Source organism: Tumebacillus algifaecis, from assembly GCF_002243515.1.
Classification (GTDB): domain Bacteria; phylum Bacillota; class Bacilli; order Tumebacillales; family Tumebacillaceae; genus Tumebacillus_A; species Tumebacillus_A algifaecis.
Genome location: NZ_CP022657.1, coordinates 2,963,440 through 3,078,782 on the forward strand (window position 1 = coordinate 2,963,440; position 115,343 = coordinate 3,078,782).

Annotated in this window: 119 protein-coding genes and 1 pseudogene (1 of these 120 running past the window's edge); 21 read left to right on the forward strand and 99 right to left on the reverse strand. The window is 51.8% G+C overall.

Annotation, left to right across the window (positions count from 1 at the left end; all coding sequences use genetic code 11):
• From pknB to CIG75_RS12550, 14 genes and pseudogenes are all read right to left on the reverse strand, one after another.
• On the reverse strand, nt 1–893 hold the 5' end (the start) of the coding sequence (gene pknB / locus CIG75_RS12485) for a Stk1 family PASTA domain-containing Ser/Thr kinase (RefSeq protein ID WP_094236962.1). Its footprint begins 1,084 nt before the window's first position; the window shows 893 of its 1,977 coding nt (coding positions 1–893); it begins with the start codon at nt 891–893; its stop codon lies off the left edge, out of view.
• Nucleotides 890–1,648, reverse strand: a complete 759-nt coding sequence (locus tag CIG75_RS12490; protein WP_227874433.1) for a Stp1/IreP family PP2C-type Ser/Thr phosphatase — start codon at nt 1,646–1,648, stop codon at nt 890–892. The genes pknB and CIG75_RS12490 overlap by 4 nt, the downstream gene beginning before the upstream one ends.
• A 4-nt stretch (nt 1,649–1,652) precedes the next feature.
• On the reverse strand, nt 1,653–2,732 hold the full coding sequence (gene rlmN, locus CIG75_RS12495; RefSeq protein ID WP_094236963.1) for a dual-specificity RNA methyltransferase RlmN: 1,080 nt from the start codon (nt 2,730–2,732) through the stop codon (nt 1,653–1,655).
• Nucleotides 2,733–2,756: 24 nt separating this feature from the next.
• Nucleotides 2,757–4,097, reverse strand: a complete 1,341-nt coding sequence (gene rsmB / locus CIG75_RS12500; protein ID WP_094236964.1) for a 16S rRNA (cytosine(967)-C(5))-methyltransferase RsmB — start codon at nt 4,095–4,097, stop codon at nt 2,757–2,759.
• Between the two features lie 5 nt (nt 4,098–4,102).
• Nucleotides 4,103–5,050, reverse strand: a complete 948-nt coding sequence (gene fmt / locus CIG75_RS12505) for a methionyl-tRNA formyltransferase (RefSeq protein WP_172844456.1) — start codon at nt 5,048–5,050, stop codon at nt 4,103–4,105.
• A gap of 17 nt (nt 5,051–5,067) precedes the next feature.
• The gene (gene def, locus CIG75_RS12510) at nt 5,068–5,553 is read right to left on the reverse strand and encodes a peptide deformylase (protein WP_094236966.1); all 486 of its coding nucleotides are present in this window, start codon (nt 5,551–5,553) and stop codon (nt 5,068–5,070) included.
• Between the two features lie 98 nt (nt 5,554–5,651).
• A complete protein-coding gene (gene priA / locus CIG75_RS12515) occupies nt 5,652–8,099 on the reverse strand; it encodes a primosomal protein N' (protein WP_094236967.1) in 2,448 nt (815 codons plus the stop codon).
• The gene (coaBC, locus tag CIG75_RS12520; protein WP_094236968.1) at nt 8,096–9,313 is read right to left on the reverse strand and encodes a bifunctional phosphopantothenoylcysteine decarboxylase/phosphopantothenate--cysteine ligase CoaBC; all 1,218 of its coding nucleotides are present in this window, start codon (nt 9,311–9,313) and stop codon (nt 8,096–8,098) included. The genes priA and coaBC overlap by 4 nt, the downstream gene beginning before the upstream one ends.
• 84 nt (nt 9,314–9,397) lie before the next feature.
• Nucleotides 9,398–9,604, reverse strand: coding sequence for a DNA-directed RNA polymerase subunit omega (gene rpoZ, locus CIG75_RS12525; protein WP_094236969.1), 207 nt, complete (start codon nt 9,602–9,604; stop codon nt 9,398–9,400).
• Nucleotide 9,605: 1 nt separating this feature from the next.
• Nucleotides 9,606–10,225: pseudogene (gene gmk, locus CIG75_RS12530) on the reverse strand (guanylate kinase).
• A gap of 25 nt (nt 10,226–10,250) precedes the next feature.
• A complete protein-coding gene (gene remA, locus CIG75_RS12535; RefSeq protein WP_087457736.1) occupies nt 10,251–10,517 on the reverse strand; it encodes an extracellular matrix/biofilm regulator RemA in 267 nt (88 codons plus the stop codon).
• A gap of 79 nt (nt 10,518–10,596) precedes the next feature.
• Nucleotides 10,597–11,481, reverse strand: a complete 885-nt coding sequence (locus CIG75_RS12540; protein ID WP_094236970.1) for a YicC/YloC family endoribonuclease — start codon at nt 11,479–11,481, stop codon at nt 10,597–10,599.
• A gap of 171 nt (nt 11,482–11,652) precedes the next feature.
• On the reverse strand, nt 11,653–12,480 hold the full coding sequence (gene dapF, locus CIG75_RS12545) for a diaminopimelate epimerase (protein ID WP_094236971.1): 828 nt from the start codon (nt 12,478–12,480) through the stop codon (nt 11,653–11,655).
• A gap of 6 nt (nt 12,481–12,486) precedes the next feature.
• Complete coding sequence (locus CIG75_RS12550) at nt 12,487–15,216, reverse strand: calcium-transporting P-type ATPase, PMR1-type (protein ID WP_407701263.1); 2,730 nt, start codon at nt 15,214–15,216, stop codon at nt 12,487–12,489.
• 202 nt (nt 15,217–15,418) lie between these two features.
• On the opposite strand from CIG75_RS12550, the gene CIG75_RS12555 reads away from it, so the two are divergent.
• Nucleotides 15,419–15,922, forward strand: coding sequence for a hypothetical protein (locus CIG75_RS12555; RefSeq protein WP_094236972.1), 504 nt, complete (start codon nt 15,419–15,421; stop codon nt 15,920–15,922).
• Nucleotides 15,923–16,054: 132 nt separating this feature from the next.
• Here the strand turns inward: CIG75_RS12555 and CIG75_RS12560 are convergent, their stop codons facing one another.
• Nucleotides 16,055–17,563, reverse strand: coding sequence for an aldo/keto reductase (locus CIG75_RS12560; protein ID WP_157729534.1), 1,509 nt, complete (start codon nt 17,561–17,563; stop codon nt 16,055–16,057).
• 144 nt (nt 17,564–17,707) lie between these two features.
• Between CIG75_RS12560 and CIG75_RS12565 the strand changes: the two genes are divergently transcribed.
• The 5 genes from CIG75_RS12565 (at nt 17,708) to CIG75_RS12585 (ending at nt 23,520) form a co-directional block, all read left to right on the forward strand.
• A complete protein-coding gene (locus CIG75_RS12565) occupies nt 17,708–19,450 on the forward strand; it encodes an Rqc2 family fibronectin-binding protein (protein WP_094236974.1) in 1,743 nt (580 codons plus the stop codon).
• A gap of 261 nt (nt 19,451–19,711) precedes the next feature.
• A complete protein-coding gene (locus tag CIG75_RS12570) occupies nt 19,712–20,737 on the forward strand; it encodes an ABC transporter ATP-binding protein (protein ID WP_094236975.1) in 1,026 nt (341 codons plus the stop codon).
• The gene (locus tag CIG75_RS12575) at nt 20,715–21,512 is read left to right on the forward strand and encodes an ABC transporter permease (RefSeq protein WP_094236976.1); all 798 of its coding nucleotides are present in this window, start codon (nt 20,715–20,717) and stop codon (nt 21,510–21,512) included. The genes CIG75_RS12570 and CIG75_RS12575 overlap by 23 nt, the downstream gene beginning before the upstream one ends.
• 5 nt (nt 21,513–21,517) lie before the next feature.
• Entirely contained in the window at nt 21,518–22,321 is an 804-nt protein-coding gene (locus CIG75_RS12580; RefSeq protein ID WP_094236977.1) for an ABC transporter permease, read from the forward strand.
• 62 nt (nt 22,322–22,383) lie between these two features.
• Nucleotides 22,384–23,520 carry a glycosyltransferase family 4 protein gene (locus CIG75_RS12585; RefSeq protein ID WP_094236978.1) on the forward strand — a complete coding sequence of 379 codons (1,137 nt, stop codon included), beginning with the start codon at nt 22,384–22,386 and terminating at the stop codon, nt 23,518–23,520.
• A gap of 45 nt (nt 23,521–23,565) precedes the next feature.
• On the opposite strand, the gene CIG75_RS12590 is transcribed toward CIG75_RS12585, so the two are convergent.
• Together CIG75_RS12590 and CIG75_RS12595 are read right to left on the reverse strand one after the other, a co-directional pair.
• Nucleotides 23,566–24,390: a YheC/YheD family protein gene (locus CIG75_RS12590; RefSeq protein WP_094236979.1), complete on the reverse strand. Its 825-nt coding sequence runs from the start codon at nt 24,388–24,390 to the stop codon at nt 23,566–23,568.
• Between the two features lie 67 nt (nt 24,391–24,457).
• Nucleotides 24,458–26,080 (reverse strand): hypothetical protein, encoded by a 1,623-nt coding sequence (locus CIG75_RS12595; RefSeq protein ID WP_094236980.1) that lies wholly within the window; start codon nt 26,078–26,080, stop codon nt 24,458–24,460.
• Nucleotides 26,081–26,190: 110 nt separating this feature from the next.
• Here CIG75_RS12595 and CIG75_RS12600 point away from each other — a divergent pair, with 110 nt between their 5' ends.
• A complete protein-coding gene (locus tag CIG75_RS12600; RefSeq protein ID WP_157729535.1) occupies nt 26,191–26,937 on the forward strand; it encodes an alpha/beta hydrolase in 747 nt (248 codons plus the stop codon).
• Nucleotides 26,938–27,092: 155 nt separating this feature from the next.
• On the opposite strand, the gene CIG75_RS12605 is transcribed toward CIG75_RS12600, so the two are convergent.
• On the reverse strand, nt 27,093–27,302 hold the full coding sequence (locus CIG75_RS12605) for a hypothetical protein (protein ID WP_094236982.1): 210 nt from the start codon (nt 27,300–27,302) through the stop codon (nt 27,093–27,095).
• 88 nt (nt 27,303–27,390) lie between these two features.
• The gene (locus CIG75_RS12610) at nt 27,391–29,064 is read right to left on the reverse strand and encodes a DUF2254 family protein (RefSeq protein WP_157729536.1); all 1,674 of its coding nucleotides are present in this window, start codon (nt 29,062–29,064) and stop codon (nt 27,391–27,393) included.
• A gap of 122 nt (nt 29,065–29,186) precedes the next feature.
• Between CIG75_RS12610 and CIG75_RS12615 the strand changes: the two genes are divergently transcribed.
• From CIG75_RS12615 to CIG75_RS21455, 3 genes are all read left to right on the forward strand, one after another.
• The gene (locus tag CIG75_RS12615; protein ID WP_227874218.1) at nt 29,187–31,115 is read left to right on the forward strand and encodes a S8 family serine peptidase; all 1,929 of its coding nucleotides are present in this window, start codon (nt 29,187–29,189) and stop codon (nt 31,113–31,115) included.
• A gap of 136 nt (nt 31,116–31,251) precedes the next feature.
• On the forward strand, nt 31,252–31,392 hold the full coding sequence (locus CIG75_RS20945) for a hypothetical protein (protein WP_172844457.1): 141 nt from the start codon (nt 31,252–31,254) through the stop codon (nt 31,390–31,392).
• 65 nt (nt 31,393–31,457) lie between these two features.
• The gene (locus CIG75_RS21455) at nt 31,458–31,580 is read left to right on the forward strand and encodes a hypothetical protein (RefSeq protein ID WP_265415033.1); all 123 of its coding nucleotides are present in this window, start codon (nt 31,458–31,460) and stop codon (nt 31,578–31,580) included.
• A 21-nt stretch (nt 31,581–31,601) separates the two neighbouring features.
• Here the strand turns inward: CIG75_RS21455 and CIG75_RS12620 are convergent, their stop codons facing one another.
• The 4 genes from CIG75_RS12620 to CIG75_RS12640 all read right to left on the reverse strand — a co-directional run bounded on the left by CIG75_RS12620 (nt 31,602) and on the right by CIG75_RS12640 (nt 37,010).
• Entirely contained in the window at nt 31,602–32,918 is a 1,317-nt protein-coding gene (locus tag CIG75_RS12620; RefSeq protein ID WP_227874219.1) for a (Fe-S)-binding protein, read from the reverse strand.
• Complete coding sequence (locus tag CIG75_RS12625) at nt 32,893–34,326, reverse strand: FAD-binding oxidoreductase (protein WP_094236984.1); 1,434 nt, start codon at nt 34,324–34,326, stop codon at nt 32,893–32,895. The genes CIG75_RS12620 and CIG75_RS12625 overlap by 26 nt, the downstream gene beginning before the upstream one ends.
• Nucleotides 34,327–35,010: 684 nt before the next feature.
• On the reverse strand, nt 35,011–35,820 hold the full coding sequence (locus tag CIG75_RS12630; RefSeq protein ID WP_094236985.1) for an alpha/beta hydrolase: 810 nt from the start codon (nt 35,818–35,820) through the stop codon (nt 35,011–35,013).
• Between the two features lie 506 nt (nt 35,821–36,326).
• Nucleotides 36,327–37,010 (reverse strand): Crp/Fnr family transcriptional regulator, encoded by a 684-nt coding sequence (locus tag CIG75_RS12640; RefSeq protein WP_094236987.1) that lies wholly within the window; start codon nt 37,008–37,010, stop codon nt 36,327–36,329.
• A gap of 730 nt (nt 37,011–37,740) precedes the next feature.
• On the opposite strand from CIG75_RS12640, the gene CIG75_RS12650 reads away from it, so the two are divergent.
• Both CIG75_RS12650 and CIG75_RS12655 read left to right on the forward strand, forming a co-directional pair.
• The gene (locus tag CIG75_RS12650) at nt 37,741–40,095 is read left to right on the forward strand and encodes an SIR2 family protein (protein ID WP_094236989.1); all 2,355 of its coding nucleotides are present in this window, start codon (nt 37,741–37,743) and stop codon (nt 40,093–40,095) included.
• Nucleotides 40,096–40,432: 337 nt separating this feature from the next.
• Nucleotides 40,433–41,284 (forward strand): hypothetical protein, encoded by an 852-nt coding sequence (locus CIG75_RS12655; protein WP_094236990.1) that lies wholly within the window; start codon nt 40,433–40,435, stop codon nt 41,282–41,284.
• A 273-nt stretch (nt 41,285–41,557) separates the two neighbouring features.
• Here the strand turns inward: CIG75_RS12655 and istB are convergent, their stop codons facing one another.
• The 3 genes from istB to CIG75_RS12670 all read right to left on the reverse strand — a co-directional run bounded on the left by istB (nt 41,558) and on the right by CIG75_RS12670 (nt 44,797).
• Nucleotides 41,558–42,337: an IS21-like element helper ATPase IstB gene (gene istB, locus CIG75_RS12660; RefSeq protein ID WP_094236991.1), complete on the reverse strand. Its 780-nt coding sequence runs from the start codon at nt 42,335–42,337 to the stop codon at nt 41,558–41,560.
• Complete coding sequence (istA, locus tag CIG75_RS12665; RefSeq protein ID WP_094236992.1) at nt 42,334–43,578, reverse strand: IS21 family transposase; 1,245 nt, start codon at nt 43,576–43,578, stop codon at nt 42,334–42,336. Before istA ends, istB begins: the two co-directional genes overlap by 4 nt.
• 427 nt (nt 43,579–44,005) lie before the next feature.
• Nucleotides 44,006–44,797, reverse strand: coding sequence for a hypothetical protein (locus tag CIG75_RS12670; protein WP_094236993.1), 792 nt, complete (start codon nt 44,795–44,797; stop codon nt 44,006–44,008).
• A 223-nt stretch (nt 44,798–45,020) separates the two neighbouring features.
• Between CIG75_RS12670 and CIG75_RS12675 the strand changes: the two genes are divergently transcribed.
• The 3 genes from CIG75_RS12675 to CIG75_RS12685 are packed head-to-tail and all read left to right on the forward strand — an operon-like array spanning nt 45,021 to nt 46,434.
• Nucleotides 45,021–45,521: a DUF4747 family protein gene (locus CIG75_RS12675; protein WP_094236994.1), complete on the forward strand. Its 501-nt coding sequence runs from the start codon at nt 45,021–45,023 to the stop codon at nt 45,519–45,521.
• A 23-nt stretch (nt 45,522–45,544) separates the two neighbouring features.
• Entirely contained in the window at nt 45,545–45,865 is a 321-nt protein-coding gene (locus tag CIG75_RS12680; RefSeq protein WP_094236995.1) for a hypothetical protein, read from the forward strand.
• Nucleotides 45,866–45,870: 5 nt separating this feature from the next.
• Entirely contained in the window at nt 45,871–46,434 is a 564-nt protein-coding gene (locus CIG75_RS12685; RefSeq protein ID WP_094236996.1) for a hypothetical protein, read from the forward strand.
• A 93-nt stretch (nt 46,435–46,527) separates the two neighbouring features.
• On the opposite strand, the gene CIG75_RS12690 is transcribed toward CIG75_RS12685, so the two are convergent.
• The 32 genes from CIG75_RS12690 to CIG75_RS12845 all read right to left on the reverse strand — a co-directional run bounded on the left by CIG75_RS12690 (nt 46,528) and on the right by CIG75_RS12845 (nt 76,762).
• Nucleotides 46,528–47,415 carry an N-acetylmuramoyl-L-alanine amidase gene (locus CIG75_RS12690; protein WP_094236997.1) on the reverse strand — a complete coding sequence of 296 codons (888 nt, stop codon included), beginning with the start codon at nt 47,413–47,415 and terminating at the stop codon, nt 46,528–46,530.
• 1 nt (nt 47,416) lies between these two features.
• Nucleotides 47,417–47,557 (reverse strand): hypothetical protein, encoded by a 141-nt coding sequence (locus CIG75_RS20750; protein WP_157729537.1) that lies wholly within the window; start codon nt 47,555–47,557, stop codon nt 47,417–47,419.
• Complete coding sequence (locus CIG75_RS12695; protein WP_157729538.1) at nt 47,554–47,808, reverse strand: BhlA/UviB family holin-like peptide; 255 nt, start codon at nt 47,806–47,808, stop codon at nt 47,554–47,556. The genes CIG75_RS20750 and CIG75_RS12695 overlap by 4 nt, the downstream gene beginning before the upstream one ends.
• Nucleotides 47,808–48,329 (reverse strand): C40 family peptidase, encoded by a 522-nt coding sequence (locus tag CIG75_RS12700; protein WP_157729539.1) that lies wholly within the window; start codon nt 48,327–48,329, stop codon nt 47,808–47,810. The genes CIG75_RS12695 and CIG75_RS12700 overlap by 1 nt, the downstream gene beginning before the upstream one ends.
• Nucleotides 48,296–48,973 (reverse strand): DUF4376 domain-containing protein, encoded by a 678-nt coding sequence (locus tag CIG75_RS12705; RefSeq protein ID WP_094237000.1) that lies wholly within the window; start codon nt 48,971–48,973, stop codon nt 48,296–48,298. Before CIG75_RS12705 ends, CIG75_RS12700 begins: the two co-directional genes overlap by 34 nt.
• 13 nt (nt 48,974–48,986) lie before the next feature.
• Nucleotides 48,987–50,753, reverse strand: coding sequence for an NHL repeat-containing protein (locus CIG75_RS12710; protein ID WP_094237001.1), 1,767 nt, complete (start codon nt 50,751–50,753; stop codon nt 48,987–48,989).
• Between the two features lie 11 nt (nt 50,754–50,764).
• Complete coding sequence (locus tag CIG75_RS12715; protein WP_094237002.1) at nt 50,765–51,067, reverse strand: hypothetical protein; 303 nt, start codon at nt 51,065–51,067, stop codon at nt 50,765–50,767.
• A gap of 3 nt (nt 51,068–51,070) precedes the next feature.
• On the reverse strand, nt 51,071–51,742 hold the full coding sequence (locus CIG75_RS12720) for a putative phage tail protein (RefSeq protein ID WP_094237003.1): 672 nt from the start codon (nt 51,740–51,742) through the stop codon (nt 51,071–51,073).
• A complete protein-coding gene (locus CIG75_RS12725) occupies nt 51,742–52,827 on the reverse strand; it encodes a baseplate J/gp47 family protein (protein WP_094237004.1) in 1,086 nt (361 codons plus the stop codon). Before CIG75_RS12725 ends, CIG75_RS12720 begins: the two co-directional genes overlap by 1 nt.
• Nucleotides 52,824–53,216, reverse strand: coding sequence for a GPW/gp25 family protein (locus CIG75_RS12730; protein ID WP_094237005.1), 393 nt, complete (start codon nt 53,214–53,216; stop codon nt 52,824–52,826). Before CIG75_RS12730 ends, CIG75_RS12725 begins: the two co-directional genes overlap by 4 nt.
• Entirely contained in the window at nt 53,213–53,575 is a 363-nt protein-coding gene (locus CIG75_RS12735; protein WP_094237006.1) for a hypothetical protein, read from the reverse strand. Before CIG75_RS12735 ends, CIG75_RS12730 begins: the two co-directional genes overlap by 4 nt.
• Before the next feature lie 13 nt (nt 53,576–53,588).
• Nucleotides 53,589–54,662, reverse strand: coding sequence for a hypothetical protein (locus tag CIG75_RS12740; protein WP_094237007.1), 1,074 nt, complete (start codon nt 54,660–54,662; stop codon nt 53,589–53,591).
• On the reverse strand, nt 54,659–55,252 hold the full coding sequence (locus tag CIG75_RS12745; protein ID WP_094237008.1) for a LysM peptidoglycan-binding domain-containing protein: 594 nt from the start codon (nt 55,250–55,252) through the stop codon (nt 54,659–54,661). The genes CIG75_RS12740 and CIG75_RS12745 overlap by 4 nt, the downstream gene beginning before the upstream one ends.
• Nucleotides 55,249–58,872, reverse strand: coding sequence for a phage tail tape measure protein (locus tag CIG75_RS12750; protein ID WP_094237009.1), 3,624 nt, complete (start codon nt 58,870–58,872; stop codon nt 55,249–55,251). The genes CIG75_RS12745 and CIG75_RS12750 overlap by 4 nt, the downstream gene beginning before the upstream one ends.
• A gap of 148 nt (nt 58,873–59,020) precedes the next feature.
• Nucleotides 59,021–59,401, reverse strand: coding sequence for a hypothetical protein (locus tag CIG75_RS12755; RefSeq protein ID WP_094237010.1), 381 nt, complete (start codon nt 59,399–59,401; stop codon nt 59,021–59,023).
• Nucleotides 59,401–59,838, reverse strand: coding sequence for a hypothetical protein (locus tag CIG75_RS12760; RefSeq protein WP_094237011.1), 438 nt, complete (start codon nt 59,836–59,838; stop codon nt 59,401–59,403). Before CIG75_RS12760 ends, CIG75_RS12755 begins: the two co-directional genes overlap by 1 nt.
• A gap of 15 nt (nt 59,839–59,853) precedes the next feature.
• Nucleotides 59,854–61,314 carry a hypothetical protein gene (locus CIG75_RS12765; RefSeq protein ID WP_157729540.1) on the reverse strand — a complete coding sequence of 487 codons (1,461 nt, stop codon included), beginning with the start codon at nt 61,312–61,314 and terminating at the stop codon, nt 59,854–59,856.
• 55 nt (nt 61,315–61,369) lie between these two features.
• On the reverse strand, nt 61,370–61,933 hold the full coding sequence (locus CIG75_RS12770) for a hypothetical protein (RefSeq protein ID WP_094237013.1): 564 nt from the start codon (nt 61,931–61,933) through the stop codon (nt 61,370–61,372).
• Entirely contained in the window at nt 61,930–62,397 is a 468-nt protein-coding gene (locus CIG75_RS12775; RefSeq protein WP_094237014.1) for a phage virion morphogenesis family protein, read from the reverse strand. The genes CIG75_RS12770 and CIG75_RS12775 overlap by 4 nt, the downstream gene beginning before the upstream one ends.
• Nucleotides 62,398–62,760: 363 nt before the next feature.
• The gene (locus tag CIG75_RS12785) at nt 62,761–63,381 is read right to left on the reverse strand and encodes a hypothetical protein (RefSeq protein ID WP_094237016.1); all 621 of its coding nucleotides are present in this window, start codon (nt 63,379–63,381) and stop codon (nt 62,761–62,763) included.
• Nucleotides 63,353–63,727, reverse strand: a complete 375-nt coding sequence (locus tag CIG75_RS12790; RefSeq protein ID WP_094237017.1) for a hypothetical protein — start codon at nt 63,725–63,727, stop codon at nt 63,353–63,355. Before CIG75_RS12790 ends, CIG75_RS12785 begins: the two co-directional genes overlap by 29 nt.
• Nucleotides 63,728–63,743: 16 nt before the next feature.
• A complete protein-coding gene (locus CIG75_RS12795; protein ID WP_094237018.1) occupies nt 63,744–66,488 on the reverse strand; it encodes a hypothetical protein in 2,745 nt (914 codons plus the stop codon).
• Nucleotides 66,489–66,493: 5 nt separating this feature from the next.
• Nucleotides 66,494–68,695 (reverse strand): portal protein, encoded by a 2,202-nt coding sequence (locus tag CIG75_RS12800; RefSeq protein WP_094237019.1) that lies wholly within the window; start codon nt 68,693–68,695, stop codon nt 66,494–66,496.
• An 18-nt stretch (nt 68,696–68,713) separates the two neighbouring features.
• Nucleotides 68,714–70,276, reverse strand: coding sequence for a phage terminase large subunit (gene terL / locus CIG75_RS12805; RefSeq protein WP_094237020.1), 1,563 nt, complete (start codon nt 70,274–70,276; stop codon nt 68,714–68,716).
• The gene (locus CIG75_RS12810) at nt 70,273–71,193 is read right to left on the reverse strand and encodes a DUF1804 family protein (protein WP_094237021.1); all 921 of its coding nucleotides are present in this window, start codon (nt 71,191–71,193) and stop codon (nt 70,273–70,275) included. Before CIG75_RS12810 ends, terL begins: the two co-directional genes overlap by 4 nt.
• A 98-nt stretch (nt 71,194–71,291) precedes the next feature.
• Nucleotides 71,292–72,014, reverse strand: a complete 723-nt coding sequence (locus CIG75_RS12815) for a hypothetical protein (RefSeq protein ID WP_094237022.1) — start codon at nt 72,012–72,014, stop codon at nt 71,292–71,294.
• Between the two features lie 202 nt (nt 72,015–72,216).
• Nucleotides 72,217–72,444, reverse strand: coding sequence for a hypothetical protein (locus CIG75_RS12820; protein ID WP_094237023.1), 228 nt, complete (start codon nt 72,442–72,444; stop codon nt 72,217–72,219).
• 120 nt (nt 72,445–72,564) lie between these two features.
• Nucleotides 72,565–73,605: a DNA cytosine methyltransferase gene (locus CIG75_RS12825; RefSeq protein ID WP_094237024.1), complete on the reverse strand. Its 1,041-nt coding sequence runs from the start codon at nt 73,603–73,605 to the stop codon at nt 72,565–72,567.
• Nucleotides 73,602–74,171, reverse strand: coding sequence for a ParB N-terminal domain-containing protein (locus CIG75_RS12830; RefSeq protein WP_094238437.1), 570 nt, complete (start codon nt 74,169–74,171; stop codon nt 73,602–73,604). Before CIG75_RS12830 ends, CIG75_RS12825 begins: the two co-directional genes overlap by 4 nt.
• A gap of 65 nt (nt 74,172–74,236) precedes the next feature.
• Nucleotides 74,237–75,010 (reverse strand): methylamine utilization protein MauJ, encoded by a 774-nt coding sequence (gene mauJ, locus CIG75_RS12835; protein ID WP_094237025.1) that lies wholly within the window; start codon nt 75,008–75,010, stop codon nt 74,237–74,239.
• Between the two features lie 43 nt (nt 75,011–75,053).
• On the reverse strand, nt 75,054–75,566 hold the full coding sequence (locus tag CIG75_RS12840) for a hypothetical protein (protein ID WP_094237026.1): 513 nt from the start codon (nt 75,564–75,566) through the stop codon (nt 75,054–75,056).
• Nucleotides 75,567–76,258: 692 nt separating this feature from the next.
• A complete protein-coding gene (locus CIG75_RS12845; RefSeq protein WP_094237027.1) occupies nt 76,259–76,762 on the reverse strand; it encodes a hypothetical protein in 504 nt (167 codons plus the stop codon).
• Between the two features lie 95 nt (nt 76,763–76,857).
• Here CIG75_RS12845 and CIG75_RS12850 point away from each other — a divergent pair, with 95 nt between their 5' ends.
• Nucleotides 76,858–77,373, forward strand: a complete 516-nt coding sequence (locus tag CIG75_RS12850; RefSeq protein ID WP_094237028.1) for a DUF1878 family protein — start codon at nt 76,858–76,860, stop codon at nt 77,371–77,373.
• A 318-nt stretch (nt 77,374–77,691) separates the two neighbouring features.
• Here the strand turns inward: CIG75_RS12850 and CIG75_RS12855 are convergent, their stop codons facing one another.
• From CIG75_RS12855 to CIG75_RS12965, 24 genes are all read right to left on the reverse strand, one after another.
• Nucleotides 77,692–78,174 (reverse strand): hypothetical protein, encoded by a 483-nt coding sequence (locus CIG75_RS12855; RefSeq protein ID WP_157729541.1) that lies wholly within the window; start codon nt 78,172–78,174, stop codon nt 77,692–77,694.
• Between the two features lie 400 nt (nt 78,175–78,574).
• A complete protein-coding gene (locus CIG75_RS12865) occupies nt 78,575–78,949 on the reverse strand; it encodes a hypothetical protein (protein WP_094237031.1) in 375 nt (124 codons plus the stop codon).
• A gap of 150 nt (nt 78,950–79,099) precedes the next feature.
• Nucleotides 79,100–79,558 carry a hypothetical protein gene (locus tag CIG75_RS12870; RefSeq protein ID WP_094237032.1) on the reverse strand — a complete coding sequence of 153 codons (459 nt, stop codon included), beginning with the start codon at nt 79,556–79,558 and terminating at the stop codon, nt 79,100–79,102.
• Nucleotides 79,504–80,361: a putative metallopeptidase gene (locus CIG75_RS12875; protein WP_094237033.1), complete on the reverse strand. Its 858-nt coding sequence runs from the start codon at nt 80,359–80,361 to the stop codon at nt 79,504–79,506. Before CIG75_RS12875 ends, CIG75_RS12870 begins: the two co-directional genes overlap by 55 nt.
• A gap of 3 nt (nt 80,362–80,364) precedes the next feature.
• The gene (locus CIG75_RS12880) at nt 80,365–80,778 is read right to left on the reverse strand and encodes a RusA family crossover junction endodeoxyribonuclease (RefSeq protein WP_094237034.1); all 414 of its coding nucleotides are present in this window, start codon (nt 80,776–80,778) and stop codon (nt 80,365–80,367) included.
• Nucleotides 80,775–81,026 (reverse strand): hypothetical protein, encoded by a 252-nt coding sequence (locus tag CIG75_RS12885; RefSeq protein ID WP_157729542.1) that lies wholly within the window; start codon nt 81,024–81,026, stop codon nt 80,775–80,777. Before CIG75_RS12885 ends, CIG75_RS12880 begins: the two co-directional genes overlap by 4 nt.
• Nucleotides 81,027–81,123: 97 nt before the next feature.
• On the reverse strand, nt 81,124–81,432 hold the full coding sequence (locus tag CIG75_RS12890) for a hypothetical protein (RefSeq protein WP_094237036.1): 309 nt from the start codon (nt 81,430–81,432) through the stop codon (nt 81,124–81,126).
• A complete protein-coding gene (locus tag CIG75_RS12895; RefSeq protein ID WP_094237037.1) occupies nt 81,429–81,659 on the reverse strand; it encodes a hypothetical protein in 231 nt (76 codons plus the stop codon). Before CIG75_RS12895 ends, CIG75_RS12890 begins: the two co-directional genes overlap by 4 nt.
• A gap of 5 nt (nt 81,660–81,664) precedes the next feature.
• Nucleotides 81,665–83,047 (reverse strand): replicative DNA helicase, encoded by a 1,383-nt coding sequence (dnaB, locus tag CIG75_RS12900; protein ID WP_094237038.1) that lies wholly within the window; start codon nt 83,045–83,047, stop codon nt 81,665–81,667.
• 4 nt (nt 83,048–83,051) lie between these two features.
• Nucleotides 83,052–83,993 (reverse strand): ATP-binding protein, encoded by a 942-nt coding sequence (locus CIG75_RS12905; protein WP_094237039.1) that lies wholly within the window; start codon nt 83,991–83,993, stop codon nt 83,052–83,054.
• Nucleotides 83,994–84,010: 17 nt separating this feature from the next.
• Nucleotides 84,011–84,895: a DnaD domain protein gene (locus CIG75_RS12910; protein ID WP_094237040.1), complete on the reverse strand. Its 885-nt coding sequence runs from the start codon at nt 84,893–84,895 to the stop codon at nt 84,011–84,013.
• Nucleotides 84,895–86,733, reverse strand: coding sequence for an ATP-dependent helicase (locus CIG75_RS12915; protein WP_094237041.1), 1,839 nt, complete (start codon nt 86,731–86,733; stop codon nt 84,895–84,897). Before CIG75_RS12915 ends, CIG75_RS12910 begins: the two co-directional genes overlap by 1 nt.
• Nucleotides 86,693–87,523, reverse strand: a complete 831-nt coding sequence (locus CIG75_RS12920) for a helix-turn-helix domain-containing protein (RefSeq protein WP_227874434.1) — start codon at nt 87,521–87,523, stop codon at nt 86,693–86,695. The genes CIG75_RS12915 and CIG75_RS12920 overlap by 41 nt, the downstream gene beginning before the upstream one ends.
• Nucleotides 87,507–89,714: an AAA family ATPase gene (locus CIG75_RS20755; RefSeq protein ID WP_157729543.1), complete on the reverse strand. Its 2,208-nt coding sequence runs from the start codon at nt 89,712–89,714 to the stop codon at nt 87,507–87,509. The genes CIG75_RS12920 and CIG75_RS20755 overlap by 17 nt, the downstream gene beginning before the upstream one ends.
• Nucleotides 89,714–90,721 (reverse strand): hypothetical protein, encoded by a 1,008-nt coding sequence (locus CIG75_RS12925; protein WP_157729544.1) that lies wholly within the window; start codon nt 90,719–90,721, stop codon nt 89,714–89,716. Before CIG75_RS12925 ends, CIG75_RS20755 begins: the two co-directional genes overlap by 1 nt.
• A gap of 94 nt (nt 90,722–90,815) precedes the next feature.
• Nucleotides 90,816–90,938, reverse strand: a complete 123-nt coding sequence (locus CIG75_RS21460) for a hypothetical protein (protein WP_265415034.1) — start codon at nt 90,936–90,938, stop codon at nt 90,816–90,818.
• Between the two features lie 48 nt (nt 90,939–90,986).
• Entirely contained in the window at nt 90,987–91,310 is a 324-nt protein-coding gene (locus CIG75_RS12930) for a hypothetical protein (RefSeq protein WP_094237044.1), read from the reverse strand.
• Complete coding sequence (locus tag CIG75_RS12935) at nt 91,307–91,684, reverse strand: hypothetical protein (RefSeq protein ID WP_094237045.1); 378 nt, start codon at nt 91,682–91,684, stop codon at nt 91,307–91,309. The genes CIG75_RS12930 and CIG75_RS12935 overlap by 4 nt, the downstream gene beginning before the upstream one ends.
• Nucleotides 91,677–92,018, reverse strand: coding sequence for a hypothetical protein (locus CIG75_RS12940; RefSeq protein ID WP_094237046.1), 342 nt, complete (start codon nt 92,016–92,018; stop codon nt 91,677–91,679). Before CIG75_RS12940 ends, CIG75_RS12935 begins: the two co-directional genes overlap by 8 nt.
• Nucleotides 92,011–92,364, reverse strand: a complete 354-nt coding sequence (locus CIG75_RS12945; RefSeq protein ID WP_094237047.1) for a hypothetical protein — start codon at nt 92,362–92,364, stop codon at nt 92,011–92,013. Before CIG75_RS12945 ends, CIG75_RS12940 begins: the two co-directional genes overlap by 8 nt.
• A gap of 30 nt (nt 92,365–92,394) precedes the next feature.
• The gene (locus tag CIG75_RS12950; protein ID WP_094237048.1) at nt 92,395–92,592 is read right to left on the reverse strand and encodes a helix-turn-helix transcriptional regulator; all 198 of its coding nucleotides are present in this window, start codon (nt 92,590–92,592) and stop codon (nt 92,395–92,397) included.
• A 5-nt stretch (nt 92,593–92,597) separates the two neighbouring features.
• Nucleotides 92,598–92,945, reverse strand: a complete 348-nt coding sequence (locus tag CIG75_RS12955; protein WP_094237049.1) for a DUF6618 family protein — start codon at nt 92,943–92,945, stop codon at nt 92,598–92,600.
• A 30-nt stretch (nt 92,946–92,975) separates the two neighbouring features.
• Nucleotides 92,976–93,443, reverse strand: coding sequence for a hypothetical protein (locus CIG75_RS12960; protein ID WP_094237050.1), 468 nt, complete (start codon nt 93,441–93,443; stop codon nt 92,976–92,978).
• A 115-nt stretch (nt 93,444–93,558) separates the two neighbouring features.
• Nucleotides 93,559–93,792 (reverse strand): helix-turn-helix transcriptional regulator, encoded by a 234-nt coding sequence (locus CIG75_RS12965; protein ID WP_094237051.1) that lies wholly within the window; start codon nt 93,790–93,792, stop codon nt 93,559–93,561.
• A gap of 139 nt (nt 93,793–93,931) precedes the next feature.
• Here CIG75_RS12965 and CIG75_RS12970 point away from each other — a divergent pair, with 139 nt between their 5' ends.
• The 3 genes from CIG75_RS12970 (at nt 93,932) to CIG75_RS12980 (ending at nt 95,111) form a co-directional block, all read left to right on the forward strand.
• The gene (locus CIG75_RS12970; protein ID WP_157729545.1) at nt 93,932–94,306 is read left to right on the forward strand and encodes a helix-turn-helix domain-containing protein; all 375 of its coding nucleotides are present in this window, start codon (nt 93,932–93,934) and stop codon (nt 94,304–94,306) included.
• A 43-nt stretch (nt 94,307–94,349) separates the two neighbouring features.
• Nucleotides 94,350–94,751 (forward strand): helix-turn-helix domain-containing protein, encoded by a 402-nt coding sequence (locus CIG75_RS12975; protein ID WP_094237053.1) that lies wholly within the window; start codon nt 94,350–94,352, stop codon nt 94,749–94,751.
• A 69-nt stretch (nt 94,752–94,820) separates the two neighbouring features.
• Nucleotides 94,821–95,111 carry a hypothetical protein gene (locus CIG75_RS12980; RefSeq protein ID WP_094237054.1) on the forward strand — a complete coding sequence of 97 codons (291 nt, stop codon included), beginning with the start codon at nt 94,821–94,823 and terminating at the stop codon, nt 95,109–95,111.
• On the opposite strand, the gene CIG75_RS12985 is transcribed toward CIG75_RS12980, so the two are convergent.
• The 3 genes from CIG75_RS12985 to CIG75_RS12990 form a co-directional block, all read right to left on the reverse strand.
• Entirely contained in the window at nt 95,080–95,376 is a 297-nt protein-coding gene (locus tag CIG75_RS12985) for a hypothetical protein (RefSeq protein WP_094237055.1), read from the reverse strand. The two genes, CIG75_RS12980 and CIG75_RS12985, sit on opposite strands and share 32 nt — an antisense overlap.
• A gap of 270 nt (nt 95,377–95,646) precedes the next feature.
• Nucleotides 95,647–95,781 carry a hypothetical protein gene (locus CIG75_RS21465; protein ID WP_265415036.1) on the reverse strand — a complete coding sequence of 45 codons (135 nt, stop codon included), beginning with the start codon at nt 95,779–95,781 and terminating at the stop codon, nt 95,647–95,649.
• A 29-nt stretch (nt 95,782–95,810) separates the two neighbouring features.
• Complete coding sequence (locus CIG75_RS12990; protein ID WP_094237056.1) at nt 95,811–97,004, reverse strand: helix-turn-helix domain-containing protein; 1,194 nt, start codon at nt 97,002–97,004, stop codon at nt 95,811–95,813.
• Nucleotides 97,005–97,245: 241 nt separating this feature from the next.
• On the opposite strand from CIG75_RS12990, the gene CIG75_RS12995 reads away from it, so the two are divergent.
• Nucleotides 97,246–98,601, forward strand: coding sequence for a tyrosine-type recombinase/integrase (locus CIG75_RS12995; RefSeq protein ID WP_094237057.1), 1,356 nt, complete (start codon nt 97,246–97,248; stop codon nt 98,599–98,601).
• Nucleotides 98,602–98,781: 180 nt separating this feature from the next.
• On the opposite strand, the gene CIG75_RS13000 is transcribed toward CIG75_RS12995, so the two are convergent.
• The 13 genes from CIG75_RS13000 to lspA form a co-directional block, all read right to left on the reverse strand.
• On the reverse strand, nt 98,782–99,051 hold the full coding sequence (locus CIG75_RS13000) for a late competence development ComFB family protein (protein WP_094237058.1): 270 nt from the start codon (nt 99,049–99,051) through the stop codon (nt 98,782–98,784).
• A gap of 123 nt (nt 99,052–99,174) precedes the next feature.
• Nucleotides 99,175–99,804, reverse strand: a complete 630-nt coding sequence (gene pyrE, locus CIG75_RS13005) for an orotate phosphoribosyltransferase (protein WP_094237059.1) — start codon at nt 99,802–99,804, stop codon at nt 99,175–99,177.
• A gap of 28 nt (nt 99,805–99,832) precedes the next feature.
• On the reverse strand, nt 99,833–100,555 hold the full coding sequence (gene pyrF / locus CIG75_RS13010; RefSeq protein ID WP_094237060.1) for an orotidine-5'-phosphate decarboxylase: 723 nt from the start codon (nt 100,553–100,555) through the stop codon (nt 99,833–99,835).
• Nucleotides 100,552–101,484 (reverse strand): dihydroorotate dehydrogenase, encoded by a 933-nt coding sequence (locus CIG75_RS13015; protein ID WP_094237061.1) that lies wholly within the window; start codon nt 101,482–101,484, stop codon nt 100,552–100,554. The genes pyrF and CIG75_RS13015 overlap by 4 nt, the downstream gene beginning before the upstream one ends.
• Nucleotides 101,484–102,251 carry a dihydroorotate dehydrogenase electron transfer subunit gene (locus CIG75_RS13020; protein WP_094237062.1) on the reverse strand — a complete coding sequence of 256 codons (768 nt, stop codon included), beginning with the start codon at nt 102,249–102,251 and terminating at the stop codon, nt 101,484–101,486. Before CIG75_RS13020 ends, CIG75_RS13015 begins: the two co-directional genes overlap by 1 nt.
• 24 nt (nt 102,252–102,275) lie before the next feature.
• Nucleotides 102,276–105,467, reverse strand: a complete 3,192-nt coding sequence (gene carB, locus CIG75_RS13025) for a carbamoyl-phosphate synthase large subunit (protein WP_094237063.1) — start codon at nt 105,465–105,467, stop codon at nt 102,276–102,278.
• A 1-nt stretch (nt 105,468) separates the two neighbouring features.
• Nucleotides 105,469–106,551, reverse strand: coding sequence for a glutamine-hydrolyzing carbamoyl-phosphate synthase small subunit (carA, locus tag CIG75_RS13030; RefSeq protein WP_094237064.1), 1,083 nt, complete (start codon nt 106,549–106,551; stop codon nt 105,469–105,471).
• 30 nt (nt 106,552–106,581) lie between these two features.
• On the reverse strand, nt 106,582–107,868 hold the full coding sequence (locus tag CIG75_RS13035; RefSeq protein ID WP_094237065.1) for a dihydroorotase: 1,287 nt from the start codon (nt 107,866–107,868) through the stop codon (nt 106,582–106,584).
• A gap of 47 nt (nt 107,869–107,915) precedes the next feature.
• On the reverse strand, nt 107,916–108,875 hold the full coding sequence (gene pyrB, locus CIG75_RS13040; protein WP_094237066.1) for an aspartate carbamoyltransferase: 960 nt from the start codon (nt 108,873–108,875) through the stop codon (nt 107,916–107,918).
• Between the two features lie 166 nt (nt 108,876–109,041).
• Nucleotides 109,042–110,277: a uracil permease gene (gene uraA, locus CIG75_RS13045; protein ID WP_094237067.1), complete on the reverse strand. Its 1,236-nt coding sequence runs from the start codon at nt 110,275–110,277 to the stop codon at nt 109,042–109,044.
• A 135-nt stretch (nt 110,278–110,412) separates the two neighbouring features.
• On the reverse strand, nt 110,413–110,967 hold the full coding sequence (gene pyrR / locus CIG75_RS13050; protein WP_094237068.1) for a bifunctional pyr operon transcriptional regulator/uracil phosphoribosyltransferase PyrR: 555 nt from the start codon (nt 110,965–110,967) through the stop codon (nt 110,413–110,415).
• A gap of 232 nt (nt 110,968–111,199) precedes the next feature.
• Nucleotides 111,200–112,180, reverse strand: a complete 981-nt coding sequence (locus CIG75_RS13055; protein ID WP_094237069.1) for an RluA family pseudouridine synthase — start codon at nt 112,178–112,180, stop codon at nt 111,200–111,202.
• Complete coding sequence (gene lspA, locus CIG75_RS13060) at nt 112,180–112,704, reverse strand: signal peptidase II (protein ID WP_227874220.1); 525 nt, start codon at nt 112,702–112,704, stop codon at nt 112,180–112,182. Before lspA ends, CIG75_RS13055 begins: the two co-directional genes overlap by 1 nt.
• A gap of 160 nt (nt 112,705–112,864) precedes the next feature.
• Between lspA and CIG75_RS13065 the strand changes: the two genes are divergently transcribed.
• Complete coding sequence (locus CIG75_RS13065; protein WP_094237070.1) at nt 112,865–114,550, forward strand: S8 family serine peptidase; 1,686 nt, start codon at nt 112,865–112,867, stop codon at nt 114,548–114,550.
• Between the two features lie 38 nt (nt 114,551–114,588).
• Here CIG75_RS13065 and CIG75_RS13070 read toward each other — a convergent pair whose 3' ends face one another.
• A complete protein-coding gene (locus tag CIG75_RS13070; RefSeq protein ID WP_094237071.1) occupies nt 114,589–115,299 on the reverse strand; it encodes a TraR/DksA C4-type zinc finger protein in 711 nt (236 codons plus the stop codon).
• Nucleotides 115,300–115,343: the final 44 nt, after the last annotated feature.

Consider the following 115,343-nt stretch of genomic DNA (forward strand, 5'->3'; position numbering starts at 1 on the left):
GTGCGTAGACCGACCGCTGGCAGCTGAATGGTGCTTTGCTCATCAAAAAGCGGTGCGACAAACTTGGCAACGTTCGGGTAGAGCAACGCTTTTTCCAAGTCGCGCGACATTTCACGAGCGCTCTGGTAGCGCACGCTCGGATCTTTCGCCAATGATTTTAGGATGATGTTTTCCACAGACTGTGGCAACGAGGGATTGATCTGACGCGGCTCCACAAAGTGGTCCTGCAGATGCTTGAGCGCCACCGAGATCGGCGTTTCCCCGGAAAATGGCAATTCGCCGGTCATCATCTCATAGAGTACGACGCCAAGCGAGTAGATGTCCGATTTTACATCGGTGATCCCACCTCTTGCCTGCTCCGGCGAGAAGTAGTGCACAGACCCTAGCACAGAACCATCCTGGGTGATCGTGTTGGAAGTGATCGCCCGTGCGATCCCAAAGTCGGTCACTTTGACGCGTCCATCTTTGCCGATCAGAATGTTATGGGGCTTGATGTCACGGTGGACGATATTATTTTCATGCGCATGTCCCAACGCAGAACAAATCTGTTTGGAGATGTCGATCGCTTCCTGTACCGGGAGCGGTGCTCGGTCTTGGATCACTTCTTTCAGCGTCAATCCGTCTACAAACTCCATGACGATATAATACTCATCTCCACCCCGCCCCACGTCATAGATGTTGACGACGTTCGGATGGGAGAGCGATGCGGCCGCCTGCGCTTCACGGCGAAAACGACGCACAAAATCTTCATCGTTCGAGAATTGAGCATGCAGAACTTTGATCGAAACGTTGCGGTTGAGCAAGGTATCCAGTGCGCGGTAGACCACTGCCATGCCCCCGCCGCCGATTCGTTCGATCACTTCATAACGATCGCCAAGCTTTCGTCCGATCAAAGTGCGTCACCTCGCTCCGCACGATTTTGTACAGCGACGACGGTGATGTTGTCATGCCCTCCTGCTGCTAGCGCTTGATCGATCATGGCGTCAACCATCGCTTCCAGCGACAGATCGGCTGCAAAAATCTGAATCATCGCTTCTTCCTTCACCATGTTGGTCAGACCGTCAGAGCAGATCAACAGGATGTTGCCTTCCCCCCAAGTTCGGTGGTAGAGGTCGGCCTGCACCGTTTCGAAGGAGCCGACCGAACGCGTCACGATGTTGCGCTGCGGATGGACGCACGCCTCTTCGGCTGTGAGTTGTCCATTTTTGTAAAGCTCGTTGACCAGTGTGTGGTCATCGGTCAACTGCAACAATTCCCCATCCGCAAACAGGTATGCGCGGCTATCACCGATGTGACCAAGGTAGATCTCCTCCGAATTCAGCAAAGCGGTCACCAAGGTCGTGCCCATCCCGCTCAGTCCTTCAGAGGTGGAAGCTCGCTCAAAGACGACGCGGTTGGCCAGTTGCATCGCATCGACGATCAAATCGGATGCGTCGTACGACTCAGCACCTCGCAACGCTTCATTGATATGCGATACTACCGTTTCAATCGCCAGAGAACTGGCCACCTCACCCGCAAGATGGCCGCCCATCCCATCCGCTACAACGGCCACGCCAAATGGCGTGAGTTCAGCATCGACCGCGTAACTGTCCTCGTTGATCTGACGGACGAGCCCGATATGAGTTCTCGCCGCATAATGCATCTTCATCACCTCAGATTCTCCCCTGCTCCGCTCGCAGTTGTCCGCAGGCAGCTGCGATGTCGTGTCCTTTTTCCCGGCGAACCGTCGCGTTGACGCCTAGACGGTTCAACTCGTTGACGAACGCCCGAATCTGATCTTTCGGGGTCCGCGTATAATTGCGCTCCGGCACATAGTTGACCGGAATCAAGTTGACATGGCAGTCGATGTTTGCAAGCAGCCCGGCCAGCTCGCGCGCATGAGCCAAATCATCATTTTGTCCGCCGACCAACGCGTATTCGAAGGAGATGCGGCGGCCAGTCTGCGCGATGTAATAGCGGCACGAATCGAGCAGTTCAGCGATGCCCCAGCGTCTGTTGATCGGCATCAGTGCAGAGCGGATCTCATCGCGGGTTGCATGCAAGGAAATCGCCATCGTGATCTGCCGTTTCTCATCAGCAAGGCGTTTGATGGCCGGCACAAGACCCGATGTCGAGATGGTGATGTGGCGCGCGCCGATTTTCAGTCCGTTTTGGTCGTTGATGGTGTCCACGAACTTCATCACTTCATCATAATTTTCCATCGGCTCGCCCGAGCCCATCAACACGACGGACGACACCCGTTCCGCATCCACTTCGCCATCGAGAAAACGCTGAACGTTGAGCAATTGCTCGACCACTTCGCCGCCCGACAAGTTGCGAACCAGCCCGCCGAGCGTCGAAGCGCAAAACGTGCAGCCCATCCGGCAACCGACCTGTGATGAGACGCAAACCGAGTTCCCGTAATCATGGCGCATCAACACCGTTTCAATCGTCGAGCCGTCATACAGCTCCCACAGCCATTTAATTGTCCCGTCTGTGGAAACTTGGCGCGTCACTTCACGCATCGTGTTGATCGTCGCGAGCTCTTTCAATTGTTCGCGAAATTTTTGCGGGAGGTTGGTCATCGCATCGATGTCTGTAACTCGGTCTTTGTACAACCAGGTAAAGATCTGCTTGCCGCGAAACTTCGGCTGCCCGATGCTCTGCACCCATTTCTCTAAGTCTTCGAACTCCATATTTAACAGATGCACTTTTCGATCGGCACCTGCATTCTCTTTTTTGTCATCGATCATTGGGATCGTCTCCATGATGTTCACCTACTTTCGACGTAAACGTGCGATAAAAAATCCGTCACTGCCAAACTGTTGAGGCATCAATTGCACCGCACAGTCATCTTGAATCGCTCCGTGTACCCCCTCCATCAGATAGGGGGCGATCGGATCCGCTTCAAAGTCGGGATGTTCTGCTAAAAAAGCGCGCACCACGTCGATATTTTCTTCTGGCATGACCGTACAAGTGGAATAGACGAGCACTCCGCCTGGGCGGAGCGCCTGGGAAACGGTGTTTAGCAGTTCGCGTTGCAGTTCTGCGATCTCGCTGATGTCACCCGGCACTTTTCTCCACTTCAGATCCGGCTTGCGTTTGATCACGCCAAGCCCGCTACACGGAGCATCCAGCAAAATGCGGTCAAACTTACCCGCCTCGCCGACCACATCGCGGATATCGCCTGCGCGAGTGCTGATCGAAGCGAGTCCAAGGCGGTTCATCACATTCTCGATCAACTCGATCTTGTGCGCGTGTACATCGACAGCCAACACATCCCCGGTGTCGCCCATCAACTCTGCGATATGTGTGGTCTTGCCACCTGGTGCAGCACAGCAGTCAAGAATGCGTTCGCCAGGCTTAGGGTCGAGCGCTTGGGCCACCAACATCGAGCTTTCATCCTGGACGGTGCAACGGCCTTCTTTAAATGCGGGCAATTGTGCCACATCTAGGCCTTCCTGCAACATGATCCCATAAGGGGAAACGCTCGACGGATGGGCAGTGATGCCTTGTTCGGTCAGTTCGGCCAGCAGTTCATCACGCGTGACGCGATTTGAGTTGACCCGCAGGCAGAGCGCAGGGCGATCATTGTTCGCTTCGCACAGCCGTTCTGCCTCCTCACGGCCAAACGCCTCCGCCCAGACCTGTACCATCCACTCCGGATGCGAGTGTAAAAGCGCGGTATGACGCGTCCAATTTTTCTCCTTTGCTGGGAGCTTGAGCGCCTCTTTGTTGCGCAAGGTGCCACGTAGCACCCCATTTACAAATCCGCTCGCTTTGCGACCACGGCGCTTGGCGATCTCCACCGCTTCGTTGATCGCAGCAAACGAAGGAATCCGCTCTAGATAAAACAGTTGATACACAGTCAGGCGCAACAGGTTGCGCACCCAAGGCTCCAACTTATGCAACGGCGTTTTGAGCGCAGGGGTCAAATAGTAGTCGAGCGTGTTCAGCCGCCCGACCGTTCCGTACACAATCTCTGTGGTAAGCCCCACATCGCGCGCGCTGAGCCTCGATCTGCGCAAGGCGGTGGTCAGCGCCAAATTGCTGTAGGCGCCTCTCTCCTCAATGGCGAGCAATACGTCCAAAGCGATGTCTCTTGCAGTTTGAACCAATGCGTTTACTCCTCTCGTTCTCCGAACTTGCTGCCTGGGGCGGGCTTCACACCGCGCAGATACTCGGTGACGAGCATGCGACGCTTGCCCGCAGGTTGAATTTCAAGGAGCGCCAACGTTCCCTTCCCACACTGTACGACGATACTGTCATCTGTCGTCTTCAGCACAGTGCCCGGTTCCACTGTCGGCACGCTTTCTTCCTCATAAATCCTAGCTTGCCATATCTTCATCACTTTATGAGAAAAGGTCGTGAATGCGACCGGCCAGGCGTTCAGCCCACGCACTTGGTTATACAAAACACGGGCATCGCGGCTCCAGTCGATGCGCTCATCGTCGCGGGAAAGGTTCGGCGAGTACGTCACCAAGCTCTCATCCTGCGGCGTCTCAGTGTGTGTGCCGTTTGCGATCGACGGCAGAGTTTCGATCAAAAGCTTCGAACCGGCTGCCGACAGTTTATCATGCAACGAGGAGACGGTGTCTTCCTCCTCGATCGGCACAACGACTTGCGAAATCATATCGCCCGCATCGAGCGCTTGCACCATCCGCATGATCGTGACGCCAGAGTTAGCATCGCCTTCGAGGATCGAGCGATGAATCGGCGCACCGCCCCGCCAACGCGGCAGAAGCGAAGCATGGACGTTGATGCAGCCTAAGCGCGGCATGTCCAAAAGACGCTTGGGCAGAATCTGCCCATAGGCAGCAGTGACCAGCAGGTCAGCCTGAAAAGCTTCCAATTCTTGCAACGCCTCGTCCACCCGCACCTTTTCCGGCTGGAGCACAGGCAGATTGTGACGCAGGGCGGCCACTTTGACCGGCGGTGGCGTCAAATCTCCTTTGCGGCCTTTCGGACGGTCGGGCTGTGTGACGACCGCAACGACCTCATAACCGTTTTCAATCAATGCATCCAAACATGGTACAGCAAAATCGGGAGTTCCCATAAACAAAATTCGCATGTATGTCACCTGCCTATTTATCGTTTTTTCCCGTAGGTCTTGTTCGGTCCGCCGACCGGAAGCACGCGGTCAGTGAACAAGATCCCATCAAGGTGATCAATCTCATGTAGCAAACAGCGGGCAAGCAGTCCTTCACCCGCAACGGTAATCTCTTGCCCTTCGCGGTTCCATCCTTTGATGATGACGTGATTGGCACGCATCACATCGCCCGATTTACCTGGCATGGACAAGCAGCCTTCAGGCCCGAATTGCTCGCCTTCTGCCGAGACGACTTCCGGGTTGACCAGTTCGATCAAACCGCTCCCATCCCCGACATCGACGACGATGCAGCGTTTTAAGATCCCGATCTGCGGCGCAGCAAGGCCGATGCCGTTTCCGGCATCGTACATCGTCTCGGCGAGATCGGTCAGCAATTTTTGTATATGAGAATTCACTTCCGGCACCGGCTTGGCCACTTGGCGCAAAGCCGGATCCCCTTCTTGGCGGATCATTTTGATAGCCATCTGAATTTCTACCTCCTCACAACACTTGCAACAAACGAAAAAGTACCATCTTTCATCATACCAAACCATACCCCGTTCCGAAAGGGAAGATTTCCCGCTTACAGGATCATTTGCGCGTTGACATCGATCGACAGGTAGCCACCCGCTTTTTGTGCTTCCTGCGCCGCTTCCAGATACACGGTGCGAATCGAAGCACCGACCTGTTTGAAGCGCACATACTTGACCACAACATTGAAGCGGAATTTCCCTTGCAACCGGGATAGTGGCGCCGGAGAAGTGCCGAGGATGATCACGTCGTCTCGCCCCTGAAACAGGATGCGCAGCCGATCTTCCACCGTGCGTGCGATGCGCAGCGCCTCAGTTTCGTTCACATTGACCGATGTGAACGCAGTCAATTCGCGAAACGGCGGGTTGTGCACAGCGTGGCGCACGCGAATTTCATGTTGAAAAAAGTTTTCATATTCTTGCTTTTTCGCAAATTGAACAGCGTAATGCTGTGGATTATAGGATTGAATGACCACTTCGCCCGGCAATTGATGACGTCCCGCGCGCCCCGCCACCTGTGTGAGCAGTTGGAACGTGCGTTCCGCCGCCCGAAAATCGGGCACGAACAGCGACGTATCGGCAGAGATGACACCTACCAGCGTGACGTTGGGAAAATCGAGCCCTTTGGCGATCATCTGCGTGCCGAGCAAGATCTGTGCTTCTTGATTTCGAAAACGCTGCAAGAGCACTGCGTGCGACCCTTTGCCCGATGTGGTGTCCACGTCCATGCGGATCACGTTCGCTTCCGGGAAGACGCGATTCAGTTCCTCTTCGACCCGCTGTGTGCCTGTTCCGAAATGACGCACATGGTCACCTTGGCAATCCGGGCAGATGTTTGGCATCCTTTCGGCATACCCGCAGTAATGGCAGCGCAGTTGTTCCAACCCGCGCGCCTTATGAAAGGTGAGCGGGATTTCGCATTCCGGGCAACGGGCGACATATCCGCAAGAGCGGCATAAAACGAAGGTCGCAAAACCGCGCCTGTTTAAAAAAAGAATGATCTGCTCTCCTGTTTCCAATCGCTTCTCCATTTCTTTTTGCAAAACGGTGGAAAACATCGAGCGATTGCCTTCCTGAAGCTCATTGCGCATGTCGATCACTTTGACTTTGGGCAGGCGCTGCCCCATGACGCGCTCCGACATCTCGATGCGCCTGATCTGACCTTGATGTGCCCACCAGCGAGTCTCAAGCGCAGGCGTGGCCGAACCGAGCACGACGGTGGCACCATGTTGACGGGCCCGGTACATCGCCACTTCTCGGGCGAGGTACTTCGGATGGTCGTCCTGTTTATAGGACACTTCATGCTCTTCGTCGACGATCATCAGACCAATCGAATGAAACGGTGCAAAAATGGCGGAACGGGCCCCGACCACGATGGTCACATCGCCTTGACGAATTCGCCGCCACTCATCAAATTTTTCGCCAGCCGACAAGCGCGAGTGCATCACCGCCACATCGTCGCCAAACCGCTTTTTGAAACGTTCGACCATTTGCGGTGTCAGCGAGATTTCCGGCACAAGCATGATCGCTTGCCTTCCCTGTGCGACACAGGAGGCGATCGCCTGCAGGTAAACTTCCGTTTTGCCCGAACCTGTGACACCTTGCAGCAAAAAAGTTTCCGGTTTTCGGCTGTCCACCGCTGCTGCGATCTGGTCATACGCGGCTCGCTGTAGTTCGGTAAGTGGCAATGGCTGTTCCTTTTGTCCATGGACGATGCCATACGGGTCGCGGAGCACTTCCTGCTCTTCTTTTTGGATGTAACCCTTTTCCAACAGCGGTTTCAACGTGGAAGAGGATGCGCTCAGTTCGCTCAGCACGTCTTTCATCGGCACAGCATCATCTCGATCGAACAAAAAGGCCAGCACCTCTTTTTGCTTTTTGGCGCGGCCCAACGCTTCGAGTGCCGCCGGAAAGCGGGTCGCGTCAAGCGTGCACCGTAGACAGGTGATCGTTTTGACTTGTGCCCCTTGCTTGATACGGTATGATTCGATCAAGATGCCCGCTGCGACCCACGCGCGTAGGATCGGTCGCCATTCGGGGCGCTCTGCGATCAACTGCTCCTTCGTTTTGTTCGGCGACTCATAAAGCGCTTGCAACAGATCAGCTTCCAACGATCCAGGCTGCACGAAGGGCAGCTCGTCTGCCAGACGCAGCGTCGTACTCGCTTTGGCTCGCATCCCACTTGGCAACAGCGCTTGGACTGCTGCAGCTGTCGTGCAGAGATAGCGTTCGGAAAGCCAACCTGCCAACTGCACCAAATCGGGCGTCAGCGGCGGTTCGTCGTCGAGCACCTCCAGAATCGGCTTGGTCTTGGTCACTTCGGCTGCCATCGAAAAGCCGACGATGTAGCCTTCCAGTCTGCGCGGACCAAATGGCACCAACACGCGGGTGCCAATCTCGACCTGTTGCTGCCAGTGGTCTGGCACCTCATAATGAAACGGGCGGTCCACCTGCGATGATTTTAACTCGACAATCACTTCCGCAAAGCGTTTGGAACTCATGAAACGGGGCCTCGTTCTCTCAATTCGAGCACACGATTGAGGATTTGATCGGCAACATCGCGCTTTTGAAGCAGAGGAAGCGGCGTATCACCTGCACGGTCCACCAGTGTGACGATGTTGGTGTCCGTGCCGAATCCAGCCCCTGGCTGCGATACATCGTTGGCCACAAAAAGGTCTGCCTGTTTCCGTTCCAATTTGCCGCGCGCATTCTCCAACACGTTTTCGGTCTCCGCAGCAAAGCCGACCAGCACTTGATCGGCCCGCTTTCTTTTGCCAACTTCGAGCAGGATGTCCGGATTGCGCTCAAACTCTATCACCAGCGGGCCATCCTTTTTCTTCAACTTTTGCTCATGGCGCAACTTGGGGCGGTAATCGGCAACTGCCGCCGCACCGATGATCACGTCCTGCACGTCCACATGCGCCATCACCGCGTCATGCATCTCTTGACCTGTCTGGACGCTGATGGTAGTGATGCCTGCTGGCGGGCGCAGTTCAGACGGTCCGGTGACCAAGGTGACCAGCGCTCCTCTTTGCACAGCCGCTTCTGCGATGGCGTACCCCATCTTGCCTGTCGAGCGATTGGTGACGAAGCGCACCGGGTCGATCGGTTCCGCGTTGCGTCCTGCCGTGATCAAAATTCGAAGACCGGACATATCTTGTCGCGGCTCTCGTTTTGTAAAAAAATCTCCGATCCAGGCTGCAATCTCCTCCGGCTCCATCAAGCGGCCTTTTCCGGTCCACCCGCAAGCCAGATACCCTTCGTTCGGCTCGGCGAACAGATACCCCTTTTCCTGCAAATACTGGATGTTGTCTTGCACGATTGGGTTGTGATACATGTTTACGTTCATCGCCAAGGCGAACAAAACGGGTGCGGTTGATGCCATGATCGTCGTGGTCAGCATATCATCTGCTATGCCGCTTGCCACTTTCCCGATCACGTTCGCGGTGGTCGGTGCTACGACGATCAGATCTGCTTTGTCAGCAAGGGCGATATGTGCCAGTTCGGATGGATCGGGCTCCGTAAAGGTATCCAGATACACTGGCTTTTTGGTCAGGCTTTGAAAGGTGAGCGGGGTGATGAACTTTTGTGCCGATTCGGTCATGATGACATGCACGTCCGCTCCAGCTTTGGTCAAGGCGCTGGCCAGTGATGCTGCCTTAAAAGCAGCGATCCCGCCGGCCACGCCGAGCACGATCGTTTTCCCCTTGAGCATAGTGACCTTCTCCTCTTCTGTCTTCTGACAATCTCTCTTTTTACAAAAAGAAACAACCCGCGATGAGGTTGTTTCTTGTCGTGTTTACTTAATGCCGTCTTTTGTGCGCACAAAACGCACCTTTTCTTCCGAAATTTCGTTCAGTGCAACTGTGACATTCTTGTTCGTTTGAATGTGAACCATCTTTTCTGCACCGTCTTGAATGCGGCGGGCGCGCTTCGATGCGGCCACGACCAGCGAGTATTTGCTGTCTGCCAGATGCATCAATTTATCAATGGAAGGATAAATCATTTTACTTGCCCCCCTTTTGAACCAATCGATTATAGTATTCCAAATTGCGGGAAACGCTACACAGTTCGGACGTGATGATACTGCGTACCTTCTCGCAAGCGTTATCCACGACGTCATTGACAACCACATAGTCATATTCAGAAATGTATTTCATCTCATCGGTAGCTGCACCAAAGCGGCGGTTGAACGATTCTTCCGTTTCCGAACCACGCCCGATGATACGGCTTTTCAGCTCATCAAGGCTTGGGGAATCAGGAAGATGAAGACGCCGTTTGGAAATTTCTCTTTTACTTGCAGCGCACCTTGGATATCGATTTCAAGCAACACATTTTCACCCGCGTTCAACGTCTCCTCGACATATTTGCGCGGTGTGCCGTAATAATTTCCATATACTTCGGCCCATTCCAGAAGTTCGTCATGTTTGACCATGTCCTGAAACTGCTCGACGCTTTTGAAAAAATAGTTGATGCCTTCCATTTCACCTTCGCGCGGCTGACGCGTCGTACAGGAAACGGAATAGTGTGTCGTGTTCATGCTCGGAAGCAGTGCCTTACAGACCGTCCCTTTTCCTGCTCCGGACGGACCTGACAAGACGATGAGCAACCCTTTCTGTACCATCATTCTACCCCTTCCGGACGTTGTGGTTTTACTCTTCGTCGTCTTGGCTGTTATCTTTTGCTACCAGACGGTGTGCCACTGTCTCCGGCTGTACAGCCGACAAAATGATATGATCGCTGTCGGTGATGATGACGGCACGGGTTCTGCGTCCATATGTCGCGTCGATCAGCATGCCACGATCGCGCGCCTCTTGAATGATCCGCTTGATCGGCGCGGACTCAGGAGAGACGATCGAAACGATGCGATTGGCGGAAACGATATTCCCAAACCCGATATTGATCAGTTTAATACTCACGACCCATTCCTCCTAATTTCGCAACCTCTCTGCCTGCATTGTTGCCAGGAAGGTATCTTCTGATACCAAAGAAAGGCTGTTATTCTACGTTTTGAATTTGTTCACGGACCTGTTCCAACAGGGCTTTCATCTCTACCACATGCTGAGCGATCTGCAGATCGTTCGCTTTGGAACCGATCGTGTTCACTTCACGGTTCATCTCTTGCACCAAAAAATCGAGCTTGCGGCCGATCGGTTCAGCCCCTTGGATCATCTCTCGGAACTGAGCGCAGTGACTATTCAGCCGCACCAGCTCTTCCACGATGCTGGCACGGTCGGCCAACACGGCCACCTCGGTCAAAAGACGAGCTTCATCTAACGTGAACGCCTGTCCGTCGAGCGCTTCCCGCAGACGTTTCTCCAAACGCTCCCGATAGTCGCTCACCACAAGCGGTGAACGGACAGAGACGGCGCCTACAAGTTCACGTAGTCGCGCAATGCGCGCCACGAGATCTTGAGCCAGACGAGCTCCTTCCGCTTGGCGCATCGAAACAAGGTCGTCCGCCGCCACAGCAGTCAACTGCATAAGCAGGTGGCCAAGTTGTTCGGGATCGCTCTCTTCCTGTCTGACCGTCACCACATCCGGCTGGCGCAATAAGTCGGCAAGCGACAAGCGCTCCGCCATCCCAAGCCGTTCGGCCAACGAGTCGGCAACCGCTTTGAAATGAACCGCCAATTCCTCATCAAAAGTGACGGTGCTACCTCGGCGCTCCGTCATTTCAATGGTTATGTAACAGTCCAACCTGCCTCGCGATACGCGCTCCAAGATGACCTTTTTGATCCCATCTTCAAACATCAGGTAGTCGCGCGGCATGCGAACCATAACTTCCGCATAGCGATGATTGACCGCTTTGATCTCGACGAGGACGCGGTACCCGTAGTCTGTCGCTTCGGCTCGTCCATACCCCGTCATGCTTTTGAGCATCGAGATTCCCTTCTTTCGCCACGATCCTACTTTGGAAATATGTATCAAAACAGGTTTTCGTTGAATTTCGGGCGTTTCCTGCTCATATTACGCAATTTCTTGGCAAGATGCAAGCAAAAAGGATCACCCGCCATGAAAAAAGTGCTTGTGGCAAAGTGATCCCTTCTTTTATTAGAAGTCGCCTTCAAAAACGATGACCGAAGGACCGGTCATATAGACGCGGTTGTCCGCTTCCCGCCACTCGATGCGCAGGTCGCCCCCTTTAAGATGTACGGTCGTCTCTCGAGAGGTCTTGCCTGTCAAAACGCCTGCCACCACCACCGCACAAGCTCCTGAGCCACAAGCCAACGTTTCACCGCAGCCGCGCTCCCAAACGTGCATCGTCACATCATCATCAGCGTTCACTTGGACAAATTCCACGTTGGTTTTCCGCGGAAAAAACGGGTGTGTTTCGATCTGTGGGCCAGTTTGGTGCAGGTTGACCGTAGCCAAGTCTGACAGAAAAATCACAGCATGCGGGTTGCCCATCGAGACGGCCGTAACTGGAAACTCCCCGTCGGCGACGGTGACCTGATGGTTGACAACTCGCTCCGAGGCTGCTGTCGTCGGGATTTTTTCAGCGGTCAAGATCGGCTCGCCCATATCCACCGTCACTTGCGTCACCTGGCCAGCTTCGGTGAACAATTGCAGTCGTTGGATGCCGATGCGAGTTTCGAGCAGGACTTCCGGTCGGTCGGTCAGCCCTTTATCGTACACGTATTTTGCCACACAGCGAACCGCGTTGCCGCATTGTTCAGCCTCAGTTCCGTCCGCATTGAAAATACGCATTGCAAAATCGGCTTGTTCATGCGGCAAGACCAACACCAGCCCATCCGCTCCGATGCCAAAATGGCGGTCACAAACCTGTTGTGCAAGTTCTGAAATCCCTTCTGGAACGGAAGAAAACTCGGCAACGACTACAAAGTCATTGCCGAGACCATGCATTTTGGTAAATTTCATAAGTCTTTATTTCCTCCTAGCATCGGAAAAGCCCAGTCGATTCGTTCCTCTGTTGGTCATACGGCGCGCCGCGAGGGCAAACGTCGGGATGGAGGCGGCCACCATCACAATCACCCAGTCGATCGGACCCAACGCAACCGTGCGGAACACCGGCTGGAACGCTTCGATGTACATGACACCGAGCAGCAGAACGAGCGAAGAGATGACCGATGCGATCAGCCATTTGTTTTCAAAAAAGTTGCGGGAGAAGATACCGCCTTCGACACTGCGACAGTCGAACACGTGAATCAACTGCGCCATGACGAGCGTTGTAAAGGCCATCGACTGCGCTTTGACCAGATTATCCGGCTCCATCTGCAAGGTGAACCAGAAGACACCGAGCGTCGCCAAACCGATCAGAATGCCGCGGGAAAGGATTTTGAAACCGAGACCGCGGGCAAAAATCGATTCGCGTACATTGCGTGGCGGCTTGTGCATGATATCTCGCTCTGCCTGATCGACACCAAGCGCGATCGCAGGCAGACCGTCTGTGACAAGGTTGACCCAAAGGATTTGAATCGGCACCAGTGGGAGCGGCATCCCCATCATCATCGCGATGAACATCGTGACGATCTCGCCGACGTTGGAGGCGAGCAGATAGCGGACAAACTTGCGAATGTTGTCATAGATCCCGCGACCTTCCTCGATGGCGGCGACGATCGTGGCAAAGTTGTCGTCAGAAAGGATCAGCGCGGATGCATCTTTCGCCACATCAGTGCCGCCTTGCCCCATCGAAATGCCGATGTCGGCCGCTTTGATCGCCGGGGCATCATTGACGCCATCTCCTGTCATCGCGACCACATGTCCGCGCGCCTGCAACGCTTTGACGATCCGAAGTTTATGTTCAGGTGAAACGCGAGCGTAGACAAAAATATCTTCGACGCGGGCTTGTAGTTCTTCATCAGACATATTATAAAGATCGTGTCCGTTGACTGTCAAACCGCCGTGTGGCAGGATTCCTAGCTGGCGCGCGATCGCTTCGGCGGTCACCTGATGGTCTCCGGTGATCATGATCGTTTTGATTCCCGCTTTTTTTGTGCGGGCGATCGCATCATACACTTCTTGGCGCGGCGGGTCGATCATGCCGATTAAGCCGACAAAGACAAGATCGCGCTCCGGCTCGTGCTCTTTAAACTGCCCTTCATGCCGCAGCGGACGGTAAGCGACAGCAAGGCAGCGCAGCGCTTCGCTCCCCATCGTCGTGTTGGCTTGCATGATGCCTTTGCGCAACGACCCGGTCAGCGGCGTGACATTGCCATCGATCAACATGTACCCGCAACGCTCCAACAGCACATCGGGACCGCCTTTTGTCAGCATGAATAGGTTCCCTTTTTGATCGCGGGTCAACACCGACATCATTTTGCGAGTTGAGTCGAACGGAATCTCGTCCAGCCGCGGCTGAGACGCCTCCATGTCCGGGCCGTGCAGACCGCCTTTGGCGGCAAGCACCATCAAAGCCCCTTCGGTCGGGTCACCTTGCACCGCCCAAGCCGTATGCTTCTTCTGTTTATCTTGGAAGAGCACCGCGTTGTTACAGAGCACGGAAACTTCCAGCAAGCGCAACAGATCGGGGCGGCGGGTGGGGTCCACTTGTTTGCCCGCGCAGTGAAACTCGCCCATCGGCTCATAGCCTGTGCCCGATACTTCATAAAACTGACCACCGATCCAGACGCGCTGAACGGTCATTTTGTTCTGGGTCAGTGTCCCGGTCTTGTCGGAACAGATCACAGTGGCCGCGCCTAGCGTTTCAACAGAGGGGAGTTTGCGGACGATCGCTTTGCGTTTAATCATGCGCTGAACGCCTAGTGCCAATGCGACGGTGACGATGGCAGGCAGACCTTCAGGGATCGCAGCTACGGCCAGCGAAACACCTGCTAAGAACATGGTGTACATGTCGTTGCCATGCATGATCCCAGCGAGTACGACGACTGCGGTGATGCCAAGCGCTACATAGACCAAAATCTTGCCAAGTTGGTCGAGGCGGCGCTGAAGTGGCGTTTCTGTCTCTTCTGCCGTTTGAATCAGATCGGCGATGCGGCCCATCTCGGTCTGCATGCCAGTGGCGGTGATGATCGCTTTCGCTTTGCCTCGCGTGATCATCGTTCCCATGTAGGCCATGTTTTTGCGATCGCCGAGTGCAGCATTGACATCCGGGATCGCAAGGATCGATTTTTGAACTGGAAGCGATTCCCCGGTCAGGGCCGCTTCCTCCGCCTCCAGCCCGGCGCATTCGAGGATGCGGACATCAGCCGGGACTCGGTCGCCGCTTTCCAAGAAAATTACGTCACCTGGGACGAGCTCGGTAGCGGCCACGCTGATCTTCTGACCATCGCGTAGCACGTGGGCAGTCGGAGCGGTGAGCTGTTTTAATGATGCGAGTGATTTTTCTGCGCGAAGTTCTTGATAAAAGCCGAGAAACCCATTGACGATGATGATCGCGATAATGGTGATCGCATCTGCATGTTCGCCAAGCAGACCGGAAACCAACGTTGCAGCGAGCAGTACCAACACCATAAAATCACGGAACTGGTTGAGGAACAAAGTCAGCCATGATTTTTGTTCTGCTTCGTTCAGTCTGTTCTCTCCGAACTGGTCACGCCGTTTTTCGACCTCTCCGCTGGTCAGGCCGTCCGGCGGCACGGAGAGCAACTGGAGTACATCATGTACGTCCATCGTGTGCCAATGATTCTTCTGCACCAGGTGCCACCCCTTTTTTCACATCGTTGTCCTGAGAACATGTCTATGCTTGACCCATGGCGGGTAGACCAAGCATGACAAGTCCGCACCGACGTTGAACGACCTTCAAAATGATTAAAAAAAGTCCTGGGGCTTCCTTTACAGATCGAATGTCATTTATACTGACAACGAATTCGAATTTTAGTAGAGAGGAGCATCCAACATGATCACAGAAGAAAGGTTCCTAGATCTCTTCGCCCACATGCAGGCCCGGCTCATCAGCCATATGGAGGAGCAATTCCACGCGCTGGATGAAAAGTGGGAGACACGATTTCAATCCATGCAGGAGGAGATGCGAGCGGGACTCCACCAGGTCAATGTCCGATTGGACCTGCATGAGCAACGGCTGGCCAAGATCGAGCAACACATGGAACAACGATTTACCGCCATGGAACAACGAATTATCGCCATGGAGCAACAAGTGACCAATCTGGAGCAACGATTTACCGCCATGGAGCAACAGATGACCACCATGGAGCAACGACTGGTAAACTTGGAACTAGGTGAGGAGAAAATCCTAGCCTTTATCCAAGAACGTTCCGAGAAAAATCTGCAACTGCTCGACGAGCGCTTCCAACAGGTCTATGATACGATTCGCCAATCGGAAGAAGATCAAGAGACCCATTTCAATCAGGTGCTGAGAGTGATGAACCAGAAGCGCCGCTAACTCGCACCTCGCCGCTTGCACATCCTCGAAAGATCGTTTGCGTTCTCTCCACTAAACACCAACAGCAAATCGCAACAAATCCACACAAAAAAGGCTGTTGACGCCTGCCGTCACAGCCTTTTTTAATGCAATTCACCACTGCGAATTCTTCATCCGTGCCCAGGCTTCGCCACGATCCTTGACCGTCGCTTGTTGCTGTAACTCCGCCACCACATCAGCCACATACGCCTCCCTGCGCATCCCAACCAGCACAGTAGTCACTCCAGAAGTCGAGCGCAGTGCTCGCAGCGCCATACCACTCAAGCTTTCGGCTGCCCATTCCTTGTCGGCCGTCGCAACACTGTTTTTGATGTGCTCAATCTGCACGGCTGCCTGAAAGCGATAATAGGCGGTCACCTCGGACAGCACCCGATTGATGTCGGCCACATAAGACTCCACCCATGCTGTCACTTCCCCATCCAACCGCTCATACTCAAGCAGTGTCCGAACCCCTTCTTGCACAGTCGGCACCAAAAATTGCACCTGCACCTCCCGCCAATGGTCCTGCGTCGAAAAGCTCTGCCAATGCTGCTTCAGCAACGCACCGACCGACAGCCGATCGGCCACTTTCTCTCGTGCTTCCGCCTCTAGTAACAAAGCGGGTAACAGGATCGAACTCAACTTCTGCTCAGCCTGTAGCAATTGTGAGAGCATCGCCCCAATCCTTTCCTCATCAACCGACACCGCTTCCACATCGGCCAACCGCACCATTGTTTGGCCTGTGAACGCATTCAATGGCCGATTGATCAATACACCGATCCTCTGCCGGGCTGCCAACTGAACCACGCTTGCACCGCCCATCTGATTCCCTTCGGTCATACCGCCCGTCTCCACTAGATTCATCGGGAGCTGAATCACCCGTAAGCGATTGTCGGACGACACGTTCTCGGCGAGTTTCAACACTCGCTCAAGCGATGTGTGCGTCTCCTCCGCTGCGCTTGCCCCAAATGTATTGGAGGAAATTCCATAGCACAAAATCCGCCCCTTCTCCACCTCGTTCTCCAAATGTCGAAACGCCAATTCAAGCCTCCGCTCATACTCAGCGCGTGCCGCTTCTACCGACACTTGGTTCTGCTTGGCCCACATCAAAAAATACTCCGGGTTGTGTAGCAAGTACACATCGAGCTGTTGCATCTGCAAACGCTCCAAACTACGAGTCAACTGGTCCTCCAAAAACTCCGGATGGATACAGTGTTCCAGACCTTGACCGTACAACACCAGATCTGGAAACGGTCGGCCGTTTGCTTTACGCTCTTGACTCAGCCGATAGTTTTGTCCCTGCAAATACCCCGCTTTTGACACTACCACCACCTGTGAACGCTCCACAGCACCGTCTGCCAGCATCTCCGCCAACACAGCGCCAACCAATTCCTCCGACCTTCCGTCCGCATAGTTGGCACTCGTGTCGATCAAATTCACCCCGGACAGTAGCGCTTTGCGCAGTGCGTTCCGATGCTCTTCCTCGCGCACATCCACTCGGTAGCAGCCAAATCCAGCCTGACTGACCAGCCATCCCGTCCGCCCGAGCTCTTGGTAGCTGAGCTCCGGATGCTCCCTTGCCAGTTCCATTGTGCCCTCCACGGTCGCACACCCGATCATCATGCGCTCCACCCCTTTCGTTTCCAGCCAGTTTCCCTTCAGTATATCCCCCCATTGCCATCCCATCAAATCCCAAGTATAATGGCGTAAACACTGGCACGTTCCCTTGATACGGAAGTGCCTTTTCTTATCTCGAGGTGATCATCCATGGCATTTGACGGCATCGTTTTAAGCGCTGTAGCGCACGAACTGACCGAACTGCTTCTGACTGGCCGTGTCGATAAAATCTATCAGCCCCTCGACCGCGATCTGCTCTTGCAAATCCGTCGTGGTGGCAACAATTATAAATTGCTACTCACCGCCAACGCCTCGTTTCCGCGAGTGCATCTGGTGCAGGACTACAAAGGTCAGAACCCGACCGAACCACCCATGTTCTGCATGTTGTTGCGCAAACACTGCGAAGGTGGCCGTATCACGCGCATCGAACAGCAAGGCAATGAGCGCATCCTGCATATCGCCATCGAGAACCGCGATGAACTTGGCGACCTGACCGAACGCATCCTCGTTGTCGAGATCATGGGCCGCCACTCCAACGTCATCCTGCTCGACCCTGCCGAAAACCGCATCCTCGACTCCCTCGTTCACGTCAACTATGGCACTTCCCGCCACCGTGAAGTGCTGCCTGGCCGCACCTATATCGAGCCTCCGGAACAAGGCAAAGAGAACCCATTCGACATCTCGCTCGGCCACTTTCAAGCCCTGCGCGAAGAGCACAAAGACCTCGCCTTTGACAAATTTCTTGTCGGTTCCTTCACCGGTATCTCGCCGTTGCTCGCGAAAGAGGCCCTGTTCCGACTTCACGCCGAAGTGTCAACTCCCGATCAGGAATGGCAAACGTTTGCAAGCATCATCTCCGACTGTCGCGAACACAACTATCGGCCGACCATCGTCTTTCAGGAACAGAATCCCAAAGCGTTCTCCTGCATTGCTCTCACCCATGTCGAAGGCGAACCGCATACCTATGCGACGATCAGCGAAACGATCGAGCGCTTCTACTCTGAGAAGGCATGGCGCGATGCGCTACGCCAGCGCTCGCAAGACTTAGAGCGCCTGCTGTCCAACGAATTGCAGAAGAACATCAACAAAATCACCAAATTTGAAACGATGATCGAAGAATCATCCGAAGCCGAACAGTACCGCATCTACGGCGAACTGATCACTGCCAACCTCTACCAAATCGAGCGAGGCATGGAGCAGGTCATCGTGCAAAACTTTTACGACGAAAACATGAGTGATCTGAGCGTTCCGCTCGATCCAGCCCTGTCGGCAAACGAAAACGCCCAGAGCTATTTCAAAAAATATAACAAGGTCAAAAAATCGATCCCGATCCTCCACCAACAGATCGCCGAAACAAAATCGGAAATTCTGTATCTGGAAAATGTCTTGCAACAGCTCTCCAGCGCTACGTGGAGCGACATCGAAGAGATTCGCGAAGAGCTGCAGGCGGAAAGCTATTTGAAAATCAAGCAAAAGCCACTGCCCAAAGGCAAAAAGCCACCGAAGAAAAAAGAAGTCCCCGTCAAGCCGGAACGCTATGTCTCCTCGGACGGGATCGAGCTTTTCGTCGGCAAGAACAACCGCCAAAACGAATTCCTGACCATGAAGTTCGCCCACAATACTGACACCTGGCTTCATACAAAAGACATCCCGGGCAGTCATGTCATCATCAGAGCCAAAGAGGTGCCGGAAACCACGCTGCTCGAAGCAGCTCAACTCGCCGCTTTCTTCAGCAAAGGCCGCGAATCGAGTCAAGTGCCTGTCGATTACACATTGATCAAACACGTCTGGAAGCCAAACGGTGCCAAGCCTGGCTTTGTGCTGTACGACAATCAGAAGACGCTGTATGTCACACCGAACGCGCTGGCGACCGAGACCTTACGCCCTTCTTGATCATCTCTGCACACGCCAAACGGGGATTGTTGCCGATTGACTCTTCCTCTCGCCCACTCAACAAGCCACACGGCTGTTCCATGAGCTCCGATCGGACAGTTTGTATTCGCTCGCCATTTGACGAGCGCACAGTGTCAGACCACTCGCGCGAAAAAGACCCGATCATCTGCCCAGCCAGATGATCGGGTCTTTTTCGCGACCTTACTCACATACGTGAGCAGCCGGACTGTGCTATTATGTTGGAATGGAGGCGAAGAACCTGTGGCTTTGATCGAAGTTCGCAATCTGCGAAAAGAATTTAATCGTTTGATCCCGAAAACCGGCTTTCTCTCAGGGGTCCGAAATCTGTGGAATACCAACTATCTGACTCATACCGCCGTTGATGACATCACCTTCGAAGTACAAGAAGGAGAGATGCTCGGCTACATCGGCCCGAACGGCGCGGGCAAATCCACATCAATCAAAATGATGACCGGGATTCTCGTCCCGACTGCAGGAGAACTGAGCATCGCCGGGCTTGTCCCATGGAAACAGCGCCGCGAACACGCCCAGAACATCGGCGTCGTGTTCGGACAAAAAACGCAGCTCTGGTGGGACATTCCGGTGATTGAAAGTTTCAAAGTGCTGAAGACGATCTACAAAATTCCAGACAGTCGCTACAACAAAAATCTCAACATCTTTCGCGAACTGCTGGAGCTCCACGAATTTGAAAACACGCCGGTGCGCCAACTTTCCCTCGGCCAGCGCATGCGCGCCGACTTGGCTGCGGCCATGCTGCACGACCCGCAGATTCTTTTCTTGGACGAGCCGACCATCGGCGTCGATGTGCTGGCGAAAGAGCGACTGCGCACCTTTATCCGTGAGATTAACCGCGACCGCGGTGTGACCGTGTTGCTCACCACCCATGACATGACCGACATCGAAAAGCTATGCAAACGCATGGCGATCATCGACGACGGCAAGATTCTCTATGACGGCTCGATCGACCATTTGAAATCGCAATTTGGCAGCGAACGCACCTTGATCGTCGAGTTGGACGACGCCCCCTACTCGCTTGACATCCCTGGCACGCGCGTGTTGCGTGAAGAAGGAGCTCGTGTGTGGCTGTCTTACAACCGCGATCGACTGAACGCATCGGACGTGATGATGAACATTGCGAAAACGCACACGATCCGCGACCTGACCGTCGAGGAGCCGGAGATCGAGTCGATCGTCCGCGAAATCTACGAGACCGGGATGAACGGGCGGAAGAAGGAGGAGCCGCATGTCGCTGTTCTGGACGTTTAGCCGACAGCTCTTCTTCCAGCAATCGGCATACCGCCTCAACTTCTGGATGGAGATGCTCGGCCTGTTTTTGCAGTTGTATGTCGTCGCCACACTCTGGCGCGTCCTGTTTACTCAGACGCCCGAATCGTTCGGGTCGATGAGTTTAAATCAGATGATCACATATGCGGTGCTCGGGATGCTGATCGGCTCTGTGCTGTCCATCGACGAAGGCGTGCACACCTACATTCAAACCCAAGTGCGGATGGGCATGATCACGTCCGACCTGATGAAACCGGTCGATTTTATGTTGCACATGATGGCTCGCAACTTCGGGCTGATGGTGACGCGGGTCTGTTTTTTCCTGCTACCGCCTTTGGTCGCCGCCTATTTTTTATTCGACCTGATGTTACCAAGCTTTGTGCAAGCGCTGGCCTTCGTGCTCGCCTTGCTGCAAGCATGGGTGATTCTGTTTTTCTGCAACTTTCTCTTCGGACTCATCTCGTTTAAAACGCTCGATCTGCTCGGCTTCATGTTCACCTATTTCGCACTCGTGCGCTTTGCCTCGGGGCAGATCATCCCGCTATGGATGTATCCGGACGTCTTGCAGCCACTCTTGTACGCGCTGCCGTTTCAGGCGATCTTCTATACCCCGCTTGGCATCTTCAGCGGCGTGTTCACCGCCGATCAAATCTGGCAAAATCTGTTGATCCAAACGGCTTGGATTCTCGGGTTGCTTCTCTGTTCCCGCTTGATCTGGAGCCGAATCCACCGCCATTTGGTCGTACAAGGAGGGTGAGTCCGATGCGCGAAAATTTGACCGTGTATCTGGCCTTGTTGCGTGCGGCCGTCCTCGCTCGCCTCGAATACCGCGCCGACTTTCTCATGGGCATCCTCGGCGTGTTTATTCTGAATGCGGGCACGCTGGCCACCTCATGGGTCTTGTTGAGCCGGTTCCATGACCTGAACGGCTGGCTATTTTGGGAAATCGTCTTTTTGTACAACCTGTGGCTGCTCGGCCATGGCATCCGCGCCATTTTTTTCCGCCACATCAACATGCTGGAGCAGTTTATCGTCGAAGGGACATTTGACCAGCTCCTGACCCGTCCCGCCAACCCGCTGGTGCAATTTTTGGGCCGTGAAGTCCATTACTTAGGCATCGGGGACGTGTTGCTCGCCTTATCGATGCTCACACTGAGCTATCAGAACTTACACCTCGAATGGAGTTGGTGGATGTTCCTCTGGTTTGGCGTGATCGCGCTGTCCTCCGCCCTTGTCGAAGCGACTCTGACGTTGATTCTGGCCTGCACGTCGTTCTTCACCACTCGCTCGCGGGCGATCGTGAACGCCGCTTCCCTCTTCTCTTGGGGCGTGGTGCAACAATATCCGCTCGATATGTTCAACAACGTGCTGCGCGGGATCGTCACGATCCTCCTGCCGTTTGCCTTTATGAACTACTACCCCTCGCTCCTGTTCCTCGGCAAAATCGATCAGGTTCCTTTCGGCTTCCTGACTTGGTATGCGCCGCTCGTCGCCTTGTTGCTGACGTTGCTCGCCATACGCTTTTGGAACTTTAGCATCAACAAATACCAAAGTACCGGTTCCTAATCCCAACACGGGTCACTCCCTCGTATACTGCAAGCACTACGTATACGAGGGGAGTACGCCCGATGACCATCTCTTGCATTGCGCCAGGCAATTTCCCTTTTCCGCCTGCTGCCTGTACCTCTGTTGAAATCTACCTCTGGCACCTCGCCACTCAACTTGCCCGCACCGAACCGGTTCTGCTTTACGGCGTCGGAGAATCGCCTGCACAACCGAACGCCCCCATACAGCTCACCACCCGCACGTTTCCTGCGATCGACAGCAAGTCCTATCGCCATTTCTTGCGAAAAGATCTGAAGCAGACACCGACACCCGATCTTTTCCATATTGAAAATTCGATCCCACTGCTCCTCCATATCAAAAAAATCAAGCCTCGCATCCCGCTTCTGCTCAATTTGCACTCCAACGTCCTGATCCAAAACTTCTCCGCGATCACGATCCGCCACGTTTTTCATCGCGTGGATGCCCTTGTGGTCAACAGTGAGTTTCTCAAAAACGATCTGCTGGATCGCTACCCGTTCTTGCAACCAGCGAAAGTGAACGTCATCCACCCTGGCGTAGATTTGCAACAGTTTCCATCACGCTTTTCGACCGAAGGGGCAGCACGGCGCGCCGAGCTTCGCGCACGCTACCACATCTCGAACGACCAAAACATCGTGCTCACCATCGGCCGCTTCATCCCGCGCAAAGGCATCGTCCAAGTGATCGACGCGTTTCGAAGCGTCCTCAAGACACACCCCAACAGCGAACTGTGGATCATCGGCGGACATCCGCACGCCAATAACAATGCGTTTCATGCTCAGGTACGTGATAAAATATCCGGGTTGCCTGTGCGCTTCTTTGGCTTTCTCCCCCAGTCCTCGCTGTCCGATTTCTATGTAGCGGCCGACCTGTTCGTATGCGCCTCACAACTCCCTGAAGCGTTCGGCCTCGTCAATCTTGAAGCATCAGCCGCTGGCATCCCTGTCCTCGCCAGTGCCAAGTGGGGTCTTTGTGAATCGGTCGCGCAGAATGTCAGCGGTCGGCTCGTTGAGGCGTACACCGACCCGTGCGCGATTGCTGAAGAGATCAACGCCTTGCTGTCCAACAAAGAACTGTGCCAGCAATACGGAGCAAATGGCCGACGGCGCGTCGAAGAGCAGTTCTCATGGCCCAAAACGAGCCAAGCGTTTCGCTCCCTCTACTCGCGCATCATGACATAAAAACAAGCGGCATAAAAAGGAGACGCGCCGACACACACCCTCCTTTTACTTGTGGCGCCGCCAACTGCCGCGATGCACTTCGGCGGCCCGGTTGACCTTGCCATGCAGATTCCATAGCATCAACGACCGCTGATCCGACCGACTCAACGTCCCTTTTTTAAAAATGCTCAATTGCGGTGCGGTGTTCACTTCGATCAACCAAAATTTACCCTGTCGATCCAACCCGATGTCCAGCCCGTAGATCGCATTCGAATATCTCCCGCCAAAGCGCTTGGCGATCCGCACCGACTTCGCTTTTAACCGCCGGATCGCAGACTGCGCCTTTTGAGACGTATACCCGTTGCTCATCAAATACGCGCGCACTGTCAAGGCCGATCCCCCGATCACCAAGTTCGTGACGGCGAGGCCACTTCCCGCCGCCTTGGCAAAGAGGCGAGTGACTTCCCATCTGCCCGCTTCATTTTTCTGGACGATGGTGCGCACGTCAACTGGGCGCCCTCTCCACTTGGCAAGCGCGATCCCTTGCTGCACCAAAAAGCGACTGCCTTTGCGCACGCTGTCAATCCAAGCAACAACCGAATCCAAACTGCTCACGACTCGCTTTTGATGCTCCATTTTGACCTCAAAGCGACCCGCCAACCTTTTCACGCGAAAAATTCGAAATCCGCCGCCTCCGTAGACCGGCTTGACGAATACCTCCCCGTGCCGATTGATCATCGTAGCAAGTGTTGCTTTCGAATAGAGTTTTGTCTCCGGCACATCATGTCGCAGTTCCGGGCTAGCCAAAAAAATCAGGTGTTTGCTCCACTTGCTACCCGGTGCTAATTTCATCTGCCCATCACCTCGTTTCCACAGGATCATGATTATCATATGGATGCCTCGTCCGTGTGGGAACGGCAAAACCCCTTATCCGCAACACATGGATAAGGGGTTTTCGTCAACCAGCCAGATAGTAGGACAGCACAAGCATTGCCGTCCAGACGTTGATGCCAAGGAAGTAGCTGAACTCGCCCATCGCACTGCGCTCATAGCGAGTGCGAGCATAGAGCGCGGTAAATAAGTAGGAGAGCGCAGCCAAGGCCACAAACAGCACCGACACTGCGAATCCAGACTGCATCCATTCCGGCATATACGTATAGAGCGAATCCAATTTACCATATTCGAGGAACAATACGATCTGTGTCACCAGGTACAACAACACCGAGACAAACAGATGTCGATTCGGCTGATCATAAAGTGCGTCCTCTTTTTTTACGACAAAATAGAACAGGTACGCAAACGGTAGCATCGGCCATGCAAAGGCGATGACGAGCAACATGACCGACATGCCGAGATACTGCGGTACTACCATCGCCGCCCGCGTGTAGTCATCCCGATCCAAGTGATTGGTGGCCGCTGCATAGGACGGGTCATTCGAGTTGTACAGCACATCATATGTTTTCAACTTGGCGAATACCAGAAATACGGTCGTCGTCGAGTCGCCCTGTTTCTCAAACACCGGGTTGCTCCCCATGTTGTTCGTGTTGGAGACACGCTCCAAATCTTGCTTCCACTCACCGTTTTGCAAGGTCGAGAAGAAAACCTCTTTGCCCACGTTGCGTGGATTTTTCCCATAGTCGGCAACAAAAGCAAACTGCAGGCCCTTCTCCTGCACAGGGCGGACATACGGTGAGTTGGAATTTGCCGCATTTTCACCGAGCATCGTCTTCGGAATCAGTTTCATATCCTTCGCGGTTTTCGGAGAGGGATCGGCCAACGCAAAGGATACGGCTCGCAGCTCCGTGGTCGATTTGCGCGATGATTTGTAGGTCATCAGATAGTAGCCATGCGTTTCATCGATCCCGAAAACTGTTTCATCGACCAAGTTCGATGTGCCCACAGACAGCTCTTTCACCGTTTTAAATTCGGACGCTTTTTGGGTGGCTCCGTCAAACGTAAAATACAGCAGGTTGTAGCTCTCCGCGCCCACTTGCTCGGTCGCACCGATGTGGGCGATGCCCTTTTGATCGACCGAAGCGTCCACGTACACCGTGCGCTTCAGCGGGAAACTTTGCACCGTGGACAACTCGTTCCCCGTTGCGGCGTAGATCTTCAGCCCAGTCTCCGTCCCGACCAAGATGTAGGACTGCTCGCCAAGGTCCAGCAGTTCCATAGAAATCACATCCGGGTCAAACGATGTCACAGCGCCCCAAGCACCGTTCTCCCAAGCTGCATGTTTCAACACACGCTTCGCCCCGACCCAATAGAGATCATTGCCGGAGTATCTAAAAGTGGTTGTCGTATAGATGTCCGGAGAAGGGACCGGACGTTTCTCCAACTCGCTCGTTTGCTTTGCTGGGTCAATCGTGGCGATGATCAATTCCTGCTCGGACAGCCATGCATAGCGCTGATCACCAAGCACCTGCGCCGGACGGTTCGGCGTAGCCGTACCGATCGAAGTCTCACGTCCGTACGGTTCCAAAAACGGTAGGACGCGATTCTCCGCATCCCACTTGATCTGCAGCAAAAAGACGATTACGAATACCAAGAAGTACGGAAAAATTCTGAGAAAAGACTTCACAGCATGAACGCTCCTTTTCAAAACCGTTTTACTCATGCGTACAAGCATACTACAACAGACAAGCTTTGAGAATGGTATAATAAGAAAGAATCGAACGAGGAGGAATGTTCATGTCGCTCGAGAAGCAACCGCCCGGCATAGTGGAACGCGTGGAGATCCCAAGCCGCTTTTTGGGGGAAACGCGCGAAATCCATGTCTATCTGCCGCACAACTACTCACCGCTCTATAAATATCCGGTGCTCTACATCAACGATGGTTCTGACTACGAGTCGATGGGTCGCATGATCTCGCTGCTCAACGAACGCTTTCAAAACAGACAAGCCAGACGATTTCTCGTCGTTTTCGTCCCGGTTGACAAAAGTGTGCGCAGGGAGGAATATCATCCTGCAGGAAGCAAGCACCAAGCGTATGTCCGCTTCTTTGCTGACGAACTGGTTCCAACTGTCGAAGAACGCTATGCTGCCTTCCCGATGGGACCTGCACGCGGCATCTTAGGCTCGTCGCTCGGTGCGACCGCCGCCTTGCACACGTTGCTCACCTATCCCCGCAAGTTCCATTACCTCGCCTTGCAGTCGGGGGCTTTTCAAGACGCCTCTTACGAAGGGGTCACAGCCAAAGGACGAGAACTCGCCACCGTGCCGATCTATCAGGTCGTCGGTCTTCAGGAAGATCGCTTCCAATCAGCAAGCGGCAAGGTGATCGACATTCTGGGACAAAACCGCAAGATGCGCGACCTGTTGCAAAGTGCCGGTGTCGATGTCAACTACGCCGAGTATGACAAAGACCACACTTGGGGCTTTTGGCAGGAAGACCTGTCGCGCGTGCTCGACCACTTTGCCCGCCATACATCGTTTTAACCTCTTACATAGCAGACGCAGTGAAACCGCCACCTTCGCAGGCCCGGCGGTTTCTTTTTTCGCTTCCCTGCATCGACCCTCCCCCTTCCCTTAGCCAATGCGGGAATCAAAAATGACATACCGCCCAAACCTCCGCCGGTATGTCACCCTGTTGCTTACATTTCTTCGTATACTTCCGGTACCCAATAGATCACACACTGTGATTTGGGCAGGTTGATCTCGCGAGCCCCAGCTGGGCGACCGTTGATGTTAATGATCTCCGTCACCACCACACGGTCGGAACTGATTTCCACTTCCCCTTCATACTCGCGAACGCTACCATCGACCACAAAAAATTCGACCTTCCCCGAGCCAATATTGCGCATCGTAGGACACTCCTTTCAACGGTGCTTGTAAAAATCACCCAAACTCTTCTCGTCGTACCATTCGACCCGCCTGCGACAAAATCCTGCATCATTTGCGCGAATGTGCGGCTTCGCCGCCAAGAAACGTTTCTGGGTCCAGCCCGTCGAACAGATCGCGCCACGTACTCGTATCCTCCACCGCCCCGCTCAACTCGATCTGCCGTTCCGGTCCGGTGGGATACTGTGCTGTGTACGCATGATAGCCTTGCCAGAGCACGAACGCTTTGATCAAGTAGCGCTCCGGTTCGTGATAGTCAAAAAAGCGCCGTATTTCCAGCCTGCTCCGACAGAGTGTGAGCAACAGGTTCTGGTCGGGTTCAAAATATTTGCCCACCGCACGGATCAGCAACATCACGATGTCGGTGCGCCGCAGATAGACCGCTTCGGCTGTCATCAGCAAGAACAGATACAGGTACGGATAGGTGCGCTTCTCCTGCCCACGGTATGGAATCATCTCTTTGCGCAACCAGGTGGTGATCTGGACGATGTCGATGATCTCCGACTTCAAGATCAACCGTTTCGCCAGCTTCATATACTCAAACAAAAGCCCCCGCATCACACCGAGCGTCTTGTGCCCCTCTGGACCCACGATCGTGCTGAGCAGTTGCCCGAACGCATGCGAGACGATGCTTTTGGCGACAAAGCTGTGCCCGTATGTTTCATTTTTGATCACCAGTTTGCCGATCTCCCCTAGATTTTGAAACGAGGCCAGCACGAATCGCGCTGTATCTCGCGACATCTCGCGGTTTTTCACAACATGGCAGGTGATCGAAAAGATCTGCTCCACCGCCTGCTGAATCATGTTCATCAACTGCTGTCCGACGAGGTTGTTGCGCACGATCAGTGCATACGCATCGATGACGATGCTGGCCGCCCGCAAAGAACCGCTCTCCGCATAGCGCATGCCCATCTCGTGCAACTCATCCAAAATCCGCCCCGACACGGCAGTCTCTCGGGCTTTAAATGAAATCGACGCGATGCCGATCAACTGCCCGACGATCTTCTCGTGATACCACAGCACATCGTCCGCATCTTCGCTGGGCAGTTTTGCGCCATGCATCATCTCCGCAATATTTTCCACACAAAACACTGCCGTCACCGCATCCATCTCCGAAACTGCTTTTTTCGCAATATCACAGATCTGCTCCACTTTGTCCAGCGCCTCTTGGTAATCACCAGATCGATAAGCGGATATATATTCGCGCTGGATCGCAAAGACGATCGTCTCCGGCTTCAGCAGTTGAATGACAAAATACAGATAGGCGATCAGGGCGAGAAAGCACATGATCAACAGCAACAAATCGGCACTCATCCCCTGTGCTAACCAATCGGACGGCCGATCGCTGGGATGATCCTCAATCATCGACAACAGATAGATCGCATGAAAAATCGTTCCGAAATAGAACGAAATTAAAGTCGTATTGAACGGAAAACGGACAAAAAAATCGAGCACTCGATGCGTGTACTTGCTCGCTGTCAGTTGGATCGCGACCATGATCATCGAAAACGACAGGGCCAAAATGGTCGCGAGCGTCGAGGCCACCGTCGCCAAATAATTGCGCGCCGTCTCCAGATCGCCGCCAAAAAACGGTGGAGTGAAGCGAAAGATCAACGCCATCATGCACAGTGACACGACCAGTTGAAACAGCGAGTTGGGGAGTGAGGCATGCAGCAGATGGCGATCCCAAAGATTTTTGCCAAACTGGAAAAACGAATGTTTCATGCTTGCCCCCCCACCTCCGTGCCGATCATACCTTCCAGTAGTATCCGCAACATCCCGGTTCATACTCCTGCCAAAGAGCGCAGATACTAGATTGGAACTGTTGACTCAAAGGAGGTATCTGTATGAATCGGCGCGCCAAATGGGGCGTGATCACAGCGCTCACAGTCGGCCTTATGCTTCCCTTGTTCTGGCATGATGCGCAGTCGTTTCCGGTTAAACGCCCGGAAGCGGGCCCGGCAAAGCCACCGACCGTTGACAACGCCCGCACGGCAGAAGTGCAACGAATCCTCGCCAAAAAAGCGGGGGGCAACGAAGAGTTGGTCGCACGCGACATTGCGCGCACAGCGGCGCTTTGCGTGCGGGACTGCCGGATCATGCTGACCAATATCACCAATGATCTGGCCCATCTCCACTCGACAGCAGAGAAGAAGGCAATGATGGAGCATCATCTGAAGATGCATCCACAATTCGTCTCGCTGACGTTACAAAATGATCAAGGCCAGCCGATCACCATCGGTCGCGTGCTGCGCCAAGATTTGCATCACCAAGCCTACAAGACCACGCAGAACGACGACTTTTACATCTCCGATCTCTATACGAAAAAAAATGTGCAGGACGCGAAAGAAAAAATCGCGATGACTGTCGGCGTTCCGGTGCACGGCAACTCCCATGTCACCGGCTCCTTATCGGCCGATGTGGAAATGGGACTCTTGCATCAAGTGATCTCACTCCAAGACCGCGAGATGGGTACTAACACCCTGCTGCTTGGCATGGACGGCAAAAACGAGATGTTGAAAAAAACGGAATCCGGCCCAAGCGGTGGCATTCACGTCCAGCAGTTGAACGGGAAAAAAGCAGAATCGAACATTGAAGGGACAGCTTGGAAAGTCAGAGTCACTTCGGTGCAAGACCGCGGGGTGAAACAAGCCCAGATCATGCAAAATGAATTGGTCGTCCGCTTCAAACGCGACTTGACCGAAGCGGAGATCGCCCAATACTCGCGCGATATCGGCGGCAGTCTCCTACGCAAAAATTCACGCCATACTTATTTGTTCAGTTTTGGAATCGCCCCCTCAGAAGCGATTTCCTACTTCAAGCAAAAAGACGCAGTACTGGCCGAACAGCACGTCAAACTTCACCCCAACACGGCGGCGGTCGAATCGCGCCGCGCGGTCGAACAGCCAAACGATATGTATTACGGTAGCAACCAATGGAACCTTCCACTGATCTCCGCAGACAAGGGGTGGCAAGTCACGACTGGCGACCCAAACGTGATCATCGCCGTCGTCGACACGGGCGTTGACTTGAACCATCCGGAGTTTAAAGGGCAATTGGTCGAAGGGCGCAACATGCTCACTGGAACGAATAAGCCGCAAGATGACAACGGCCACGGCACCCATGTGGCGGGCGTCATCGCAGCACGCACCAACAATCTTGAAGGCATCGCTGGCATCGACTGGGCCGGAAAAATCATGCCGGTGAAAGCGATGGATGCTGACGGTTCCGGCTCGGTGCTCGACATTGCTGACGGCATCATCTGGGCTGCCGACCACGGCGCAGATGTGATCAACCTTTCTCTTGGGGAGTATGCAGGCTCCGATTACCTGCACGACGCCATTCGCTACGCCTACGATAAAGGAGCGGTCGTCATCGCCGCGATGGGCAACGATGGCATCGATGACCCGAGCTATCCAGCCGCCTATGAAGAAGTGATCGCCGTCGCCGCCAACGACGAGCAAAAAGAGACGGCCAGTTTCTCCAACTTTGGCCCACACACCTCCGTCTCTGCACCTGGTGTTGCGATTCCCAGCACGTATCCGAACAATCGCTACGCCGCACTGTCCGGAACGTCGATGGCATCTCCACACGTCGCAGGCGTCGCCGCCCTTATCCGCTCGATCAACCCGGCTCTCAGCCCTGCTGAGGTGCGCAGCATCATACAGAACACGGCTGACGACCTCGGCCCAGAAGGTCACGATGAGTACTACGGCTATGGCCAGATCAACGTCGCCAATGCGATCAAAGCTGCTGTCGATAGCAAAGCAAAATAAGTTCAAATCGATAAAAAAGCGTCCCGCCACTCGCAGCAGGACGCTTTTTGCTCTGAGATCATTCTGAGGTGAAACTTTTTCCAACTTCCCCGCGTCTTTTTGAATAACAGATTGCAAGGAAAGGACGGTCATACACATGCAGCGTATCAAAGAATATGCACCGATGCTGGCAGGGGTTACACTGATCGCAATCGGAGTGTGCTTGCCTCTTGGACTGACCTTAGATTCCATGCGCTTGATCGATCTACTTGTCATGTTTATTGCAAACGTGTCATAACGATAAAATGAGAGCGGGAAACCGGTCGTCTGCAGTTGCCTTTCACTTTAGGGAGGTGACACCGTATGCTCTTCATGAATTTGGAGTTGGAGGAAATCACCGTCTGGTTGATCCCCGGCTTCCTCAGTCTGAAGTGGAAACGGCGTGCGCGCGGTAACGACCAACCAAGCAATGACGGCGTGCCCTAAGGCACGCCGTCATTCGCATTCTCACACTAAATCTGCCAGCAAGTCCATGATGTGGACCGCTTTCATCTGCCCTTGCTGTCCAGCGCGCTCGATGCCTTTTTTCATCTGCAATAGACACCCTGGATTGGACGTGACAACATAATGGGCTTCCGTCCGTCCCACATTTTTCATTTTATCGTCAAGGATCTCCATCGACATGTCGAGGTTGGTGATGTTATAGATCCCCGCCGATCCACAACACTGATCGGCCCCTCGCATCTCCACATACTCTGCGCCCGGAATACTTTTTAATAACTGCCGCGGCTGCGAGCGAACACCTTGTCCATGTGCCAGATGGCAGGAGTCCTGATAGGTCACTTTGGCATGTAATTCTTTGGCAAACACAAGCGGTGGCAGTTCGGCCAACAATTCGCTGATGTCGCGCACTTTGGCCACAAACTGCTGCGCCCGCTCCTGCCACGCCGGGTCGTCGTGGAACCAATGGTGGTATTCTTTCAAGGCTGCTCCACAGCCGCCCGCATTGTTGACGATCAGGTCAACTCCCGCCTGTTCGAACGCTTCGATATTGCGCTTCGCCAGCTCCACCGCTCCAGTCTTTTCACCCGCATGGGCGTGGAGCGCACCGCAGCAAGACTGTCCGGAAACAAAAACCACTTCACACCCCGCTTTGGTCAGCACGCGTGCGGTCGCTTGGTTCGTTTCAAAAAACATCACATCCATGATGCATCCGGTGAACAGGCCCACGGTCGGCCCAGTCTGTTCGCCTACTGCCTCCATCACCGACTCGCGCTGCATCCGCGCCCACGGAGAGGCGACCGTATCGACCGCCGATTGCATCTCACGCATCGGGCGAGGCAGGATGCGCATCAGCCCTGTTTTGTCGGCCAGCGTTTGCAGTCCGCTCACCTGTGCCGCCCACAATCCGGCCCCGAGCAATTCTAAACGGTTAGGATGTGGGAACACCTCATGAAACAGAAAATCGCGCAGCGGAGAGTCCTCTTGCTTGGCCTGCTCTGCCACTTCCCGCGCCGTTTCGATCAGACTCCCATACGGCACCCCGGCCGGACAAGCGGTTTCACAAGCCCGGCATCCCAAACAGAGATACATGTTGGCTTCAAACTCTGCATCGGCCAACAGACTGCCTTCTGCCACGCCTTTCATCAGCGCGATCCGCCCGCGCGGGGAGGCCGATTCCTTCCCGGTCTGACGATAGGTCGGACAGGAGGGCAAACAGAAGCCACATTGCATGCAGTTGAGGATTTCCTCGGTGTCAAATTTATCGAGCAACTGGATGAGGTTCGACCCACCGCCGTTAGCCATGTTTGTGTCCGCACTCATGCGTGTTCACCACCACTCTGCGCCGTGTGTCTTTGGCAAACATCTTGCCAGGATTCATGATGCCGTGCGGGTCGAAAGCGTCTTTGATCCGCTTCATCAATTCAATGCCTCCCGTCCCAACTTTCAGATCGAGATAGCCCGCTTTGGCAATGCCGACCCCATGCTCCCCGGTGATCGTGCCACCCAATTTGATCGCCGCATGGAAGATCTCCTGAAACGCTTGCTCAACGCGATGAATCTCTTCTTTGTCCCGCTCGTCCGTCATGCAGGTCGGATGCAGGTTGCCGTCTCCCGCGTGCCCAAACGTGCAGATTTGTACATCATACTTGTTTGCGATCACGCCGACCTGTTCCACCATCTCGGCCAGTCGGGCCCGCGGTACCGTCGCATCTTCTAGGATCGTCGTCGGTTTCACGCGAGCCAGTGCCGACAACGCGGCACGCCGAGCTGCCATCAGCTTCGCCCCTTCTTCGGGCGTTTCGGCCGTTCGCACCTCCGTTGCCCCTTCGCGGCGGCAGATTTCGGCGATGCGCAAGATGTCCTGTTCGACCTGCATTTCGGTCCCATCCTGTTCGATCAACAGCATCGCTTTCATATCGAGCGGCAAACCGATCCCAGCGTACGCTTCGACCACGCGCATCGTCTCCGCATCAAGAAATTCCATCGTCGCCGGGATGATTTTTTCGGCGATTACCCGCTGTACCGAACGCGCCGCGTCGGTCAGATCGTTGTAGTACGCCACCAATGTCTGTTTAGCCTTAGGCAGTGGCAATAGCTTGGCTGTGATCTCCGTCACCACAGCCAGCGTACCTTCTGAGCCGACGAGCAGCTTAGTGATATCATATCCTGCTACGTCTTTCGCATTTTTGCCGCCAAAACGCAACACTTCACCGCTTGGCAACACCGCCTGCAGACCCATGATGTAATCTTTGGTCACCCCGTATTTCAAACCGCGCATCCCGCCTGCACACTCGGCCACATTGCCGCCCATCGTCGAGATGCGCATCGAGCCCGGGTCGGGCGGATAGAATAGCCCGAGCGCTTCTACCGCCGTATGCAGTTCGGCGGTGATCAGCCCAGGGCCAAACGTCGCGGTCAAATTGTCCTGATCGATTTCATACAGTTCGTTCAAGCGGTTGGTAACCAGCACGATCCCTCCTTCGGTCGGTACCGTACCACCGCAGAGATTGGTTCCCGATCCGCGAGAGACGATCGGGATGCGGTGCCGATTGGCCACTTTTAAGATTGCGGCCGTCTCTTCCACCGAGGCCGGCATCACCACCGCATCGGGCATCGCTTGATAGAGTGGGGTCGCATCGTACGAATATACGTGCAATTCATTCGGTGTATCCAGCATCCATCGCTCGCCGACGATGGCAGATAGTTCGCGTTTGATCTCGTTGTTCATGCCATTTCCTCTCCCTCGTCTGATTCTTCAACCGTATCACATCAGGGCAGAAGAAAAAAGATAGACCACTGCCCTCAGTGGTCTACGGGTCATGGCGAAACGCCGACCCACGTTTAGAAAAACGCGGTGCATGCGATCAAATCGCCTTTCAAAAAAAGCACAGGGACTCGTTGGATATTCGCAAGCGCCCCAAGTTGGCCCTCTAAATGAACCACAGCAGGAGTCCTAGTAACTGAGCATTTCCGCAATGGCCCGCAGCGGTTTGCCACTTCCTCAGCAATCATTTCCCGAGAAATATTATTCGACACACGCCCGTACATCTTGGGTACTGATCGCCCCATTGCCAGTCGCTCCGGTCATGCCCCATTCAGGAAGCTATCCAAACAAAAAAAGCCGCAGTCCACGTAGACCACAGCTTCGATCAAATGTTCATCTTCAAACCTAACATACACCAATCCACCGATAAGATACTCCCGCTTTCGGCAAACGGGTCTCCTCGCACAGCATATTACATCTTTCATTTGTTACCGCCGTGCTCCGAGTATCTGCCAAAGAAAGGCTCCTGTATCACTCACCTTATCAGCACACCATTTGAATACGTGTGCACCTTAGCATCCCATGATCGCCAACCTGCATGTGACGTGGACCCAGTTCTACCTTGCTGCCATCGAATAGGATGGACGGCTAGGCATTCTTTAGCCATTTCAACAATTCGCGCATGATTTCCGCTTGCTCCGGTTCGTTGAACAGCTCATGGTAGCACTGTGGATACAAGATAAACTTGTTGTTCTCCCGCATCGACAGACTGCGGAAAAATGGTTCTGCTTCTTCTGGTGCGACGATTTTATCCGAACCAGCCTGCATCAGCAAGATCGGAACGCCAATCTTGTCGGCTTCACGTTTTGCCAGCGCCGTGGCGCGCTGAATTTCGTAAAACCAGCGAGCACTGACTACACCGCCGCACAACGGATCTTGTTCGTAAGCGGCGACAATCTCTGGTGTGCGAGTTAAAAAGGCTGTGCTGATATTGCTTGGCAAGCGCAGTTTGGGAAGAACACGGTCGAGTACTTTGGCGATCGAACGCTTCCACGCCGGGATTTCCACTGCGACTCGCAGGAGCGGTGAAGTTAAGACCGCACCGACGATCTGCTCATGCATCGCCCCACGCTCCTGTAAAAAGCGCACCGCTACCAAACCACCCATGCTGTGCCCGATGATCGCGACGCTTCCCGCCGCCCCTACCAGTTGTTTCGCTTGGCGCACCCAACCTTCAACCGCATCCAGGTATTGATCGAAGTGATCAATGTGCCCGTGCAGTCCCGGCGAATGACCAAAGCCGGGCAAATCACCGGTGACGACCGCGATTCCATGTTCATTCAGTTCTTGTATCACATGCGCATAGCGGGCGCTGTGGTCAGACGCGCCATGAATCAGGACGGCAGCCAAGCCGCCAGAGCGGTCGGCCGGAAAAGTTTTTGTGTGAATGTCCTGCATACTCTCTTCTCCTATCCCCAATTTTGATCAGGTTTGTTCTGCTTGATGTCCAACTTCCATATACTCGCACTAAAACGGTCGGAAAGGGGGTAATCTGTGGAAGATCGAATGTTTTACCTCATCCGTGATACGGTAGGGATCGCAGGAAATCTGGCTGAGATAATCGGCATCCTCTTTCTGTTCACTCAGTTCCGACGCCCTTCCGCGCCGCAATCCAAAACAAAAGTCCCCGTCAAACCCCGGTCCGTTCGCCCGTCTGCTCCCCGCACGTACGATGTCCGCTCTTATGACGCCCAATAGTCCAGCCAACCGCCCGACGCTTGTTCAGGCGGTTTTTTGGCCTGCGCTCATGCTGATCCTACAGCTTATTTCGTCCCGCTGCACAACTTTCCTCCGAGCACTTTTGAAAAAGCTCCACGATTCTCACGCAAAGCGGTTTACTAATGATCAGGCCAGCGTCCCCAAAAAACTTTTGACAAAAAAAGAGCGCTCCGCAGCGCCCTTACTTATTTCATCTCAGCCAACACTTTCTGGTCGAGCAAAATGATATGCCGTTTTTTCACATCAATCCAGCTATTTGCTTTGAACTCATTTAGAATCTTGCTCGTTGTCTCCCGTGTAGATCCGATCAAAGAAGCAATGTCTTCATGCGTCAGTTTGATCCCGATCTGCACGCCGCCGTCCACGCGCTCGCCGTGAATATCGGCCAACTTAAGGAGCAGGCGGGAAAGACGAGTCTGTACATCGTAGAACACGAGATGTTCAATTTGTTCCTGCGCTTCGCTCAAGCGATGCTCGACAATTTGTGCCAATTTCAGCGACACGCTCGGATTGCGCATCGCAATTTTTTCGAATTCCTTTTTATCGATCGCACAGATTTGTGCTTCGTCCAAAACCTCTGCAAAATTGCGGCGCGGCTCATCGGCGAACAGCGCATTCTCGCCAAACACATCGCCTGGCTCTAAGATCACCAAAGTGAAATGCTTGCCTGTCTCCGAAAGGCGTGAGATGCGCACGCGTCCGGATTTCAGCATATATACCTGATTGCCCGGATCATCCGGCGTGAAGATATACTCCCGCTTTGGAATCACAGTCGGCTGGCTGCCGCGCCCAAGCATGTCGAGTTCATCTTCGGTCAAATCTTTGAACAACTCATATTGTCCGAGGTAGCAGATTGCACATTCGTTCATTGAACTGCCCTCCCCATACTCAAAAAGTGATTTCGTATCGCAATACTTCCCTTTATAGAGTACCACAGGCGTGACATACGCTCAAACATCGTATTGGTCATTATTGCCCTGTTTGCTCTCAAGGTGTACGGAATAGAGTCACTTTACTTTCAAAAGCGCCCCGTGATGCACATTATGTTAGCGGTTTTGTTAGCAAAACTGTTAGCGATGACAGCGACTGCAAAATGCATGATTGGTTGAAGTAAAAATGTGTACCCCAAACGGCCGCTACTCTTTTCGGAGTTGCGGCCGTTTTCCTTTACTCTTCCTATAAGTACCTTATTTAGCAGATCTGTCATCATTACAAAACACCAGGTCTGCCACGATCACGACTTGGCCTCTACATTCAGTATTACTGCCGCCCTTGCCAGTCCTAGGAAAATGTGACCTTCTTCGCGTTCTGCAAAAATGGCCACGTTATCAGCCGAGAGAGTGCGTGACCTACAGGGTCTTCGCGCTTTTTTAAGGTGTGAGTAGGTACGAACTTGGAGTTTAGATAAATTAGCACACTGGTTACGCTACAAGTGGAAGGGCGGGCGGATCGTCGAGGTGGCGGTGGTGCCGAAGTGGGTATGTGGCGACCAGCTCATGGGGCATGATCTGTGCGGCAGTTTTTATCTTTGTTCGAAATCGCCTCAATTGTGATAAAATGATTACTAGATAAAATAATAAATGAGGAGCTGCGTCTAACGTGCCTTATACTCGCGATTTGGAAGATGTTGTCGTTGCCTTGAAAAAAGCTAAAAGAGAAGGAACTTATGTTAATCTTCTGATTGGTGCAGGGTGTTCAGTCACTGCTGGAATTCCAGCTGCAGCAGGCATCCTTGATGCGATTGAAGAAGCTTTCCCGCGAGAGTATAAAAGAGTAGAACAAAAAGACTATGCAACTTGTATGTCAAAGCTCACAACTCGCGAGCGTAAAAGTCTGATAAGTGATTTTGTCAATAATGCAAGCCTCAATTGGACACATATAACAATTGCCCACCTAATGAAATCAGGATTTATTAACCGAGTGCTTACAACAAACTTTGACAACTTGATATTGCGCGCTTGTGCTCTCCTAGATGTTTACCCTGCAATATATGACTTAGCCACTTCGAAGGACTTCAGATCTGATTTGCTTCTTGAAGATAAATCAGTATTTCACCTACACGGTCAACATACAGGGTTTATCTTGTGTAACACTGAAGATGAGGTTCAAGAACAATTCGATAATCTTAAACCGATCTATGACCACCTCAAACAAAACAGTATGTGGATTATCGTTGGCTATAGTGGTTTAAATGACTCGGTTTTTCAACTATTGGAGACTGAAAATTCTTTTGAACACCGACTCTTCTGGGTCGGATATAAAGACTCCGAGCCAGCTCCCCACCTTACGAAGAACCTGATTCAAGAGAAAAATTATGCATTTTACGTGAAAGGTTACGATTCTGATTCATTCTTCGTTTCTCTTGCAAGACAATTGGAAAAATTCCCTCCTGAATTTATTGTTCGCCCATTCTCTCACCTGAGTAAGCTTTTGGAGAATGTGCAGTATTACACACTACCACTCGAAGAAACAATGTTTAAACTCGATGCTTTAAATGCTTCAACCACAAACATCGTGAAAGAGGCAGTTCAACGCATCGAAAACGATAGTACAATTATGGCCACTCACTTGTTAAACGCTGGTCTTCATGCTGAATTTTTCAAGTTGTTGCATAAGTGCGGGGAAGATGAACGGAAAAAGATTCTTGAGAAATTTGATAAAACGATAAAAGGAACGATCGCTGTTCATAGCCAAAACGTAGAAAAAATGGAATCCGAACTAGAACGTGATGAGAACAATGTGCAACTTCTTACCGATATTGCATTGGATTTAAGAAGAATTGGCATGCTGGGTTTTTCATTTGAGCATCTTGAAAGAGCATGTAAATATTACGAGAAGGCTACTAGTATCGATGCAGAAAACTCGTACTTGTTTACTGAGTGGGGCTCTACGTTAATCACTTTTTCTCGTATGGGTGTAGAGGTTGAAAAAGCAAATGAATACCTCATAGATGCAATCGACAAATTCGAAAAGGCTCTAGAACTAATTGACGAGCATGATGTCGGTGTTACCAGAGAAATAATTCAAATAAAGGCTCAACTCTTTTCTCTGAAAGCTGATGAGGGTGTTTTCGATGCAGATCTTAATGATTACATCATTAGAAACATCGAAGATAACCTCGAACACTTCACAAAGGATTCCGAAATTATGAGGATATTGGCAATATCCTACATGAATAGGGCAAATGAAATTGGAGATGAGACTCCAGAAGAAGCAGAAGAATTCTTGGAGAGGTCATTTGCAACTCTAATCCAGGCACGTGAAATTCTCCCAATCCCTCATGACCTCCAAATGATGTCCGAGTGTCTTCAGCACTTAGTCGAAATTTTACCTGATGGGTTCCAATCCGATTCTTTTGACCGTAATTATCGTATCATGCGTGATGCATTATTGAAGGAAATGGATGAAATATCTGAGTTTGAAGAGGATTCCCTTGCATACCAAGATGTTAAGCCTGGCATTCAGTCCATAAACAGTCTTGCTTATGTACTTATCAATAAATTGAACTTTGTTCATTCAAAAGAGTTGCTCGAAATGTACCTCGATGCAAGACCGTCCGACCCTTTTCCGATCGCAACCCTTGGCCTATGGTTCTTTAAGAACACCAACATTGATAATGCCATCGCTTTGAAACAAGGTGTTCACAATTATTCAAAAGCCATAGAAGCTGCCAAAGAGCAAGAGCATCCGCACACAGATGCCATCCAGCAGAAACTATATGTTGAATCTGCGAAATTCCTGCTTCGACGAGAGCTAAATAAGAAGGATGCTTTGGAGTCACTTTTGAAGGCTTTTGAAATGGGGGTATTGGAAGACTATCCGAGTTTGTTCGTTGAAGTTCAGGTAATGATGACGGAGTTAAATCAAGAACTAGAGGAAGATACTTTAAAGGAAACTGCCGCTGCTACTACTCCGCCATCGCTCCATCCAGAACTAGAAGTTAAAGAAAAATAAGTACTTGTGTGCTTGTCAAAATGATAAAGATTATATATCATATACTCAATTGCATGTGTCATTGACTTTATCGACACATGCAATTGAGAGCACACCAAACCTATATGTAGGAGGTGTTCAATATGAACGAAAACAAAACATCAAAAGTGGTGACCTATTCTGGGAAAAAAATCAGATAATTTAGCCTTTTAAAATAACCCCTCTCTGACATTGTTTAGAGGGGTTATTTTATTTTAAACAAGACGCACACCATAGGTAAGCGTCAAAGCTAGGTTTCCATCTGAAAGCAGATTTTGTATAATTGAGACTATATCTACAGTCGAGTGGAGGAAGAGATATGTCCGATCAAGAGCAGCAACAGGAAACCGGCCAATTAAAAACTTGCTTTGTAGTAATGCCGATCTCGGATGCGGATGGCTACCTGCCCGGCCACTTCACGCGCGTATACAACCACATTATTAAGCCGGCCTGTAAAGAAGCTGGTTTCGAAGCTTTCCGGGCCGATGATGTAAAACAGACAAACATGATCATCTTGGATATTTTGCAGCGGATTGTAGCGGCGGATCTGGTAGTCTGTGACTTGAGCTCTAAGAATCCGAACGTAATGTACGAGTTAGGGATTAGACAGGCCTTTAATCTGCCAGTAGTGCTTTTGAAAGATACCTCCACTGACAGAATTTTCGACATCTCCTCTTTACGAGATGTTGGTTATGATGAAAGCCTCCGAATTGACACAGTACAAGCTGCGGTAGTCGCACTTTCTGAATCTATACGGGAAACTTGGGTAAATCGCGATACCGATACACACTCTCTTATTAGACTTTTAGGTATAGATGCAGCCACACTTCCCGAAAAAACACAGATCGGCGCAGATACAAGATTAATACTCGAGGAATTATCAGCATTACGTTCAACGATAAATAATAGCAGTAAGCCAATTGGAGCTACCAGAATGAACGCATCAAGAACTGTGCTGGAGAATCTCGATGATTCGTTTACTAAAAACAAAATAATGCAAATTAAAAATAGTGTTGGATCGAATGTAATACACCCGCATTTTGGTTTTGGGAGAATTATTGGTCTTGACGGGGACGATGTTGCAATTGTGCGATTAGAAAATGGTGAAACAAGACGTATACATCCCCCTTACGATGGGCTCATTCACATTATAGATGCATCTGATAAGTGAACCGGAAAAAAATAAAACCTGCCCAATTGGGTGGGTTTTATTTTGAATGATGCTCAGCATAGGTAAGCGTCTACACCATTCTCTCACGGATATACGCCTGTTTCAAGATACTTAGCCAGTTGGTGCTCCTCCCCGTCGTGGTCAAAGTAACCGTCGTCTTTCATCGTTCGATACCACAGCAACAACATTTGTTTTGCTCCTGTCAACATCAGCTGAAAATTCCTCAAAAACACCGTTTGAAATTCCCCAGTTTCGCCGATCTAGCGCAAACGATTACTCATTCTGATCCGCTTGATTCTCTGACCTAAAGAACCCCGCTTTTTTCTTTTCCTTCACTCGATAACTCTCCCCCTTAATGTTGATGGTACTGGAATGGTGGAGGAGGCGGTCTAGAATGGCTGTCGCCAAGACGGTATCACCAAAGATATCTCCCCACATTCCGAAGGACTTGTTGGAAGTGAGCACGATGGATCCTTTTTCATACCTCTCCGAGACGATTTGAAAGAAGAAGTGGGCAGCTGTTTCATCCATTTTTCGATACCCAATTTCATCAATCAAGAGCATATCAGGCTTGGTGTAGGCTCGCATCTTCTGCTGAATTGAACCACTGCGATGTGCGTCTTGGAGTGTCTGAACAAGGTCATGGGCTGACGTGAAGTAGACCGTCTTACGTCGGCTGATCGCTTCCATAGCCAAAGCTACCGCTAGGTGAGTCTTCCCTACACCGGGTGGACCAAGAAGTATGACATTCTCCCGATGCTCCACAAACCGTAAGGTAGCCAGATCCCGAATCCGCCGTTCATCAATGGATGGTTGAAATTCGAAATCAAACTGATCCAATGTCTTATGGTAAGGCAGTTTCGCTAAGCGTGTCCTAGTCTTAAGATATCGCTCGTGTTTCGCCGCTAACTCCTCTTGTAGAAGCTTGTCTAGAAACTCTAAATACGTTAGATTGTGTTTAGCTGCTTCTTCCGCATGGGCATGGATGGTATCGGGAATCCGTACCCATCCAAACTGTTGAAAAGCAGCCTGCAGGCGCTCTTGTATGATCATGAGCGCATCACCCCCTCGTCCATAAGCTGATCATAGACGGCGAGAGGGCGCACAGCCACTTCAGGTATTGGATTGGACATAAGTCGAGGTGATGGTTGGCCGACCGGTTTCTCGACGCTGTCTTTTCGAATTCCATCGAAGTGGTTTTTATTTTGTACAACTTCTCGGTGTCCTGTAGCCTTTCTGTGCTCAGCGATGACTTTACCTTCGTGATAGATACGTATGCCGCCGCGACGATCATCCTTGATACGTACAAGATGACCTACAAAGCGAATTGGAACCGAGTAGCGGTTTCCTTCGTAGGAAATGAGCGTGTCTGACGACACTTTACGAACCTGATAATCCACGTAGTCAAAAGGTTCAACTGAGGGCGATTTCAAATGCTCACGGATGAGACGGTCAACAGGTCGTTCTTGCGTGGTGCCGTGCAGGCGCACATTGGAAACTGTATTCAGCCACTGGAGCGCTTGTTCATTAAGGTTCTGGAGATCCGTGAATGTCTGAACCCTCTGCCAGAAGTTTTTTCGTACATAGCCTACTCCGTTCTCTACCTTTCCCTTCGTTCTAGCCCGATAGGGGCGACAGCGGCGCAGCAAGAAACCATGATGGGAAGCGAACCGAGCGAAACGGTCATTCCAGACAACTTCCCCTTGATCGTCAGTCCCCGAAACGACCGTTTTCATGTTGTCGTAGAGGCACGTTTCAGTAATGCCGCCAAAGTATCTCATCGCCCTTTCATGGCAACCGATTAGAGTCTCAAGACGCTGATCCTCCGTAAACTCCACGTACATCATTCGAGAGTAACCCAACACCATTACAAACGCATAAAGACGTTTCTTCTTACCGTGCCAATCTACACGAAACTCGCCCCAGTCCACTTGTGCTTGTCTTCCAGGCGGGGTTTCAAATCGAACCGTGGCCTTTGAAGCAACTTGAGGTCGGAGTGGTCGCATAAAATCTCGAAGAATGGTAATGCCACCGGTATAGCCTGCGGAACGAATCTCGTCCAGAATAACAATCGCATTCAAACACCCTTCTTCCATCCTCTTTCGAACATAAGCTTTGAAAGGTGCTAACTTCTCAGGCTTTACTGTTGTCCGCTGGTAAGTTTCTAGGTACTCCTCGCGTAACCACCTACGAATCGTCTTACGATCACGGCCAAGCTCTTTCGCAATGGCCGTGATGCTCATTCCTCGTTGTTTCATCTCTTTAAGCACAAAAAATTCCCCGTTCTTGACCATAATTTCTCTCCTCTCAGAGAGATTGTCCGTTGGAAGTGGGGAATTTTCAACCGTTTATATTGAGTATTTTACAACCGTTGTTCACACTCCTCTTTGAGATCAATCCAGTTAGACATAATAATCGCCTCCCGCCCCCATTCTACGTGCGCAAGAAGAGCGCTATACCAAAACAAAAAAGCCCCGTTTGAAGGTGTGCGGTACCTTCAAACGGGGCTTTACGCATCCGCAATGGATAACAAAAGGATAGTATCATATTAACACGACTATTTTACATTGCGCAACGCATCGTCGAAGCCATATTGGTGCTCCTCACCGAATGCCGTGGCGACAAAACTACATCTCCTTACCGCTTACCCGTGTCCAATAGGACATTGCCTGTTGCGTCGTAATAAATCCTTCTACCGATTTGCATCACACTTCCCTCCTCCTATTCGAACGCCCACCAAAATACTTCGTTTCTTGTTCCGATGATACTTTCCGAGCCCCTAGCAAGAATCATGTCAAATCCTCCATTCAATCTCTGGAATTGATCGGCATCAGGACCAGTGGATGTTGTGAACGTGTATCGCCAACCACCACTATCCCAATAGTTGTAGTAGTTTCTCCATGTTGATTCGGGGATTGCGCTTGGCTGAATCGCGCAACATATTGAACCATTTCCGGAATAACCAACGACTACGCGGGGTGTAAAGTTCAAGCCGCGTATACTGATTTTATGCCTACCTGATGTTAAGACTGTATCCGAAAGGCCACTGGCAAACCGCTTACCAGTCACGATACTCCTAATCCCGTCATCGAGCTCCTGAAAGCTATGAGGGGCAGTTCCTACTACCGTGCCCCCTTTAGCGGTGATCGCGGTCGCGACTTGCGCTTTTCCGTCACCGACAGAGGTAAAAAGCTGTGCCTGTTGCGTCGCAAGTTCAGCCAGTGCCCCTTCTACGTTTTTTGTTGTGAAGCGACCCACTGTATCAGCGACGCTAATCGAGCTGGCCGCATGCGCTTCTAAAGTGGCGTTCTTGTGAGCATCCACCTTTTCCTGAGCGCCTGTAGGGGTTTCCGCGCCGATCTGCTCCACCGTCACGCCATGTGGATTGTTCTTGTCAACGGTATGATCCTCAGTAAGCTGCCTCCACTCTGCAATTCCTCCCTCAATGCGATTCATGTCCTTCTCTGACAATACATCATTGTTATTCCAGTCTGTTTTCGGAACATATGACACGTTATACAACACCTCCTTGGTCGGTACTTTGTAGCCGTTCAATTAACTTGAAGTTGAGGTGAAAAACAAAAAAGCCCCACCGAATTCGGGGCTATGTATCGTTTCGACTCTTCGATTACAGGCTTTTAAAAATTTGTATTATATAATGCGAATAAAAATATATTGTGTTACAATCATAAGCACATGATAAATAGTAAATATATAAGTTCCTGGGGGTTTACGAATGAAAAAGAAATACCTAGCAGCCAAGATTAATATTAATGAGAATATTTATGGTGACAACGTTACCGAGATGATCCAAATGATACCAGATGCAATCAAGGCTGCAAAGCATCTTCAAGTAAAACAATGGACATGGAGTTTCTCTGATATAGGAGAAATCGATGACGGTTTGTTACACGGTAAGCTTTCCAAAGCAAGAAAAGAAATAAAGGAAACATTAGATTTAAAGACTAAAACAACGCAACATACTGTTATCCCAAATTCATCTGAATCCTCGTTTTTCATATATGATCCGGTTAACGAAATATTGATTTTCGAAGAGACATCTAAATTAAACAGAGAGACATTTATTGAAATATTTCAAAGACTTGTATATTTAGGTAATATAAACATAGGGAATATAGTCATAAAACTAGTTCCCCGAAAAGATGAGTTATACAGTAAAATAAAGGGAATAGAAGTTCTTACAAAGATTGAGTTTGATCTCATCCCCCTAACATGATAGGGAAAGAGTTACTTGGTGATATGAAAGATGTCATTACGGAAGCTAAAGCGACTCGAGCAAAGTATGTTTTAGAAAATCCAAAAGGAATAAACAAAGACGGGCCGTTTATTGACAGTAGCATTGAACTAGTTTCAAACGGCTACGGAGAGGTTAAAGCCTACGGCTACAATAACGTTCCCAGTAGGAAAAAGAAAGGAAAAAAAGTCATCAAACAGAGAAAAGATTATAATTCCCGTAATTCAGTGTACTTTCAACATGCTGCTTCGACTGATGCTCAAGGAATTATTCAAGAAGTTAGACCTCTAATACAAAAGGTAATTAATTTTTTTAGAAAGGAGTGAAAAGTATGAGTTCCGGGTTCAATAAGCGCGACGAGAAAGTGTCAGTGGAAAGCCTGTCATTCTGGTCTTTGGTCAGACTTATGGAATTCGGAAATTTTTTCAAGCTCTCTTTTTTGATTTCCCTTGTAGTTTCACTACTGACATTGGCAGTTGTTCGCGAATTGCCTGAAGGATCACTAGAGGATGTTTCGAAATACATTGGAAACGTCTGCGCTCCTATATCTGGTACTCTTTTAGGAATAGTAATTGCTGGGTTAGCGATATTAACAGCTTTATCTAATGGTGGGCTTATGCAAGTTTTATTGAAGAGAAAATTATTACAAAGACTTTTAATACCATTTTGGCTCATTTCTTGTTTCTGGGCCTTAACCTTAGGTTCAGCTATCATTTTGTATATACTCTCCTGGATTCTCCCTCTTGAGATCACTCGTTGGTATATTATCGGATATTCCTTCCTGTTTACCTACTCTCTGTGCCTAACAGTCTCATTGGTGGGGGGCACAATTCAAGTAGGCGTTCTCGCTGCTGAGTTCCCTACAGACGGCAATGATACAGGCTACTCGGAGTAACAAAATGGATTTGTCTTGCAGTTCTTTTTCATATCTTTTGCGCGTGTTGAGTAAAAACCTGTGGAGAAAGAACTCTCCACAGGTTTTATAATTTCATTCAAAGCTAAGAGCCTCTCTCAATGAATCAGCGGCTACGTTAAAACACTTTCGTAACTGGTTCGTTCGCGCTCCTTCCCACATCGTGCCAGAAGCGCGGATGATGATGTCCGCCGCCGCTTTGGTCGGCTTGCCCAGATCGGTTGTGATCTCCAGTCCTACCGCCCGCCGTAGTGCATTTGCCGCGTAGTTGCATGCGACGGTGATCTCCTCGATGGAAGTTTGAGTGATCGAGCCGTACAGTGCGATCGACAACTTGGCGGCTTCGGGATCGAGGAACGGAGCTGAGGATTCAGGAACATAGTTGGCACCGAGTATTGTGCAGATTTCACGCGCCACAGCTTCAGCCGACTTGCGCTGGCTCACTTCTTTCGCCATACATTGCACATCTCCCGGATTCGTAATGAATCCGCATTCGATCAGCACCGCGTCCATAGCCGTATCACGCAGGACTTGAAAGTCGCCGTAACAGACGCCGCGATCCTTCAACCCAGTTGCCGCAGCCACGGACGCAGAGATACGCGCCGCTTTTGTCGCAAGTGCCTTGCCCTTCTGTGACGGATGGATCCACACCGCAATGCCGTGCGGATCTGCAGTCGCACCTGCATCCATATGCCAGCTCACGAACAAAGCGGCTTTAGCGTTATTCGCGATGCGCGCTCGGTACGCCAGATCCTCGCCGAGTGATTTACGCGACGGTAGCGGCAGAGCGTCCTTCTCGCGAGTCATAACGACCGATACTCCAGATCTCCGGAGAGCGTTGCGCAGGAACAAGCTCGGCGGCAACACCAGCTCCGCCTCGCGGAAGCCATTTGCCATAGCTCCGGGATCTCCGGTCGGATACACCCCGCCATGCCCTGGATCGATGCAAATAATTTTGGCCATCTTACACACCTCCAAGTAGCGCGTCTATGACCGTGTCGATCACCGAGCGATCTACACCCCAGCCGAATTGGTCAACCGCAACAAAAAGGACCGCCGAAAGAACGGCAGCCCAGAACTTTTTCGATTTGAGTTTTTGGTTCATTTCAATTTGACCTCCAAGTCTTCTTTTTTCAATTCGTCTTTCAAGTCGTCGATGTCAGCGCGCATTTCCGCGATAGCCGTCACGATCTGCTGTTGACCTGCGCTCAGTTCCGAGAGTGCCGTTTGATAACCCTCATTGTGGGCCATGAGCCTGTCCTCTCGCTCTTTGCTCTCTTGTTTCGTCTTCCATAGCATCCAGACGAAGAGCAGCGCCCACGGCCCTTGGCCTTGGAAGAACGTCAAAATTTCCACTATCCCACCCCTCTCTCCAACTCCTCAAGGATCTGTTTTAGATCGCCCGGAGTTACCCGTTCTTCCTTTTCTATGGCTAGTCCCCACGCTCTGGCAACCAGCTCCGAGCAAAACCAACGCTTCGGATCACCACGCGGCCACCGCACAGGTCGTCGGAGCAGTCGCTCCAGCCCGATCGCCAGCACGGCCGTGTAGTCGTAGCCTGCGCCGATTTTGGATAAACAAAAAGAGACCGCCTTTTCGCGCTCTCGTTGTGATGCACCTATGACGCGGATCACGTCGTAGTGCTTGTATTTGTTTAACCACTGGATGGTGACCGGCATGAGCACGTCACATTCGACGATCCGGCCGCCGCCGATGTACAGCGCCGCGTGCGTGTACGGCGAGCTGGTCAGTTTGGCGATCAGCCAAGAGACTAACCAGCGGGTCCACCTACGCGCCTCCCGGTGCTCGTCCATGCCTCGAACGAAGATAATGTCGCCCGGTGTCAGTTCCATTTGTTTGAATCGACTTCCTGCCATGTTGCCGAAGTAGCCAAGTCTACTTTCAGTTGCCAATAGCGGCCAATCTGAGCTCGCTTGTGTTGCTCAGCCTCAGCGCAGATCGCGAGGAATTGTTCACGAGTGTGGACGATGACTCCCACGTCTTCTGTCTTCCACGTTACTTTCTCAGCGGACGGGTCAGCGAGGAGCAACAGCATCTGCTGTGTGAAATTCGTCTGATCGTGCACGCCGAAAGCATAAAAGTGACCTGTCGCCGAGGACGTGAAGCCCCGAAGAATCGCGGCTTCACACGCTTCGTTTAACTGGTCTGACTTGGATTGTTTGAGTTGATCGAGTGGCACGGTGGCCGGATTCAGATCACGGTAACGCTGGTCGGCCGATTTGTTCCTGGCTTGCTCAGCTTTCAGTTGCTCCGCCAATTGTTCGATCCGCTCTTGATCGGTGAGTGGACGCGCTTCCGACTCCCACCATAGTTCCTGTGTTGCTGGATTCACGTACAACATCGGGATCTTGTACTTTTCGATGTTCACAGGCATAGGCGGTACCGACTCAACGAACAACCCTTTGGCCGAATCTTTTTCAGACAAAAGTTCCGGTTTCGAATGCTGCAGAGTAACCTTCGCTTTCTCTTCATTGATCAATTCAAATTCGATGTACTCCATATATCCAGACCTCCTACCGTAATACGATTTCTTGGGCTGCTTTTGCAACGATCCCAGAAGTGGTTAAGAATTGGTCTAGTGGAATGAAAAGCGTTTTCCCAACCACCCCATTTTTCATTGCTCCAGGGGTATGAGATTTCAGGAGTGGATTCTTATTGACGTCCTCGCTTGACCACACCACCGAGCCATTCGGGTCAATCTTCTGTGTGTACAAGCCATGATTGCAATAGACATAGCCATCAGCGTCAAATCCCAGTATTGCAGCACTATTGTCCAATTGTTTTGACCACACCACAGACCCATCGGAAGAATGTCGACTAAACATGTTTGAAAATGTTGTATAGATTCGGTCGAATTCATCAACATGCACTGAACCAACGCCACCAAATCCACTTTGAGCAACCAAAAATTTGGTCACCCCTGAAGTGCTGAACTTGCCGAAGTATCCTGATAGTACCTCGGACCCATTACCGTTGAAAATGGCATATACATTTCCCTCTGAATCAATAGCGATAGTTGACACACTAGTAGTGCGTGGCCTGATCCGCCACACCTTTTCGACAGTCGTTCCACTGATTACATATCTCCATAGGTACCCGTTTTGTGACCCCACATATATGTTTGTACCATCACAGTGAAATGCAGAGTTATCGCCAGCGCCAGCAACAGCTTCGGCACCACCAGTCAACCTCGTTGCAACACCTGAAGCTGACACAAGATAGAAATATCCTGATGTGTTCAGGTAGTACGTCTCACCTGACGGTAATGTACTGAAAAACCTGGTACTACCCGCGGCCACTGACCAGATTGTTTGTGTGGTTGAAAATGCATAAAAATTTGTGCCATTGGTTCCACGAAACGATTCGTTGGCTACAGCATGGAAGCAATAGGTGCCCGGACATGAAAACAGTCTCGTAAAAATTAATGGATGACCGAAAATTGTCGCAACTGGTATGGTGTCCCCTATGCTGAAATCCCCCACACGGATACTCGAAACACTTTCTGCCAACTCCGAGAAGCTGTGAGGGGCAGTTCCTGCAACCGTGCCCCCTTTGTCGGTGATCGCGGTTGCAACAAGTGCTTTTCCGTCACCGACAGAGGTAAAAAGCTCAGCCAGCGCCCCTTCGACGTTTGTTGCCGTGAACTGTTTAGCCGCGTCCTCAATGCTTATCGCGCTGGCTTTGTGTGCGCCAGTCGCCTTGTTGGCATGTGCATCCACTTTTGCCTGCGCTCCTGCGGGGGTTTCTGCACCAATTTTGGTGGGTGTGACGCCGTGCGGGTTGGACTTATCATCCGTATGAGCCTTGAGGTCCAACTGTTTGGCAATGCCGATTGATCTGCGCCGATCGCTCGAGGTGAGCACTTTGCTTGCATCCGTTGCAAAGTACCAGAGCGGACAATTGGCGTCTGCGACCGTCGAGGATGTGGTGATTTTCACCACTCCATCCGTGTCCAGGTACAGGTATTGCCCTTGCGTCTGATGCAGATGGATGGACCCGACAGATACTTCGATTCGGACACCTTTGACAAATGCGATACCCGCAGTCCAACTCGCCGTAAGACCAGATGCTGTAAACGCCAATCCCATTGATCCGCCACTTGTCGAAACGAAGCCAGTATTGACTTCGCCAACAATGCTCTCCGAAAAAGTGTGTGCGGCAAAGATGCCTTCCTCGATGTGATTCATTCGCGTTTCGGTAAATCTGGTCCCCTCTTGGATGACCGCCCCCGTCACAGGATCGACGATCCTATTTTGCCACGCTTGTTTTTGATAGGTCATTGTGCACCTCCCTAATTTGTGATCGTGATCGTAAAGGCGAATGCAATCATCACTCCTGCTGCTCCTTTTGTGATCGCGGTCGGCTTGATTGCCAAGGACTCACCTTCTGAATCGACCAGCGTCGCCGCATGAATCAGCCCTGTCTCTTCCTCTTCGTTGAGGTAAACATAGATCGTGACTTTGTTGTCGTCCTGTAGTCGCCGAAAAATCGGGTACGTTTTGACCTGACCATTGATGACCACAAGCGCATGATCCACATGGCCGCTCAGATCACCAGTGAGAAGACTCAGCAATTTTTGTTGAACGATCGCCACTGCCTATTCCTCCTCTCCTGCGATGAGTACCCCGCAAAGGGGTGGTTGGGTTGTTGCGAAATGCCTACCTGACTCCTGAATCGAAATCGACTCGTCGTACAACCGCCCTTCACCTCCATCGTCACAATAGAACTCACCGCAGATAGGCAAGTCCTCTTTCCATGAGTAGGATTTCGACCTAACAAAAATGGGTTCGGTCTTGATCTTCGGTTGAAACGTATGGGCAAGGAAGGCAAGCTTGTTATGCTTGATGTACTCTTCGGCCAGATCGACCACAACCGCGCGCTCCCCTTCGTCCCACTCGATGATCATCCGGTAATTTGCAGAGTCAGACACCACCCTCACATCTACCCCAAAGATCAATGAGAGGGCGGCCTCGAAGTGCAGAGTGTTGGTCGGCCCACCTCGTTGCCATTGTCGCGAAATGATACGCTTTCGTCGAGAATCAAGGTCGAGATTCTGTCCGCTCGGAAGACCAAGTTGACGCTCCCAATCTGACAGCGTTGTCACTGCCAGCTCGGTGGATAACTCTGCATACACTTTCTCAACCACTGACTGTGACACATGCATAGCAGCGGCGACCATTTTCAAGAGCTGATCAATTCCAGACGCGCCCCCGCTTTCGAACCATTTTCGGGGCAAAAACTTCCTCAGCAGATCCATTTCGTGACCCATCACGATTCAGCCACCTCGATCTCGCCTGGCACTGCAAGATCCCCAGTCGTGAGGGTGATGTCTTGCGTCGGAGCAGTCAGAGAGAAATTAAAAACGCCAGGCGTGTCATTGACCGCATTGGCAATTTTGGTCAGTCGAACTACCCCGACCTCATTCTCAGATTGGATCGCTTCCCTGATCGCGACTCGAATACGAGGGAAAACATCATCCGCCGAATAGCCGCGCTCAAGTTGAACCACCACGCGCACGTTGATCATCTTCGGGGTTGGTGGTCTGACGAGAACATTGTCAAAAGCAGCATGCGACTTGCTGATCAGATACGCCTGCACTTCGGCGATCAGCTCGTCGGATGGTATACCGTTGGAGCCCATGATGATGACATCCAGCGAACCTGGGCCACGAGCGAGCGGCAACACCATCGCACTGACCACGCCATTGATACGTTTTGCCCACATCTCGTAATCGTAGATTGTCCCGCCTTTTTCCATGTTGCGTACTTCATCTAATAGGCGGGCTCGTAACGAATCATCGAACTCCTCATCTGCACCCTCTGCGTGCAGCTCGATCACTTCAGCTGTATCAATGCCAGCCATGCCGGGCAACAACCTAACAGCAGGGGGCAAATTCCCGATGCTCCCCGCTTCTATGCACTCTACAACGCATTCCACTGCCCTTTCGCTGATCGGGACCGAGACGTCCGCAAGCGTGCGATATTCCACAGGTGGAGTGCCAACTGCCGCGATTGAGAGCAGCGACCCAACAGGCACAGGAGTTTCAAACGGGAGCGCCATGCTTTTCTGCAATCGGACAAGTAGACGGGCTCTTGTTGCAACCCTGCGCCTCACTGTGGCCGATCGTTCCCTGCAAAGCGTATCTAAATCCGCTCCGACCGCGCTGAAGATTGATCGAGCATCGTATACCGCTTCCGCTGCCAGCACGGTGTTATGTGTGACATCTCGAATCGCAAGCAACAGAGTTTTTGTCAGCGCTTGATTCGGCAAGTCTTGGATGGTTTTCTCTGGGCCCGCTACCGCTTCTACTAGTTGATGGGTGATCTCATCAGCGGATGGAAACTGGATACTCACAGCACATTCACCTCCACCTGATCGCCAATGATCATCTCAAGTCGGAACTCTCTCTCGATCGCATGAAGGCAGGCAGAGATACGTAAGCACCCATTTTCATTCACAATTTCAACTTGATCGACCTGTTGCGTGCGTGTGTCTTGTTGACAGGTCTGTACGAGTTCTCGTTGCAGCTCCTCCAAGCGAGCAGGAGACATCGAAAGCCGCGCCAAGTGAAACAGAGAAGTGCCATAATCCGGGTAATGGATCAGCTCCCCCCGATCGGTCAACAAGCGAAGAATCATTTGCTGTCGATAGTTTTCCGCTCCGGAGATCGTCACCAGATCCAATCCCAGCCATTGGACATCTTTGGCGGTTGGATCATAGAAAATGTCTGTGCCAGCACTCATCGAATCACCCCCGTCACCACAAACCCTTGGTCGGTCATCGACAAAAGAAGCTCACGGCCGACTTCTTCGTGAGAAAGAGAGACGGTGGTACGACAACCGTCGATGCGTTCACCATCAACCTGCACCGCCGCACAGTTACCTTGTACCTCTAAAAGATGCCCGATGACTGCCGCATCGCCTCCGCCGAGAGGAATGATCAGGGCGTCCGCCAAGGAGTCGTAAACAGGCAAGATGACGCAATTTTGCCCTGCGTGTGCATTTTGGACTAGCGATAGCCATCCCGTTTCTTGACCGGTCGGCACGATCCGTGCAATTCCCCTTTGCGTCGTCGCATCCACATTCACGACTATGCCTTTCATTGTCTGCATCCTCTCACCTCTGGATCTTGTTTGATAGGGTTATTTCGGTCGTTACACCGTCCATCGACTCGCTATATTCCACTTGGGTTGCGTAGAAGACTTGGGAAAGCCCATAACCAACCCCTTGCAATGCCACTCGACGATCGGGCCATAACTCCAAATATCTTGGGACGAAGACATTCACGGTAATGTCATGCTTGGTCAACTCCTCATACACTGATCGGACCTTGCGCTTCAACTGCTCTGGGGTATGGCCTGGCATTGTTCGCTTGTGGATGATGGCCGTCTCATCTTCCTTTTTGGGTTCTCGTGGGTAGAAGGCGGTATACTCGGAGGTTTTGCTCGATTTACCGCTGCCTGTGGTCTTGTACCCTCTCCCCTCAACTATGATGTCACGCGCGCCGGACAAAGACCGCTTCCATCCTTTGATCTCACAGTCTCGACCGTACAGCAAGCTGATCGGCGGCAGTTTCATTTCAGGGACATTTTCGTGCGGTCCAAAGTATCCCTTTGTCCCCACCACTCGAACAACAAACCCTTCCCATTCCGCGAGCCAGTTGAGCAGCTCCCAATCATTGAGGTCGTTCGAAGTCGCGGAATGAGTGCCATGCCCGCCCTCCGAGTAGGTGCCGATCAGCGCGGATGTTCCTTCCACCATGCTGTTGGAAATTCCGTGATACTTGAAAATTTCTTGAGCAACGGATGATGCCGTCCTGTTTTTCAAGTCTCGAATCTCTTTGCGTTCTACCATTCGACCGATCTTACCTCTGCCGCCGATCCGCACGAATTCGCCTGACATGGTTGCCTCGTACTCGATTTCATCCATGATTCCGGCTATCAGTTGACGCTCTGCTATCCCGATCGAAAGAGGTATGTCCTTACCAGTCAGCAAGCGCGTCGCTTGCTTGTTGTTGGATGCTAAAAGACCATCGCCTCCGATGGTCCAAGGTGCCTTTATGGTGAGATGATCCGCTTCGTCGTAAGCGGGCAGCGATACGGACCACTCGATGTACGGAATCCGTTGACCATCCACCGAGACACGTCCAAAGTGATTTTCAAGTCTGTGCTCAGGATCGTGGAAGATCATGATGGGATCACCAACTTCATCCCCACTTTCAGTAGGTTTGGATTCGTCCCAATCACCGCTTTGTTTGCAGTGTAAATTCGGGGGTATTCACTTGCTTTGCCAAAATATTTCAGCGCGATGTGTGACAGCGTGTCGCCGCTCACAACAATATGGACCTTCTGTGATGTAGCGGCAGTCGGTTTTCCGGCTGATGAATCATATCGTGCGACAGGATCGGCTTTAGCAGCTGCAGCTGTCGCGGGGGAGTACGAAAAATCACGGTGCAGAGTGATCTTAAACTCGATCAGCTTATCCCGTTGCCAATTCCACTCCCAGAGGACTACCTTGCACCAGTAGGAGTAAGAGCCGAACTCGACCAAGACGGTCTGATTGGTTGCACATATCCGGTCGAACTTCATGCAAATCTCCAGCGCATCAAGCCGATAGAATGACCCCTCCCAAGTGTTCTCGTGGCGGATAAAGTAACCGCGAGGCTGATAAATAATGCTTCCGCCTGGCAATTCCGTGACCACTGTTTTCTGCTCTCCGCCGAGTCCGAATGTATCCGGGGCGGCAAGCCCAGAGAATGCAACTCCTGCGATCACGATCATAGATTCACCCCCGGCTTGATCCTTGCGGCGTTTCGCTGATCACGAGCGCCGATGTCTCGAACAATTCGGGGCAGATCGCTCTTTGCAAAAGCAGTCAGAGCATCGCGAATCTGTTGCTGCACATCGCCATCTGAAGCATGCACGACAATGGCACCCTCTGCGACATGCATGCTGACAGAGATTGCAGGATCAGCGCTTTGAGATGCTGGTCGCAACGCTGCACGAACTGAGGGAGATGAGCCACCCCCCATATCGCTAACGTTGGTCGGCAGAGTGGTGAGATTTGCCGCTTCCGCTACCGCACTCTTTAGCGCCCCTTTTTGTCCCCTCATCCCATCCGCGAAAGATTGGACAAGGTTGCCGCCCCATTTGTGGTTCGTCCGCAAAGGTCCCTCTTTCGTCGGAGAATGCACTCCGATGTAGTCGCTGATCGTCGAGGAAAAACCTTGCATCGTGTTGACCAGATCGCCCTGCTTGGATGAGATGCCTGAAATATACGAGCCCATGAGGTTTTCACCCCATTTTCTACTGTCCTCGTTAAGACCAGTCATTGTCGATGTGATCTTTTCTCCGCTCTCATCAGTGGCTTTTTTCACGGCTTCGACGCGGCTCTGTAGCTCACTTGCTTGGGCGGTGATCTTTGCCTTTTTCGACTCGTCTTCCTTGTCCTTATCATCCATGCCAAAGGTTTTCTTCATCCGATCGAACATGTCACCGGCCCAGTTGGTGACCTTTCGGGTGACTCCGCTTTCATCAGCCCATGTACCAAGCTTTTTACCAAGCCAAGAGCCCGCCCATGAGCCGACAGCTATGCCTAGAGGACCGGCCCACGACATTAGCGCGCCGCCCGCTACTCCGCCGACAAGCGCGCCCGCTGTCTTACCCCCATCTTGCGACACGGCTTCCTTCCAACCTACATCCTGAGCGGTGTTATACATTCCAACTCCCGCACCGACCGCAGATACAACTGTGCCTGCCACCCCAATTTTCCCGATGGCTGACCCTACTTTAGATGATCCGATGTTTCCCAACATATTTTTTGCACTTTGCCATTTTGATGGCTGTCCCTGACCGTTATGTCCGTTGGGATTCGGGCTTTGTCGTGGACCTTGTCTATTCTGGCCGCCACCGACCTGACCATTCGGAGAAGGCCCACCTGGTCGATTCTGACCATTCTGATTCCGTCTTTGGCCGTTTACTTGCCCCCCGTTTTGCTGTCCATTCCGTCTATTCCGTCCGTTCTGATTGCGGTTTCCGTTACGATTCCCGTTTCTCTTATTCCGACCTCCGTTTGAGCCGTTTAAATAAACGACTTTCGCATTAACTCGCATTGTAGAAACAGACATGCGACTATTTCGTTGATTCACGTCACCCGATGTAGGTAAGTTATTGTTCTTTCGGTTTTTGAACTTCTGGAAAAGTGACCCTACTGCTTGGAAAGGCTTTGCGATTCCAAGTGCCGCTGTCTTTATCAGCTTCACAGCTGCGATCGCAGCGAACGCACCCGCCAAAAATTTTGCCCAGTCGGGCATCTCCCAGTCGATTATCTTCTGGTTTGAGAGATCGTCGAACCGCTCCGTAAATCCTAAGAACTTCGAAATCGATGGCCAAGATTTTTCAATTTGATCACCAAGCCAACTAAAGGTGTCCCCTATCGTTCTGCCTACAGCGTTAAATGCCGGTGCGAGATTTTTTTCGTACCAATCCACGGCTTCTTGTCCGTAATGCTGCACCTTCGACCACACTGCCTGAGCATAAGGTCCGATCTTATCCCAGTGCTTATAAATAAATAGGCCTGCTAGCGCGAGTAGGCCAACAACACCAGTCACCTTCCCCATCGTCCGCATCGTACCCAGCAGAGTGCTGTCTGCCGCTTTTAGGCCAAGGCGGAATAGTCCGAACGAGGACGTCGCGACCACTAAACCACCAGACACGATCGCCAGTCCGGCCACTCCCGCTGCGATGACACCAACCCATTTGGCTACCTTTGGATGGTCATCAAAGAACTTGATCATTTTTGACAGCCACCCAGTAACCTTCATCAACGCGGGAATGGCCATTTCCATCAGTGGCTTGCCGATCTGCATGCCGATGGTTTGTACCTGACCGGATACGATATGCATCTGGCCGTTGTAACTGTCACGGATCGCATCGATCTGTTTGTGCAGCGACTTTTGTATCTGCAATTGGGAGTTGAGTCGATCAAACATCTCTTTGTGCGATGTGATGATTGCAAAATCCTGTCCTTGCTCGCCGAACATATGGTTCATCAAGGCTGCCCATTGCAGATCACCACCAGAGAACTCCGATCCCGTCATCGCTTTTGCGCGCGACTGGATTAGCTCCAGATCTTCTTCCGACATCTCTTTTGTCCAGTCTTCCGACGAAGCACGGGAGACGAATTCCTTATGCTTAGCAGACAGAATGTCTACCATCTCCGCGTAGCTTTTGAGACTGTCCTTATTTTTAAGAAGCGCAGCGTTGTCGAACCCGACAATCTCCACTGTACCGCCCTTTTTGGTCACAGTTTGAATCCCTTCGAGCAGTCCCGCTTCAGCCATCGCCTTGAGCTGCTTTTGCCCGCCTTTGGTGTTCAGATACTTAAAAGGGTTGATTCGCTCGGCAAAATCCTTAATGTGTGTACCTGCCATTGAGCCGGAGACACCGGCACGCTCCGCCATAGCGGTTGCGAGAAGGTTATCTTGCTCCGTCCAACCAAGGTGCTTGACCACTGGCATCGAATACTTGAAAGCTTCGCCGAGTGATTCGGAGCTCGCGTGCGTGACGTTGATGACGCGAGACATCCCGTCGGCGAACTTTTGCATGCGTTCAAGGTCATTCGTGATTCCAGCATCCTCCGCCATCCGAGCAAAGTTGTACGCCGAACGCTCGGCTGAGGAAGATTTCTTCATACCGATCTCAATTTCCGCAAGATAGGTGGCTTCTTGCGAGACATTGCTCAAGACTTTGTCCGAGATACCTGCGTGTGCAAGCTCAAGGTTGATCGATCCTACTTCCTTTTGACTGAACAAGGTGTTCTCCGAGAGAGCTAGCGCACGTTTCTCGATCTCCTTGATTCGCGAGTCATCGGGAGCCACGCCGTACACGCTACTTAAGCCGATCGCCTGCATTTGGAGATCGCCCGCTTCTTTCGCAATGCCACTAACTCTGGACATGAGTCCTTTCCCGAATTGCTGGAGCTGCTGGCCTGCATGCATCGTCGCCTCAAGACCCTCCATCTGAGTCTGAAGCTCTATCAAGTCACGTGTTGCGCGCTTTGCGTCCTCACCCATCTTTTTAAAGCCGCCACCTGCGTTTTTTGCACTGTTACCAGCTCGATCTGCCGCGGAGCCTGCTTGAGTTGAGTCACTTCGGAATTTCGCCAGTAGTCGGCTTGCGGCACTGACCATCTTTTGCATCTTGTCTATCTTTCGGGTCGATCCATCAGATGCATCACCGAGCAGACGCGTGGCCTTCGATGCCTTGTCGGTCTCCTTTTGCATCGTGCCCGCATGCTTAGAGACTTGCAGGACGATTTTTCCTACGTTGAACAAACCACGTGACGCTCTGTCGGTCAGTGAGATCCCAACGCTCGCTCGAAAGACTATGCCTTTTGCCAATGCCTACACCTCCCCATCGGCAGAAAAAGGCAGGTCGCTTTGACCTGCCTTTAATTTTGGTATGCGTCAGACAACAGCTCATAGACAGCGGTGCGAAGACTATCAGGCATTTCTAAAGCCTCGCTCCATGACACGCCGCCCTTGCTCATCAATCCGATGCCAACGCATTCATTGACCCATCGGTGCTGTTTCCAGCTGTCGATACGGGATCGTTTCCCGCTTCATCCTCTTCTGAAAGCTCGGAATAACGATTCACGAACTCCTCCAATTCCTCGTCCGTGAAGGTCGACAGAGCTTTGACGAACGACGCCTGGTCTTTCGGTTGCTTAACAGCTTCCCCATTCACCTCAGACACGGAGAAAATAGCTTTGAGGAAAGACAGCTGCTCAAAGTAGCCAGCCGTCATCCGCCCGTTCGCATCCGCCATCGGCGCGGTCAGAAACTCCGTCATCTTGAAGCGGGTAAATCCCGTCCCTTCCTTTGTTACTACCTTTTTCCCTGTGGAAAGCGTGATCTCAGTAGTTTTCATTACGCAACCTTCTCCCTTTTCTGAGCATGGATTTTGAACTTATATTTGATTGCCTTGTCGCCACCGTCTCCCGTTTTTTCGAAGCCGGAGATCCGAACGCCGCCATCCGAGCGGAACACCCATTTTCGCACTTCACCGTTGTCATATACCTCATCGACTCGAACTTCGATGGTCGGCATCGGGCGGTTTTTTCGATGATTTTCCTCCATCTCATGCATGAGATCGTCGATAAACGGATCCACGACTTCGCCCTCGACATCCAATTCCCATCCTTTCAGAATGACACGAACGTGCTCGGAGGGCTCACCGATTGGATGTTTTTTCTGCTCCTCTTCAATGCGTTTGTAGTTGAATTTTTCGGTCTCCAGTTTGAAAGGAGCAGCACCGTCTCGAACATAGGTGACGATCAGGTCTTTCCCCAACAATCCGTCTTTCATAGGAATCTCCCCTTTCTACGCCGTCAAATCCGCTGCAGACATCAAGCGAATGGTGATCTTGTCAGCGATGTTGAACAGCTTGATTCTGAGCTCTTCGATCGCTTCATCCACATTCCCGATCTCACCCGGCCGGCGGAAAGAAATTTTGTAATCTTGGATGACCTCGCTATTCAGGTCATCAGGACGACCTTTCAATTTGTCGAGGTAGTGCCGAACGGCGATCTCGTACTGTGCAAACCAGCCATCCGAGAGATGCTTGGAGCGATATGGTGTCGTCACCATCTCAAGATCTCGGACGATCAGCGAGTTGACTCTCCGACGATAGGTCTGTCGCAGACGGGCATCCGCTGCAAGTGTAAAGTCGGATTGCAAGGCCATCGCGTTTTCTCGCTTTTCGTTCACGATCCACGACAGGCAGACGACTTGATTCGCCGTCAGATTTTCGATGTCGGCGGTCGTGAGCGGAATGTCGGTCGATTCAATGTCACCAAACCAAAAGCCGGCTGTGCCGTCCTGAACGGGGCACAGGACGTGTGCAATGGCATCATATACAGCCGCTGGCACTACCCAGCCTTTCGACTTACTCTTGGCTTGCCCGAGCACAAAATGCCCGAATTCGGTGTCATAGTTCTGTCGCATAGAGATAGCCCCGACGATTGACGCATCTGGAACAGGGATGTAGGTAAAGGCATTCATCTCCTGTGCAGCAACCAGCATCGCGTCTGAAAACTGATCAGAGATGTTTTTGTCTGCAACAAAGTCGGTGACCTGCGGTAGTGTTTTCAAAAGCTTGAGACCCGTCTTTTTGTAAGTGACTGGGTCGTCCTTGCCCAGATAGTCCGCCGCTTTGGTCGGCTTCCCATCAGATCCACCTGTGAGCTTTGTTTCGGCCAATACATCGGGGTTGCTACCAGGCTGCACCTCTTGCGCTAGCTCCTCCACTACGAAGTCTTTTGAGTGCGCCGCGACCTTCTCCACTGCCTGCGCAGGCGTACTCAAGTCGTTGTACACCTCAGGCTTGCCGTAAGGGTTGCGGAGAATCACTCGGAATGTGTCAGGCTTGTTGCCGGCTTGCACTTCGACGGAGCAGAAGTTCCCAAACTCGCACTTGTGCATATGGCGCACCGCTAAGGTCGGCTTGCCTTCCTTGTCGAGCAAGGTGATCTCGGCTTGCTTCGCCATGTCACCGCGAACGTTGATAATCGCCAGCTTTTGCACACCGCGCTGCAACGCTGCGTAAGCGGCCTTCGAGCCGCTGTAGTTCTCGGTGAAATTCCCACACTTCTCTACGAAGTCGTTTAACCCGTTGACAATCACAGGCTCAGTCAAAGGTCCTTTCTCAAAAACTCCGATGATCGCCAACAGATTCGACGTATATCCACCTGGCTTCTCCGGCGATGTCGGCACTTGCTCTTCGATGTAGATGCCCGGGGTAACGAAGTCACTCGACTTCGTCCCTCCATAAAGGATCGGCATGCTATTCCCTCCTTCTGAATATGAAAGCCGCTCTGTAATCGCAGAGCGGCTTGGGTTATAGTGTGACGCTGACGACAATGAGCGGTTTCTTGGACTGCTCTTCATGGATCGTTTTTTGACCACTTAGATACTTCCCTTCGGCATGGAGAGTGAGCTTCGCGGAGACAAGCAGCTTAGCCTCTTGTTGGAACGGCTCGGCAAGGCTACGGAGTCGTAGCATCTCGCCATCCACCGGATCACCGACCGTCGCAAATCGTACCTCGTCAATGATTCTCTTTTCAACGTGATGCACCCAGCCGCGGATGAATGTTGTCGGGTTAACGATCGTCTCGCTTGCGCTGACAAAAAGAGCCACCTGACAAGCCACATCGAAACGACCAGCCTCCCGCCAGACGTACTCCACGCCGTTATGCTTCGATCGAGCATAGTCTTCGTGTTTGTCAATTAGCTTGTGCTGCGGGTTACTCAACCTTTGGATGCCAACCGCAGGGAACGCATCACCCATAATCCGCTCTGGCGTGTAGTCATACACCATTCGCGGTGGGCTCGACAACTCAGGATACGACTTCACGAGCGCACCGAGTGTTGCATACACGATTTCGATTTCGTTCCGGATCATTTGGAACTCACCCGTTTCGCAATGCCAGCTGCCAGGTTGTCCTCGATATGTTCCATCTCCTCATGCAATGCCGGTCGAAGATATGGCCGTGCCGGAATGCCTCGGGCTTCGTCTCCGAATTCATGAGTCGCTGCCTGAATGGCAGGAGTCCCTACCTCTGCTTGAAGAGAGCCTCGATCTACTTTGTTCGTGATACTAGCTCGCATGATCCCGGTATCGACGAGTGGAGAATCGGAACCCGAACCGCCTCGCTTCATGCGAGTTTTCGAAGCGGCCTTGTTCTTCCCGAACTTCCGTCGGATCGTGACTTCCTTGAGTTTCGCCCATCCTTGTTGATATTTGCCAAGGCGCTTCTTCGCGTTTGAAGCAGTTTTGGTAGCTGTGATTTGTAGGCCGTCGGCCAATCCTGCATGCAGATCGTCCGCCATCATGTAGAGTTGCTTCGCCAGATCATTCAGATCCATTCACATGGCTCCTTTCCGCTCTGCAAATGAGGTAAAACGTCTCCCCAAAGAAAGGCGGCGACAACTCCATTTCGCTTACCGAAAAAAACTTTCCATCGTGTTTTAGAATCGATTCCTTCTTGATTTCCGTGTCCAGTGGGGCCAAGAAGTTAAGATCACCCCTGTATAGGTCAACCCCACTCTCGTTGATCACCATGTTGGGTTGATCCTGTACGATAACGACCTGCGGTCGCTCGACCACACTCACCCTTACAGGCTCATCCAGCGCGTTTTTTTCTGTGACTGATCGGTCGAGCAGAATGATCGTAACTCCATGCTCCGCGAAGCGCCTACTTGTATCCGCATGAATAAAGTCCAGTAGTATCATCCGAAAGTCATGTAGGGGCCACGAGAGGCCACTTCGAGCTGTGCCCTTTGATAGTTCTCCATCCGCTTGTTGTATTGACGCTCCAAATCCTGCGCGGCCTTGTTGATCTGTTCGATGACACGGGATGCTGGGTGAGCATCGATCTCCGATGCATTCGGGATTTTGTAGTTGATATAGCGCTGCAGCCGCTCCTGATCGGCGAGCACAGCACGCAACGCATTGGCTGATGCGAGCCACACGACCGCTGGGACATCGTACTCGGGAACCGATTCTGGCGACCTCATACCCCTGTAGAAAAATGAGAAGGAGCCCGCCTTTTTGGGAGACTCCTTCAAAATCAGCACCTTTTCGGAAAGGAGGAAGTTTAGCGAAGGCTCAACTTCCATCCCCATGAAGTCGGCAGGCAGGTCGTAGTCCGTTTGGCCGACGATCACGTCGATGCGACCGCGTCGGTTTTGCACCGGATTCCATCGACTGTAATCGCTCACCGCGTCAATGACGATCGACTGAAGCTCGTCTGGTATTGTGCCCTCCTCTTCGTCCTGGCTCGCCAGCGCGAAGACTGAGCCCTTCAAATCGCTGATCTGACTACGAACCTTGTTGATTAGATTCTGCATGTCGTCTCGCCTCCTCCACATAGAAAGCGTAGAGTGTCGGCTTATCCTTGTCCTGCTCAGAATAGTCGACGCCCCACGCTTCCAATTGGGTTTTCATTTCGTTGACCGTGACGCTGTCATATGCTGGCGGTTTGAACGTCGGCTGACTATCGTGTCCCTCACCGCCCACAGAAAGACCAGTGGGTGAAGAAAGGAACGGCGGGCGAATGGTTTGCTCCTTCGCTGCATTGTCGGTTGTAACAATTTCAATATGACCTTTTGGCGGGGCATAAAAAGACCCAGGCTGTACGATCAGTCCGTTTACGATGATCGGGTCAGACCCGGGCGGGTGGAATTTCTGGTTCACGTGCCATCACCTCCGATTATTGCTCGGAACGATAGAACTTGATCGTGCGAAGCTTCTGCTGAATCGGCGTCTTGATCGCGTCGTTGCAGAACAGGTAGATCTCTTCGCCGCCATTCAGCTCTCCTTCATCGGTACGTGTCTCGAACGGGCCTTTCATGGTCATACCAGTTTCAATCGCGTACTTGGTTGCACCACGCTGTCCGAGCAAGAGACGCGAATCACCGGCGCTCCACGGCTCATTGTGCTCGACCATGTTGATGCCCTTGATCTGCGCCACCCACCCGGTCGGGTTGAGGTCAGAGCCGTTCATCTTGCTCCATGTCTTAAAGAGCTCAGCCTGCGAGATTTCGTTGGAGAGGACTTCTGACATCATACCGAAGTTCGGACGATAGAAGTTCGGAGCAGAACCCATCGCGGCCTTTTGCGCGCCGATCAGATGCAAGAGCTTGTTAAGGTGCTTTTCGTAGTCCATGCCCGCGGCCGGGCTCAGATTGAACAGTTGGATATTGGTCACATAGCTGTAGTCGACAGTAACTGCACCGTTCGACAGTGCGCCATCGAGGGTGATGGTGCCGTTGTCGTAGTCAATTTCTGCTGTCGACAGTTCGACTTCTACTCCGTCCACTTTGACCACGATCTTGTTAAGCACCTGATTTTGTACGCCACTCTCCGTGAGCACATTCGAAAAGCGCTCGCGGACGATCGGAACGTAGTGATTCGGTTCTGCCAGAGTCCCGCCGCGCAACAGCGTGATCGTGGCGCGGTCGGGGCTGATCTTCGGTGTTTCGCCGTTCACACGGATCGCGCCGTGCTCATCAGCCGACAAAAGCATCTCTTCGTGCAAGTCCAGAGACGTTTCACGCTTCAGATCTTCGGCAATATGGTAAACAAGTCGAGCCAGCGCGTTGTAGTTCAGCGGGCCGGACTTCAGGAAAGTCATGGTTTCGAGAGAGATTTCTGCGGCCAACTTCCGGGTGCGTGCCACGATCTGCAAGAAGTCGAGGCTCAACTTCCCTTTTGCCATCGGCTTCATTTCACCGTTTCGGGTCGGACGGCTGTTGGATCGAGCGTAAGTCTCACGCGGAATCTTAGCGAATTGACCTTTAAACGTGCCTGTTTCCACGAAGTGGAGTGCAATCATTGTTTGGAACACCTGTTCAATGATCTGGCGCTCAAAGATGACACCATTCATGACGCTCGTGGTCGTAGTCGCAGTATCGAAGGAGTCAGCGAACAAGGAGAGTCGATCGCCATTTGCCGCATCGAACGCGTCGAGAACTTCTTTCACGACATGTTTGTTCAGTTTCTTGGTGTTCTCATCGACGCTGTCCACCATAGATTGCACGTCCTCAACTGCCTCTCGCAGCTTGTCGGCCACTTCCATCCAACCGTTTTCCTCGCCAACGTGCTCCACCCCACTGTTCACGCGAGCCTGAGCATCGACGATCGGGTTGTTCCGGTCGAAGCCGAGGTTTTTCAACTTGTTGTCAGCAGAAAGCTGTGCAGCGAAGTCGAAAGCATCGTTGAATGTCTTCTCTGCTAGGTCCTTGCTGGTCAGGTCGATTTTGTCTGTCACGACTTTTTGGACGTGCGGCGGCAGCTTGGCAAGCTTGTCTTGCACTTCCTGGCTGTCGATGAACGCCTGCGCGGCCACACGGTTCTTGCGCTGCTCCTCCGCTTGGCGCAAGGTTTCAAGTTCGTTCTTCTGTTCCTCCGCCTCACGCTGACCGAGAATCGCGTCGCACATCGGCGCGCAATCTGCTTCTTCGGTGCGAATTCGTTTGAGCTCGGAATCTGTCATTGCCATGAGCTGTTGGAAAGTGTACTTCAAGTTTTCGTCCCCCTCTTCCCCATTGGGATGTTCTTGATGATCGGTAAATCCGATGCGGTTGGCGCGTTTGTCCATCTCCTCCGCCTCGATCAACTCTCTGATTTGCCACCATCGCTTATACCAGGCAGTATCGAAAGCTGCACGGTCGATCGCATCCAGCTCCTCTTGTTCGACCTTGTTTTTGAGTCGAGTGAGATCGGAAAGTTTCTCTGCCGCTTTCACCTGTTTGATAAACGGGTCAACCGCATCAGAGTACTCCTGCTGGTCACCACGATCATCGGAGAGAATTTCGTCGATCTGACCATCCGTGATCGGCACAGCCGAACCGAGGGTGTCAGTCAGAGCAGGATCATCAAGCACGTCGAAGACGGTCAGCTCCAAGCGTGTGGCAACCGTGACCGCTTTTCCGTTGAACTGCCCTCGTTTCCCCGACCCGCTTGCACGCATCGAACACCCGATTTTTCCACCGGCATCGAGCACCGCCTGCAGATCTCGCCCGCGTTGTGTGTCGATCGTGTGGAAAATAAAATAGACGTTTCCGGCCTGATCTGGCTCCAGAACGTCTACAACTTTGATGCACTTGTTTTCGGTTTTGGACTTCCAGCCTAGCTTACCGTCGGCTCTTTTGTACGAGTCAGGGTGCCCTTCCTCACCGATCGCGCCGCGAGGGTTGTTTGCTTTCCACTCACCGACCATCGATGACAGAACAGCGCGGGGATACACCCGATTGTTGCCGTTCACCACATCTGCACGTGTTCCGAGCATCTTGTAGAGCTTCGGACCCGCCTTAAAGCCGATCTGACCATTGCTTTGGTCAACGATCTCTACTGGCCCATTGGTCGCATCCAGATATGGTTCGACCACGACATCAGAACTGCCTTGACTCTGACTGTCCAGAAAAGGGATCAAAGTTTGAGTTTCAATCGGCATTTCTTTTACCACTCCTTTCCGACGAACCCCTTACACGTTGGACATGTTCGTTCGTCGCTTGTTACCAAAATGATGACCTTCCCGTCCTCCACGCTATATGTGCAACGGCAACGGATATGGGCGGGCAATGAAGGCGCTTTTGATATATCTACCCCCGCCTCTGCGTACATCCTCAAAGCCGATCGGTTGTATGCCCACATGCTCTCCGTCCGAGCAATCGCTTCTGATCGGTTCTTGTAGGCGTTGTCGTAGACTTCTCCAATCGCTTCACGTACCATTTTTGTCAGCTCGCGTTTACTTCCGGTAAGAAAGCCTGCTGCAAGCGCCTCACGCAGCTGCCTCTCGGTCGTAGCGTCGATGCCAACCACTCTCTTAGCGCTATTCTCAAGCAAATCTTCGAAAATGTCCTCTCGAAAGAGCTTGAAATTGAGACCCACGTTAGTTGCGGCCAGCGTTCCTCCGATCACGGCGGAGTGAGTGTAGATATATGCCAATTCCGCGCTGTATTTCTCGCGGTCATCAGCATGTACCGTGACAACGGCATTGATGAACTGATCGATGGCATCCTCGCTAAGATAGACCTCGTCTTCATCGGATTTTGCGTCGAGCACGATGTCGTCCAGAGGAAGACTGATCTTCGAAGCTTGCTTTCGCAGACGACGGAAGCGCTTTTGCCACCTCTGCTTACCTTCGGACTCAATCTCATCCATCCCTGCGAGGTGCGCCTCATCGTCTGCCTTCGCATCCGTGACCGCGTCGTCGGGATCGTCCTGCTCATCCTCGTCAGAAGACTTCTTGACGGCCTTCTCTCGGGCTTGTGCTTCCTCTTGCAGCGCCATTATGACAAATTCGGGGTTTTCCACGCCGAAGATATGCGCGGTGTTGTTGATTGCTGTTCTCTTGTCGATCAATCCAGCATCTAACGCCATTTTGGTGCGCTCGATCACTTTGTCATCTGGTTCGTCGCGAAGCGGTTGCCAGATGATGTCGAACACGAGATCCACAGCTTCCGCGTCGATACCGTGCAGTAGCAGCTCCAATTCGATCAGCGCGCGTAGACCCGAGAATTCACCGCCATCGCCGTACTCCAAGAGTTGCCGGATGTCGCCTATTGCATCGTAGAACTCCTCCTTCTGCTCATCAAGCACGTCACGATTGATGTCTTCAGCGAAGCCGAGAAGACCTTTCGGGACCATCGTGGCGGCGTTTTGCTTGTCGAACAGATAGGTCACGTCCTTGATTTTATCGAGGTTGCCGTCTCCGTCTAGATTCTTCACATCACCTTGTCCATTGTGAAAGTAATCCGTGGTCGCTTTGTACCTACCGTTCTCGATGGTGTCCCGATGCTCTGAACGATATTTCTGGACCACTTTCTCGTCGCCGGGGTTATCCTTACTGCCGATCGAATGTACCCGACGTTGCGGCGCGCGCGTCTTTCGGCGGACAACCATGTCGTCATCAGCCGTAGCGTTCTGTTTGGACAATTTGCGAATCGCCGCGTACTGGCTCCGGCCATACATTCCGCCACGCCATTTCCAACGAATGTGATTCATTGACCACAGCGGAAAATGTTGCACAGCATCCTCTGGAATCAGGGTCAGAAAGTACGCCCCGCGCTTTGGATCGATCTCTGAAAATGCTCGGGCAGGGTCGGGAAAGTTCCCGAAGTTGTCCTCGTTACGCTTGATGATCGCAGGCGGCGTCCATTTGATTGCCGAGATCATTGGTTGACCGAGTTGTTCCTCAATCACCACGTTAAGGAACAAATCACCGTCAGATATGAGACGTCCCGCCCACATGGGCAATTTGCCATCGATTTTGCATCGCTTGAGAAACGCATCGATAATGACCTGCGCCTGATTCGAAACCTTTGCCCCGCGGCCAGCTTTTTTCCCTGTATGAGCCGCCTTCTTCTGCTGGTGCTTACTTGAACCATTGACGGTAACAAAAATGCCGCCACGGGTTGCTTTCCGGGCGACACGGACGTTTGTTTCATCCACCAAGGGATCATCTTCCAGCATCTTTTCAACATCACGTAGAACGGCACGACGGCCGCTCTCTACCTGTAGTGTCCTGTACAGGTGATCGGTTTCAATGACATCTTCGGTGTTATGAGCTTCCGGCGTGGAAACCGCTTGGCGTTGATCTTCGGTGCGCTCCGGCGACCCGCGGCGCCAAAAGCTCGTGATCTTTTCCAGTAGCCCCATACGTAGCCTCCTTTCCGTTTAGTAAGCCTCAGCCAGATCAGACATGTCCATTCGGTCTGTTTCGACGATGACCTCCTGGACATCCATCATCTCAACCAAACCCGTCGTCGCGTCTGGCGCGTCGTCATGCTTATTGCCGCCTTCCTTCTTGTATTCGGTCATGGCCTTGTAGTACTCCGGCCAACGATCACGCCAGTTGACCGGGAAGTATACGTGGTTCATGATGAACACGCTGTTAGACAGAATGCGGGCCTGCTTGTTTTTACTTTGATGGAACCAACGAACTTTTACCTTTCTTGTCTGGTGCCGCTCCCAGATCTCGCGCTCAACGTTTCGAGCAAAACCCTTCCCGCCAGCGTTTGACTCCACGTCAGCGAGTGTGACGTTGTTGCGTACCAGGATGTCGGCGGTCTGCGGCTCCGTGATCTCCATGCCCGCTTTCGTGTAGAGCACATCGAGCAGGTAGATTTCACCGCGGTACACGCCACCGATCACGCAGCATAGATAGTCGGCCCCGTCATCGGCAGAGTCAGTGTAGGAGATGATCTTCTCGAACAGCGGGTGCCCAGATGCATCGCTTGGCACGTTCTCGTAGGTCTTGAACGACTTGTAGAGCAAGCCCTCCGCATAGATCGGTTCTTGGTAGTAGTTCGCCTTCAGGATTAGCGGATCTGCTTCTTCAGAAAGTTCTTCGAAAGTAGCACGGGAGAAGATCTCCTCGCAGAGCATGTGCTCCCCCGCCTGATCCTCGACTGGGATTTTCAATACAAACCAGCGGCGGGCTCCGCGCCCGGCCAGCAAGCGGCCACAGATGTCTTTCTTAGACCAGCGCGTCATGTTCACGATCTTGAATGTGGTGTCGCGTTGCTCCTGCCGCGAGAGAAAGGTTCCGGTGTACCACTGCCACTGTTTGTCCAAGACGTTGTCGTTGAAGGCTTCCTCCGCATTCTTGATCGGGTCGTCAACGATGAGGATGTTACCGCCTTTACCGGTGATAGATCCTCCAAGGCCCGCTCCCTTGTAGCTGAAGAACTGCCCGTCAAGCGCCCATTGCCGAAAAGATGCGTTACCGTCCGCAACCCGAACGCTAGGGAAGATATCGCTGTAGACGATCTCGTGAGGGTAGATCTTCTCCTCGCTGATCCCGTCGCGAGTATAGCGGGAGAAGTCCGTCGCCATGTCTTCGTTGTACGACGCAGTGATGATCCGGTTCGTCTTGTCTTGCCCGAAGCACCACTCGCAAAACATGATGAGCGTTCGTGACTTGCCGTGCCGCGGAGGGATGTTCATGGTCATGTTGCGGTAGACCACGCCTTCCTGCAGTTGGCTCCAGTCATATTCGTCGATGAACCAGCGCGGAGCGATCCCCTCACATGCTTGCCGGAAGAACGCCTTGGTTAGCTGCGACTCATAGAGAGCTTGCAATACAACGGCGATGAGCTTCAGGTGCCAGCGGGACTCTTTGTAGAAGTCCGGGGCAATCGTCTTGCAGAACTCCCAGAAGCCTTTCCGGGACTTCCGTAGGCGTTTCTCGCGAAGGAGACCCAGCTTCGCTTCCTGCAGCCTCCGATCCGTTGTCATGCGTCCTCACCACCGCTTTCCATCGCTTCGAGCCGCTGCAGTTCGGCCTCCAACTCCTCGTCTGTCAGCTCAGCGACAGGTGAGCCTCCGGTGCCCTTGGGAGCAGCCTTGAACTTTTCGAGCTCCAACTTTTCACGAGCCATCGCAAGTCTCTCGGCATCGCTCAAATAAGCGGCCATATCGCGAACAGCCCTCGTTAGTGCCTTTTCAAGGCTCGTCAGCTCCGCTTCCCACTTGATGATGTCGTCGATATTCCGAGTTTCGGTCTCCTCGATCTCGACGACGACCAGCGTGTGATTCTCCACTGGCACAGATCGCGCCATACCAGTTTTCTCGTCGTAGATCTCGACCACCTCTTTGACCTTCTGGCGTTGTTGCAGCACCCGCCGCCCCTTCTCCGTCAGTCCGTTTTTGAGGTCAAGGATACGCAGCATCATCCTGCGCTTTCGAATGTTCAAGTCCGCGATCTGCAACTGGTACTGGTCGAGCGGATCGGTGCTAATCTGCTCAAGTAGGAGCCGTTCGTCTTCGTCGAGCGCATCCCACGTGATCGTCTCGAAGCGCCCGTGCTTGAGCGAGTTCTTATTGCCCGGAGGAGCACCACCACCAGCGTTACCGACAGCGTTCTTGTTACCGCGAGGTGCGCCATACCCTATTGCGTTTTGATTGCCCGGCGGGGCACCACCGCGTTTGGTCGGCTTCTGTTCATTGGTTACGTGACTATTGCCATTGGTTACGTGACCATTCAAAAGAGCCTCCCAATCGTCACCCGCCTTCTTGTCATCCCGCTTCCACTTTCGGATCTGATCGGGAGAGACTTCGAGCGTTGCGGCAATGTCTTTCAACATCATCTGGCCGTTTGAGTCGATAAACATATGCTTGGCCTGATCGCGCTTTGGAGAGCGTGCTTTCGCCACTACATATCACCACCTCCAAGACATAATAAAAAGCCGCCAAGTTTGGCGACCTCAAATATTTATGTAATCTGTATTATCAACAATGAGTTCCAAACATACTAAAGGACTTGTTTTGGTGTAAATTTAATGTGAAATGTATTGAGATATTTAGTCTCAATGACAGACGAGATATCTTTCAAGGAAGGTAGTTTTACAACAAGAGGGTCCTGTGACATTTGATTGAGTGCAACTAATCTGTACTCACTCTGATGCTCAAAGAAACGATCCTTCCAAAAAAACCTATCCACTTCTCTTTTCATGTAGCCACTCAGCCTTTCGGCATTGTTGACTGAGAAGTCGACGTACTTCACCTTACCGTGTGTTGCTTCGATTCCTGACTTAGCAAACGGCTGATCAATTCGCTCAATAAATGTGTCCATAAAAGTAACAAAGACGTATTCCCCAAAGTCATGTACCAACCGCTTAATCTTCTCTTCGGGCAAGACCAATCTCATTTGCGCGACACCCTCAGATTTTTCGGTAACTTCAAAATTGTCTCTCTCGATAATCGTCATGCAAAAAACATGCATATCAAGTACAGCATCATCTCGAAATTGAATGCTTTTAGCCATGCCTGCAAAATGACTTTCATTGGATTCGGGATCTTTAATCCATAACTCCGAATCATGACAAACAGTTGACACCTCTAATACATCACCGACACCTTTTTTACCCGTTGTCTTTTCAAGGTCAATGAAGTATTTGAAAGTGTTCATGTACATTTTTCCGTTCCGCAACTGCTCAAGATGTGATCGATTATTAGAAAATTTGAGTAGTAACAAGATTTACACCACCTTTTTATCACATCCTATCCAATATTTCTGTTTCGTACAAGCACTCTTAAATAGTTTGGGTGGCACCAATGCATACACCGATCCGGCCAACCAAGACGAAGGCGATCGCCTAGATTGTTTCCGTAGTCGCGTACATACGAGAGGCTCCTTTCGCTGTACAACCAGCGCGTCAATTGTTTGAGTTTGTTTTCTAGAAATCCTCAGCCTGCAACTCAAGATCAAGCTTGATGAGTTTGGTTAAGTCATCAACTGTATTGATCTCAATACGACCGTCTTGAAAGTCCTTGATCCACCTTGCAATCGCAGCCTTGGTCAGCTTTCTGTACTGTTCTTTAGAATCGATAATGCCACTCAAGACCTCGGCTTGATGCTTCAACAGTTGACTTTCTTTGTTTAAATCATTCGAATTGTATTGCATCGTTTCACCGCCATATCTAAAATGGACTCGATACGAGAGTTGGTTAAGTTTTCCTCTTCGTATCTCGCCCGGCGGTGCCCGGGCAACACATAAGCAGGGTGTGGGCACGCCCTGCTTTTTCTATTGCAGTTTGGAGAACCACTGGGCATCGATCTGTTGCGCGATCCTCTTCATCATCACAGGTGGCACCGACATTCCGCACACGTACTGGACATCTGCGTCCAAGAAATCGTAGTCCTGCGGAAAGGTCTGCATCCTGATAATGTCTTGCTCGCTTATGAAATACGGCTCATCGTATCGCACGAACCACGAGTTACTAGCAAGTGTGTTGGCAACTTTGTGATCCTTGATCAGGATCGTGTTGAAATTGCTGTCTTTTCCTTCTTCGCGCTGCCCGATGTCTCCGAAGTCTCGATCGATCGGCCTGCGCTTGAGCCATCGCTGATATGTCTTCCCACCCCGATCGAGAGGCCTCCCCCGGCCCGAACGAAACTCACTGTAGAGGATTGGCCGCTCGTTGAAGTTCAGCACCAACTTTGGCAAACACAGATCACGTCGCCGAGCAACAAAAAAGACGCGCTCGCGTTTCTGCGGCACGCCCATTGTGGCTGCGTTCAGGATGAAGAGTTGCACATCATATCCGATTTCGTTGAAGCGCTCGATCACCAGCTTCACATACCCCTTGGCATTGCCCAGGATCATTCCCTTGACGTTCTCCGCCACGGCCACCTTCGGGCGAAGCTTCTCCACCACATCCAGATAGTCGAAGAACAGGTCATCGAGCCGTTGCTTCGCCTGCCCTTCGCGGAAATGGAACTCCCCACCCCACTTTTCTTCCCTCTTGCCCGCAGTGCTGAACACGCTGCACGGTGGGGAGCCGTCCAAAATGTCGAGGTCGAACAGTTCGCTCGGCAGATCACTGTCCGGAATGGTCTTGAACTGCTGAATCGGCATGAGGAAAGGGAACCGCGGGTTGTGGTTGGCCCGGTAGATCGCCATCATCTGTGGATCGATCTCCACGTTTCCGATTACGTCGTAACCGGCTAGCTTGTAGCCCATCGTGCTCCCACCGCCGCAGGAGAACGTGGTGAACACTTTCCGTCCGTTCTTTGGGACTCGCTGCAGATCGTTCAGCGACCAAATGTATTCATGCTGACTCATTCGGCCCCGCCACCCTCATCCCCGGTGACGGGCTTTTTCGGGTTGAACGAGAACCCACAGCGCGGGCACTGGCAATCGAAGTTGTCATCATCGAAGGAGCCTAGGTTGATCTCCCCATTTTCGAAGTCACCCGCCCGGTCGTCTTCGCCGAACTGGAACTGCGCGATTAGCTTGTCGGCCTCCGTATCGTTGAATCCGGTCAGCGCGATCTCAAAACCTGCCCCGCGCAGTTCATCCAGAAGAGACGCCAATTTCACGTCATCCCAATCCCCAGACACTTTGTTGAGTGTGATGTTCAGTGCCTTTTCGCTGGAGTCGTCCAGATCAACGACAGATACGTCCACCTCTGTGGCCCCGGCGGCCACCAGCACTTTGAACCGCTGATGGCCGCCGACGAGGTTGCCGGTGCGCTTGTTCCAGATCAGCGGATCTACATATCCGTAGGTCTCCATCGATCGTTTTAGCTTCTCGAATTCCGGATCACCTGGCTGCAGATCGCGCCGCGGGTTGTACGGCGCTGGGTTGATTTGTTCAACAGGGATAGTTCGGATGTAAAGTTTCTTCATCTCCATGATTTCATCACCTCTTATTGGAATAATAAAAGCACCCAATGCGGGTGCCTATTGTGAGTTTATTTTTCCAATTCAATAATAGCTTTCTGGACGATCTCTGCTAAACGGCGGCAATTTTCCGCCGCTCTACGAGTTGTGTCGTTAATATGTACCCCATCGTCCGTGTGTCCGATCTCGTTTCTAATATACGTGTAAATCGTCTCCTTGAAATTACACCCCTTCTTTCTAGTTGGTTTGTCTTCATCCTTTTGATACAAGCTTGGTTTGTTCCTGTAATTCTTTCGAATATATTTGTCTACTTTTCCCTGTTTTGACTCATTCGTATTAAGATTCACGATTTCATAAAGAATACTATATAGGAACATGAATTTTGCAACAGGATCTACACATTGCATTGCTGCTCTATATAGTCTGCGATATACATTGTTGCAATCGATCACACCCAATGCTTCACGCAACTTGTTTTGCTCTGTATCTGTTAGTACAGCATCCTGCCTTACATTTACAGAAAACCCAAAAGATGACTCGCCGTTCCCGTTCAAATTCGCATTGATTACTTTGATTTCCCCGATGAAAAAGCCATTATAATGACCACAAAAAAGCGTAATTTCTTCGACAAACAGTTCCACAACTTCTTTCGCCCTTCGAATTGCGAGTGAGTAATTAGCGTCACACACATCAACAACACACTTTAGATATTTATTTTTTTCCGTATCATTCTCGACCACTAACTCCAATGAAGCTTTATCCACAGTCGGATAATCCACATTGATTTGAATGGGTCCCGAAAAGGAGAAACCTTCGCAATTTGCTCGCAATTCAACAGTTCCCACACAGACCCCCCTCTCCAATAGTTTGCATTTCCGTTTGCTATCTCTAATTTCGTTCTCTCAAATGAGCATAAATATTTGGATATCCGGTACGAAGTTCGTCTTCGTCGTAACTCATCCCAAACTCCTTTCGGAGTTTGTTATACTCAATCACAATCGCCTTTACAAGCGCTTCAGTATACTTGTGATCGACTTTCCCGAACATTGTAGTTGAACTGACATAAGCAGCCCATGCTTCTACCAATTCACTAGATGCATAGCCTATATTTTCGTGAATAAATTTCTCAATCCAACGTCGGTCGATATAGTCTTCATCTTTGGCCTCGATAGAGATAATTCTTATAAAATTTGGCTTCGGCCGGCCATTTCTTTCCTCTGCATTTATGTGCATTTTTCCTCTCACAACTAACGCAGCGTAAACAGGAGAATAGAAGTTCATTAATACCTCTTTTCGATGCTTCTTCTTCTCTTTTCGCGGTTCAACCCAATAATGCAACGAAGAAAATAATAACACTACTACTGCTTGAGTAATAATTACCGCAATCAACGCATCAGACATACCATCACCTCATTTTAGCTATTCTTCGAAAGAGATAGGAACTCCTTTATATTTAAAGTCGTGACGAAGCTATCGGTATTATTATCTTCATCTCCCACTAAGCGAAGCACCATAGTATACAGTGGCCATACACATCTAATTACGCTCGTTTAGTAAACGAGCGCATTCTCCTTCTTCTTATGATTGACAGACCAGACCCGGCCATATTAACCACAGAGAGCATACTTATAATTCCACTATGCTTCCATTGCCCCGAATCTGGCGCGCCTCGCTCATGACAATGAGCTGATCCCTAGGCATGAAAAAGACCACCCATGGATGCCCCGTAACATGTGGTCTGAGAATGTTCGTATTCAGCTGGCACCTTCCGTTCAATCGCTAGTTCAGTCATTCTGATAGACAACTGTTCCACTTTGCACAACCTCCTAAATGTGTTTGTCTTTCGCCCCAACAATTATCACGCGACCCAAAGCACAGCTTTCGATGTCACGCTTTTGATGTCCGTCTGGCAATAATCTCCTGTTCGAAGAAATAATAAACGCCTACCCTATGTGGATAAGCGTCCTGTCACGGTTCTATAAAAATCCAATGCGTTGGCAGAGTACGTGTTTTTGGAAAGTGCCTAGTCAACGTGCTCCCCATTGATCAGATTAAATGAGCTTCCTCAAAAAAAGCACCCAGAGGAGAAGCTTTTAGACTTTCAGACACTTCGCCTCAGCTATTGCGATGTAGTCAGATACTCGTTTTGATGCAATTGCTAATGTATTGTTAATATCAGCGCCAATCGCTATCACAAATGGTATGCTCTCTTTAGAGTCAAATGGAATCTCTCTTTTCGACAATTCGAACGATAAACCCAATGTAGTTTCTGCACCAAACTCTCTGAGTTCTCGAATAATCTTCAATAGCTCCTTATCTCCTGAAATTATTGATTTTGGGAGTAGAGACACCATTTGTTGCTCCAAGAACACCGTTACATTTTCTTTCATATTTTCGAATGTTGGATCGTCCTTAAACTCTTTACTGTGTAGGTATACCAATCTTCCTCTCAATAATTCACCGATTGATACTGCTGTTTCAACTGCGAGTTGTTCCTTTGTTCTTTTTTGGGACAGAGAAAATGCATATCTCGCAGCAAGATACGCACCTAATGCGCCTACAGCTCCCCCGGTAAATGAGCCCCAATCAAATCCCATAAACTCTCCCCCTCTCATCTGCAAACCTTCTGCAATGAGGAAGGATTTTCCTTCCGGTCTTTCGAAGTAATACTTTAAAAGGAGTTGAAGGCAACATGATATCTAATACTGAAGACACTAAGTTAAAAAATCTGCTCGAAAAAGCGGATTTCCAAATGGATTGTCTGATCATAATTTATGGTGATTATCGTAAAAAGGAGCTTGAAGAAGTAAAAGAACGCATTCGGGTTATTCGCGACGATCAAGCCCTTCTCATGAAAATGGAAAAGGAGCTCGAAAAAGTAGAAGAGGACATCAATTCTCTCTTATGTGAAATGGATGGTACCAAGTTGTATCGTCCCGAAATTGCGTTCCATTATCTTTGTGTTGCGAGAGATTGGGATAAAGATATCGTAGATAATATTTTTAAAATTTGCGATAAGTATCAGGATTCCTTACACCTCGGCGAACAAATCAATCACTACGAATTCGAGATCGACTTAGAAAAGGAGCTAGGATTTATTCACCACCAATTAGCAGAGACTATTATTTCCACTCTGAATCAAGAGGGCCTATATGCCGAACTGTACAGAGCATTAATAAAGTCAAGAACGAGCACGAAACCCCTCTAACCACCTACTTGGGTGGTTTATCTATGCACTCTGTGCCACCGGTCACCGATCGACGGGATTCGAACCCGCGCCCTCCCGCTCCCAAGGGGGGCTTGCTATCCTGCTGCGCTACATTCCGAAGAACAAGACGAACGATACCGCGCCTCCGTCAATCTGAACTCCCAGTGCGCGCTAGTAGGAATCGATCAGGAAAAAGAAAAGACCACCTTCACGACTGGTTCACGTAGGTGGTCTATCCATATCCTGCTGAAGCGAGTATAACACGGTCTTTTTTCGACATGCAAAACATGTACAATGTGGGCAAAGTGAGAAGTCGATTCAAGCCGCAACTTCCTGTTTGGTCTGTACCTGCAGATGATCCTGCATCGCCCATGCAAGCTTATCCACCAAATTACGTTTGATGGAAGTCGCCTGTCGGCGGGAGAGATCAAGCCGGTAGGCGATCTTGGTCACCGTCTCGCCATCGAGCAACCATTCAAGCATCGTGTCCTGCTGCCAGTCTGTCACAGCCGCCATCGCCGCTTCGAACTGCGCACAGTTCCGCTCCATCAGAGCGAGGCGATGCCGCTTCTTATCACGGCGCACTGCTTCTCCACCAACTTTGTCCGAATTCTTGTATTGAGCCCGGATGCTGCTATTCACGTCTCCGGCCGCACCAACCACTCCATCGCCAATACTCGCGAGATCGCCGCGAAGGATTTTGATTTGCTTCTTCATTCGTGCGTAATCCTTTAGCATCTTTTCGGCAAGCTGAACCATTTCCATAGCCGGTTCTACTTGTACGAAACTCAATTGTGCCACCTTGATCATCCTCCTCTGAATTCATCGCTCGAATGGATCACCAAACGCCGAAAAGCGGGGCTCTGCCCGCTAAAAAATTTCGGCTATGAAGTCAACGGTCACTACTCTTCATCTGGTGATCATGGCAAAGCTCCTCAGCCGCATGCCATCCAACAGCCCACCCAACCCATTGTCCGCCGTTTGCAATGTTCGCCAACGCGTGGTCAAGATCACTGCTACGGCTGTACGAGAGGACCGCGCCTTCTATCTCCCATCCACCTTTGGTGCAGTAAACGATGGTTTCATCAAGCAAACATTTTCACCCCTTTCCACCTCACATTCACCACACCGATTGATTGATCGTCGGACCTCGTCCCCTTCGCAGAAACCACCGCAGTCCAGGCAAATGAACAGATTCATCTCAGACTCCTTTCGGCTCAAGATCCAAAATCAGTACCGACTTGATGTAATGCTTGAGCGGCTCATTGACACCTCGGCGCTTTTCCTGCTGGATGTTGACCTTGACGATTTCGTGTTCGGTCGTTATTAGGCCGATAATGTCATCCACTGTGTGCAAGAACTCCTTGCCTTCCCAGATGTGGAGATCGCCTGAGGACACAAGATCGATCGCATCACGAACCGCCACCCCCGGTGTCGCCGCGCAATTGATTAGCTGATAGACAGTAGCAACCGCCTTACTCTCCTGATCGAAAAGTCTAACCTCAACGATGTGCAACCGGTCACGTTGACTGATCTCCCACATCCTCAATCGTTCCGCATTAGTTAGCTCTGTCATGATTCATCACCTCATCGTCCAGATTAGCACCTGCAGCGGACGAGAATTTGCTGGCCGAGACTTCCCGCAAGAGATCCAGTCCTTCGATGCCGCAGAACCAATAATCACCTTTAAATACATTTCTTACTTGCTGATTGAGATGTTGCGCGATCACGCCGCATCACCGCCGTAGGTGCTTCGGATCTCGGCTTCGACCTGCGCGGCCGTGAAACCCATCAGTTCGCCGAGGCCGAGTAATGCTTCCCATACCTCGATGTAGTGATCATCAAACTGCAGAGCGGCGATCCGCTCAAACAGAAGCTGGAACTGGTCGAAGATACTTTCCCGCTTCTCCAATTTCTCTGGGCGATCAGGGTAAGGAATTTCAAGACCGACAGCGGTCATGATTACGATCAATTCGCTGTAGGCTTTCAGGTTATAGTGTTGAAGATCCGCCCCCTGCTCACCAACGGTTAGTGCCCAAACGCGTCCCAATTGTGCAACCTTTCCCATGAGATAAAAAACCTTTACCGATACAGCATCCTGATCTTGAATTCTCGGGAAGAAGTCTGTGTTTAACTCCCGTACGATCTGCTCCAACTTTTCGTGGTTAAGTTGCAAAGCTTGCATGATGCTTCCCCCTGTCTTTTTCTACTGCGCGAACTGCGAGTCTTCCAGACCAGTAGCTTCACCAAGGAATTGCAGGCGGTCAGGAGTTGCCAAAATCTCACGGGGAAGTTGCCGCGTGACGGGCCGATAAACTCCATCGCTTCCAACTGATTCATCAGCATCACCGCGACCGGGTAATCAACATCTAGACGTTCTTGGAAAAGTTCAACACTCGCGGATTGCTCATTGACCGCCAACCAAGCAGCGCGGTAGAGAGTCGCTTCCGTTGGATCGTTGATGATCTCATCTGCTTCTTTTGCCCGGTAGCCACCATATTCAAAGCGATTTTCTGCGCCATGCGTTTCATGGATTACCTCAAAGATGTTCATCTGCGGATCTTCCGAACGTGGTTTCATGGCGTGGCCGAACATCTTCAGTTCCGGCGTGATAAGGCCGTGTCGTGCGATGACATTTGCGTAGCCGATTTTCTCTGGCTGTACCTGCATCATCATCGGGCGACCGTCGTCAGCCCACTTGTCTTTGGTTTCCAGCATCGCAAGAGCATGGTCGATCCAATACGCTTTCTCTGCGTCGGACAAACGTTTCATCCACGCCGGCTTGTTGACGTAGATCACGGCGTCGGCATTCATCATGAAGCGGAAAGCAGGTGGGACGACAACCGCTTGAGTGTAGTGACCGTAGTCTGCATCCTCGCGCCAGATCGCGACGATGTTGTTGTCGCGCAGGTTCTTGTGAAATTCCTTTTTGATCGCGAGGATAAATCTCAGAACCTCGCCAGTTGCAAAGCTGAATTTTGCCGCCATGAGTTAGGCCACCTCCGTAATCTCGACCTCGATGCGCGGGGTCGTGCTATACCATTTTTCAACCGTGACACTGACGACTTGGGAGTCATCGCGCCAGGCTACATTTTTGAGCGCGTCCTTGACGGCTTTCAGATAATTGTCGGCGTCCGGCTTTGTTGTGGGACGCACCTCACCATTTTCAGCAGCAGTTGTTTTCTTTTTGCTGAAGCTCTTTGGGATCTGGCGGAACACCTGCAGCTTCATACGCAATGGACCTTCCAGCGGCTGGGCAGGACAATGATTTTGTGCAACGAGCATAACCAATTGCTTGAAGTCGCTAGATTTCTTCGGATCATACATTCGGACGTGACCGTGAACCGTTGTAGCGCGGGGGCGGCCTTGTGCGACAGGCTCTCCGCGAACCGTAAATTTGATCATTCCGTCCCTCCCTTCTCTGGCTGATTTACCTTCCGAAGTCGCCACATCCGTCTGTTCTGCATTTCCGAATGAAGCTTAACCGCGAACATATCTCGGATGGCCGCGTAGGAAACATCGACATCTTCTGCGTCATCACTCAAAAAAAGCTCATCCAGTTTTTCCGCCGTATCCTTCGCGATCTGATCGATCTTCGGCAAAACTTTCTTCCAGTGACGCTCATATTTGCGACGCTTCGGATGCGCTGTCACGCCTTCGCCTCCTTTCGCTCCGTCCGATCGTAGCACCATGCACCGAGCTTGCCAGGCATCATCCACGCAAGCCGGAACCAAATTCTCCGCCGCCACTTCATGCCGTCTCCCGCAGCGCGAAGCTATAAAGCAACGGGCTTTTTTGCGCGCGATCGATCCAATAGCGGACCTGCTCGATGATTTGGGAGTCGTAGCGCGAGCGGCGAATCTCAGACAGCATAAACGGCTTGAACAGCTCCATTTGCCAGCGGCCGCGTTCGAGCGAGACATTCATGCGGTGACCGGTGCTGCGGATCAGGATCACGCCGCCGTCGTAGCTGATTGTGTACCCCTTCCCTTCAAGCTCGGTGAACAATGCCTGCCACTCTTGGCTGTACAGCTTGCGGACTTCTTTTGCCATCTTCATGCAGAGGCACCACCTTTCGAAAGATTTTGAATCGCATTCACATGCACCAGCAGCGCGTCCACTTCCGCCGCGTTCAACTCATGCAACAATTTCGTCTGCCCGGTCACTGCGCAGGCGGCCATCTCCATCTCGCCGCGCAAAAACGAGTTCTGTCCAAAAGCCTTGATGATCGCCAGCTTTTTGTCACGAATCTCCGGGTTGTACTTGCTCGGTGTAAAACGCTCCAAAACGATCACGCTCCTTGGTCGAACAAAGTAAATTGCTTGGGAATATCCACGAACTTGTTAAAGTTTTTCAAGAAGGCAAGCTCTACCGTGCCGACCGGACCCGAGCGCTGTTTGGCGATGATGAACTCCACCACGTTTTTCTTCTCGGAATCCTTGTTGTAATACTCATCCCGGTACAAGAAGGCTACGATGTCTGCATCCTGCTCGATCGCACCGGACTCGCGCAGATCGGAAAGCATCGGTCGCTTGTCCTGACGCTTCTCAACCGAACGTGATAGCTGCGACAATGCGATCACCGGCACATCCAGCTCGCGGGCCATGATCTTCAGCGTACGGGAAATCTCGGACACGTCTTGTTGTCGATCCCGCCCCCGGCCTTGGATCAACTGTAGGTAGTCGATCACAATCAGACCGAGCTTTCCCACTTGCTGTTTCAGCCTCCTGCACTTCGCCCAGATGTCAGCTACTGTGATGCCAGCCGTGTCGTCGATGAAGATCGGAGCGTCTCCAATCGTTCCAGCTGCAATCATCAACTTCGGCCAATCATCTTCATCAAGTTTTCCTGTGCGCAGTTTGTTTGCATCGATGTTGCCCTCTGCGCACAGCATCCGCTGTACCAACTGCTCTGCCCCCATTTCTAGGGAGAAGATCGCGACCGGCTCACCAGCGCGGACTGCAACGTTTTGGGCGACGTTTAGCGCAAACGCCGTCTTTCCAACCGCGGGACGGGCTGCCAAAATGATCAGCTCCGAGCCGTGAAAACCCGTCGTCATCTCATCCAGATCTCGGTATCCAGATGGGACCCCCGTCACCGGATTCTCTTCATCGCCGCGCTCGGCCCGTTTGCTGATCTGGTCAATCGTTCGCTCCACCACGTCAGCGGAGCGCTCAAAGAATCCAGTCTGTTGTGCGCTGACCTCAAGCTGTCGCAGAATATCTTTCTGTGCCGCGATGATGTCCCACGGATTCGCATCTGCCTTCAACGATGCTGCAGCTACTTTCTCGTGTGAGCAGATCAACTGCCGCAACACCGACTTCTCTTTGACGATCGCCGCATAGTGATCGACGTTGGCTGCTGACGGAACAGAGTTGGCCAATCTGGTCAGATATTCAATGCCACCTGCTTGGTCGATCTTCTTCTGCTCCTGCAGGTGAACAGTGAGCGTGACCATATCGACAGGCTTGCAAGCCTTCTCAACGTCCAGCATGGCTTGAAAAATCGCTTGGTGCGATTCACGCCAGAAATCGTTCGGGACCAGCTTTTGATTTGTCTTGACCTCTTCCAACGCCGTCTTGGCGATGATACACGCGCCGAGGACGGCCTGCTCCGCTTCGACGTTTGCTGGTAAAGGGCTATGAAGTTGTTCATCGTCGTCGAAAGGGAACATGCAATCACCACTCCGGTTCGAGCGCGTCATCCATATGCGTCAAACGGTGATCCTCGCCCTCCATACGTGCCATACGGGCAAGCTTCGTTATCCGCGAAATCATTGGCTCAATTTTTTTATCAAGTTCAAGCTGCTCGCGCAGATGCGCATATACGAACGGCGGTGCGTAGTTGCTAGTGAACCACGTGCAAAGACCGTTCTGGAGACGGTGGCTAAGAATTGAAAACATCTTGTCCACTGTCCAGTCGTTGGCCCGCTCCTGCGCAAACTCGTCGAGTAGCAGCACTGGCACATTTGAGTACCATGCGAGCCGTTTGTCAAAAGTGCCTTCGTCCTCACCGTACGCCGCCCGCAGCCTATCGAACAGAACGTCCGCTCTTGTGTAGACCGCCTGAATGCCGCGGTCGATCAGTTTGTTTGCGGCACCTAGCATCAAGTGTGTCTTGCCGATGCCGGGCGGTCCGTAAATATAAAACCCGCGATCTTTGTGATCCGGTTCAAAGTCATTCGCGAACTCATTCACGGCTTCGAAGAGCTTGGGATGGCGTTGGATCTGTTCTTCCGGAAACGAAGCGAGCGTGAAACTACGATCCACTTCCGTCATGCCGGCCAGCTCCAATCGCTTCAGGTGCTCTATTTTCGCGAAGTGCTGTAGCGCAGGCTTGCATGGCTTGTTGATGATCGTGATCTTTGTCTCCGAAACGGATTCGATGACTCGAACCTCACCTTTTGCGTCGCCAGATCTCCAACAAGTTTCATAGCCTCGGCAAGCGGCACACTTTGTCCGGCACTGGAGCACTTCGAACAGCTCGCCGTTGTGGCGCCGGAGAAGCAGGTCTGAAGCATGCTGCAGGTTCAACGCATGACGGTATTGCTCAAACGGCTCAAAGCGCTGCAGACCAGCAAATTTACCAAGCTCACTTCCTGCCCGCTTAAAATCGTCCAAAGCTCTCCCTCCTTCCACTAGCCGCTTTGTTTACCGAAACGCTTCTCCCAAGCGTTCATGACTTGTTGCTGGTGCGAAGACATCGGAATCACTTTTTGACTGCCCGACCGTTGCGGTATCTTCGACTGCTTCTGTTTCTCAATCTGTTTTTGCTCAAGATCGCGTCGGTAGTCGGCTACTGTACGAATGCCTTTCGTGAACCACTCGCCGAGAATACGCCAAAGGTACATTGGGCTGTCAGGCTTATTCACGAGAGCCGCTTCAAAAGCGAACACGATGACCTCTTCTTGCATGCCGTCGTTCAGATAATCGTTCACGAAGGTCCAGTCTGCTTGTCGCATTGGTCGGCCAAATGTTTCGCGAAAGATCCTCTGCATGGATTGAAGAGGCTTCTCCGCTCGCGCATGCGTGTCAGTCATTCCGTCATTCATACATTCATTCATTCCTTCTTGAAGAAACGCATCCGATAAAGAATCTGGTAAGCCTTCTGGTAAAGGAACTGGTAAACCATCTGGTAAAGAGTCTGGTAAACCATCTGGTAAAATTTCTTTACCAGTTTGGTGTGCGGTCGTATCTGGTAAAGAATCTGGTAAAATATTTTGACCAGTTTGGGCGGTGAATGGGATGAACCAGTACCGCCCGCTGTTCTTTTTCTTCTCGACGCCTTCGTACCGAATGCGTCCTTTTTGGATGAGATTGTTTCGCGATTTTTGCAGAGTTGGTTTGCTGATCCCACCAAGCTTCGACATCAATGAGTCGTTGCGTACCACAAACCCGTCAGAGGAACCGTTCTTTTGCCAGAGCATAAATAGATGCATCCATAGCGCCTGATCGATTGAACTCAACGGATTTGTTTCGAGCCAGTCAGCAAACGCCTTCAACTCTTTGTAGCAATCAGCCATCAGACCAACCCCATTTCCCTCATGAAGCGGCTTGGTAGCGGTGTAGTGGTGTTTTTATACACCGTCACTTCGCGTGGCCGCGTGAGCACCAAAAGGCGTTTGGCGCGTGTCACGGCTACGTACATCAGCCTGCGCTCTTCCTCCAAGTCTTCTTCCGACTTCACTGCCTTTTTCGAGGGGAACGTCTCCTCGTTCATGCCGATCATGAAAACTGTGTCAAACTCAAGTCCCTTACTTCCGTGGACGGTCATCAGCTGCACGGCGTCAACTTCCTTGCGGTAGTAGTCCTGGATGTCTCGAATCCGCAGCCACTTTATGAACGTCTGGATGTCGTACGGGTCACCAACTTGCTCCTGCTGGCGGCACCATCGGTTGATCGCCCGGAGAGCCTGTATCATGTCCTCGATGCGATTTTGAAGCCCTTGTGCTTCATAGAACACCTTCATGCCAAGCTCGTAGGAACAGCGTTTAAAAGCTTCGATCGCGTCAACGTTCCAGAAGTCGAAAACCCGCCCTTCTCGGAGCGAACGTGCGCGCCCAACAAGGTGCCGAACAGCCTCGTTCTCGCTGTCCGCCAGAACGTCCTCAAGCGTCTTTCCGGTCGTCTCCATCTCGGTGATCGCCCGCGTCATTTCAAGATCGGTCAAGCGTGTCACCGGAAAGTTGACACATGCCTGCAGCGCGCGCGAGTCGGACGGATTGATCACATACTCGACAAAACGGATTGCTGTGGCGATGTCGCGCTTTTGGAAGATGTCGGCGCTTTGACTCACGACCTGCGCTGGCACATTGGCCGCGGCGAGCTGATTACGAACGATTTCGAGCTGATGATTCGTGCGCGCCAGAACAGCGATGTCGGAGTACTTCCGCTCGGCCATCTGGTAGGCGTTCGCTTTCTGCACGATCCGGAAAGCCTCAGCCTCCATCGAGTCGAGCTCATGAAATTCGATCGACGGGCCTTCTTTGTCGGCGATCAGCTTTTTGTCAGTCCTGTTCTGGTTGTGCTGGATCAGCCGGTTGGCCGCGTTGACAATCTCATGCGTCGAACGGTAGTTAAACTCCAACTTCACCGTCTCGCAGCCTTCGAACTCGTTGGAGAAGTTCAGGATGTTCTCAACGCGCGCGCCCCGAAAGCGATAGATCGATTGGTAGTCGTCGCCGACGACGAACAAATTTTCAGGAGCCAAGGCTTTGATGATCGCCATCTGCACGCCGTCCGTGTCTTGAAACTCGTCGACGAAGACATATTTGAAGTCGTTGCGGTAGTAGGCGGTGATGTCCTCCTGCACCATCAGGCTGAGCGTGCGTGTCAGAAGTTCATCGAGCGATACTGCGTTGTTGCGGCGGAGCCGGAACATGTACTCCCGCGCTGCCTGTTCGGACTCGTAGCTCATGAACTCTTCCTCGCCGCTGGCAAGTTGGTTGATGTCATGCAGCACGTCATCGACCTTCGTTTTGTACTTGCATTCCTTGATCACCGTTTTGATGATCGCTTCCTGGTCTTCCGGATCGTAGATCGTGAAGTTCGGCTCGATGCCGACCCGTTCTCCCCACTGCCGCAGCGCTTGGACACAAAAGGCGTGGAAAGTGTTGCAGAAAAGCTTTTTGGCTTGCTCTTCGCCTATGAGCTTTGCGATCCGTTCCTTCATCTCATGTCCAGCAAGACGGGTAAAAGTGAGCGCCAGCATGTTGCTGGTGCCGACTCGCATTTCATCGTGCAGATGAGCGATCCTACGCGTGAGGACGGCCGTCTTGCCCGTCCCCGCCCCGGCCAAAGTCAAAATAACTTGCGAATCACTAGTGACTGCCTGTTGCTGAGCTTGGTTCAAGCTCGTCATTGTCCTTCATCCTCTCAAAAAGACGATTTACTTCAGCTGTTGCTAACTTCAAATCCCCAATCATTTCAACCAAGTAAGAGGGAACGTCCATTTTGCATTTTTGATATAAGTCAGCTGCTTTACGAGCATAGAAGAGAGCTGAGTTAAAGTCGCCGATTCCAAACAAAATTCGAGCAATTGTGAACAGGAGCGTTGCCTTTATCTGTCCTGAGACCAAATTCTCAACCGCCATTTCGTAAGCAGACAAAATCCAATCAACCGCTTGGTCATTATGCGAACCTTCATAGGTCTTTGCGATTGAAACATAGACCCGAAGCATCTCCTTTGACCAATCCAACCTTTGAAGGTGACTCAAACTTTGCTGGTAACACGCCAGAGCGTTCTCATAATTTTGCTCGGAAGTAGCGATTGCACCGAGTGTCCAGTGCATAACTCCAAGATCGTAATCGTTGAGCACCGTCTGAAAGCTTGCATGATCAGCCAAATACCGTTTGGCTTTTTCGAACTCACCATTCGTCGCAGCCGCCTCTGCAAACTTGATTGTTTTTTTGATTTCAGCAAGTCGCAGGCCAAGATTTTCAGGTTCTTTGTAGAGCTCTTCAAGCGTGACGTTAAGCTTCATGGCCAATTGAGCCAACGTGTCATAGGAAGGTTGAATGCTTCCTTTCTCGATTTGACTGATGTAGCTACGCGTGACAATTCCATCTGCTAGTTCTTGCTGAGTCAGCTTGGCTACTTTGCGCAACTCTTTAATGCGCTGTCCAATATGTGAGCTAGAACGGGAGGTCATCGGATTCACCCACTCCTTCCTGAACAGTTGGAAATGCCTGATCCTGCTGAAGTTCTTCACCGAGCACGTGGAGCGACCAACTTTCCGGCAGTCCCGGAAGCAACCACTCGTCCTCACCGCGTTTGTAAGGCAGAACACCAGCCACGATGATGTTGTCAAGCTTGTCCGCCAGAGCATCAAGGCCGGTGAACAAGTTGCGCAAATTGGTACCATCCAAGTTCTCGATGTTGTCGAGAGCAAGAACACGGACTGGCGGCTTCGCACGCTCGATGACGGCGACGAGGAAGGCGATTAATGTCATGATCTGCTGACCCGTAGACAGTGCATCGAACATGCGGCGCTCTTCACCGATCTGCCAGCCGAAATCGAATACCTCTTGGCCGGTGTCTGACTCAGTCTGGAAGAAGATCTCCGCACCGATGCCGATCGCTCGGAGGTTCACTTCGATGTCGGCGCGCATCGGGTCGAGCATCGTCTTGACGATCTCGCCTTGGACTCCCTTTGGCCCCAGCGCCTCGTTCAGCTTTTCAAACGCCTTCTTCTTGATCTCGGACACCTGATTCGTCAAAATGGCTTGCTGGATGTTCTGGATCTTGTTTCGAACGTCACTCTGTTGCTCGACTTTCTCCGCCAGTTCCTTCATGCGAGGGCCGAGGTTCGTGATTTGCGCTTCGAGCATATCCAGTGGTGCAATCGCTTCGATAGGTTGATCACGAAGGTCCTGTTGCTCTTGCATGGCACGTTGAAGATCTCCAAGGCGCTTTTCCTCGGCTTGCTGGATGGAAGACTTCTGCGCCTGCAACTGCTTGATCTGCTGTTGCCGTTGTGCATTTTCACGCTGGCGCTGGTTGACGCGGGACATGATGCTGTTCATCCGTTGCTCGATCTCCGCCATCTCAGCGTTCTCTTGGCTAAGTGCTTGAAGCATCGCTCGTTCTGACTCGTTGAACGCCGCAATCTCCTCATCTTTCTGTGCGACCTGCTGTTGCGCATGAACAACATAGCTGGAAAAGTCTTTGGGGCACTTGATCAGATTCTGGATCACACAAACACCAGCGTTATTTTGAATCGTATCGAGTGTAGACTGAATGCTCCCGCGCTCGGCGATCAGACGTGAACGCTCTTGTCTCGCGTGGCCAATCTTCTGTTGCGTGTCATTGATCCGCGTTGCCAGCTCTGTTTTTTTCTCGACAAGCGTCCGGTGCTCGGTGGAATCATCAGAGTGATCCATTGCCTCCTCTAGCTCCGCGATCTGCTTATCAACTTGATCTGTCGGTTGCTTTTCGACGGCCTGCTGTCGCTCAATCAGTGCGGCCACTTCGTTCAGGCGTGCAGTGCGACGATCAATCGCCTTCTTCTTCTCGCGATCGGCGGCGAGCTGTTTTTCCGTTTTCAAAAGCTGTTCGCGCAGATCGGCAAGTTCACGCTTGTTGACATCAAGATTGCGATCCGTTTCCTGCAACTCGTTTTTCTGCTGCGTCAACGTCTTGATCGCGCCAGCAGCGTTTTTCGCCTTGTCTTTCGAAACGCTCAACTCGCGTTCGACAAAGCCTTTCATAGCTGCCAGCCCTTCATCGATCGTCATTGTGTCCTCGTAGAAACCAAGCGCGTCGTCAACTGCATTGGCCAGCTCCTTGGCGAGATCCGGATCGTCGATCTTCCCGATCTGTTCCTGCAGGTAGCTATTGATGCGCTGCTTATTCCAGCCCTCCCCCTCTTCTCCACCAGCGAGTGAGTAGATGAAGTCGCGGCGGCCACTGGCGGTCATCTCGGTGAAGGCGCTGAAGTCGAGCATCATCGAGAGGCTACCGACTTCTTCTGCGATCCGTGCTTTCCGCTCGGTCTCGGTCTGCTCGCCGCGAGAAGGAGAAAGTTCGATCGACTGAGAGTAAAACGGCTTCTTTACGCCTTTGGATGACTTCAATGTTCGCTCGAACGAGCGGATGAAGCCAAAGCCGTTGTCAAGTTCAAGGCCCGCAGACATGATTTGCTGATCACTCGACATTTTGAATGTGTCACCTGGTTGCTTCCCATTGCCTGGGATGTACCCGAGCATGGCCGCATTCAGTGCTTGTACATGTGTGGTTTTTCCGGAGCCGTTCGGGCCAACTAACACTGTCTTTTTTGAAAGCGGAAAGTTGCTGGTTGAGCCTTTGAAGTTATCGAAGAACAGCGAAGTAAGCTGAGGCATTAGAATTCCAACTCCTTGTCATCTCGAAATTTCGTCTCTCGTCTTTGAGGCGAAGTCGAGTTCTGATCTTCAGAATAAGAAGGTAGGGTCGAAAATTCATCACTATCTTGTTCGGCCGTAGCCATCGCATCGAGTTCTTCCTGTGATGCTTCGACCTCTCGGTACTCAACCTCAATTCCGGGAATCTTGATTTCTTCGCCGTTCTCTACTTGCTCTGCAATCAGCAAAAGTTGTTCCTGTGTTAGATTGGATTTGTAACCCCATACAGGAAGCGTCGCGTAACGTTGCTTAGGAGCACCACCAGAGATAAATTCGTCAACGAATGGATATGCAAGCGCTGGTTGCTTACTCATCACTAAGCGCTCGCAGATCGTTTGAGCGTTCCGTTCAGCAAACTGCTTTTTGTTTGTGAAGTTGCCGATGGCTTTCATAATTTCTTTGTGTTTATAGTTGATCCAAATGCCCATGTCGCCTTCAATGGGTTCAAACCGCCCACCCGTCTTCTGCTGAACATCCTCCCAGTTGCAAACTTCGCCAGCTTCGGCGTTGTACATGATTTTGTTGAAGCATTCTTGCACGAAGTACATGCGAATGTCGTACAGCAGTGAAGCAGATGTTGCCACGAGATTGCCGATTGGCGAGAAGCCGATCGCGACTTTCCTCACCCACACTTTTGAGATCGATCCAGATTTCGGATCGATGATCGGATAAGGATTGGGAACGTTCACTTCTTTGCCATCGATCGGCACTGACAATCGTTGCGGTGTGATGACCGAAACGCCAGCGATCTGGTTCAGTTTTTTGTAGCCGTTCGCTGTCGTCATCGCCCGACCTTGGATATCGCAGAACTCACCCATTTTTTCAGAAAGCGCGACGTTTGCGAAAACAGCTTCGATGTTCTTACCATCAGCCGTCATGCGGGCCAAAGCCGGACCGCCCATTTGAATCGGTTTCAGACCGAGCTGACGGATCGCTAGATCGAGGTTTTGTGGTGCTTGTGCCATCATAGATTCCTCCGTTTATTTGATCGATTTCCATTTCCGTGCTACACTGGAGCCAGTAAAATTTCTAATTTGCCTCACTCGGTCTGACGTTGCTGCGTCAGACCTTTTTCTTTGCCATAGCATCCGCGACTTTCAATTTTGCGTGCGGCGGAAGAAAAAGCATCGCTTCGTTCAGCGCATGTGCGAAACGAATGTTCAGGTCCAAGTTCTGGCGAAGCATCTCCGAAAGTTCCTCGTTCGTGTACCGCTCTATTGGATTCACCTCCCTTCAATGCCCGTTAGGGCAGATCCAGAACTTCATGACAACACCACGACAACCGTCCGCGTCGGCACCGTACAGCTCCCGTTCACCGTGCTTCCCAGCCCCGCATACACCGCACATCAGATCGTTCGGAGTGTAGTCGCTGCAGGCATCGCCGTCTTCAAAGTCCTCGTCGTCGAACTCCCCGGCCATGAACATCTCGCAGTAGCCGCGTTCATTACGTCGGCAGTCGAGCTTAGGGCAGTTGAGCGGTACGGTGATAGGCGGCTTCGGTCCAAGCAAGACGGCGGTAAACATGCCGTCAAGGTCCTTGTCGGTGACTGGTTTCAAGCGTCATCACCGCTGCTTTCAAAGACGATTTCCTCACCTGTTTCCGTTTTGGCAAGCATCACAAGCGCGTCTCGGAATGATTTTTCTTCACCGTAGACAAAGGTACCAACAACGGCCGACCAGGTAGCGGGTCCTCCAACACTTAATCCTGTCACTCCGGCCCGGCAGTACTCTTTGTTGACAGATTCGACTACTGCGAACAACTTCTCGTATTTCGCGAGCTCAGCTTGAAGGCGGTCGATCTCGTCGGCGGCCGCCCCGGTGTCGTTTGCGATTTGCATGAACTTGAACTGCACGAATCCAGATTCGCCTTTTGCCACACCACGAATTGCTACTGCGATCTCTCGCAAGTTATCGGTGTCAATCTTAGGCATTGTCGCTTCCCTCCTCTTCCTCCTGAATGTACGAGTCCGTTTCGTTGTTGATGATCTCAACGAGCAGGCTCAGCGGTGTCTTGGCTTCGTACTGCGCAGTCGTATCACCGTGATCGATGTTTGCCGAGCATTCACCATGCGCAAAGTGCATATGGATCGTGCTGCCGTTTTCTACAATGTCGGTCAGACCTCCGACGATGATCTGATACTTCTCCAACTCGCAAAATGGGCACTTGCCGTTGGTTGCGATGATGCTACCCGCTTCGATGCGAGCAGAGCACTCTAGGCAATTCCAAACCACGAGTTCTTCGCGTACTAGATGTTGCTCACTCACGCCGCCCTCCTCCGACGTGCAAGAATGTGACGATCGCGCCAGAAGCCGTTGCTTGCTCCATAAGCTGGCGGATCAGCTCGTCCCGCTCTGCCGCATCTTCAAGAGCTTTGCGATAACCGCGGTCATGATCCGACTTGCGCCGGGCCATCTCACGCAATTCGTTCATTGCGGTGTGGAGTTGCTTGGTCAGCGTCCAGGCACGGTCGAAGTTGTTCAAATGAATCAGCGCGTGGATTTCAGATGTTGCGTTCTTGCAAAGTTGCACGTATTGCAGCGCTTCCGGCAGGTCCGCGGGAAGAATACACATTTCCAGTGCCGGTAGCGTGGTTTGTTTGCTGGTTGCCATGTCGGTAATACCTCCTTGGGCTGTTTGGTGTTATTGGCGGGTAAGTTCATCCACTGTCGAGTTCAAGCGTTCGGCGATCAGTGATGCCAAGCGATCAGACGGATTCGCTTTGTCGTGCTCAATCTGATTGAGCATGCTCGGCGAGCAGATCCCCTGAGCGAGCTCGATTTGCTTCAACCCTACCTTCAAACGTTTTGCTTTTACTTTTGCGCCATCCAAAATCGGCATAATCGTTATCTCCCTTCGTAGTGGCCCGCGTCAGCGAGTGCCTTGAGTGCGTATACGGCTGTGATGCCGTCTACAGTGTTGAGGTGTTCACATTGAAGGACCTTTTCTTTGTTGTAGAAAAGATCATTCGGGTGTGCCAGGCCCAACGATGCTTGATCTGCCTCGATCACCAGAAGGTTGCCAGCCTGATACGGTGCTGCAACGCACCAGAAACCAGAGCGGCTTTTGATATGGAACTCAATGTGAGAACCGCGATTGATAATCTGGTCGATCGTGCCGTTCCAACTTTCTTGCTCACCGCTTTCCGGCCACTGCAATTGGCATTCAAACGGGATGTTGACAGGTTGTTTCATAAGATGATCCCTCCTCTTTTCTAATTGGCGCTACGCCAGACGACGCACAAACAAATCATCGATGTGGATTACGTTGCTATTCAGATCAATTTCTTGCTTCTGGCCATAGCCGATGCTTGCCAGATACGCTTCACGACCGATTACAATCCGCGTCCCTAGACCAGGGATTTTTGGGAAGTTTTCGCGCCGGGCTTCTTCATAGATCGTGGCCGATGCTTTCTGCCGGTACTTTGCGATGTCTTCAATCGTCCAGACCAGCGGTGTATTGGCCAACTCGTCGTCCAGGTCGAGCTGAACATAACCGATGAAGCGCAAAAATTCTTGTTTTGTGATCCGTATGCCCGTTTCGCTGTATCCAGCGCGGTAGATCTGGAGGTCGGGCTCTTGAATGCGTTTATAGGACATCGATCGGGAAACACCGAGTGCATCTTCGAAGTTTTTGACGGTCATCTCATTTGGTAAATCAGCGGGCGATTTGTAAATACAATGTTTTGCCATGAATGTTCACCTCCGAACGTTTGTTCCATTATCTTATCTAGCAAAATTTGTTAGAATTAAAGTTGGAACAAGGTTTCAGGTTTAAGCAGATGATGCCGCTTGTTCGTCGCTAACGTTACCCAACGATTTGTTGAGTTGATGAGCAAAAAAATAAATCCTTTATCTCGGTTTCGAACAATTCGGCGATCGCAATCCCGAGTTGCAGATTGGGCGTTCTCACGCCTTGCTCGATCATGCCGTAGTAACTTGCGCTAATTGAAATTTCATAAAACTCCTTCAACCGATACACCACGTCTTCTTGCTTCCAATTGCGGTCTTGGCGTAATTCGGTCAATTTTTTCCGTTTCAATCAATCACCACCCAACTAAGTGTTGTCTTCATAATACCCAACTGATTGTTGAGTGTCAACACTTTTCTCAACAATCAGTTGTATTAGTTCCATTACCCAACTGTTAGTTGTATACTTGCGATATGGAGGTGCAGGTTTGTTGGAACTACAAGATAAGCTACGCATTGAACGTAAAAAACATAAACTTACCCAAAAGCAAGTCGCTGACTTACTAGACATCACCGAGAGTGGTTATGGTTTTTATGAACAAGGAAAGAGGAAGCCGCCTTACGAGCACCTTCAGACACTAGCCGCTCGTTTCGATGTAACAATCGACTATTTACTCGGAACCTCCACTATCCCTCATATGAACAAGGAGCAGTCCGATAGCCTCCGAACAATAGAAGACGTACGCAATGACCTTGCTAACGATAGAATCTTAGATGTTGATGGCACGCATTTCACGCCGGAAGCAAAGGAAGAAGCTCTCCGTCAGATGGATCTTTTGATTAAGTTGCGAAAATTGGAGAAATGAAAAACCCCCTGTTACGGGGGTTTTGTTGTGAGGAGATGTTGTTTTGAGTTTTGGAGATAGATTGAAGAAATTGAGGAAAGAGCATTCCTTCAGCCAAGATGAGATTGCAAGTCGCTTAGGAGTCAATCGGGTTACAGTGTCACAATGGGAGAGTTGCAGGCGCGAAGCCAGCATGTCATACATCATAAAGCTCTCCGACCTCTTCGGTGCCTCCACCGACTACCTCCTCGGCCGCACAGAAGAGCGCAACTGCACCGTATCAGCTCCACAGGCCGACGATCAGGTACTGCGCTACCTAGAAGCCTTGGACGCGAAAATGGACGCACTGACCGCTGAGCTGACGGAGCTGCGCACCAGTACGGCGCAGATCGGCGAGCTGGTCCGGCGCATTGAGGATAGCGAGACTGATATTCGGATCCTGAAGAAATTGGCGGCAAAAGAATAGCCCCTTCGAAAAGGGGCGGGGCACAACAAGTCAGTCAGCCTGAGCCTCCTTGAAAGGAGGTGAAACCACATGTCTATCAAAAGCTGGGACGCTAATATGCTTTCTCTGTTCGGTCATCTTGAGTTCACAAAAGTACTCACTGAACTACAGCTAGATATTGCTCAAGGCAAATTCCTCGAATGGGAGGAATTAAAAGAAATATCAAAAGACCTATCACCGGAGGAACAAGTTCAAAAGGCTTTCGTGATCGCAAATGAAGAAGCAATTTTTCGAGGTGTCGCCAAAATGATCGAGGTGAATAACGAGCGATTATTTACCGAACTCGAAATTATGGGCATTGTTCCTTCAGAATCGAAGTAAGCTTTCCGATTCTCATTTCTCTAAATTTCGCAAGAAGATCCTGATCAAGCATGATTAACGAAATCGCCGTCCCAACGGCGGTTTCTTTTTTGTCATCACAGCCTGTGACATGACACGCACAAATCTTCCCCTGCTGCGTGGCAATCTGCGCTAGGTGTGCAGCGGCAGACCCTACACACGAGACGTTCTCGTCGATCTGGCCGCCAATCTCCGCATGGCGAGCGGCCAAGCCGCTCATGACGTCGAACGTTTGCTTTTGCTCCATTATGCGATCGCCCCTATTTTTACTTTTGATGACTCGTCGAAAATTCTCGATATCATCAACCTGTCCTCGGATGTCAACGCTTCATCATCGAGTTTCGCCAGGTAATCCTCCCACGTTTCTGGCTGTAACATATATCAAACAACTCCCGATTATTTATTTATTGATCACCACCATTCTAACTAATGTTTATAAGTCAAGGAATATAAATACCGAAAGTAGAAACAAAGTATCAAGTTAAGAAAATAAAAATAGACCCGCAAGGGCCTATTTTTATAATCCTTCCACAACAGCAAAGTCTGGATATGGAGGAATTACCGACGCTGTATTTTCCGATTCATGCGTACCTAACTGAATAGTCAACATAAATACACTTGCCAAAATTAGCGATACAATAATTTTTTTCATCTTTCTCTCTTCCCCCTCTCATCCCTCGATCACTTTCGTTTTAGCATAGTCACGTGCTTTTCAAGATATTCAAATGCATCGTTCATCCTGCCTTGAGCACGTGCCTCATATGCGATTATCTCATAAATTTCTGCCAATTCGGAAGGGGGAGCGTCCATTTCTGTTATCTGATATGTAGCATGGATCATTCCTTCATAATCCTTTAGTCGTAAGCACAAATGAAAGTCAATCAAAGCAGATTCGTAATTTCTGTGAATTGATACTGCTACAGACTTTGCCTGTTTCAAGTATGACAGCGACTTTTCAATATCTCCTGAATCATCAAGGATTTCACTAAGAGTCTTATACGAGTACAGAATGCCGATGCCATCGTTTCTGTCTCTGGCAATTTTAAGAGCTTGGTCGATACATTCTTTCGCCTTTTTGAAATCGCCTTTTAGTCGGTAAATATCGCCCATTCCTTGATGCGACTGAAGGGTTACCAAAAGCCCCGAATCGCATAGCTTATATTTTTGAACTTCTGAGTAGTAATACTCTGCTTTATCGAAATCGCCTTGCGAGTAATACAGGTATCCCAAGCTATTTAAGGCTCTCGCTCGGCGTTCATCGTCGAATGCTTCGTTCAAACTTTCCTTCATGTATGTCTCAGCCCGTTCATATCTACCTGATGCGATAAGAATCAAGGATAGATTGTAGCGAGATTTCTGAATCAATAAAGGCTCATTTGTCTGGATCGCGAGACGATATGACTCCTCGTAATACTCTAACGCACGGGAAACCCTCCAATGTGCATATTCGATATGACCAAGGATCATGTAAACCTGTGCCATTTCTTTTGGCCCTCGATCTTGAATGTCATTTCGAAGCCTCTCCGCTTCTTCGAGAGTTTCTTCGCCGATCGGCCATTGTTTAGAGGCTTGGGTCAATGCATGAATACGATTAGTGATATCTTCGTTAGTCTCCGTAATCGCATCCGGATCGAGCTTAAAGGTGTTCGCAAGGATCGCCACAAAGTCATCGTTAATTCGTCTGCCATACTTCCCGTTCTCAATCCGCGATATGTTTGCCTTCGCCAGTCCGGAGAGCGTTTCCAGATCATCCTGGCTCCACCCGCGTTCATTACGAAAAAACAAGACATTCCTCGCAATTACTGCGTTATATTTTACAATCGCTTCCGCGTCTTTTTTGACTCGCCGCTTCCGTTCTGTAGTAGCTGCTTCCATGCAACATACCCCCAAATCCACTTCTCTCTCAAAGGCTTTGTATAAATTCTACCCCTCTTACCATTTACATTCAAGACATTCTTAAAGTATTTGCACTCACGAAAAAAGACCATCAGCAAATGCCGACAGCCTTCTCTCACCAATCATGCACTCAAGGAGTGATGTAAATGTATTCTACCACACCCTCAACCATTTGATAAAATGATACTACCAATCATGCCAATCAGAGAGGAGTGTAGAAATGACCAAAAATAAGAAAAGAAGCTCGAATGACTCACGGAAAACCAAGTATCCGGGCGTTTATACCGCGAGAAATGAATCGGGCGGCTACGAGATTGTATTTGATGGTCCAAGAATCGGCGGCAAACGAAATCAGGTCTCCGATGTCCTTGATCCAAAAGAGTTCAACACAGCTGCTAAGGCAGCCAGTGAACGAGCACGTCGGATCGCAGAAGTGCAAAACGGAAAATACATCGAGCCAAGCAAATTAACACTGAGAGAATATCTTCTAGAAAGTCTAGCCACCAGAAAAGCATTAGCTAAAATCCACAAAGTGAACACCACAAAAAACTACAACAGTGAAACTAAGTTTTTTTGCGCCCCCCCACTTGGAGACATTTTACTCCCTGATCTGTCCACTCTTGAAATCGAGAAGCACATGATAAAAGCGATAAAGGACGAGAAAATTATTGTATCAACGGCTCGGAGCTATCTCTCATTCCTAAACCGAACATTGAAAAAAGCCGTTAGAAACAAAATTATTAATGAGAACCCAGCGGCGCTGGTCGAACTCCCAAAAGCACCAAAAACTGAGGTCGCGATCATGTCGCCGGCTGAAATGTTGGATTACCTACAGTCCATTTCGATCGAAGGCATCTGGAAAGAATATCTGACGAAGCTTGGTTATGACGATAACCAGATTGAAAGTCTGTGGCAATCGTACAAACTCCGCGGAATCGATGCGATGCCAATAAGCTTTTTCAACGCAATAAGAAAAGCAGAAAACAAAGCAAAACAATACGAAGTATACTTCAATTTTGCAACACTTTCTTTTGGCACTGGAGCTCGACGTGGTGAGATCCTAGGGCTTCGTGATGCAGATGTTGATTTCGAAGCCGAGCTGATCACTTTTCGACAATCAGTCGTTCCGAACGAGGACGGGTCGGCATTAATCCAGGATTCTCTAAAAAATGATTCGAGCCTTCGAACAATTTCTCTCACCCCAACTGAGTTAAAAATACTCAAACGGCAGATCAAAATTCGAAACGAGCACAAACTGAAACTTGGGTCGAACTATCAAGATCACGGTTTGATCTTCGCTTTGCCGAATGGTCAACCACTTGTCCCAGGAGTTCTTACAAACTGGTACCGCAGGAGCTTCGATAGATTCGGTCGCCCTGACTTCACACTACATGACTCCCGACACACGCATGCATCACTGCTGCTCATGGCTGGTGTGCCGATCACCGACGTTTCAGCTCGTCTCGGTCATGCGAACCCGTCTATCACATTGTCCACCTACTCGCATTTCCTACAAGAGAGGACAAAAGTTGCCAGCGACAAATGGGGGGAGATTCTACAAAACGCATCAATTTGAAGCAGAAGTTAGCGCAATGTTAGCAACAAATCGAAAAGGTGCCGAAAAAACCTGTTGTAGCAAGGTTTTTCAGCACCCTCTGATACTCCTTTATAAAGTAACACAATCGCGTTTCCCTCGCAATCAGAAAATCATCCGGGGACAGAAAAAGATCGCCGCAAAGCGATCTCTTGTTTCCGTTTACTCATGGGACGGCTTGGTTCCGACCAGAATCGCGGCACGAGTCACTTCGAGCAACACATCGGCCTTCATCTGTTCGTGCATCATCCGCGCCTGCACGATCGCCCGTCCTTTGTTATGCGCCACATAGCGGGGCGGCAAGGCATTCAATGCAACAGCCATCATGTCATTTTTACAAATTTGACACGAGCAGACGATCTTCAGGTTTTGCCAATGCTCATCGAAAACCTCTTCAACGATTTGCTCCATCAAATTCATGACTTTCATCATTGGCGTACCTCACTATATTTATGTTAATAATAATTTACCGTTTCTCTTTAATAGTAATTCTTCACGATTGGCAAACATCCTGCTCCTTATAAGTAAAAAAGACCCTGTGACAGGGTCTTTCGCCTAGAATTCATTCGGATTTTCTTTCCATTTTTTCAACAGTTTGAGATCTTCTTCCGACACATAACCAGATTCCACAGCGATCGGCAGGAGCGTCGTGTAGTTGGTCAACGTATCAAATGCACAGGCTGCCGCAGCAAAATTGTCGAACGCCTTCTGAAACTCGTAGCTAAAGATCGCCGCGACGCCCAGCACCTTGCCGCCTGCTTCGCGCACCGCTTCCACCCCGTCAAGGACAGAGCCGCCAGTGGAGATCAAATCTTCAATGATCACCACCTTTTGACCTGCTGTCAACGCCCCTTCCACCTGATTGCCTTTGCCGTGCTTCTTCGCGGAAGAACGGATGTAGACCATCGGTTTATTCAGCTTTTGCGCGACAAACGCCGCATGTGCGATTCCGCCTGTGGCCATGCCTGCGATGATGTCCGCCTCTGGATATTTCTCCTTGATCAATTCGGCAAACCCGTCAGCGATCAAATTGCGCACGTCTGGATAGGACAAGGTCAGGCGGTTATCGCAATAGATCGGCGAGCGCATCCCGGAAGCCCAGATGAACGGGTCGTGCGGGCGCAGGAACACCGCTTGAATGTCGAGCAATGCTTTGGATATTTGGTTTGCGGTCGTCGTGGTCATAATGCGTTCTCCCCTTCAAATGGTCTGCTTAGATTTCGTCCAAAATGCGCATGGCAGCCGCTCTTGGATCTGCTGCGTGGGTGATGGCACGTCCGATCACCAGATAGTGAGCACCCGCCTGCAATGCTTGGGCTGGCGTCATGATGCGCTTTTGGTCATCTTGGGCTGCCCATGCCGGACGAATGCCCGGAATCACAGTCAGGAACTCTTCCCCGCAAGTGGCCCGAATCGCTTCGATCTCATGTCCCGAAGCCACCACTCCGTCCAAACCGGCCTGCTGGGCCAGCTTGGCGTAATGCAACACAGAGCTTTGCACATCGCCAGGCACGCCGATCTCCTGATTGAGCATTTGTTGTGATGTCGAAGTCAACTGTGTGACACCGATCAGTTTCGGGACTGCAATCCCCATCGACTCCGCACGCTTAACCGCCGCCTCTTTGGCGCGCTTCATCATGTCGAATCCACCCGCACAGTGGACGTTGAACATGTAGACACCATGCTGTGTCACCGAGTCGGAAGCACCGGCTACCGTGTTCGGAATGTCGTGGAACTTGCAGTCCATAAAGATTTGAAAACCCATGTCCTGCAGGCGGTGCAAAATCTGCGGGCCGCTTTTGAAAAAGAGCTGCAGGCCGACTTTCATCGTTTTGATCGTGTCCCCGAGCTGCTCGGCCATGCGCAGCGCATCGTCCATGTTGTCATAGTCGAGCGCGACAAAAATTCGCTCTTGCGGGTTATGCCTGCTGTTCATCGTGCCAACTCCTTCCACGCCAGCCCTTGCAGGTCGCGCACACGCTCCACACCATGGTCTGCACAGTAGGTGCGGATTTCTTCGATGATCTCCGGACAGGCCATCGGGTTCACAAAGTTCGCCGTCCCCACGGCTACGGCAGAAGCGCCTGCCAGCATAAACTCGATCGCATCTTCACCCGTCATGATCCCGCCCATGCCGATCAGCGGGATGTTGACCGCTTGCGCCACCTGATAGGTCATCCGCACCGCGACCGGTTTGACAGCCGGACCGGACAAGCCGCCAATGCCGTTTGCGATCAAGGGCCGTTTCTTGTTCAGGTCGATCGACATGCCGACGAGCGTATTGATCAGGGAGATCGCGTCCGCCCCGGCCGCTTCCACCGCTTGAGCCATCGCGACGATGTCGGTGACGTTTGGCGACAATTTGACGATGACCGGAACTTTTGAGACACGCTTGATTTCGCGGGTCACATGTGCCGCTTGTGCAGGATCGGTGCCGAACTGGATACCACCGCATTTGACGTTTGGACAGGAGATGTTGACCTCGATCGCATCGACATCTGTGCTGTCCATCAAGCGCTCGGTGACTGCCACGTAGTCTTCCACAGTGGTGCCAGCCACATTGACGATGACCGGGATGTCATAGCTACGCAAGTGCGGCAGTTCTTCGGCGATAATTTTCTCCACACCCGGATTTTGCAAGCCGATCGCATTGAGCATCCCGCCTGGCGTTTCAGCCACGCGGGGAGTAGGGTTACCCAAACGCGGTTCGAGCGTGGTCGCCTTAACGGTGATCGCGCCCAGCACGCTCAGGTCATAAAAATCGGCAAACTCCTTGCCAAACGCAAAGCAGCCCGATGCTGGCATGACCGGATTTTTCAGCTTTAACGAGCCAATTTCAACAGAAAGATCGACGCTTGTCGCCATTACAAAACCACCTCCGGTGCCGGGAACACCGGCCCATCTTTGCACACTTTCTGATAGCCGACGCTACCGTCTTCCCGCACACAGGAGGTGACACAGGCCATGCAGGCCCCGATGCCGCAGCCCATCCGCTCTTCGAGGGACAGATAGCCCTCGACTTTGCCTTTCATCTTCTCCTGCACGGCGCGCAGCATCGGTGTCGGTCCACAAGCGTAGAAGCGATCGGCACTCGCCAGCAGTTCATCGCTCATGTAGTCGGTGACAAACCCTTTTTGGCCGAGTGTCCCATCATTGGTCGCAACCAGCACTTCGCCATAGTGGCGCAATTCGTCGATCAGAATCGCCACCTTCTCGTTTTGGAAGCCCACGATCGAGGTAACTTTTACACCTCTCTGCGTCAGTTTATCGGCAAGTTCCACCATCGGTGGCACGCCGATCCCACCGCCGACCAGCAGGACGTGTTTGTCCTCGTCATGTACGTGAAACCCTTTCCCAAGCGGTCCGAGCACGTCGATTGTGTCACCGACTTTTTTGGCCTGTAGCAGTTTGGTTCCTTTGCCGCCGACGCGGTAGGCGATGCCAATGCCGCCGTTTTCCCCCAACACTTTGCACAGCGAGATGGGGCGACGGAGCAGATGATCCACCCCGTCGGTCACGCGGATGTGTAAAAATTGACCCGGTGAATAGCTGAGGTTCTCCGGTGCCGTGAACACCAGCCACATCATGTTGTGCGCAATCTCTTTATGTTCTAGGATCGTAAGCCGTGCCATCAGTCCCTGCCCCCTTTTGTCTGTTTACTTCGCGGCGCCAAGCGGTACGGTCGAGAAGCGGATCGATTGCAGAACTTCGAGCATCGCTGCTGCCGTGTCAAGTGAAGTCAGACACGGGATGCCATGTTCCACCGCTTCCCTGCGAATGCGGAAACCGTCGCGGGTTGTCTCTTTGCCGCGGGTCAGCGTGTTGATCACCATGTCCGCTTTGCCTTGGCGCAACAGATCGACGAGGTTTGGCGAGCCTTCTGCAAGTTTTTTGACTTCGGTGACGGAGATCCCATTGTCGCGCAAGAGCGCTGCCGTGCCTTTCGTCGCAAGGAAGCGGAAGCCGAGGTTGGCGTACCCCTTGAGAATCGGCAATGCCTCATCCTTGTCTTTGTCAGATACGGTGGCGATGATCGTGCCATGCGCAGGGATGTCGATGCCGCCAGCCAGCAAGCCTTTGTACAGCGCTTTGGCGAACGTGCGCTCCTGTCCCATCACCTCACCTGTCGATTTCATTTCCGGGCCGAGCGTGACATCGACGCGGCGAAGTTTGGCGAAGGAGAAGACCGGCACTTTGACAGCGACCATGTCTTGCGGTTCTGGCCAGAGACCGTTTTCGTAGCCTTGTTCGAGCAGCGATTTGCCAAAGATGATCTGCATCGCCACGTCTACCATCGGCACGCCGGTCACTTTTGAAAGAAATGGCACGGTGCGGGAGGAGCGCGGGTTGACTTCGATCACATACACGCGATCTTTGGAGACCACGTATTGGATGTTCAGCAGACCTTTGACTTTCAAGGCCCGAGCGATTTTGGTCGTGTACTCGATGATCGTTTCTTTCAGATGCGGGTACAGTTTTTGCGTCGGATACACCGCAATCGAATCGCCGGAGTGAACGCCTGCGCGCTCGACATGCTCCATGATACCTGGGATCAGCACAGTCTCACCGTCGGAGATCGCATCGACTTCGATCTCCAATCCGGTCAGGTAACGGTCTACGAGCACCGGATGCTCCGAGTTCACTTTTACTGCATGCTGCATGTAGTGCAACAGGTCCTCTTCGGTGTAGACGATCTCCATCGCACGGCCCCCGAGAACGTAGGACGGACGCACTACGACCGGATAACCTGTTTCATCGGCCGCTTTGACCGCCGCTGCGACGGTGAAGACCGTTTTGCCTTGCGGGCGCGGAATATCGAGGTCGGTGAGCAGTTGGTCAAATTTTTCACGATCTTCGGCGCGGTCGATGTCCTCGAGTTGCGTGCCGAGGATTTTTACGCCGCGTTTGGCGAGCGGTGCGGCAAGATTGATCGCCGTCTGTCCGCCGAACTGGACGATGACGCCTTCCGGTTGTTCACGGTCGATCACATGCATGACATCCTCGATGTGCAGAGGCTCGAAGTACAGACGGTCGGACGTCGAGAAGTCGGTGGAGACAGTCTCTGGGTTGTTGTTGATGATGATCGACTCGTACCCTGCATCTTTCAGTCCCCAGACCGCATGGACGGAGCAGTAGTCAAATTCGATGCCTTGTCCGATGCGGATCGGTCCGGAGCCGAGCACCACCACTTTTTTGTTGTCCGACTCGGCCACTTCATCTTCCTGTTCGTACGCCGAGTAATAGTATGGAGTTGCCGATTCAAATTCAGCGGCGCAGGTGTCCACCATTTTGAAGACCGGACGCAGTCCGAGCGCTTGACGTCTGCCGTACACTTCCTCTTCGGTCAGACCAGCGTAGCGGGCGATCGTGCTGTCGGTGATGCTCCATTTTTTCGCCTTGGTGAAGTTCTCTTCGGTCAGACCTTGCTCTGCAATCGTCTGCAGCAGGCGGACGATGCCTTCCACTTTGCCGAGAAACCATTCATCGACTTTGGTCAGCTCGTGGAGCTGTTCGACCGTGTAGTTCCGCTTGAACGCCTCAGCGATCAGGAAGAGGCGTTCATCGTCAGCGACCACCAAGCGTTTTTCCAACGACTCTTGATCAAGCTCGTCAGCACCCGGCAGATCGAGCGAGTCGAGGTCGATCTCCAAGGAGCGCACCGCTTTCATCAGCGACGCTTCGAAGGATCGTTCGATGGCCATGACTTCGCCAGTCGCCTTCATTTGCGTGCCGAGCACTCGCTTGGCGGAGACGAATTTATCAAACGGCCAGCGCGGGATTTTCGTGACGATATAGTCGAGAGCCGGTTCGAAGCAGGCATACGTCTGTTTGGTGACCGGGTTGACAATCTCGTCGAGGGTGTACCCGACAGCGATTTTCGCCGCGATCTTGGCAATCGGGTAGCCGGTCGCTTTCGACGCGAGCGCCGAAGAGCGGGAGACGCGCGGATTGACTTCGATCAGGTAATATTGGAAGGAGTTCGGGTCGAGCGCAAACTGCACGTTGCAACCGCCTTCGATGCCGAGGGCTCGAATGATTTTCAGCGCCGAGGAGCGAAGCATCTGGTATTCATGATCGGACAGCGTTTGCGACGGTGCGACGACGATCGAGTCGCCCGTGTGGATGCCGACCGGGTCGAAGTTCTCCATGTTACAGACCACGATGCAGTTATCATTTTTGTCGCGCATCACTTCGTACTCAACCTCTTTGAATCCTGCGATCGACCGCTCGACGAGCACTTGAGAGATCGGAGACAATTGGAGGCCGAGGTTGACGATCTCTTCATACTCCTCCCAATCCTTGACGATGCCGCCGCCAGTACCGCCCAGCGTGAAGGCCGGACGGATGATGATCGGGAAGCCGATCTCTTCAGCAAATCGTTTCGCTTCTTCAAACGTGTTGACGATGGCCGATTCCGGCACCGGTTCGTCAAGCACTTTCATCAACGAACGGAACTCTTCTCGGTCTTCGGCCTGATTGATCGACGTGAGCGCTGTGCCGAGCAATTCGACGTTCTCTTGTTCCAACACGCCCATCTCGTGCAATTTGACCGCCAAATTCAGCCCGGTTTGTCCGCCGAGGGTGGCGAGCAGACCGTCCGGTTTTTCTTGACGGATGATTTGCGCGACAAACTCCGGGGTCAACGGTTCCACATAGACTTTGTCAGCCGTATCGAGGTCGGTCATGATCGTAGCTGGGTTGGAGTTGACAAGCACCACTTCGATGCCTTCCTCGCGCAGGGCATGGCAAGCTTGAGTGCCTGCATAGTCGAACTCCGCTGCTTGTCCGATGACGATCGGACCGGAGCCGATCACCAGAATTTTCTTGAGGTCTGTACGCAATGGCATGTTATTTCCCCTCCCCGTGAGCTGCAATTATTTCCATGAAACGGTCGAACAGATAGTCAGAGTCATCCGGACCTGGGCGCGCCTCCGGATGATATTGGACGGAGAATACTGGATGCTCAGTGTGGCGGACACCTTCGACAGAACCATCGTTCTGGTTGATGTGCGTCAGTTCTAGGCCCGTGCCTGGAAGCGATTCGGGTACGACCACGTAGCCGTGGTTTTGCGATGTGATGTAGCACCGACCGTTCAGCAAATCTTTCACCGGGTGGTTCGCGCCGCGGTGGCCGAACTTCAAGCGCTCCGTTCTCGCTCCACAAGCTAGCGAGATCAACTGATGCCCGAGGCAGATGCCGAAGATCGGGACTTGGCCGATCAATTGGCGCACCGTTGCGATGATGTCGGTAAGATCGGCCGGGTCGCCAGGGCCATTGGAGAGCATGACACCGTGCGGTTGCCAGTTCAGAATTTCCTCGGCCGAAGTGTCTGCTGGCACCACCGTCACATCACATCCTCGTGCGACCAGCGAGCGCAGCACACCCGATTTCATCCCAAAATCCATTGCGACGATGCGATAGTTTTTGCCCGGGCTTCTGTAGGTCGATTTGGTGGTGACGCGAGCCACCTGATCGCGTGGTAGCAAGCCCTGCGTATTCAGCTTGGACACGTACTCTTCCACCGAGCGGTCGAGCGTGGTGATCACGCCGCCCATCGTGCCTTTGACACGGATCTTTTTGGTCAACATGCGGGTGTCGATGCCTTGGATGCCGATGATGTTGTTCGTCTTTAGGTAAGCATCAAGACTGCCCATGTTCCGCCAGTTGCTCGGATGAGACGACCACTCACGAACGACAAAGCCGCGTACATGCGGATGGTTGGACTCGATGTCATCGATGTTCACGCCGTAGTTTCCGATCAGCGGGTAGGTCATCGTCACGATCTGCCCATAGTAGGACGGATCGGTCAGCACCTCTTGATAGCCGGTCATGCCGGTGTTAAAAACAACCTCGCCAAACGACTCCCCTTCCGCGCCGAACGCGGTGCCTTCGAACACAGTTCCATCTTCCAAAATCAGCCTTGCTCGCATTTCGCTTCTCCACCCTTCTAATGTCTGTGCTTATTTGCCTTGGTAGGTAATGCGCCCTTGGTTGATCGTCAGCACGCTCCAGCCTTGCACCGTTTTGCCCATAAACGGAGTGTTGCGCCCTTTCGTTTTCAACTCTTCACCCGTGATCGTGCGCTCCGTATCTAGATCGACGACGGTCAGGTCGGCCACTTTGCCGACGGTGAGGCTGCCGCGATCAAGTTTGAACACTTGGGCCGGGTTGACCGTGAATTTTTTCACCAGCTCATGGAGCGGCAAGTGTCCGGTTTGCACCAATTCGGTGTAGAGGAGCGGAAACGCGATCTCCAGACCAACGAAGCCGAACGGTGCCGTTTGAAACGGACGCTGTTTTTCCTCCTCGGTGTGCGGCGCATGGTCGGTTGCTACCATGTCGATCGTGCCGTCGAGCAGCCCTTGCAAGCAGGCCAAGCGGTCTTTTTCAGTGCGGATCGGCGGATTGACCTTCATGTTGGCGTCTGACGCATCGGTCTGGTCGATGATCGCTTCGGTCAGAAGCAGATGGTGCGGCGTCACTTCGGTCGTCACTTTCAACCCGCGGCTTTTGGCATGGCGAACCAGTTCGACCGACGCGGCATCGGAGATATGGCAAACATGCAGGTGCGCGCCCGTATCTTCAGCAAGCAGGATGTCGCGGGCGATCATCGCGCTTTCGGCAAGCCCCGGAATGCCCGGCAAGCCGAGTCGTTTGGAGACGACCCCTTCGTTCATGCAACCGTCTTTGGCAAGGTCCTCATCTTCCGAGTGGATCACGACCGGAAGATCGAGCGCTGCTGCTGTGCGCATCGCTTCCCGCATCAACGAGGAGGACTGCACGCCGACCCCGTCGTCGGTAATGCCGATTACTCCAGCCGCTTTCAGTCCGGCGATGTCGGTTAGTTCTTCGCCCAGTTCGCCTTTGGTGATCGCACCATACGGGAGGACGGTGCAAGAGCCTTCCTGCGCAGTCTTTTCATAGACATAGCGGATCAATTCGGGCGAGTCGAGGACCGGTCTTGTGTTCGGCATGCAGGCCACCGTGGTGAATCCGCCGCGCGCTGCGGCCGCCGTCCCCGTCTCAATCGTCTCCTTCGCTTCAAAACCTGGCTGGCGCAGATGTACGTGCATATCGAGAAAGCCTGGTAGAATCAAGTTGCCATTCAGGTCGATCGTCTCATGATCAGCCGCATCGATTTGCTCGGCCACCTCTGCGATCGACTCTCCCACGATCAAAATCTCAAGTGCTTCTCGTTCACCCGTCTCCAAGTTGAGCAGTCGTCCATTTTTCAGTACCAGTCCCATCGTCATCCTCCTCAATCTGTCGAGCGCACATGCGCCATCGTAAGCGTTTACCCCATCACCTTGGACAATGCTTCCATTTCTGCTTCCGCCCGCTTGTCGCCAAGGCAGTATGCGAGCAACGCCATGCGGATATACACGCCGTTGGTCGCTTGGCGGAAATAGGCGGCGCGCGGGTCCTCATCGACCTCTGGCAAGATCTCACCGGCTCGTGGCAGCGGGTGCAAAATGATCGCGTGCTGCTTCATACGGTCGAGCACGTTTTGGTCGATCACATACTTGCCAGCCGCTTTCAAATATTCCTCGCCGCTTGGAAAACGCTCCTTTTGGATGCGCGTCATGTAGAGCACATCCACTTTCTCAGCAACCGTCTGCAGGTCGTCCTCTTCATAGTAGGTAACGCCTTGCTCCTCGAGAAAGTCTTTCACTTTTTGCGGAATCGGGCAGTTTTCCGGCGATACAAAGGAGATCGTCACATTTTCGTAGCGGGACAGCATGTAAGACAGGGAATGAACGGTACGTCCGTAGGTCAGGTCGCCGACCATCGCGATGTGAATGTTGTCGATGCTGCCCAGTTCCTTTTGAATGGTGAACAGGTCGAGCAGCGATTGGGTCGGATGCTCACCCGCGCCGTCCCCGGCGTTGATCACCGGAACCGCTGACACTTTAGCCGCCCGTGTCGCCGCTCCGACTTCGTTATGACGGAGCACGATCAAATCGGCATAGGAAGAGATCACCCGGATTGAATCTTCGAGCGTCTCCCCTTTGATCGCAGAAGAGAATTGGGCAGCATTTTCGGTGGAGATCACCTTGCCGCCGAGGCGCATCATCGCCGATTCGAACGAAAACCGAGTGCGCGTGCTGGGCTCGAAGAACAGAGCCGCCATGATCTTGCCGTTGAGCAGGTTGGAACCGCCATTTGCGGCCGTATATTCCATAATTTCCGCCATGCGGAACAATTGGTTCAACTGGTTGCGGTCAAACTGATGAGCACTCAGCACATGGTACATATCGGCTACCTCCCGTTTTTCACAAAAAAGACTCCCATTGCTTTAAGTGGCAAGGGAGTCCAGCAGACAGAGTTAAACTACACGTCCGATAGAACAGACCTTACCAATCTCTCGTATTGGTTTAAAGGTGCTGTGAAAGGCACAGAACGTTTCTATTTTCACCTATTTACTTTTTTTGATGCCCTGCGTCTTCGTTGTTGATATTTTTCGGTAACACAAGGTTCAGCAGAATCCCGGCAAAGGTGGCCAGCGCCATCCCTTCGATCGGTAGGTCACCAATGTGGATTTTCGCCCCGCCTACTCCGAGCACCAAAATGACCGAGGAGATGATCAGGTTGCGCTTGTTGCCATAGTTGATACCGCTCTCGACCAACATCCGCAGACCAGCCGAAGCTATGATCCCAAAGAGCAAGATCGAGATCCCACCCATGACAGGCACCGGAATCGTGGAGATCAGCGCAGAGATTTTCCCGATGAAGGCGAACAGGATTGCGAGCACCGCCGCACCGCCGATCACCCAAACCGAGTATACGCGTGTGATCGCCATAACGCCAATGTTCTCACCATATGTGGTCGAAGGCGGTCCACCAATCGCTCCAGCCAGCGCCGTTGCCACACCATCTCCCAGCATCGAGCGATGCAGGCCGGGCTTTTTCATCAGGTTGCGGCCGACGATGTTTTCGGTCACCAACAGATGGCCGATGTGTTCGGCGATGGTAACCAGCGCGACCGGGGCGATCAACAAGGCGGCCGTCCAAGATACTTTTGGAGTTTGGAAGTCTGGTAGCGCGATCCAACTTGCTTCAGCTACTTTTGTAAAATCGACCATGCCTTGGGTGATCGCGAAGACATAGCCACCGATGATGCCAAGCAGAATCGGGATGACCCCGAGAAACCCGCGGAAGAATGCCGAAGCGATGATCGCGATGATCAGACCAACAACTGCGACCGTCCAATTTTCAGCTGCCATGTTCACCGCAACTCCGGCGAGACCAAGTCCGATCACGATGACGATCGAGCCGACCACGACCGGAGGTAGCAACTTGTTCAGCCAATCGATGCCTGCCCCTCGGATGATAAAGGCAACGATGATGTAGACGATGCCTGAGATGAGACAGCCGAACAGCGCCGCTTCCGGACTTTCTGCTTTCGAGACTGCGATGATCGGTGCGATAAAGGCGAACGAAGAGCCGAGATAACCTGGAATCATGCCTTTGGTCAGAAAAATGTAGATCAGGGTGCCGATCCCGCTTGTCAAGAGCGCAATGGCCGGATTCAAGCCTGTCAGGAACGGTACGAGCACCGTTGCGCCGAACATGGCAAACAGATGTTGCAGACTCAGTGGAAACGATTTTGCGAGTGGCAAGCGCTCCTGTACATCGACGACTCGTTGCTGGTTCATGATGTGTTTTCCCCCTTGAAGACAAACCCCTTACTAACAAAAAACCTCTCCGCGGCGCGAGGAGAGGGGGATTTGGGCAGGACAACACAAAACCTGTCCAAAACATCCCACTCTTTCGCGCCTCACGGGACCCGGTTAAAGAGTGTTTGCTTTTTCCATGATGATCACTTTGTCTACTTGCTCGGTCTCAACCAGATTTACCGCCACCACTTCGTCGCGAGAGGTTGGAACGTTTTTTCCCACATAGTCGGGCCGAATCGGCAGTTCGCGGTGACCGCGGTCCACCAAGACTGCCAGTTGAATCTGCGTCGGGCGCCCGATGTCGATCAAGGCATCAAGGGCCGCTCGAACGGTGCGTCCGGTAAACAGCACATCATCGACGAGAACCACCGTCTTGTCGGTGATGTCAAAATCGATTTCCGAGCCATGCACCACCGCTTGCTCCGTTCGCTGTTTTAGGTCGTCTCGATACAGGGTGATGTCGAGCGTCCCGACCGGAACCTGCTGCTCCTCAAAGGCCATAATGCGTTCGGAAAGCCGCTGCGCAAGGTGGATGCCCCGCGTTTTGATACCGACGAGCACGAGGTTGTCTGTGCCTTTGTTCTTTTCGACGATTTCGTGGGCGATTCGCGTCAGAGCCCGGCGGATCGCTTCCGCATCGAGCAACTGCGTTTTCTCGGTCAATTCCATCGTGGCTCCTCCAGTCTGAGATTCTTTGCTAGTAAGTGTCCTCAAGTGTCGACAAAAAAGGCTTCTTCCCTCGCGGAAGAAGCCTCCTGTTTATATGCACACAGTTCTTTGCAGAGTGCCAGAAACGCTCGCAAGCGTTCGGACTCTACAGCCGACTCCTTACCGACCTCACGGGATCAGTTTAAAGGACTTATTCAGTTCTATTGAAGGATAGCAATTTTCTCGAGAATCGTCAAGCCTGTTGACGCAAAAAGTCGATCAGTCGCACCATATCTTCCGGGATGTCGGTCGCAAACTCCAGATACTCTTCCGTGCGTGGATGCACAAAGCCGAGCACCTGAGCGTGCAAAGCCTGCCCGTCGATGATGTCGCCAAACTTGTTGCGCTTTTGATTTCCGTATTTCGGATCGCCGACGAGCGGATGCCCGATAAAATCCATATGGACACGAATCTGGTGCGTGCGCCCAGTCTCTAATTTTAACTCGACCACCGTAAACTTCTCCAGTCGTTCCAACACTTGGAAATGGGTGATCGCCTCCCGACCACCATCACGGATGACCGCCATCTGCTGGCGGTGGACCGGATGCCTGCCGATCGGTGCATCCACCGTGCCGAGATCATGTTCGATGACGCCGTGCACGACAGCGATATATTTACGAGTCACCGAGTGCTCCTTGAGCTGAGCGGACAGATGACGGTGTGCATGATCATTTTTGGCTGACATCAGCAGCCCAGACGTGTCCTTGTCAATACGGTGCACGATGCCTGGACGCACCTCTCCGTTGATGCCGGACAGGTCCTTGCAATGAAAGAGCAGTGCATTGACCAGCGTACCGCTTGTATGCCCAGCAGCCGGATGAACGACCATGCCTCGCGGTTTGTTGACGACGATTACATCATGATCCTCATAGTACACATCGAGAGGGATGTCTTCGCCTACGAGCGTCACTTCGGCCGGCTCTGGCAGATCAAGCGTGATCTCATCACCCAAGCGCACTTTGTAATTCGATTTCGACTTGCTACCGTTGACCAGAATGGCTTCCTGATCGATTAAATCCTGGACTTGGGTGCGGGACAGCTCGCTCATCCAGCCCGACAAAAGCTTGTCGATGCGCTCGCCCGCCTCAGATTCGATCGTCCAAGATCGAATCTCCCGTTCTTCCAACTCTCCGTCAACCTCGTGGTTAAGTAGCGTTTGCACGTTCTCTTCCATCAGGCTTCCTCCTCTCGACTGACGCTCTTTCTCGTCTGCAGCCACTCGATCAGCATCGACAGAATCATCAGTCCCACCCCGATGTTGATCGCCACATCGGCGATATTAAAGATCGCAAACGAAACAAACTGCAGATCAAAAAAGTCGGTCACAACGCCAAACAGAACGCGGTCGATCGCATTGCCGATCGCGCCACCCATCAAAAGGGCAAGTCCAATCTCCATCAGCGGACGGCCTTTCAGTTCGCCTTTCGCCCGGAAATAGATCACGCCGACGACCACCGCTGCTGTGCTCAAAATGAAGAACCACTGCTGCCCTTCCAAAATTCCGAAAGCAGCACCCGGATTGCGATGCGAGGTCAGGTTGATCACACCTTCCCAAAGCGGAACCGATTCGGTCACATCCATATTCGCGCGTATGTAATATTTCATCACTTGATCGAGGACCACCACAAGAGCGATCAGCAGATAAAACAGCATCTTGTCACCTCTGAAGGCAAAAAAGCCCGTTTTTTGCTTGCCCATTGTAGCATATTCCCTTACTCTTTACCATGCTCACAGCGAACACATTTCAATCAAAATTATTTTTCAGACAATATGGAATATCGAACCGAGTGCGATTATAAAATATCACCGAATGAAAATTAATTATTTTTGTCGTTAAAAAAGAAAGGGTGGTCATCAAATGAAGAAGAAATCATGGGCGGTCCTCGCACTTTCCGCCGCATTGACCGTCACATCGGCGACAAGTTTTGCAGCGTCCGACACGGTGACAAAAAAGGTGGTCGATCCGCAAGACAGCACCAAAATTGCCAAGATGGTTGACGCTGACAAGAACAAAATTTTCGATGATCTTGAGGCGATGTTGCTAAGTAAAACGGCAGACGACGAAGTTCGTGTCATCGTCCGTTTGAACGAGAAATTTGCCAATCAAAAACTGCAAAAAATCAAAAGTGACATCGGAAGCGAGTTCCAAACGAAGCATACGTTCGAACACTCCTACCAGGGATTCGCAGCAACGATGAAAAAATCGCAGATCGAAAGGTTGCAGAAACACCCGATGGTCGAATCGATTCAATATGATGCTCCAGTGCACAAGACGATGAACACGGCTGGCGACTCTTTTGGCTCCACAAAGGCTGCGACCGACTTCCTCTTAGATGGCGACCGTGATGGCAACCCGACCTCCTTCTCCAGCACGGACGTTGTCGTGGCGGTCATCGACACCGGAATCGACGGTAACCATGTCGATCTCGATGGTGGAAAAGTCCTCGCCTTCCGAGATTTCGTCGGCCCGACCCCCAATCCAGCTCCTTATGACGACGACGGCCACGGCACGCACGTATCTGGCATTATCGCCGGCACGGGAGACGGAAACGCCTCCTACAAAGGCGTGGCGCCCGGTGCTGCACTTGTCGGCATTAAAGTACTCGACGGCACTGGAAGCGGCTACATGTCGGACGTCGATGCGGGGATCAACTGGGCCATCGCCAACAAAAGCACATATGGCATCAAAGTGATCAACCTGTCGCTGGGTACGTCCGGCTCCTCGGACGGTAATGACTCCACGTCGCTCGCGATCGATAACGCGGTTGCAAATGGACTGGTAGCGGTAGTTGCGGCAGGCAACTCCGGTCCTCGAAAATCGACGATCGGCTCACCTGGCGCTGCTCGTCAAGCGATCACCGTCGGCGCGTTTGCCGATGTCGGTGAAAAAGGGTTCAACCTGACCTCTTTCTCCTCGCGCGGTCCAACGGCGGACGGTCGAATCAAACCTGACTTGGTAGCTCCGGGCTACAACATCACGGCGCCCCGAGCAAACTCGAGCAATCAGTACATTTCCTACAGCGGCACCTCGATGGCCACACCGTTCACCGCGGGCGTCATTGCGTTGATGCTGGACGCCAATTACTCGCTGACCCCTGCCGACATCAAAAACAAACTGACCAGCACGGCACAGGACTGGGGAGTAGCCGGTCAGGATATCGACTACGGCTGGGGACGCCTGCAAGCGTATGAAGCGATCAAGTCGGCTGGTGGCTATAGTGGAACCGGTCCGAGCGTCCCGAACCACCAATTCTGGTCCGGCTCCTTGACCGCAGCGGGTCAGTCACAATCCTACACCTTCTCCGTCACCTCGACAACGACACCGATCGCTCTGACGTTGCTGATGCCTAACTGGACCAGTTCCTCCGCGCCCGACTTCGACCTCTATCTCACCAATCCGTCCGGCACTCAGGTCGCTTCCTCACTCGGTACCAGCCGCCAAGAAACGATCACGTTCCAGCCGACAGTTACCGGCACCTACACCGTTCGCGTGTACTCCTATAGTGGAACAGGTGCTTATCACCTCGACGGTTCGTTTAAGTAAAGAAAAGCTCTGTGCCTTTCCTGGCACAGAGCTTTTTTCTACCACTGTTCTTCAGCCTCTCTCCACGCCCTGCGATATGCATCGTTGTGAACATATTGGGGATCTTTCACCGGATTTCCTTCAATATCGGTGATGGTGAAGCCTTCAATATCTTCCACATAGCCAAGGCGTTCATCGGCGTGAAGATAAAATTCGTTAGGGTGGAGCGCATCTGGATTTTCATCATTGGTAGCCGCAGTCCCATAACGGGCCACCGCTTGCCAAGCGTCTTCACCATCAAATCCGTTGTAATCCTCATCATTATGATCCATAAACGAACGCCCAAAACCAGGAAATAGAAAGTTCTCTTCCACTGGCCGATTCCCCGAAATCTCCTGCGCATCTAGCTCCTCTTGGCAGTCCACGCATTGTTTGGCGGCTGGGTTCGCTTCCAAGCGCACAAAGGGAATGTTTCGTCCACATTGTGCACAGATGCCATACGTGTCATCCTCCATACTTTCAAGCGCTTCGTCAATCTCCTCGATACGCAAACTATCGGCGTCCCGCAAGGCGAGGTCTTTCCCCCTTTCAAACACCTCAGAACCGATGTCAGCCGGATGGTTATCATAAAGTGACAGCTCGCCGGTCGTATCCATTAACGAATTTCTCATTTGGTAAGCATCGTCTTCGTCTAAGCGCTGGAGAATGTCAGACATCTCATCTTCAAGTTTAGAACGCAGCTGTCTCAGTTGTTCGGTGGTGAGATTCATGATGGGAGCCCCTCCTGTTCTAACAGATCTTACGACTTCCTACC

Excerpts from the sequence above, each read along its gene's own strand:
- carA (WP_094237064.1), bottom strand. The coding sequence starts at position 106,551 with ATGCGAGCAAGGCTGATTTTGGAAGATGGAACTGTGTTCGAAGGCACC.
- CIG75_RS13055 (WP_094237069.1), bottom strand. The coding sequence starts at position 112,180 with ATGGAAGAGAACGTGCAAACGCTACTTAACCACGAGGTTGACGGAGAG.
- CIG75_RS13035 (WP_094237065.1), bottom strand. The coding sequence starts at position 107,868 with ATGGGACTGGTACTGAAAAATGGACGACTGCTCAACTTGGAGACGGGT.
- CIG75_RS12590 (WP_094236979.1), bottom strand. The coding sequence starts at position 24,390 with ATGATAATCATGATCCTGTGGAAACGAGGTGATGGGCAGATGAAATTA.
- lspA (WP_227874220.1), bottom strand. The coding sequence starts at position 112,704 with ATGGGCAAGCAAAAAACGGGCTTTTTTGCCTTCAGAGGTGACAAGATG.
- CIG75_RS12955 (WP_094237049.1), bottom strand. The coding sequence starts at position 92,945 with ATGAAACAACCTGTCAACATCCCGTTTGAATGCCAATTGCAGTGGCCG.
- carB (WP_094237063.1), bottom strand. The coding sequence starts at position 105,467 with ATGCCATTGCGTACAGACCTCAAGAAAATTCTGGTGATCGGCTCCGGT.
- CIG75_RS12560 (WP_157729534.1), bottom strand. The coding sequence starts at position 17,563 with ATGATGATCGGGTGTGCGACCGTGGAGGGCACAATGGAACTGGCAAGG.
- CIG75_RS12490 (WP_227874433.1), bottom strand. The coding sequence starts at position 1,648 with ATGAAGATGCATTATGCGGCGAGAACTCATATCGGGCTCGTCCGTCAG.
- CIG75_RS12980 (WP_094237054.1), top strand. The coding sequence starts at position 94,821 with ATGTCTATCAAAAGCTGGGACGCTAATATGCTTTCTCTGTTCGGTCAT.
- pyrR (WP_094237068.1), bottom strand. The coding sequence starts at position 110,967 with ATGGAATTGACCGAGAAAACGCAGTTGCTCGATGCGGAAGCGATCCGC.
- dapF (WP_094236971.1), bottom strand. The coding sequence starts at position 12,480 with ATGAAATTTACCAAAATGCATGGTCTCGGCAATGACTTTGTAGTCGTT.
- CIG75_RS12890 (WP_094237036.1), bottom strand. The coding sequence starts at position 81,432 with ATGAAGATGGCAAAAGAAGTCCGCAAGCTGTACAGCCAAGAGTGGCAG.
- CIG75_RS12685 (WP_094236996.1), top strand. The coding sequence starts at position 45,871 with ATGAGTTCCGGGTTCAATAAGCGCGACGAGAAAGTGTCAGTGGAAAGC.
- CIG75_RS12600 (WP_157729535.1), top strand. The coding sequence starts at position 26,191 with ATGTCGCTCGAGAAGCAACCGCCCGGCATAGTGGAACGCGTGGAGATC.
- CIG75_RS12735 (WP_094237006.1), bottom strand. The coding sequence starts at position 53,575 with ATGAAAGGCATAGTCGTGAATGTGGATGCGACGACGCAAAGGGGAATT.
- CIG75_RS12820 (WP_094237023.1), bottom strand. The coding sequence starts at position 72,444 with ATGCAATACAATTCGAATGATTTAAACAAAGAAAGTCAACTGTTGAAG.
- priA (WP_094236967.1), bottom strand. The coding sequence starts at position 8,099 with ATGAGTTCCAAACGCTTTGCGGAAGTGATTGTCGAGTTAAAATCATCG.
- CIG75_RS12850 (WP_094237028.1), top strand. The coding sequence starts at position 76,858 with ATGATATCTAATACTGAAGACACTAAGTTAAAAAATCTGCTCGAAAAA.
- CIG75_RS13000 (WP_094237058.1), bottom strand. The coding sequence starts at position 99,051 with ATGATGAAAGTCATGAATTTGATGGAGCAAATCGTTGAAGAGGTTTTC.
- CIG75_RS12990 (WP_094237056.1), bottom strand. The coding sequence starts at position 97,004 with ATGGAAGCAGCTACTACAGAACGGAAGCGGCGAGTCAAAAAAGACGCG.
- CIG75_RS12605 (WP_094236982.1), bottom strand. The coding sequence starts at position 27,302 with ATGCGCAATATTGGCTCGGGGAAGGTCGAATTTTTTGTGGTCGATGGT.
- CIG75_RS12690 (WP_094236997.1), bottom strand. The coding sequence starts at position 47,415 with ATGGCCAAAATTATTTGCATCGATCCAGGGCATGGCGGGGTGTATCCG.
- CIG75_RS12800 (WP_094237019.1), bottom strand. The coding sequence starts at position 68,695 with ATGGGGCTACTGGAAAAGATCACGAGCTTTTGGCGCCGCGGGTCGCCG.
- CIG75_RS20750 (WP_157729537.1), bottom strand. The coding sequence starts at position 47,557 with ATGAACCAAAAACTCAAATCGAAAAAGTTCTGGGCTGCCGTTCTTTCG.
- coaBC (WP_094236968.1), bottom strand. The coding sequence starts at position 9,313 with ATGCTCAAGGGGAAAACGATCGTGCTCGGCGTGGCCGGCGGGATCGCT.
- CIG75_RS12795 (WP_094237018.1), bottom strand. The coding sequence starts at position 66,488 with ATGCCGATTGAAACTCAAACTTTGATCCCTTTTCTGGACAGTCAGAGT.
- CIG75_RS12910 (WP_094237040.1), bottom strand. The coding sequence starts at position 84,895 with ATGGCTGATTGCTACAAAGAGTTGAAGGCGTTTGCTGACTGGCTCGAA.
- CIG75_RS12960 (WP_094237050.1), bottom strand. The coding sequence starts at position 93,443 with ATGGCAAAACATTGTATTTACAAATCGCCCGCTGATTTACCAAATGAG.
- istB (WP_094236991.1), bottom strand. The coding sequence starts at position 42,337 with ATGATCATACAAGAGCGCCTGCAGGCTGCTTTTCAACAGTTTGGATGG.
- CIG75_RS12705 (WP_094237000.1), bottom strand. The coding sequence starts at position 48,973 with ATGGAGTACATCGAATTTGAATTGATCAATGAAGAGAAAGCGAAGGTT.
- istA (WP_094236992.1), bottom strand. The coding sequence starts at position 43,578 with ATGGTCAAGAACGGGGAATTTTTTGTGCTTAAAGAGATGAAACAACGA.
- CIG75_RS12865 (WP_094237031.1), bottom strand. The coding sequence starts at position 78,949 with ATGACAGAGCTAACTAATGCGGAACGATTGAGGATGTGGGAGATCAGT.
- CIG75_RS12770 (WP_094237013.1), bottom strand. The coding sequence starts at position 61,933 with ATGATCCGGAACGAAATCGAAATCGTGTATGCAACACTCGGTGCGCTC.
- CIG75_RS12845 (WP_094237027.1), bottom strand. The coding sequence starts at position 76,762 with ATGGGATTTGATTGGGGCTCATTTACCGGGGGAGCTGTAGGCGCATTA.
- CIG75_RS12840 (WP_094237026.1), bottom strand. The coding sequence starts at position 75,566 with ATGTCTGATGCGTTGATTGCGGTAATTATTACTCAAGCAGTAGTAGTG.
- CIG75_RS12680 (WP_094236995.1), top strand. The coding sequence starts at position 45,545 with ATGAAAGATGTCATTACGGAAGCTAAAGCGACTCGAGCAAAGTATGTT.
- pyrF (WP_094237060.1), bottom strand. The coding sequence starts at position 100,555 with ATGAACAGCAGGCATAACCCGCAAGAGCGAATTTTTGTCGCGCTCGAC.
- CIG75_RS12915 (WP_094237041.1), bottom strand. The coding sequence starts at position 86,733 with ATGACGAGCTTGAACCAAGCTCAGCAACAGGCAGTCACTAGTGATTCG.
- CIG75_RS12950 (WP_094237048.1), bottom strand. The coding sequence starts at position 92,592 with ATGCCGATTTTGGATGGCGCAAAAGTAAAAGCAAAACGTTTGAAGGTA.
- CIG75_RS12870 (WP_094237032.1), bottom strand. The coding sequence starts at position 79,558 with ATGCAAGCTTTGCAACTTAACCACGAAAAGTTGGAGCAGATCGTACGG.
- CIG75_RS12625 (WP_094236984.1), bottom strand. The coding sequence starts at position 34,326 with ATGAACAACGAGATCAAACGCGAACTATCTGCCATCGTCGGCGAGCGA.
- CIG75_RS12775 (WP_094237014.1), bottom strand. The coding sequence starts at position 62,397 with ATGGATCTGAATGATCTGGCGAAGCAACTCTACATGATGGCGGACGAT.
- CIG75_RS12945 (WP_094237047.1), bottom strand. The coding sequence starts at position 92,364 with ATGGCAACCAGCAAACAAACCACGCTACCGGCACTGGAAATGTGTATT.
- CIG75_RS12765 (WP_157729540.1), bottom strand. The coding sequence starts at position 61,314 with ATGCCGATCCTTTATGGAGGGACGAAGTCGAGTGACTTCGTTACCCCG.
- CIG75_RS12755 (WP_094237010.1), bottom strand. The coding sequence starts at position 59,401 with ATGAAAACTACTGAGATCACGCTTTCCACAGGGAAAAAGGTAGTAACA.
- CIG75_RS12555 (WP_094236972.1), top strand. The coding sequence starts at position 15,419 with ATGATCACAGAAGAAAGGTTCCTAGATCTCTTCGCCCACATGCAGGCC.
- CIG75_RS13070 (WP_094237071.1), bottom strand. The coding sequence starts at position 115,299 with ATGAATCTCACCACCGAACAACTGAGACAGCTGCGTTCTAAACTTGAA.
- CIG75_RS12640 (WP_094236987.1), bottom strand. The coding sequence starts at position 37,010 with ATGAACGAATGTGCAATCTGCTACCTCGGACAATATGAGTTGTTCAAA.
- CIG75_RS13020 (WP_094237062.1), bottom strand. The coding sequence starts at position 102,251 with ATGGCACGGCTTACGATCCTAGAACATAAAGAGATTGCGCACAACATG.
- CIG75_RS21455 (WP_265415033.1), top strand. The coding sequence starts at position 31,458 with ATGCTCTTCATGAATTTGGAGTTGGAGGAAATCACCGTCTGGTTGATC.
- CIG75_RS12880 (WP_094237034.1), bottom strand. The coding sequence starts at position 80,778 with ATGATCAAATTTACGGTTCGCGGAGAGCCTGTCGCACAAGGCCGCCCC.
- CIG75_RS12720 (WP_094237003.1), bottom strand. The coding sequence starts at position 51,742 with ATGGGTCACGAAATGGATCTGCTGAGGAAGTTTTTGCCCCGAAAATGG.
- CIG75_RS12730 (WP_094237005.1), bottom strand. The coding sequence starts at position 53,216 with ATGAGTGCTGGCACAGACATTTTCTATGATCCAACCGCCAAAGATGTC.
- CIG75_RS12745 (WP_094237008.1), bottom strand. The coding sequence starts at position 55,252 with ATGATCGTGATCGCAGGAGTTGCATTCTCTGGGCTTGCCGCCCCGGAT.
- CIG75_RS12920 (WP_227874434.1), bottom strand. The coding sequence starts at position 87,523 with ATGACCTCCCGTTCTAGCTCACATATTGGACAGCGCATTAAAGAGTTG.
- uraA (WP_094237067.1), bottom strand. The coding sequence starts at position 110,277 with ATGAACCAGCAACGAGTCGTCGATGTACAGGAGCGCTTGCCACTCGCA.
- def (WP_094236966.1), bottom strand. The coding sequence starts at position 5,553 with ATGGCTATCAAAATGATCCGCCAAGAAGGGGATCCGGCTTTGCGCCAA.
- rlmN (WP_094236963.1), bottom strand. The coding sequence starts at position 2,732 with ATGATCGATGACAAAAAAGAGAATGCAGGTGCCGATCGAAAAGTGCAT.
- CIG75_RS12760 (WP_094237011.1), bottom strand. The coding sequence starts at position 59,838 with ATGAAAGACGGATTGTTGGGGAAAGACCTGATCGTCACCTATGTTCGA.
- CIG75_RS12565 (WP_094236974.1), top strand. The coding sequence starts at position 17,708 with ATGGCATTTGACGGCATCGTTTTAAGCGCTGTAGCGCACGAACTGACC.
- CIG75_RS12875 (WP_094237033.1), bottom strand. The coding sequence starts at position 80,361 with ATGGCGGCAAAATTCAGCTTTGCAACTGGCGAGGTTCTGAGATTTATC.
- CIG75_RS13065 (WP_094237070.1), top strand. The coding sequence starts at position 112,865 with ATGAAGAAGAAATCATGGGCGGTCCTCGCACTTTCCGCCGCATTGACC.
- CIG75_RS12995 (WP_094237057.1), top strand. The coding sequence starts at position 97,246 with ATGACCAAAAATAAGAAAAGAAGCTCGAATGACTCACGGAAAACCAAG.
- CIG75_RS12540 (WP_094236970.1), bottom strand. The coding sequence starts at position 11,481 with ATGCTCAAAAGCATGACGGGGTATGGACGAGCCGAAGCGACAGACTAC.
- CIG75_RS12935 (WP_094237045.1), bottom strand. The coding sequence starts at position 91,684 with ATGCCTAAGATTGACACCGATAACTTGCGAGAGATCGCAGTAGCAATT.
- CIG75_RS12925 (WP_157729544.1), bottom strand. The coding sequence starts at position 90,721 with ATGATGGCACAAGCACCACAAAACCTCGATCTAGCGATCCGTCAGCTC.
- CIG75_RS12620 (WP_227874219.1), bottom strand. The coding sequence starts at position 32,918 with ATGAGTGCGGACACAAACATGGCTAACGGCGGTGGGTCGAACCTCATC.
- CIG75_RS12740 (WP_094237007.1), bottom strand. The coding sequence starts at position 54,662 with ATGATCTTCCACGATCCTGAGCACAGACTTGAAAATCACTTTGGACGT.
- CIG75_RS12710 (WP_094237001.1), bottom strand. The coding sequence starts at position 50,753 with ATGACCTATCAAAAACAAGCGTGGCAAAATAGGATCGTCGATCCTGTG.
- CIG75_RS12615 (WP_227874218.1), top strand. The coding sequence starts at position 29,187 with ATGAATCGGCGCGCCAAATGGGGCGTGATCACAGCGCTCACAGTCGGC.
- CIG75_RS12610 (WP_157729536.1), bottom strand. The coding sequence starts at position 29,064 with ATGAAACATTCGTTTTTCCAGTTTGGCAAAAATCTTTGGGATCGCCAT.
- CIG75_RS21465 (WP_265415036.1), bottom strand. The coding sequence starts at position 95,781 with ATGAAAAAAATTATTGTATCGCTAATTTTGGCAAGTGTATTTATGTTG.
- CIG75_RS12830 (WP_094238437.1), bottom strand. The coding sequence starts at position 74,171 with ATGAAGAAACTTTACATCCGAACTATCCCTGTTGAACAAATCAACCCA.
- CIG75_RS21460 (WP_265415034.1), bottom strand. The coding sequence starts at position 90,938 with ATGCTTCGCCAGAACTTGGACCTGAACATTCGTTTCGCACATGCGCTG.
- CIG75_RS12675 (WP_094236994.1), top strand. The coding sequence starts at position 45,021 with ATGAAAAAGAAATACCTAGCAGCCAAGATTAATATTAATGAGAATATT.
- CIG75_RS12630 (WP_094236985.1), bottom strand. The coding sequence starts at position 35,820 with ATGCAGGACATTCACACAAAAACTTTTCCGGCCGACCGCTCTGGCGGC.
- terL (WP_094237020.1), bottom strand. The coding sequence starts at position 70,276 with ATGACAACGGATCGGAGGCTGCAGGAAGCGAAGCTGGGTCTCCTTCGC.
- rpoZ (WP_094236969.1), bottom strand. The coding sequence starts at position 9,604 with ATGATTTATCCTTCCATTGATAAATTGATGCATCTGGCAGACAGCAAA.
- CIG75_RS20945 (WP_172844457.1), top strand. The coding sequence starts at position 31,252 with ATGCAGCGTATCAAAGAATATGCACCGATGCTGGCAGGGGTTACACTG.
- fmt (WP_172844456.1), bottom strand. The coding sequence starts at position 5,050 with ATGCGAATTTTGTTTATGGGAACTCCCGATTTTGCTGTACCATGTTTG.
- CIG75_RS12580 (WP_094236977.1), top strand. The coding sequence starts at position 21,518 with ATGCGCGAAAATTTGACCGTGTATCTGGCCTTGTTGCGTGCGGCCGTC.
- CIG75_RS13015 (WP_094237061.1), bottom strand. The coding sequence starts at position 101,484 with ATGGCGACAAGCGTCGATCTTTCTGTTGAAATTGGCTCGTTAAAGCTG.
- CIG75_RS20755 (WP_157729543.1), bottom strand. The coding sequence starts at position 89,714 with ATGCCTCAGCTTACTTCGCTGTTCTTCGATAACTTCAAAGGCTCAACC.
- pyrB (WP_094237066.1), bottom strand. The coding sequence starts at position 108,875 with ATGTACCATGTGCTGAGTGCTCATCAGTTTGACCGCAACCAGTTGAAC.
- CIG75_RS12655 (WP_094236990.1), top strand. The coding sequence starts at position 40,433 with ATGTCCGATCAAGAGCAGCAACAGGAAACCGGCCAATTAAAAACTTGC.
- CIG75_RS12585 (WP_094236978.1), top strand. The coding sequence starts at position 22,384 with ATGACCATCTCTTGCATTGCGCCAGGCAATTTCCCTTTTCCGCCTGCT.
- CIG75_RS12825 (WP_094237024.1), bottom strand. The coding sequence starts at position 73,605 with ATGAGTCAGCATGAATACATTTGGTCGCTGAACGATCTGCAGCGAGTC.
- CIG75_RS12575 (WP_094236976.1), top strand. The coding sequence starts at position 20,715 with ATGTCGCTGTTCTGGACGTTTAGCCGACAGCTCTTCTTCCAGCAATCG.
- CIG75_RS12785 (WP_094237016.1), bottom strand. The coding sequence starts at position 63,381 with ATGCAGAATCTAATCAACAAGGTTCGTAGTCAGATCAGCGATTTGAAG.
- CIG75_RS12700 (WP_157729539.1), bottom strand. The coding sequence starts at position 48,329 with ATGGCAGGAAGTCGATTCAAACAAATGGAACTGACACCGGGCGACATT.
- pyrE (WP_094237059.1), bottom strand. The coding sequence starts at position 99,804 with ATGACCACGACGACCGCAAACCAAATATCCAAAGCATTGCTCGACATT.
- CIG75_RS12985 (WP_094237055.1), bottom strand. The coding sequence starts at position 95,376 with ATGGAGCAAAAGCAAACGTTCGACGTCATGAGCGGCTTGGCCGCTCGC.
- dnaB (WP_094237038.1), bottom strand. The coding sequence starts at position 83,047 with ATGTTCCCTTTCGACGACGATGAACAACTTCATAGCCCTTTACCAGCA.